Below are 103,842 nucleotides of genomic sequence, written 5' to 3'. Positions count from 1 at the left end.
ATCTTCTTTGGCCTTTGCTAGCTCGCCTCCCGGCTACTCTACATCGGCTGTTTTTCCATTGTTGGAAAGTACCGCAAGCAGTCAAATCATTTTTAAAGAAAAGATTCGAAAGCAATGAATGCGACATATTTTTTTTCCGATGAGAAGGGAGAGATTCAATCTTCTGCCCCATGGAATTGGAATTGAGCCACGATCTTTTCCATGGATTCGGAAACTTGACTTAAACGCAAAGCCTCCTCCGAAATCTCTTGGAAGGTTGCCGAGATACTAGAATGGTTTTCCCATAGCGAGTGTAAGTTGCTTTCTGAAACCTTTGTCAATTCTGTTTGTGTCTTCATTTCATGTGAGATCTTTTCCGCATCTGACCGAAAATCGGTAAGCAGATGCTTTAATGTAGCCAAATTATTTGCATTCTTTTCACTTATTTCACCAAACATGCGCACTACTTTCGAAATCTCTTCAAACTTTGATTTCACCTCTTCATTCGAATAAACTATTTCTTTCATAGATTGCAAACTTTCTCTTGATGCAGATTGAGAAAGCTTCACTACCTTTTTTATCTCTTCGATATTCTTTGCGGTTTCGTCTGCCAAACGGGACACTTCTTGTGCAACTACTGCAAAACCCCTGCCCATATTGCCTGCCCTTGCAGCTTCGATAGATGCATTTAACGACAGTAAATTGACCCTATCTGCTATATCCTCGACTATTGAAATGGTAGATTGGATTTCATCGCCCATACGATTCATGGTTTCTACTTTTTCAAGAGCCTTTGTGATTGCCTTTCTCTCACTTTCGAGAGTCTCCATTGACCGAAGAGTGGAGGCATTCAAATCAGAAGCATTCTTTGATAAAAAACTCATTTCGTCATCAACAAGTGTCAACTCGTCTGCGATATAATTGGTTTTTGTAGTTTGCGAAAGAATCCGATCATAGGTTGTTTTCGCTGAGCTTTGGATTTCAGTAACGGAAGTGGATGTGGATTCCAATTTTGATTTTTCAGAGGAAACCTGGCTTTGGATCAAATCGCCTCTGTCTAAAATTTGTTTTGAGATCTCTAAGAGAAGATGAGCTTCTGATTTTGCAGTATTAAAGTATCCACTGAGTGAATCAATAAAGGTATTTAGTTTAGCAATGGTAACACTCAAATGGCTAGATGAAAGTTGTGGAACTCTATCAACCAACTCACCTTTGGACAGCCAGTCAATGGCTACATTTAAGTTCTCAATATCATCATTGATAGACTTGCTACCCACTATACTTGAGTATAGAATGATACCTAACATCAAAGAAAAGACTAATGGTAGTTGAATCATCCAGTATGTGGATTGAAAATTTGTCAAAAAAATCAGATAAAAATAGTACGCAAAGGTCAGAATAGGTAAGATGCTGACAGCAAGCATCGTAAACAAATTTCTGCGGCTGATTGCGAAAAGTCGTAAAGAGTCCGTTGCTACAGAGATTTGTGATAATTTTCTAGATTTCAGCAATGGAGATAAATAAACCTCTGACTGAAAAAAGAAAGATAGATAAATAATGGGAACCAACATCAAACATGCATAGGGAAGCATTAAGAGTTGTTCAAGGTGAATCGGTAAAAGTAAATATGATACAAGTGAAAAAGAGAAAATGGAAACAATCCATCGAACAACGATGACCTTAGCTTCCCATCGAGGGTGCTCCAAAAATTTTCGTTTGATTTTTCTGAGTTTATCTACTTCGTCAATGTCATAAAACCTAAGCAATGATTTCAATCTCTTGAACCGAAGCGCAATTCCTAAGCTTAGAGGAATCAGAGACAAAAATGTTCCAACTAAGGATAACTTGAGCAACAAGTCTGAATCCAAGGTAGATGAGAAAAAACAGAAATTGATAAAATAGGGGAAGATCAAAAGATACAAGGGGGCTTCTATCGCAGCTGTGAGCTTCCAAACCAAACGATTCGAGTCTTGATTCATAACAACTTGCTCCAGAATCTAATTTTGATTTAAAATTGTAAATTGTCTTCTGAGTCTAGAAATCCAGAAAGCTTCGGGTAACAGAATGTCCGATCCATTTCTGCCTCCTATCTGAACCAAAGCAAAACTCGTTCATCTATTTTTTATTTCTCAGCCAAATGGGAATCAGGTAGTCTGTTAGTATTGTACTTTGCAGAACAAGAGTTTGCCCAAAGATTGTGCGAATGGATATCAATCACAAACGCATTGTTCTCACTGGCGCAGGATCTGGCATTGGGAAAGAATTACTATCACAGCTACAGAGTTTTACAGGAGTTAAAATTCTTGCCGCTGATTTGAAAATTGAAGGCATTCCGTCCAATGATCAAGTCATTCCCATCCAATCAGATACCTCAGATGAAACGAATCTACGCCATTTGATCAAAGAAGCAGAAAGATTGATTGGTGGGATCGATATTTTTATCGCGAACGCAGGCTTCGCATATTATGAAAGGATCCAAAAATCAGATTGGATGCGTATAGATAAAATTTACAAAACAAACGTATATTCACCAATTTTTACTGTCTGCGAATTGAATCGGACTTTACAAAATCCATTTCTTTTTGTTGTGACTGCCTCCGCTATGAGCCATTTGGCCTTGCCTGGTTATGCGATTTATTCATCCACAAAAGCTGCTGTTCATTCGTTTATGAGCGCGTATCGGTATGAGATGAAACACGACTCGAAGATTATGGTTGTCTATCCGATTGCCACTAGAACTCAATTTTTCAATGCAGCCGGAGAAAAGGTTCCTATTCCTTTTCCGAGCCAAGCAGCAAGTACGGTTGCCAAAAAGATTGTAAATGGAATCCGTTCCGACGCAGAGTCTGTATATCCTTCCCTTATCTTTCAACTCACTCGATTCTTTGATAGGTTTCTATTCTTTCCATTTAAAATCTACCAGTGGATAGAATCAAAGAAATTGGAAAAACTTTAGAACGAATGGAAGCCCAGAGTGGCTTCTATTTCTATATGAGGGATTTGTTAAGTAATCCCGAAAAGGCGGATGCAATGTCCGCTTGTTTCATAAAATAAGTCCCAATGAGCACTGAGTCTACTTTACTTTGGTATTGGAAAAAATCCTCGGGTCCTTGGATGCCAGATTCAGCAACACAGACCTTTGTCTTCGGAACCAAAGGTGCTAGTTCCTCCACCAGTTCTGGGTGGATGGTAAAGGTATCCAAGTCTCGAGTATTGATACCTATGACGTCGATTCCTAAGGAAAGACACCTCTCCACCTCTTCTCGGTTATGCGTTTCGACAAGTACACCCAATCCTTTTCCTTTTGCAAATTGAAAGAGTTCCCCTAACCTCTTTTGATCCAAAATGCGGACAATGAGAAGGATAGCAGATGCCCCATAAGCGTAGGCTTCCTCAATTTGTGATTCATCGATGATAAAGTCTTTGCGGATCACTGGCAAGGCAACAGAAGTTGCGACTTCAGAGAGATCCGATAAAGAGCCAAAAAAATAATCTCGATCTGTAAGGACTGAAATGGCACTGGCTCCACTGTCAGAATAGACTTTCGCTATGGACTTGGCATTGTAGTCGGCTCGTAAAACGCCCGCACTAGGTGAGCCTTTTTTGCATTCTGCAATGATGGTCAGCCTATCGGACTTGAGTCTTTCCGCAAAAGGATACACAGGAATCGCACGTTTGGGAAGCGAGGAAAGAGAGATATTCTTAATTTCTCTCTCTTTCGTGTTTACGATGGATTGTAAGATAGGGTTCGTAAATAGACCTCTTAAAAGGACTTAAGAGCAGCCTCTTCTGTTTCGTGGATATCGAAGAGTGAGGTAAGTTCAATCACATCAAAAATACGTTTCACCGCAGGTTTGATATTGGAAATTTTGAGAACACCTTCTTTGGAGTTTAATTTTCGTAAGGTAGAAATGCAGGCTCGAAAGCCAGAAGATGACATGTACTCAACATCTTTCATATTCAAAAGAACTTTCCGATGGCCGCCATTGTCGATTAAGTCCATAAGTCCTTCTTCCACATCGTTGGCGACAGAGACATCGAGACGCCCTTCTAAATAAACTACTAGTTTGCCATCTTTAAGCTCGTGTTTTAACACTGTTCCACCCGTTTCAGATATGATTTTACAAAATGACTGATTTTTCAAGGACTGTCAATCAATGTTTTCTCTACAGACTTTAAGCCTACATCAGTTGCTTTCATTTCACAAATTCTTAGTGATCGGTGGAGGGATCTCAGGCGAATCGGCAGGAAAGCTCCTTGCCGATGAAGGCAAAATCGTTTCCCTTTATGATCGTTCAAAACCGGAGAACTTAAGCCCGTTCTGGACGAACTTTTACGATGATTCCCGTAGCGAGGAGGCAGTGGAAGCGAGTGAAATATTAATCAAGAGCCCAGGCGTTTCCCCTGAACATCCTATACTTCTCCTTGCAGAGAAAAAACAAAAACCCATTCTTTCGGAAATCTATTTAGGCCGTTTGTTTTATACAGGAAATTTGATTGGGATAACAGGAACAGATGGAAAGTCTACCACGACCACTCTTACTTACCACTTAATTCGTGCTAAATTTCCTAATTCCGCTGTAGGCGGCAATTTAGGTGAGCCTTTTACTTCCTTCTGCAAAGGAAATTGGGATTTTGTTGTACTTGAACTTTCCAGTTACCAACTCGAAGACTCCCCTCCTCTCCATCCTTTGGTATCGGCGATCACAAACTTGGCTACAGATCACTTGGAAAGGCACAAAACAATGGAAAGATATTTTTATGCGAAGTCTAAAATTGCGGATTTGGGTTCAGAGGGACACACCTTTATCACTCAATCTCATTTATGGGATGAATTTCCAAAGAAACCAGAAAGGGTAAAAGCCAAGGTTCTCACTTTTGGAACTGCAACAGGAGAGGACATAGAAATCCAAGGGAAAGCCAAAAAAATCATCACGAAACAGGCAGTTTACTCAACAGATTCATTTCCCCTGCCCGGAGACCATAACTTACAAAACCTAGCGGTTGCCATCGGAATTGCAGAAAGTTTGGGAATAGAATCGGATACCATCCAAAGTTCTTTTATTAGTATGGAAGGATTATCGTATCGTTATGCGAAAGTAAAACTCCCCAAGCCGAAGTACCCAAATGTAACTTTTATCAATGATTCCAAATCTACAAATATGAATAGTTTGTTGGCTGGTCTAAATGGATTCTCCAAAGAAGATCGGCTATACTTGATTTTGGGTGGTGAACCAAAAGAAGAAAGCCTTGCGCCATTTTTTGCGAAGTGGAAAGACTTAGATGCAGAAGTATGGATCTATGGAAATGCAGCGAAAATTTGGGAAGAGAAATTTCGTAAAGAAGCTCCGAAACAAAATTTCACCTTTGCCGATACCGTACAAACCGTACTAAAAGAGATCAAATCCAAAATAGAATATTCAATCACAAATAATCTAACCTTGCCTGTTACGGTTCTATTTTCGCCTGCTTGCGCAAGCTTCGATCAATACAAAAACTTCTCAGAGAGAGGAAGGCACTTTGATCAACTAGTCAGTGAAGAATTCCAAGAGGATCTTATTTAAAAAAACTAAGATTCCAAACGTTTGCTGAGTATCTTTTCGTAGACTTTGTTTTGGATAAAAACATCTAAAAGATCTCCGTCAATGTGCTGGTCTCTCACTTCCATTTTTAAGATATCGAAAGCTCTCTCCAAAGGAACTGCTTTTTTATAGGGTCGATCTTTGTCGGTTAGCGCATCAAAGATATCGGCAATGGCCATCATCTTGGCCTGCACGGGGATCTCAACTGCTGTAAGCCCTCTTGGGTAACCGCTTCCGTTTAACTTTTCATGGTGTCCATGGGCAATGGAAGGCACCATTTTTAGCTCTCTAGTCCATGGGATTTTGCTTAAGAATTGGAAAGTATGTTCTACATGGGATTCAATCTCTCTCCGCTCTTCAAAATCCAAAGATCCCTTCCGGATAGATAAAAAACTAAACTCGCGAGGTTGCAAAAGGGAAATTTGGCCACCATCCGTAGTTTCATAACTTAACTTTGAAATTTCTTCTAAGAAATGAGAATTGCCCTCTTCTAAAATAGATGGCTCATTTGATTGAGAAATCACATGTACCATTTCGTGGAGTTTTTCTTTTTCGAGCTCATATTCTAACTGTATGGATTTTTCAAACTCCGTATAGCCTTTGTTACCATGTTTTTTCAAATATTCGATTTTTTTGTGAGATAACTTGGCTTCTACGTCTTTCAGAATAAAATGAAATCTCCACCGTATCAAATCCAACTCATAGTCTTCTAACTTTTTGGCCTTAACGAGTACCTTTTCTCTGACTCCTACTTTTCCAAAGTCATGCAGAAGCGAAGCATACCGAATTTCTTTAATTTGAGAATGACTGAATTGGATGTCTTTAAATCGACCAGTTTCAATCGAATTGACTGCCTCAGCCAATCCAACCGTATATTGTGCTACTCGAAATGAGTGACCTGAGGTTGTCGGATCCCTAGATTCTATGGCGGAGACACTTGCCGTAACAAAACCTTCAAATAAGGTTTCTATTTCATGCACTAAGTTATTGTTTTGTATGGCAACGGCCGCTTGCCCTGCAACAGCCATCACTAAGTCTTCAGAATATTTATCATAATCTAAGACCAAATTGGTCTTCATTTGTTCTAGGCTTAACTTTGTATGAAAGTTTTTTTTGCGATTGATAAGCTGAATGACCCCAACAACTTCGTCATGGTGGTCTTTCATTGGAACAACTAACATTGACTTGGAATAATAGTTGCTCATTTTATCAAATTCACTATTGAAATGAAACTCTTCTTTATCGGAGAGTTCATATACATTTGGAATATTGAGTTGTTTGCCAGTATAGGCTACATAGCCAGCGATGCTCTTTTTGTTGATAGGTAAAATAAATTCATCTGAGTTAAGATCAAGAGCTGAAATTTTAAATCTAAGATTTCTTGGATTTCCTTTTTCATCTTTTTCAACGAGGTATAGAGACCCAGAGTCCGAATTGGAAATCTCTCGTGCTGATGTTAGAATATCGCGAAGTAATTTTGTAAAATCCTTTTCATTCGCTAAACTGATTCCAATACGAGTTAACTTTGAGATTTCGTTTGTGGAAATATTGATACGCTTTTGCAGTTCAAACTTATCCACTATCATCTGGAGGCTAGTGAAGGCATTGACGATAGCTTTTACCAAAAAAATGGTTGGTGCATCATCGGGTACATTCGTAAAAAATAAATCTTCCTCGATAGAGAGCGATTGGAATCCAGTATACTCAATTGGAGCTCTTATCAAAAAAGAACTCATAACTAGTGAATGTGTTTTTAGATATTGGTGAATTTCTATATGAGATTTTTCTAATTCGTAACGAGAGAGATAAAATAATACTTTTGAAATAGTTTGGGAAGATTCAAGATCAAGACTGAAAAAGTCTGCAAGCGAGATAATATTTGCATTGATTTTGGGAAGATAATCCACCAGCTTCCCAGACAGATAGGGATCATCAGAGACTATGTATTTGTGAGACGGTGAGGAGTCTTTGGTCACACTTTATGTATCGACTAGGTTTTTTGCCTTGTCCAACCTTTTCTGAAATTTTATGGCCTTTTCCTTGGCTGAAAAAAAAGCATAGTTGCAACAAAAATTGAACCAACCAAAAAATTAGATAAGAGATACAATGTTTGAACACCAAACATTACATAGGGAGAATGGTTCCACTCCGACTCTGGTGAGAGTAAAAAAGGCAGATAAACAGAAATGGCAGCAGATACCAATAGAGCCGAAACCAATTCTGCAGAGAGTTGCCTCCAATGTCGCGTTTGTAACCACAAAGCTAAAAAAGGAAAGAGGAAGGAAAACCCAAAGACCAAGGGAAACAATAAAAGCATGGAGCTCTCATACCTCACTGTCCAAAAACTCAAAGGCCAAAGTATGGGAAACATGTAAGAGAACGAAGCTTCTTTAGGCAATGCTAGGCGAAGCTGAAATACAAAGAGACTGAGCATACTTAGATAAAACCCTTTGCTTTGAAGAGAAAAATAGTCAGCATCCCAAGGTTTTGGAAACGCGGAAAAAAGTGCTATCGGTAAGGCGAAGAATAGAAGTGCAAGGAATCTAGGGCTCTTGGAATCTTCAGGTTCAATTGATTTGGGAAGGAACATTTCCGATGTCCAAACTGCTGCTCCCGTAAATATGAGAAGATAGATCCATTGCCCCTGGTCATAGACTTGCCAAATGGGCTGAGATTCAAAACAGAAATAAGATAAAAGAGGAAATAAGAGAGCAGCACAGACACTAATGAAAAAAGCAAATAGAATGGAAGAGAGAATTCCAAAAAATCGATGTAAGGCGATCAATGCAAATATAAGGAAAACCGAAGACTGCGCCCAAAATTGGAAATCAGATTCTGAGAGAAAGTAAGAAAACGGAATTTCTAGAATTTGATTCGAAAGTCGCAGTAGATAGGAGAAGGAATAAAAAAAACCAATGGGATAGACCAAAGAGAGCCAGTCTTCTTTGCGATAACAACATGCAATCACTGCAATGAGGGAAACGATCGTACTAATTAAGAGAAGAACTTGGAAATCGGAGGAAATAAAAACAGGCCTAGTCATTCAAATTCCTCCCAAGGATATTGAAACAAAGTATAAGGTGGTTCACCATTCCGATCTAAGCTTTGGTAATTATGGTGAAAGCCTCGGACAGACTGGTATCCAATGATCATAAATTGGCTTGAGTTTGCCTTTTTTAAGAGGATACTTCGGTTAAAGAAATAGATAACTGGATTTTCTTTGAAGTATTCGGCCAAGTGCAATAGATGAGGATATATGGCATCAAAAGTTTCATAGATATCAATGGAGTTAGCAGCCCGTAAAATGATTGTTTTGTCTTTCCATTTTGGAATGGACCGATTTAATAAAACCCAATTCTTATGATCTTCCAAGGTAGTTTCCGGCTTTGCCACACCGTTCGCGGACAAGATTCGTAGGTTAGAAAAAGAGTACAATTTTTCTTTCTTCTCATCACTGACATTCTTATGGAAAAGCTCAACCTCCGATGGCAATTCCCAAAGTACAACGTCCATTTTTGGGAAATGATAGGCAACCGATTGAGAAGTTATGGCAGGAGCCTCTAAATTATTTAATGCTGGGCCTATATCAAAAAATAGAATATTCTCACCTTTTTCATAAGATTTTTTCTTTGCAAAAAGACTATTCTTTAACTTTAATAAGGTGGGATGATTTTCCTTTTGGGAATCAATCAAATCTGATAATAGTAGATTTGAATCTTCCAGTCGATCTTGGTAGGTACGAGCCCTTTTTTCATCATCTTGAGATTGAAAGACATATCTTCCCGTATACGACTTGATGGTTTCTTTTTCCCAATCTGTCAATAGACTGCTATCATTTTGATTGATCATTTCTGGAAATAGAAAGGTTTCCAATTCCAAACGCTCGCTATTGCTAAGATCTCGGATTTCGGAGTATGGTGTTAAACGAGTATACACTTTGTAATAAGTATCCGCCAAATCTTTAGCACCCCTCAAAACATAGAGACGCGCTAAATTGTAGTGAATCTTTCGAAAGAAAGGCCTGGTTTCAATGGAAAAAATATTTTTTGATTGGACCAAATCGAGCCAAATTTCTTCAGCCTTATTTACTTTTCCCAAAGAGAAGTAGGAAGCCGCCGCTAAATTCATAATCGTAAAATGCAAATCAGTATTGATCCATGCAATTTGTTTGAGTTCATCCTTTGCTTTTTTTAAGTATTGAAGGCTGGACTCATAAACCTGCATTTCGTATTCTAATCTGGCTAAATTATAATAAAAAAGTGCCCTTTCTTTCTCGGCTAACAAAGATATCCTTGTCTCTAGAGAAAACATTTCATTCAAAGCTAACTCTTTCTGACCTATACTGGAAAGTAAGGCACTATAGCGAATCTGATTCTTAATGTATGGCAGTGAAGTTTCCATGCCCATTGCCTCATAGATCAGTTTGGCGGTATTGAGATGGTATAGGGCGCTATCTTGATTTGTTCTCTGGTAAAAACCACCTAACTCGGACATCGCAAATGCATAATTAGGCGAATATATATGACCTAGAGTTTCTCTCTGTTTTTTCACTTGAAGATAGAATTCATTCGCCAGTTCATAGTCTCCCTTTTTCTTCGCACTATCTGCGAGAGACTCAGCTAAGAGGTAAGAAAAAATTGAATCTTTTGGGTCTAAAGAAAGCCACTCTTTCCAAATCTCTTTTTCGGAGGACCGATTGCCTGACAAGACCTCTAAGAGAGATTCATACCGGAAGAGTAAAAATTTTGGACGGCCACTGACTAAGGCTGCATAGCGAGAGAGTTTCTCCTCTCTACTCATTTGTTTGGAAGCCAAGGATCGGTAAACCATAGCTTCGGATTGGGACAAAATGTCCTGGTCCCATTCTTCCTTTTGTGGGTGGTAAACAGGCTCAGAATATAAATACCTATGGAGTCGATTTTTTTCAGCTATGAGTTTTAGATAGGCATAAGTCAATCGTTTTGCCATCTTTCCATACTCTGACCAGGGCATGCTCAGTATCTCACCTTTGTAAGACTTTTTTTCGTTCGGGTATTCTATTTTTGGAGTGATGGAAATCTTTGATTCATCTTGTTCTAAATCAAAATCCAAAACCAAGGTAGCTTTGGATGCATCTACCTCTGAAAGGTAAACGATACCCGACATAGATTGCCATTCATAGGCCAGTAATTGCCGCAGGGCGAGCTCATCCACGCTATGTTGTTTTGATATGCTTACTGCCTTGAGGTAAATTTTGGGCATTCTCCAAGGCGCATTGTATGTTTTAGGAAGGGATTCTTTTCGAACCATCTCCTGGATTGTATAGTATAACGGAGGATATGCGATTGCTGAAAGGAAAATCAGCGTAAGAAGGGTATTTTTTTGAAAAGAGGACAAGGATGTTTGCGAATTCTAAAGATAAAGATTTACCCAATATCTCTAGAATTTTGCAAAACTCAAGGAAAAAATGGGGGAAAGCCCCCCAAGTTTATCGTTTCAATCCTAGAACTTCTTGGATCATTTGGTCTGAGGTTACGATGGTTCTTGAGTTGGCCTGGAACCCTCTTTGCGTCACAATCATATCGGTAAACTGATCGGACAGGTCAACGTTTGACATTTCTAAAAGCCCAGCGTTGATCTTTCCTCTTCCTTGCGAACCAGCCTCGCCTATATTTGCTTCCCCCGAGTTCATAGAAAAGCTATACATCGTATCGCCCTCTTTATTAAGTCCCGCAGGGTTTGTAAAATTGGCAAGAGCGATCCTTGCTAAAGGCTGGCGAACACCATTGGAAAAAACTCCTGTAATGGTTCCCGTATTGTCTATGGAAAAAGATTCCATATAACCCATCGCGTATCCATCTTGTTTGACCGCTTTGGTAGTAAAATCAGAAGAGAACTGAGTGATGCCACCCACAAGTCCTGCTTCACCTAAATTCAAACTAAAAGTTTGTTGGGTAGGGTTACCGGGAAGACGGAAGGAAACTTTTGCCTGAAGTTTTCCAGTCGTTTGAGAATCCACTCCGTCGGAAACAGAGATAATCTTTCCATCAGGTGTAAAGGAAACTTCTAGTTCTGTATTTCCAGAAACTTGTGTATTTTCTCCACCAGTGCCTACAACATCCACGGAAAGTTGACTTCCCTCTTCGAGGTTCATTCGCATTTTCCAAACATTGTCTCGAACTTTATAAAATTCTACACCCAACTGACGAGTATTACCTTGTTCATCATAGACATTGATGCTTGTTACATGGCCTCTCCTCTGTCTTGGATCTGGATCATTGATATAACGTTTGATATCTTCCTCGGTAGCATCTGGGGGAACGGCTGCTACGCTTGCATTTAAGTTGGATTGGAAGTCAACATTTTGAGTAGCACGCGCAGGCTCTTTTGAATAAAGAGGGATAACGATGTCTTCAATCGAACCTGCAGAATTGATGTATTTATTTCCTGTATCATCCAGTCGAGAATTCCAACCTTGGACTTTTAAGCCATTTGCAGGATTTACGTAATAACCATTCTTGTCTACGTTGAATGCACCGGCACGAGTATAAAAAGATTTGTCACCGTCTTTGACTATGAAGAAACCTTCCCCGGAGATCGCAATATCCGTATTTTTTCCTGTTGTTTGGAGGGCGCCTTGGGTCATAATTTTGTCGATAGCAGCAATGAGTGAACCGAGTCCTACTTGTTTTGGGTTCGTTCCTCCAATGTTTTCTTTTGGTTCCGAGGCACCTTGTAACTCTTGAGAGATCATGTCTTGAAAGGTAACTCTTTCCGTTTTGAATCCATGGGTGTTAACGTTAGAAATATTGTTACCAATTACATCCATTCGAACTTGGTGGTTTTTTAAACCGGATACTCCGGAGTATAGTGATCTCATCATAAATTTATCCCTCTTTTTTTATATCGACCTTTTTAAATTATTCCTTATATGCTTCTTGTTTACTTATCGTATTATTTGGCACTGCTTGTTGTAAGGGCAGAGCTGGTTGGGTTCTCATTTCCGCTTGTTGCATTTTTAATAGCTCTGGATCCGATATTAAGTTTAATTTAGTTACATCCAACATACGTCCATTAACTCTAACATAAGTTTTACCTTCATTGTCAAACATGATCGCACCTGCAATTCCAGTAACGTCTTCACCTGTAACTAAATCTGGTCCGGAAACCATCTTACCTACCACCGAATAACTTTGTTTTGATTCCATTCTTTGTATGCCAGAAGAGATATTTTTCATCTGCTCAAGCGAGCTAAACTGCGCCATTTGAGCGATAAAATCTTTGTCCTGAACGGGATTGGTAGGGTCTTGGTGAGATAATTGAGTCAGCAAAAGTTTTAAAAAGTCATCTTTGCCCAACTCTTTTTGTTTTTCACGAATTTCAATTCCCTTTAAACCACTCTTTTCTTCTTTATCCATTTGGTCTAAATGCTTACGAATATTGAATGTCTTCTCTGTATCAAGGTAACGACTTCTGATTGCGTTTTGGCTGGATAGATCTTGTATTGAATCTGGCATATGTTTTCCTTAGGCGAAAAATTCGTAACCTTTTTGTATTTTGGTTTCATTCAAGAGGATTGTATCTGAGTTTTCTGGAGAAGATGTGCGATATGCTGCCGACTCAAGCATATCCTTGTATTCTTGAAAATCTTTACTCTGTTTTCCACCAGAGAATCTGGAAGAAGAATCTTCCCAAACATCAACTAACAAAGATCCCAACTGTAAACCATTCTCTTTTAAATTTTCTTTTAATTTAGAAATCTCAGAGTTTAACATTTGTTTTAATTCTTCTGTTTCTACCAAAATCCGACCTTCTACTTGGTCACCTTCTACGCTTACTTTGAGAGTCAATCTTCCATATTCACGAGGATTCATCACAATTTCTGCTGTGGATTTTCCATTTTGGACAATATCAAATTTTGCCTGTTTGACGAGATCTTCCAAATTTCGCTGCAGTTCAGGACGACTTGGAGTTTTAACATTTTCCGGTTTTGTGCTGTCAGACTGCTTAGTTAATTGTTTCAATTCTTGCGCGAAAGAATTTTGTTCTCTCTGGGAAAATGTAGATCCTTGCCCATTCTGGTTTGAGGATTCTTCCTTTCCCATTGTCTGTGATACTTGACTGAGAGAGATTCCTATGCTTTCTCTTTGGTTTTTGGAGCCTTCTTGTTGAACTACTCCCTCCGGTTTCAGTCTATACTGATCTTTCTCTCTGACAGTTTTAGTTCGAAGAGAAAGCCCAAGGCTTTCACTTTTGTTTTCTACGGAGTCTTTCTCAGTAATTCTATCTTCGCTGTTTTGTGCATTGCCCCGTTTGCGAATTGAGATTTTTCTCTCAGCTTCAAGTGCCTCTTTATTTTCATTTCGAAGTTTTGGTGCATTGATATCTTTTGGCTCTGTGTCCGCCTTTGGAAGCTCTTTGCTTTGGTGGATGAGCGATGGTTTGGTATCGTTTTGGATATCCTTTTTACGTGAAACATTTTCTGTTTTCGAAACGATTGGAAACGGTATTACTTTTGGTTCATTTTGAATTTTCTCAAGGCCAATCTCTTTTGGGGCAGATTTTGCTAAGGTTTCTTTAGAGATGGTTTCTCTGACTTCAAGTTTTGGCTGGTTGCTTTGCGCGGATGGCCTAGGAGTTTCTTTTTTCAAGAAACGATCGACCATTTTCTTTGCTTCTTCAACAAAGTTATTTTGTTCTTTATTTGATACTGGATATTCAATAAGCTTTGCATGGAATAGTTTGCCTTTGGGTAGAGAATCTTCACTCTCTTTGGAATGTGAATCCTTATGTTGCTTTTGTAAGGCAAATTCAAAATAACTTATGTTATTGCTCAGGTCTATTTTTGGAACAGAGGAAGACTGATCAATGTCTCGCTCGTCTGAAGATTCCTCTGCATCAATCATTTCAAAATCGTTTTCTACTCTTTCTTCCGATGCTTGGGACTCTATTTTTTCATCGGGAATAGTTTGGTGCTTGGACTCCGTTTCAAAAAAACCTTTCTCTTGCAGTTTATTTGGAACATCCGCTAAATGAGAGCTCTGCAAAATATCAAAAAAACTTTTGTTAGTTGCCTCTGCTGGATTGTTTGTGAGTTGGTTGGCAACCTTTGACTCAACTAGAGAGAATTGAGGGAATGAAATTTTATCCTTATTGACGTTCATAGTATTCTCTCCTTACAGACTTAGGATCGAACTTCTGAAAGATTCCTTGAGACAATTATCTTCTTCCTTTTTAGCACTATGTCACCTTGCTAAAAATAAACAGAGCCAGAGGAAATAAGACCTTGACAGAGCACCGAGAGGCTTAAATATTGGACCAAATATCCAATAAATTGAACATTCTCTTCGATTTATTGTATTTTAAGAGAGTGTGAATGTCATGAAATCCAAGAAATTTAGCAATTTTCGCCGGTTCTTAGCGTTATTTGTCTTTTTTTGTACCATCGCTATATTTGCAGAAACAGAACTCTTGAATGTCTCCTTTGATCCAACCCGTGAGCTATATGAGGAAATCAACCTGAAGTTCACCCAGAGCCAAAAAGGAAAAACGGAACTCACGATCCAACAAAGCCATGGTGGTTCTGGCAAACAAGCAAGGGCTGTCATTGATGGATTGAAAGCGGATGTAGTCACCTTAGCCTTGTCATACGATATAGATAGCATTGCCAAAATCTCAAATTTAATTGAAAAAAACTGGCAAACACAATTTCCGAATCGTTCCGTTCCTTACTACTCAACCATCGTTTTTTTGGTTAGAAAGTCCAATCCCAAAAAAATCAAAGGATGGGAGGATTTGAGTAAGGATGGAATTGGAGTCATCACTCCGAATCCAAAGACTTCCGGTGGTGCCCGCTGGAATTACCTTGCTGCCTATGGTTTTGCTAAAAGAAAATGGAAATCTGAAGAAAAAGCAACGGCTTTTATTCAGAAAATTTTTGAGAATACTCTCGTTCTAGATACAGGCGCACGTGGCTCAACAACTACTTTCGTAAAACGTGGACTAGGTGATGTGCTCATTACTTGGGAAAATGAAGCGAAGTTAGCCTTGGAGGAAAGTGCCAAAAATGGGGATGGTTCCTTTCAAATCATATACCCTGAAGAAAGTATCTTAGCGGAAACACCGGTTGCTATTGTAAAAGGTAACACTGACAAAAAAGGAACAACAGAACTTGCAAAAGCTTACCTTAGTTACCTCTACACTCCTGAGGCACAAAATATCATCGCAAAACATAACTTTCGCCCAACGGATAAAAAAGTGATGAAACAATTTGAGGCAGATTTTCCAAAAATCAATACATTTAGTATCACTGATATCGAGGGAAGTTGGGAAGAAGCTCACAAAAAGCACTTTGCAGATGGTGGGGTTTTTGATCAAATTTACACCAAAAAATAAGTGCAATGCTGCAGACTCGACCTTACTCAAAAACTCACTTTGGACTCAGTTTTGGCTTAACTAGCTTTTATCTGAGTTTAATGGTGGTAGTTCCACTCTCTGGTTTATTTATGGTGACTGCAAAATCTGGACTGAGTGTAATCCTCGATGTGTTTTTGGAGGAAAGACTTCGTTCTGCGCTCACTTTGAGTTTTTTTGTAGGATCGGTGGCAGCTGTCATCAATCTACTCTTAGGCTTTCTATTTGTATGGGTTCTCGTTCGTTATGATTTTCCAGGTAAAAAGTGGATCGATACTTTAGTTGACCTACCTTTTACCCTCCCAACAGCAGTCGCAGGTATTGCACTCACAACCATATACGCTGAAAATGGCTCCATTGGAAAGATATTTGCCCCCTTGGGAATTAAAATTGCTTATACCCCTCTTGGGATCATCATTGCCCTTGTATTTATAGGTTTTCCTTTTGTCGTTCGCACCGTACAACCTGTCCTCGAGGATTTGCCAAAAGAACTAGAGGAAAGTGCTAGGTGTTTAGGTGCTACTCCCTTTACGACATTCTACAAAGTGATCCTACCAGAGTTGTGGCCCTCCCTACTTTCTGGAATGGCTATGGCTTTTGCAAGGGGTATAGGTGAGTATGGAAGTGTTGTCTTTATCTCCGGCAATTTACCTGGGAAAACAGAGATTTTGCCATTACTGATTGTTACGAAACTAGAACAATATGAATACGGCAAAGCAACTGGCATAGCAGTTGTTATGTTAGTCATCAGCTTTGGAATCATGTTTGCCATCAATGTGATCCAAAACCGCGCTGCACGGAGACTCCTATGACAAGACAAGCCTCCAAATACCTACTGATCCTACTTGTTTATTTTTTTACATTTCTTCTCTTAATACTTCCGATTCTGACTGTGTTTTCGGAGGCATTTGCAGAGGGCTTTTCCGCTTACCTACATGCTTTGCAAGACAAAGACACATGGAAAGCAGTAAAACTGACTGCGCTTGTAGCTGGTATCGCAGTACCGATCAACGCTATCTTTGGCTTTTTTGCTGCCTTTTGCATTACACGATTTCAATTTCCTGGCAAACAAATTATCTTAACTATCATAGATGCTCCCTTTGCCGTATCACCCGTGATAGCTGGTCTAGTATTTTTGCTTATCTTTGGTAAACAAGGATGGATGGCACCAATTTTGGAAACACTTGCCATCGAGATCGTATTCAATACCCCTGGTCTTGTCATTGCAACTCTCTTTATCACCCTTCCTTTTGTTGTAAGAGAATTGATTCCTTTGATGCAGAGCCAAGGAAAAGAAGAGGAAGAAGCAGGGATCCTATTGGGTGCAAATTTTTTTCATACTCTGGTAAAAATCATACTGCCAAATGTCAAATGGGGGCTTCTCTATGGCATCATTCTCTGCAATGCAAGAGCCATGGGTGAGTTTGGTGCTGTATCCGTTCTTTCAGGCCATATCCGTGGAAAGACGAACACTCTACCCTTACAAATCGAAATGTTGTATAATGAATACAACTCTGTTGGGGCATTTGCCGCTGCCACAATTTTAGTGTTTCTTTCCTTCCTTACTCTCATAGTAAAAATCATCCTTGAAAGGAACATTCATAAGAGGTAAGTGAATGTCTATTGAAATCAAATCAGTATCCAAAACCTTCGGTGCATTCCAAGCGTTGAATCATGTAAATGTAAACATTGAATCAGGGAAATTGGTCGCCTTACTCGGTCCAAGTGGGAGTGGAAAAACGACATTACTTCGAATCATTGCTGGACTTGAGACCCCAGACTCGGGTTCTGTTTTGTTCCACAATGAAAACCAAGAAGCATCTACCATACAAAGTGGAGATGTTGGTTTTGTTTTCCAACATTATGCACTCTTTAGGCATATGAATATCTTTGAAAATATTGCTTTTGGATTAAAGGTTCGTCCTAAAAAGATAAGGCCCTCTCAAGCAGCAATCAAAGAAAAAGTATTTTCACTTTTAAAATTGGTTCAATTAGAGAACTTCCAAAATCGATACCCTAGTGAACTGTCAGGTGGACAAAGGCAAAGAGTAGCTCTAGCAAGAGCACTTGCAATTGAACCAAAATTTCTTTTGTTAGATGAGCCCTTTGGAGCCTTAGATGCAAAGGTTCGAAAAGAATTGAGAATGTGGTTACGCAAATTACATGATGAAATTCACATTACAAGTGTTTTTGTAACTCATGACCAGGAAGAAGCTTTGGAAGTTAGCGATTCCATAGTTATCCTTCGAAATGGACAAGTTGAACAAGTCGGAAGTCCTGACGAAGTATACAACAAACCAAAAACTCCATTTGTTTTTCATTTTTTAGGCGATGTGAATTTATTCCACGGACGAATCCAAGAGGGTAAAGCGATCATTGGGAATGTCGATTTAGATTCTCCTGAGCATAAAGATGTAGCAAATACCTCAGCAATCGCCTATGTAAGGCCATATGATGTAGAGATAGTTAGATCTAAAGAGCTTGGGATTCCCGCCGAGATACAATACATCCATTCTACTGGACGAAACGTACGTATCGAATTAAAAAGATTGGATACAGGTTCTTTGATAGAATCCGTACTCGATCAAGAAACTTATCGTGATTTGAATCTATTGCCAGGCGAAGAAGTTTATCTTCGCATCAAAAAAGCAAAAGTCTATTTAGATGATTTTTCTATCTAAGGAGAGATAAAAACAATGAATGTCCAGGAACTCACTGAAACTTTAATCGGGAAAGACTCTCTTGGTATACTAAAAACAATTGATTCTAAATATGGGAGCGAAGCCGTTTTTACATCAAGTTTTGGTTTAGAAGACCAAATCATCACTCATTTGATTTTCTCTCAAGGACTCAACATTCGAGTGGTCACACTTGATACAGGAAGATTATTTAAAGAAACCTATGAAGTCCAACAGAGAACCTTGGACCAATATGGAAAAAAGATAGAAGTATTTTTCCCAGATCCAAAGGACTTAGAGAGATATCTTACCGAGAAAGGACCCAATGCATTTTACCAATCCATTGAGCTTCGAAAGGAATGTTGCCATATTCGTAAGGTATTGCCATTAAACAGAGCATTAGTTGGTGCTAAACTTTGGATCACAGGCATTCGAAAAGAACAGTCTGGAAATCGAAATGATATGCCATTAGTAGAAATTGATTCAGCGAAAGAGATTTTAAAAGTGCACCCCATCCTTCAGTGGTCATGGGAAGACTGCCTATCCTTCGCGAAAGAAAACAAAATACCATACAACCCTTTACACGAAGAAGGATATCCGAGTATTGGTTGTGCACCATGTACGCGTGCCATAGAACCAGGAGAAGATTTCCGTGCCGGCCGATGGTGGTGGGAAAATGAAGATACGAAAGAATGTGGACTCCATTGGGTAGATGGAAAGCTCACGAGAAAAAAAGGAAATTAATATGAAGCAAAGATTGTCACACTTAAAACAACTGGAAGCGGAATCTATTTATATTATGAGAGAAGTAGCTTCGCAATTTGAAAGGCCTGCGCTTCTATTTTCAGGTGGAAAGGATTCCATAACTTTGGTGCACCTTGCATTAAAGGCTTTTAGACCTGGTAAATTTCCTTTCCCTCTTGTCCATATTGACACCGGACACAACTTCGTTGAAGCACTGGATTTTAGGGATCGCTTAGCAGAACGCATTGGTGAAAAATTGATCGTACGTTATGTACAAGATTCGATAGACCAAGGAAAAGCGGTAGAAGAAAAAGGAAAGTTTCCTAGTCGCAATGCCATTCAAACTGTTACATTACTAGATACTATCGCTGAGTTTAAATTTGACGCTTGCATAGGTGGTGCTAGGCGAGATGAAGAAAAAGCTAGAGCAAAAGAGCGTGTTTTTTCTGTCAGAGATGAGTTTGGGTCCTGGGATCCCAAACTCCAAAGACCAGAGCTCTGGAATATTTATAATGGAAAAATCCATGTGGGAGAAAATGTTCGAGTCTTTCCTATCAGCAATTGGACAGAACTAGATGTTTGGGAATATATACGTGAGGAACAAATAGAACTTCCAAGTCTTTACTTTTCACACCAAAGGGAGATTGTATGGCGTGATAATTTGGTATTCCCTGTTTCCAAATTTATCACTTTGGATTCTCAAGATAAGGTAGAAACAAAAACTATCCGCTTCCGTACTGTTGGTGATATGACCTGTACAGCAGCAGTGGAGTCCCAAGCAGATAACATTGACGATATCATCAAAGAAATTCAAACTTCTAGAACTACAGAGCGAGGTTCCCGATTGGATGATAAACGATCCGAAGCGGCCATGGAAGAAAGAAAACGTGGAGGTTACTTTTAATGGATTTATTAAGATTTATCACGGCAGGAAGTGTCGATGACGGAAAATCAACTTTGATTGGCCGACTCTTGTATGACAGCAAATCTGTTTTCATTGATCAATTGGAGGCATTGGAAAGAGCAGGTCAGGTAAATGGTGAAATAAACTTAGCCCTTCTCACGGACGGACTGAAAGCCGAGCGAGAGCAAGGCATTACCATTGATGTAGCATATAAGTATTTTTCGACACCAAAACGAAAGTTTATCATTGCAGATGCGCCAGGTCACATCCAATACACTAGAAATATGGTGACAGGGGCATCTAATTCTGATTTGGCGATCATTCTCGTTGACGCAAGAAAAGGAGTCATCGAACAAACCTATAGACACTCCTATATTGTATCTCTCCTTCGCCTTCCACACGTTCTTGTATGTGTAAATAAAATGGATTTGGTTGAGTATTCGGAGACTGTTTTTTTAGATATCTGTGAGCAGTACAAAAAATTTGCAAAAGACCTACAGATCAAATCCTTGGACTTTCTCCCTATTTCAGCATTAAAGGGAGACAATGTTGTTGATCTTTCTTCTGCGATGCCATGGTGGAAGGGAAAATCCTTACTCCAACATTTAGAAGAGGTGGAAATTGATACCGAAGAGGTTAGTCTTTTCCCACGTTTTCCCGTACAATACGTAATCCGACCACAGACCACTGAATTCCATGACTATAGAGGATATGCAGGGCAGATTAGGAGTGGGTCCTTTCGGGTTGGAGATTCAGTCAAGATATTGCCATCAGGACTCGTATCAAAAATTGCAGGAATAGATACCTATGAAGGTTCTCTCAATGAGGCGCACTACCCAATGTCGGTCACCATTCGATTGGCTGATGACATCGATGTGAGCCGTGGCGATATGATTGTGACAAGCAACCAAGAGCCAACGGTATCACAAGACATAGAGGCAGAACTTTGTTGGATGGATGCAAAAGCTCTAGTTCCTGGAAATAAATATCTCCTTAGGCAAACCACCGGCAATGTAAAGTGTCTAGTTAAAGAAATCCAATTTTTGGTGGATACGCAGACACATCAAAAATTAGAATCATCCCAACTTGCTCTGAACCAAATTGGCAGAGTCAGCATTCGAACAGCAAAACCGATGGCTTTTGATTCGTATGCTAGCATACGATCGACGGGCAGCTTTATCCTAGTGGATGAAGGCACAAACCAGACCGTCGCGGCAGGTATGATTCTATAATTTTTTTCCTATCTGACAGGATCCGTTGGATTCCCTCGTCAGATAAGTTGTGCAAGAAAGTCTATTTGACCAAGATTTGCTCCTGGAGCTTAGCCTAGGTTTACCCTGCCCTATATTCCATTTGCATCGCAATGAAGGAGGAGAGTTCCGATTCATTTCCTTCTCCGAGCAACTTCCAAAACTTCTCAACTTGAATGCAAATTCGTTGATGGAGAATGCAAGTATATTCTTCGACATCATTTCGTTAGACGATCGAGATCGTTTTTTCCAAAGTCTAGAATCCTCCATTCAAGATGGAAATTCTTGGGAATTGGAATGGAGAATTCAATCAAATCTCAAACCAAGATGGTTATATGCCTGTGCAAAGGTTTTAGAAAAAGATGATGGTTTCCATTGGTATGCGATCCTAAAAGAAATTTCCGAGCGCAAGGAAACAGAATCCGAATACATCATCCATGCCGAACTAGAAACATTGTTAGTTCGGCGAATGCAAGAGGGAGTCATAGTACATGATTTAGATGGGAAAGTCACCTTTATCAACTCAAGTGCTGAGAGAATCCTTGGTCTCTCTTATAAACAAATTGTTGGGATTAGTGAAATACAAAATTCTTGGCATTTTGTAGATGAATCTGGAAAGTTAATAGATCCAGAATTTCATCCAACAATGGTTACACTTCGTACCTTAGAACCGATTACTGATTTCACGATGGGAATACAAAAACCAGATGGCGAAATCACTTGGATTTCCGTAAATACTGAAATCCTCTACCACCCTGAAAAAAAAATACCGATAAAGGTTTTTGCTGTCTTTCATGATATCACCACATCCAAAAAATATGAAACGCTCTTAATCTCTGCCAAACAAAAGGCAGAAGCGGCAGACAGAATTAAAACATCCTTTCTCGCAAACATGTCTCATGAAATCCGTACACCTTTGAATGCCATTATCGGTTATACAGAGCTTTTATTGGATGCCAACCTGACAGAAGAAGTCGGTGCCCAACTTAGGATCATTCGAAACAGTGGCAACTTATTGCTAAATATTATCAATGATATCTTAGATCTTTCCAAGATAGATGCGAATCAAATGAAAATCGATGAGTATCCTGTTTCGTTTAAGGAAATCTCGGAGCGTATCAAGGAGAGTGCATCAATTTTGATCTCCAAAAAAACGAAACCCATCCAATGGAAACAATCCATAGATGAGAACCTTCCTACGATGTTTTTGGGAGATGAAAATCGGATATTACAGATTATATTAAACTTAGTCAACAATGCGATTAAATTCACCGAGGAGGGCGAGATTGAATTCCGAATTGAGAAAGACAAAGAGGAGATCGTATTTTCCATCCGAGACACGGGGAAAGGAATATTCCCTGAAAACTATGAGAGGATCTTTCAACCTTTCCAACAGGAAGACTTTGGTGATGCAAGAAAGTATGGCGGCACGGGACTTGGTCTTACAATTTCAAAAAAACTCATAGAATCTATGGGGGGTAAAATCCGCTTTGTTTCTTCTGTATTGGAGGATCATGGAACCGTTTTTTATATCCATCTTCCGCTTAAACACGTTATACCCGAGCCCTATCCCGAATTAAAAGTCTTACATTCCGAACTTAACAATGTGAGTCATGAATCCATAAACATCCTTTTAGCAGATGATGATTTGGTGAACCAGAAGCTCGCCTTGCGTATGTTATCACAATTTAATGTAAAAATCACTTCAGATGGGAAAGAAGCATTTGAGCTGTACCTCCAATCAAACTTTGATATCATCATTTTAGATGTGCAAATGCCAGTGATGACTGGCTACGAGGTGGCTAGTGAAATTAGAAAGTATGAACTTGAAAAAAACAAAGAGAAGAAAACTCCGATTATTTTTCTATCAGCTGCTGCTTTAAAAGAAGACCAAGAAAGGGGCCTCCACGCAGGAGGCAATGCTTACTTAACAAAACCCATTAAAAAGCAAAGTTTGATTGATACAATTTTGAAGTTAGTTTCTTTGCAAAATCCCAGCTCTAACTACATAATCTCCAAATGATTCTTTTGCGTTTCTTTCTTTGGAATATCTTGAGAACATCTGGTCTAACTCACTGAGGATTTGTTCTTCGTTGAGATTTTCTTTGTACTTTTGGTTTAGTCTCAATCCTTCCCAATCGGCACCAAGGTGCAAATTGTACTTTCCATACGCCGTACCAACCAACCCTATCTCAGAAATATAAGGACGAGCACATCCATTTGGACAACCTGTCATACGGATGGTGATAGGGTCATTTTTTAAGCTATGTTTCATCAAAAGTACTTCAATTTTATCAATAAGTGAAGGTAGATACCTTTGAGCTTCTGCAAGTGCCAAGGGACAAGTGCTTAATGCAACACAGGCCATGGAATTCTTTCGTATCGGAGATGCTTCCAAAGTTTTTTTGATTACACCGTATTTTTCCAAAATCGATTCGATGAGTGCCTTATCCTTTGGAAAAATATCTGATAGAATTAAATTTTGGTTACAGGTAAATCTAAATACTGCACGTCTAGTTTTCGAAACTTCCAATAAACATGTTTTTAATAGATAATTGTCTTCATCTAAGACTCTTCCATTTTCCACGAACAATGTATAATGCCAGTTTCCTAAAGAGTCTTGCATCCATCCGAATTCATCGGTCCGAGTATTAAATTTAAAATCTTTGGCAGGTTGGAGTTGGATTCCAGATCTTTTTTCTACTTCTGCTTTATAGAAGTCCACGCCGAGTCGGTCGACAGTATACTTTAGCCGAGAAAGTTTACGGTCTTCTCGATTCCCAAAATCTCTTTGAACTGTGACAATTTCATAGACGACTTTGAGGACATCTTTTTTTGACACATAGCCGATGACAGTTGCTAACCTTGGATAGGTTTCCGCATTGCCATGCGTTGTACCTAAGCCTCCACCAATCGCAACATTGAATCCTTTGAGTTCATTCCCTTCAATGATCGCAATCAGGCCAATGTCATTGGTAAACACATCCACATCATTGTGGGGAGGGATTGCGATTCCGATTTTAAATTTTCGAGGCAGATAAACATCTTTATACAGCGGATCGAGTGGTTCTTCTTTTTCTACTAGTTGTTTTTCATCTAACCAGATTTCATAGTAGGCACGCGTTTTTGGCAACAGATGGCGGCTAATCTCTCCTGCATATGAATACACTTCTTTATGAAGTGGTGATGCGGAAGGATTGGAAGTACAGGTAACGTTTCGATTAACATCTCCGCAGGCAGCTATCGAGTCTAAAAAAACCTGGTCAAATGCTTTGATTGTTGGTTTAATTTGAGACTTAAGGATTCCATGCAATTGTACAGTTTGTCTAGTTGTTATCTTTATCGTACCTGTAGAGTTTTCACCAGCTATGTTGTGCAAAGCTTCCCAATGCACAGGTCCAATCATTCCGCCTGGTATACGTAGACGAATCATGAAAGAATGTAAACGATCTAATTTTTTTAAAGCTCGCTCTTCCCTTCGGTCTCTGTCATCCTGTTGGTACATACCATGGAATTTTAAAAGGAGTTGGTCATTTGCCCGAAGAGAGCCAGTGTGTTCATCAAGAAGACTTTCCTTAAGCGTGCCACGTAAGGCCTTACTTTCTCTCTTTACCTTTTCTGCTAATGTTTCTTTTTTTATTTCTTGAGACATATACAACCTTAATAAACGTCCTTTTTGTACCTTCCAGCTTCTTCCAGCTGATTCAAATATTCTTCTGGGGATTTGTCTTTATCAAATTCTCTTTGCGACAAAATCTCGATCAAGGCTCTCTCTACATCTTTACTCATCGGATCTTTTGAACCACAGACGTAGATGCAAGCTCCTTCTTGGATCCATTTGAGAAGTTCATTGGTATTCTCACGCATACGATCTTGAACATATACTTTTTTCTTTGTATCTCGAGAAAATGCAGTATTTAACTTTTGTAATACGCCTGTCTCCATCAACTGTAGAAACTCTGCTTGGTAGTAAAAATCTGAGACAAAATTGCGTTCTCCAAAAAATAGCCAATTCTTACCCGATGCTTGGTTTGCCTCCCTTTCCCAAACAAAAGAGCGAAACGGTGCAATCCCTGTTCCTGGGCCTATCATAATGATAGGGGTCTCATCGGAAGGAAGTCTGAAATTTGGATTTTTTTGGATATAAAACTCCACACTTTCCCCTTCTTGCATCTCAGAAAGGAAGCCAGAACAAAGACCAGCCTTCGTATCAATGCTTGTTTTGATCTCTACTTCCGCAACCGTTAGGTGTAACTCGGTATCCCCATGTGCTTTCTTAGAAGAAGATATAGAATAATATCTAGGTACCATCGACTCTAAAATATCAACGAGTGCTTGCACATCGCCTTTCCAAGGGTATTGGGTTAGCAATTCGTCTAAATCAAAGACTCCACTCGCAATTTCTGCATTGATTGCTTTCTGGTATTTTTCTAAGACACGTTTCGGTAGATTGCGGATGGAAACTTTGTTTTTTAAAAGATCCTTGAGCATCCATGTCTCATTCGAAAAACTCACTCGATCTTCGGAGTCTACATTGAGTAGACTTACAATGCGATTCACATCTGCCTCTGTATTTTTAGGGAAGAATCCTGCACTGTCTCCCGGTTCATAATCAATTTCAGAATCACATGTGATTTCAATGTGACGAACAGACTTTGTAGCGCCTGTATCATTCAAAACTATATTCTGGCTGATCCTACCAGCGTAAATGATACGGCCACCTGCCTTGGCAACAGGACTCGCTTCCTTTGTAATGGCTCCACTCGAGACGCCTATACCACCTAACTTCTGGCTTAAAGATTGGAACCATGGTGTGGCCACCGATTCAATATCTAAATCGCATTTTCCTAAACTTTGGATTCTTGTTCCACCCAAACGAGACAATTCTTGGTCTACGTCTTCACCTGTTTTACAAAACAAAGGATAGGATGTATCACCTAATCCTAGTACTGCGAAATTAATTGATTTTAAGGGGGATGTACGTTCTTTCAAGGTCTCTACAAATTTTTTTGCTGCGTTCGGTGGATCTCCATCACCATGCGTTGAGACAACGACGATTAGATTTTTTTCTTGGTCTAATTCATTTGCTTTATAGGTTTCTGTACTCTTAAGCTTTGCGTTGTGACCTAAATCCTTGAGTTGTTTTACAAACTGAGTAGCCAGTTTTTTTGCATTGCCTGTCTCCGTTCCATAGACAACGGAAATTGTGAGTTTGGCACTTGAGATTGCTGAGGTAGAAACAACATTAGGTACAACACGTTCGTTGGGAACCTGCTCTGAAAAAACGGGGTCAGAGCCTAACATGGGTTGCATCATGGCTGAAAGATAGCCATTCATCCAGACCCATTCTTCTTTGGTAGATTCACGTAGTAATTGGAAAAAACGATTCCGTTTTTCGTCAGAGAGCATAGGAGCTTTTCGTCCTTTTCGTATGATAGGCTTGTGCCAAGGTACCATAGACAGTCTTAATTTCTACTAAAACGTCTATTATATCCGATACATTGAACATTCCTTCCATTTATAGCGCAAGTAAACCAAAAAACTAGACCTTTTGTAAAAAATACTGGCAGAATTGCCTTGACCATTGGAGTCCCTTGGCTTCCCCTAAAGCCATGTCTATCCCCCCTTCTAGACCTGGCTTTGTGAGTTTTGTGAGTGCAGGACCTGGCTCTCCTGACCTCCTTACCTTAAGGGCAGAGAGCCTACTCAAATCTGCAGAGGTTGTTCTCTATGATGCCCTTTTAGAAGAGGGTATGCAAAAGCTATTTCCCAATGAGGCAGAATGTGTATATGTCGGAAAGCGGAGTGGTGCCCATTCGAAAACGCAAGAGGAAATCAATGAACTCTTGGTCCACTACGGCAAACAAGGCAAACAAATCGTGCGCCTGAAAGGTGGGGATGCCAGTGTCTTTGGTAGACTAGGTGAAGAAATCCAAATCTTAAGGAGCCACAACATACCTTTCCAAATCATTCCAGGTGTAAGTTCCGTGACAGCTGGCATCAGCGAATTGAACTCCTCATTGACACTACGCGGGGTCTCGCGCCAAATCCTCATCATTGATGGGCATAGCATTGTGGAAGACCCAAAGTCAGCATCGTATCTATCTTCCTTCCCTGGAACACTTGTTATCTTGATGGCCAGCCAAAAAGTGGAGATTGTTGCTAGCATCTTATTAGAGCTTGGATACAAAAAAGAAACCCCCATCGGCTTGGTAGAAAAAGCAGGGAGTTCCTCGAGCCAAATGCAGATTTCCACTTTGGGTGAAGCCAAAGAATATGGATTGAAACTCAGTACTGATGGACCAGGGATACTGTATCTCGGAGAAACTTTACGAGAGACGTATAATCTCTACCAAGAACATGCAAAAACGATATCCAATCTTCCTTAATCTCAGCGACAAACAAGTGCTCATCGCAGGTGGAGGATCTGCCTGTTTGGAGAAGTTAATGGGTTTATCTGAGATTCCATGCCAAATCCAAATTGTCTCACCTGAAATCTCGCCTGCCGTTCATGAATTTATTTCAGGCAAACCCAACATCCATGTGATCCTTAGAACCTTAGTAGAAACTGATTTAGAAGGAAAGGATCTGATCTTTCTTGCGACAAATAATGGAAAGACCAATGCGGAGTTTCGAAACTTAGCCAACCAAAAGGGAATTTGGGTAAATGCAGTGGATGATCCTGTAAATTGTGATTTTTTTAGCGCCTCACAAGTAAAAGTTGGTTCCATTCGTTTTGCCATCAGCACAGAAGGAAATTTTGCTGGAATCAGTTCTCTTTTACGCCAAATCTTAGAAGAATTGATACCTGTGGAACATGCAGACGATTTTGAGGCTTTGTTTGAAATCAGAAGGCAATTGAAGCTAAGACTTTCCGATCCCCAAAAAAGAAAGCTAGCATTGCAATCTGTCATCAAACAATTACGTGAGACGTATTTCCAATAAACGTATTCCCTATGGGTTAAACTTTACATAGACCTCTGTATACCGGTGTTCATTGGCTCTCATTGCATCTATGGGTATGTTGATCACTACTTTGCCATTACCATCCGAACGGGCTGTCCAATCACCTGGCGTTCTTGTCTCACGGAAATGAACAGATTTGATTTGATACGGCAAAAAGATTTCCAATTGAAGATGATTGACCAAAGCATTGAACCTTAGAAGGTCATCTCTTTTTTTTGCTTCCAAAAGAATCGCTTGTAGTCCTCTCTCATCTAGGTTCAGATCACTTAAAAGAGGAGATTCCGAACTCGTATCAATCAAAACAACAAACGTATGCTCTTTTTCTAATTCTTCTTGGTAGCGATAAAATCGTAAGCCTTTGGGAAGAATCTTATAGATATTTTGAAATTCATAAGACCTTTCTCGAATAATGAGTTCTGCATCGGACTTGGGAACTAAGCCTGTTCCCATATTGACTAGGTTGTTTTGGCTTTTTATCCTTTTCTCATAGATCAAAAATTCTCCTGATAAATCTTCTTTGACCTTGATCTTGATATTTGCACCTGCACATTGTATGAAGGTGAGGCAAACAAAGACTGATAAAAAACAATTCCTCATATCTGTATCCTTTTCAATAGTGGGGAATGTCTAGCTGTAATTATGATCTATCCTGAAGAATTCCCAAGACATGGCCGTGATATTTCAAATGAGCATACGTTTTACCGACGCTTTCAAAAAGAAATCCCCCACTCTTGGAATGTATACTATTCTTTAACACTCATCACGCCTGATGTCCCTATGAGAGAGATCGACTTTTTGGTCGTGAGCCCATATGGGATTACGAGTGTGGAATTGAAAAATGGGAAGTGGAGATTCCAAAAAGGAAAATGGGAGTTTTTTAATGCCAGATCACGTGATTGGCAACCTGTGGAAGGGAAATCTTACGATGGTCCCGTAAACCAAGCAAGTTCTCAGATCCAACTCTTCCGAGAGTTTTTACTAAACCATAACCAATGGAAAGACCTCGTATATGAGGAATACTTCAGCTCAGCTGTCTTTTTTCTGAAAAATTCTACGAAAGAATTTTCTCATACTGGGCAAAGAAAAACACACCTGATAGGCAAAGACAAATTAGAAAATCATAATTTAGAATCGGTTCTTCAAGAGATCCAAAATAATTTCCAAAGAGAGCCAATTCCTGTAGAAGCCATCCAAGCGATTCACGAAATCATACTCAAAAATCTAAATCTTGTCACCAAAGATGAGTTAATCGCAATTAACCATGAAGACAAACTTTTATCCCTTACAAAGGAACAGTACTCACTCATTCAAGGTGTAAAGGAGAATAAAAGGTCGATTGTCTTTGGTGTAGCAGGATCTGGTAAATCTTTACTCGCAGGCAAACTAGCCTTGGATTTTGCCAAAGAGAAACATAGAGTTTTACTCTGGCAAGGATCTAAAGCACTGTTCAACCTTTGGCAGTCCGAATTGAAGCAACATCCTGAATCTGAGAGTATTACTTTGGTGCAGCACCCAAAAGAAATCACTTCCTTTGAGTTTGATATCCTCATAGCTGACCAAATCGAATCCATTTTGGATGGCATGGAACTCAAAGAGTGGAAACTGTATTTCTCGGATTGGTTTTGGCAATCAAAACAATGGGTTCTTTTTTTGGATCGATCATATCGTATGCAAAACCATCCAATCTTAGACTCTCTCCTAACATCTGTTCGCCAAACTTGGGATATCACCCGGAATATTCGAAATTCCAACGAGATCATATCTTTTGCCAATCTACTCGTTGAAGGTATAGCAGGAAATCCAAACCTGGAATCGTTTACCGATGTCCAACTCATCTCTGTTGTCGATGAGGATGATTTTATCGAAAAGATAAAATACAGTGTAGCGTATTTGAAGCGAAGGATGTCAGTCTTAGCAGAACCCATTACTATCCTTTACCCTGAGGAGGCTATCTTCCAGGATAAACCAAAATTAAAAGAGTTTCTAAATGTCCGGGAATATTCTTTGGTTCCTTTGGTGGATTTTCAAGGATTAGAAGAAAGTGTTGGCATCTTACTCGGCTTCTCCGACTGGGAACAAACAAAGACTAGGTGGGCATTGAGTAAAGCAATCCTACACTTCCGCGATGTTGTTTGTATCCTGTATGAAGAAAGAGAAAGGGAGAGCATAGCCTCCCTACTCCAAAAAAATGGTTCCAGCCCGTAAGCCGGATTCTGTTCTATGCGATCATCTATCTGATGCTCTCTACCCACAACCTGGCGGGACAGCTCATAACGGTTGTTTACTTGAGATTGCACATCGGAGGGTTTACCTTGCCTCATTTTTTGCAAAACAAGCGGTGGTCTCTTACACCACCATTTCACCCTTACCTCCACCACTTCTCTGTTGCCAAAGGAGGGCTCGGAGGCGGTATCTTTTCTGTTGCACTTTCCGTGTATGTTGCCATACCCCGAGTGTGACTCGGTCCGATTGTCCCCTAGTGTCCGGACTTTCCTCCCCTTCCTTAAGCCACCTAGACCCAAGAAGAGGCGATCGCTCGGCTGGAACCACCCTCTAGTTTTCGAATTTATTTTTTATGTCTAGCAAAATAGCAGATGACTTGGCATGGTATATGCATTGTGTATCAAAAAGGCAGGCAATGAAGATGCGAAGTTTACAGAAAACACTATATGTATATATTTTGTGCATATCGTTCGGAATCCAAGCATCACCAATTGAAGATTGGACAACGGATGACATCCTCAAGGAAGTCCGTGTCTCTCGGATCCCGCAAATCATCGACTTGCTGGAAGAAAAAGCCAAAAAGGCAGTCCAAGCTGAAGATTACCAGTCTGCCAAGGAATACCTCAAGAAAGCTTTGGTTCTCAAGCACTCCATTGGTATGAAGCACACAGAAGGGAGTGCGAGCATTCTCTCCAAAATTTCACACATTGAAACAAAGCTCGGCAACCGCTGCGAGGCCTCTAAACTTTCCTCTTTGGCCAAACGGATCTACCGCCAGATCGGTGTCAATTTTGGAGCAGTCTCCTTTGAAGAAGGTGGAGAGAGCAATCCAAAGGTAGCCATGTCCGCAGCTTGCCAAGAAAACCTGAGTTACGTTCGAGACTAGTCTTTTCTCTTAAACCCCAAAGACAAAGAATTCACGCAGTATCGTAGACCCGTAGGCCTTGGTCCATCCGGAAATACGTGCCCCAAATGCGCCCCACACCGAGAGCAATGGATTTCCACCCGTTTCATGCCATGGCTAAGGTCTACTTCCTCTTCTATCGCAGTTTTGGAAATTGCCTGGTAATAGCTCGGCCAACCGCTTCCTGATTCATACTTTGTTTCGGAGCTGAAGAGTTCTTGTTCACAACAAGCACAAACATAAACGCCTTCTTCTTTGTGTTGGTAGTACTCACCAGTAAAAGGTCGTTCCGTTCCCTTATTTTGAGTGACATGGAATGCCAGCGGAGAGAGCTTTTTTTTGAGTTCTTCTTCGTTTAGTTTGATTTTTTCATCCATAGAGGTGCCTCCAATAGCATATCTAAGTCCACTCTTTTGCTAGCATTTTTCTGAAAGACAAGCATCCGCACTTTCTCAAATTAGAAATTAGACACGTGTTTCCGCAGCTACAAATACTCCACGATACGAAAAAACAGAGGTCCAAAGAAGATGTCAGCGAAAGTTTACTTTGGACGACTTGCCAGCGTACGCTTCGGTTTTCTTGGACAGCGGATCTCAAACAATGGGAAGGTCGCCTGGGTGTCTATGCCAGTGGTGAAGAGGCACATGCTCTCCTTTTAGAGATCATTTCCGGCCTGCACTCACAACTTTTTGGTGAGAGAGAGGTCTATTATCAGTTCTTGGATCGGTTTAAAGACCTGCGATTGCAAAATGAACCAAATGCCAGTATGTGGATTGCCTTCCGGAAATTGATCATAGAACAGTTTGAGTTCATCAAAGAAACCTATCTAAAAGACCTTAGGGCAAATTCTTACATCAACTTAATCAGAGACTTGCTTCCTGCCTCAGGCAATATAGTGATCTTTGGCACAGGAAATCTAGCAGAATCGCTGTTAGAAGATTTAGATACAAACCAATATGAAATCATTGTGTATGGTAGGAGTAGTTCAAGACTCAAACACATTGATAAGAAATACCAAACCAGATGCCACCATTTGGAAGAATATACACCTATCAGTGCCTTCCACATCATTGCAAGTACCGAATTTTCTCCCACTCTTCTCAAAGAAATCGTTCAAACAAATACAATTGTAGATTTCAGAGAGAATATTAGCAATAGCCAAGGTGAATACAAAAATTATCATACCTTAGAAAAACGATTCGAAATCGCAAATTCATTAAAATACCCTGAAGTTAAAGAAAGAATCACTAAGGATATTCGGAACTATGTAAAATCAATTTACCAAAGTAAGAACCTCTCTTATGCGAACAACTAACATAAAGAAGGTTATCATTGGAGCCAGATCATCCACACTTTCCAAACTTCAGGCAATTACAGTAGGTGAAGCCCTCAATCAAAAATTTCCAGAAATAGTCATAGAGTATGCCTTCCGAGAAACAAAAGGGGATCTTGACCAAACCACAGCCCTGCCCGATTTTGGCGGACAAAGTGTATTCACGAAAGATTTAGAAGAAGACCTCTATGCAAAAAAAATCGACCTGATTGTTCACTCTTGGAAGGATATGGACCTAGGTGAGCGAAAAAATTCCAAAGTTTTTTCCGTTCTAAAAAGAAAGGATCCTCGTGACGTACTTCTTTTTAAAAAAACCAGTATCGATGCACACAACCGTCCGATCCAAATACTCACCTCTTCCCCAAGACGAGCGCACCAACTCTTATCTTTTTTACCACAATACCTTCCCATTCAACTACAAAGCTTAGGATTTGAAGTGCATTCTGTGCGAGGGAATGTGCCAACTCGTCTGGAGAAATGTTCTTCTTCCCAGGCAGATGGTATCGTCATTGCAAAAGCTGCACTTGACAGACTCTTATCAGAACAGATTCCAAAATCAATCAGAGAAGAAGTTTTACAAACTCAAGAATCCATCCGTAAACAGTTACTAAACTATTTCTTTATGGTTCTGCCTCTATCAATCTGCCCTACGGCACCGGCACAAGGAGCATTGGCTGTACAAATCTTAGAAGAAAATGAAGAGTTAGAATCTCTAGTAAAACAAATCACTGACCGTAGCACAGAAGAATGTTGCCTAGCAGAAAGAAGCGCCTTAAAGATGTTTGGTGGAGGGTGCCACCAAAAAATAGGTGTTACCTTCTTAAAACGAAGTTATGGTACCATCCAATTTCTATCTGGACTCAAAGAAGACAATGTATACACCAAGGAAAATCAAATCCTTGGGACTAAGGAGCTCAGCTTCCAGAGAGAAGAGGTTTGGCCACCAGGGGCAAAGATGGCACAGAGACAAAGAGAGAGACTTACATATAAAATCCCGCCCGACTCAGATCTGTTTGTTTCGCGAGGGTATGCATTTCCTTTAGACCTAAGGACGATACCCGATAAAGAGTTAGTCTGGACGGCAGGACTAGGTACTTGGAGAGAGCTTGCAAGCAGAGGGATTTGGGTTCATGGTTCTGTAGATGGACTTGGAGAGCAGGAACCTATCGATGTACGCCTACTCTTAGGAAGGACACCAAGATTTATTAAATTATCTCATTTAGAATCTGATAGTGCATTCGGTCAATATTCATTGATTTCAACGTACAAATTGTCCTCGCCTGAAATCCCATTTCCTTTTGATCCCAACAAAATCAAAGCCGCTTTTTGGAGAAGTGGCACGGAATACAGTATCGTTACAAATCGTTTTCCTATTTTAAAACGTGTCATACACTTTTCCGGCCCTGGCTCTACACACCAAAAGATCAAAAATGATCTAAAGGATGATCTGGATGCACAAATCTATGTTTCGCTTTCTTTTGATGATTGGGTCGAAAGGCATATCAAAAAATGAGTCCAATCAGAGGTTATAATCTTTAATGATGAATTTAAGAAGAACAAAACAAAACCAAAATTTGATTCAATTGACAGATTCTTCTTCCTTATCTCACAAAAAGATGATCCAACCGATATTTTGCGTTGAGGGTCTACATTCTAAAGAAAGCTTAGAAAGCTTAAACAATGTTTACCGCGATACCGAGACAACAATTTTAGAGACGATTGAGTCTGACCAAAAGAAAGGGGTCCAACATTTTCTTTTATTTTTAGTGCCCAAGACAAAATCAAATGAAGTATTTCCCAATCAATTCATCGAACGAACGATAGGTTCTATCAAACGCAAATTTCCGGATATCTTTCTATGGTTAGATACCTGCTTTTGTTCCTACTCTACCCACGGGCACTGCGGGCAAATAAATCAGATGGGTGAGATCGACAATTCTCTTTCACTGATTACCTTGTCAAAATTGGCACTTTTATATGCCCAATCAGGTGCCGATGGAATAGCCCCCAGTGATATGATGGACGGCCGGGTGGCTTCCCATCGAAGGATATTGGATGAGAATCAGTTTTCAAACGTACCAATTTTGAGCTACTCAACAAAGTTTAAGAGCAATTTTTATGGACCTTTTCGTTCATTGGCAGATTCAAAACCTCAAGTTGGAGATAGATCCACCTATCAGCTATTTGTCGGTGATAGAGAAACAGCAATCCGCGCCTCCATCCGCGATGCAAACGAAGGTGCAGATTTATTAATGGTGAAGCCAGGCATGACTTCTATCGACTTGCTTTCTGAGATACAGAAAAAAACACTTCTACCAGTTGGAGCCTACCAGGTAAGTTCCGAGTATGCAGCCATCAATCTGTTAGCCGAAAATCAATTTCTAAAGAGAGAAGATGCCCTGATTGAAACATGGCAGGTATTCCAAAGAGCGGGAGCTTCATTTTTAATTAGTTATGCGGCAAGGGAAGCCAAGGAACTTTGGATTTGAGTTCACATGATTTATTCCAAAGATCACTTAAAGTTGCACCGGGGGGTGTACACTCTCCCGTACGTTCTTTCCAATCGGTTGGTGGAAATCCCATATTCTTTGAGAGATCCAAAGGAGCCTATCTATGGGATGTAGAGGGAAAGAGGTACATAGACTTTTGCCAAAGCTTCGGACCTTTGCTTTTTGGGCATAGAGATCCTGAAATCCAAGAGATTGTTTTAGATACCATTGAACGAACTTGGACTTTAGGCGCTTGTGAACCTTACTCTTTAGAATTAGCCGAATTCATCATCCAACACATTCCCTGGGTAGAAAAAATACGATTTGTCAACTCGGGTACTGAGGCGGTGATGAGTGCCCTACGTGTTGCACGCGCCGCTACTGGAAGGGCAAAGGTTCTTAAGTTCGAGGGTTGTTACCACGGTCATTTGGACAGTTTACTTGTAAAGGCTGGCTCTGGTTTGGCGGGAGAAAGTGCCTCTGATAGTGCCGGTATCCCCAAAGAACTCATACAAAATACTTTTGTTCTCAGTCTAGATGAGGAAGATGAACTTGAAGAGTTTTTTTCTGAGCATGGAACAGAAATTGCCGCCATCGCGATTGAACCTCTGCCGGCTAACTATGGTTTACTCCCACAAAGAAAATCTTTTTTGCAGAAATTGAGGTCTCTTGCAACAAAGTTTGGATGTGTATTGATCTTTGATGAAGTCATTACCGGTTTTCGAATCGGCTTTACGGGGATGTCTGGACGATTGGGGATAAGTCCAGATTTGGTTTGTTATGGCAAAATCATAGGAGGTGGTTTTCCTGTTGGTGCTTATGCGGGCAAAGCTTCACTGATGGATTTAGTCTCTCCCAGTGGAAAGGTGTACCAGGCGGGGACTTTATCAGCTAATCCGATCGGGATGAGAGCAGGCTTAAAGACACTCCAGAAAGCCTTTCTTGAAAATCCGTATTCTGCATTGTCCATACAAACAGAAACATGGTCAAACGAACTAGTCAAGAGTCTGAATGAAACATCAGAGTTTACTTGGAAAACGCAATCTCTTGATTCCCTTTTCTGGCTAGTCAGAGAAAGTGGAAAAGAAATAAGAAAGATATCAGAAATTCCATCCTCTCTTCAAGATGATTTTAAAACCATCTTCCATCCATTATTACAGAAAGGTGTCTATTTGCCTCCAAGTCCCTATGAGGTTGGATTTCTGTCAACGGCACATACAAAAGAAATCTTGGATGAAACCATCTCTCTCGTCAAAACCTTACTTTAGTGATTATTAGATTTAGGAGATTCATAACTTACAAAATTGCACTTCGGGTACCGTGAACAAAAGTAAATGGTTTTCCCATTCTTTGCAAATTTAGACTGAATGGTTCCCTGGAGACAATTAGGACAATCTGTACTTTTTTTTGTATCCATCGCTCTCTTTTTCGAAACTTCTAGGAAACGGATCTTTTTTATCCCTTTATAAAATTCGTCAATGAGTTGGAAGGCATCATTTTTTCCCTGTGCCAACTCATCCAAATCTTGTTCCAGTTTTTTAGTAAAGTCGTCTTGGATGAGATTGGAACAATTTGATACCAAAAAATCGCAAACTCTTTCGCCTAAACTAGTCGAGCCTAATCTTGATTTGACATGGAGAATATACTTTCTCTTCAACAGAGTCTCTATGGTTGCGGAATAAGTGGATGGTCTCCCAATGCCTGTTCTTTCCATTTTCGCAACAATCTGACCAATACTATACCTTTCCTTCGGTTTTGTTTGTTTTTCTTCAAATCGTATTTGCTCAAGATCAAATTGTTTCGATTTGGACCACCTAGATTTTCCATCCCCGATTTTGATGGCTTTGTCCTTAAAGGCTAAAAATCCAGGAGAAAGGACTTGTTTCTCTTCGTATTTCCAATGCTGTCCCTTGGACTCAAATAAATAAGTAAACACCAAACCAGTCTCAGGTGCTAGTAAACTCTGGTAGAATCTTTCCCAAATCGCAGTGTAGAGTTTAAGCTCATCTGGTTTCAGAATGCCATTTAGTTCATCAGGGCTCCAATCTGGACGAGTCGGTGTGATGGCTTCATGTGCGTCTTGTTTACCAATAGTCTTTCTAGGCTTTTGGCTCCTTTGGTTTACACTTAGATGGGGAAAAAATGTATGCAAATAATTGAATCCGATATTTTTTTTGTCCTCCGATATCCTCGTAGAATCTGTTCTCATATAGGTAATGAGTCCTATCGTTTCTTTTCCCTTTTTCTTTCCTTCATATAAACTTTGTGCAAGGCTCATTGTTTGGGAAGGCGAGAATGATAAATGTTTATTTGCATATTCTTGTAAAGAGGCTGTTGTAAATGGTTTTGGTGCTGGGTGGCGATATGCTTTGGATAGAATATCGATCAAGGTAAATTTTGTAACTTCGCTTGGTCTTCCTTCTTCATCTAAAAGATATTGTTTTTTTAAGGTTTCTTGATGCTCGATACCAAGCAATGCATCAGGATCCTTTAAATCGTATTTGGTTAAGATGAAATCCTTTTGGTCATAGATCGATGCCTGTATTTCTAAATAACTTTCAGATTGAAAGTTTCTGATTTCCTTTTCTCGTTCGCAAATCCATCTAAGAACAGCTGATTGTACTCTGCCCGCAGATAAAGTTCCCATTTTGAGGGCTTTCCATAAAACCGGCGATAACTCAAATCCAAAGATCCGATCTATCACACGTCGTGATACTTGTGATGTAACTAAATGTGAGTCAATGTGACTTGGTGCCTCAATTTGTTTCCAGAGTTCGCGTTTAGAAATCTCTTTCAATCGAATGCGATATTTTGGCACCTTATACTTTGCAAACTCCTCAGCTAAGTGGTAGGCGATGATTTCCCCTTCTCTATCGGGGTCTGAAGCAAAGTAAATTGCTTCTAGATTTTGAAGATTTTTTTTACAGTCTGCGAGGAGAGTTTTTTTTCCCTTAAGCCAAGCGTAATCTGGTTTGTATTGATTGTGGAAGTCAATTCCATAATCTTTGGCAGGTAGGTCCTTGATGTGACCTTTTGTGGCGAAGACTTTCCAACCCTCACCTAAGTAGGATTGAATCGTCTTCGCTTTGCTAGGTGATTCTACAAGAACTAATTTCGTATTGCAGAACCTCGATTAAACAAAGAGCCCATCAACTGAAAGATATCTCTCGCCTGTATCGTAGCAGAAAGTCAATACCTTAGAACCAGCTGGAATCTCTTTTAATTTTTTTGCAACAGCGGCCAAACTAGCTCCAGAAGAGGCACCGATAAAAACACCTTCTTTCTTGGCAATGTTCACTGCCATTTCAAATGCTTCCTCTTTACCGACCGTTATGATCCCATCCAATAAATCTGTTTTGCAGTTTTTAGGAATGAAGCCTGCTCCAATCCCTTGCAGAGGGTGTGGGCCAGGTTTTCCACCACTTAACACAGGTGAGCCTTCCGGTTCCACCGCGAACACTTTCAAATTGGGAAACTTTTGTTTTAAGATCTCTGCACAACCAGAAATATGACCACCTGTTCCCACACCTGTGATCATGTAGTCCAAACCATTTGGAAAATCTTTCGCTATCTCTTCTGCGGTAGTTTTTCTATGAACTTCTATGTTTGCTTCATTTTCAAATTGTTGGGGCATCCATGCATTTGGGTTCGAGGCTACCATTTCTGTAGCTTTTGCAATGGCACCTGGCATTCCCTTTTCTCTAGGTGTAAGCTCAAAATTGGCACCATAAGCTGCCATGATGCGTCTTCTTTCTATTGACATGTGCTCTGGCATAACAAGTGTTATAGGATAACCTTTGACTGCAGCAACCATTGCCAATCCTATCCCGGTATTTCCCGAAGTAGGTTCAATGATGACAGAATTTTTTGTCAGTTTTCCCGACTTTTCTGCATCCTCAATCATGGCTAAGGCAATCCTATCTTTGATGGACCCACCAGGATTTTGGCGCTCTAATTTCAGCCAAATCTCATGAGAATCCCCGAAAAGTCGAGAAAGTCGGATGTGAGGTGTATTTCCAATTGCTTCTAAAATGCTGTTAAATTTCATAAAAACTCCGCAAAATAGTTCTCTGAAGGAAATCCGATTTTGTCCACGAAGAAAAAAAGGCAGGTATTGAAAATTAGATAGGAATCTGTATAAAATGTTAGGCGAAAATGATCAATTTTCTTTGAGTTTCTCGGCAACTTCCTTCAATTTCTCCGAAAGATCGCCCAAGGTGCTCGTGTCTTTTTCTTGTAGACTTTGCGAAAATTTTTCCAAGTCTTTTTGGATCTGTTCTTTTTTCTCACTGGCACGAGATGCCATTTTTCGAAGTAAGTCCTCCCGGTAATTGCTAAAGTCGACCTCTTTCAATTCTCCTAAATCTACCATGGACGTTATGATCTTTTCCAATCTATCCCTTGTCAGGTAATTGGCGCCGATCCCACCGAGAACCAAACGTTCGAAAAGCCCGGAAATGTCTCGTCCTGTTTCCCGAATTAGAGAGGTGAGCATAAAATTGGAGAAATCCTCATTCCTCTGTCCTAAACTGACCTTTAAAAAGGTCTGACCCAGGATTTTTGGTGTGATGTCCTCACCTGTCATATTATCTAAAACTTTGATCTCTTCTCCTCCGATGATCATCTTTGCTACGTCCTCCAAAGTAATGGTAGAACTTGTCTCTGGGTCATAGAGCCGTCTATTTGCGTAGCGTTTCAGGAGCTTCATTGTGGAGTAAAATTAAAATGACTTTTCTGGAGTATGGGTCAACTAAAATAAGATTTGGATGAATCCTCTCTTCGGTGCGATTCTGCTCTCTGCGGAATACGAGCCATATTTAAGTCTTTTGAGTGAAGTTTTGAAGGCAAATGGTCTCCAAAGCCAGCTCGTACTCCCCAAAAATTGGAAGGACAAAGGTGAGGGGATTCACATCTTTACAAAATTTAATCCAGAGCTAGTCAAAGAACTTTTGGATTGGGGCATCGAACCGTTGTTATTGGGGGAGATACCAGAGAATCAACTTTCAGATATGATTGACTCTGGTTTGAGTCTGCATTGGAAGCTAAGCATACATTCTTTGTTTCAGCTTCCTCTTTACCCACTTCCTAGAGAAGATTTGCATTGGGCAATTTTTACAAAATCCAGAGCCTATGACAGAAGATTAGAAATCATACTCAATACCTTTGGACAATCTGTAACCTCTGATGGAGACTTTGATCATTTTCTCTTACGACTTAGGCAAGCTCCACCGCAAATTGCAATCTTGGATTGGGACCAGCTGCCAATGGACATAAAGAAAGCGGTTGAAAGTTTAAAAAAACTTAAAGAAACCAAACAAATACTTTTTTTTGGGATCAAAAATTTCCAAAAGGAACATTTATACAGAGACCTACGATTGGGAATCACCGACGTTTCTCCTGGTCTTTGGTCTAGGGAAGAATTTTTGGCAAGTGTGGTTCACTCCTTTCCCTTAAAAGATGCACAACAAAAGGCAAAATCCCCACTTGGACAGCCGATCAAAAAAATCGAGTTTGCCTTCCAAGAACAAACAAAACCGATCCGCTACCAAGTGCTAGAGAATGTTTTAGTACAAGGAAGTGTTGAGGATGGCAGAACTGAGATGGATAAGAGAAAGGAACTCTTTTCATCCATTCTCTTTCGTTCGCTATAGGTAAAGAAGGTCGTCGCTATTCAATTCTTGGGCACCTCGATTTGGAAACGCCTGTTCAAAAAAAAGTGCGGATAACAAATCAAAGTCCTCATCCTCAACAAAATTCTCTCTCTCCCAAGTTTCATTCCTTCTTTTGATCAGGAGAGAAACAGTTGCATCTTCCAAGGAAAATTCCTGTTTTGTTTGGTTTAATAGCCGAATCAAAAAATTTAAATTATAGATCGAATAGTCACGAAACTTCTGTAAGCTGGCCAATGTTGGTTCATACTTCATTAAAGCTTCCACCAAATAACAAGCAGTCTTTAACTCTTCTGGGTTCTTGGTCTCTCGGTAGTTCCAATAGATTTGGCTTACAGTTTCCAACATGCCGAGAGTATTTTGGTAGCTAGAAAAAATAAGTTTTTTGTTCTCCTCCGATTCCTGGGAAAATTTCCAGAGATCTACAATATGGCGGCCTGCGATTGCCTTTTGTAACTCTTTGTCACTGTCTTCTTCTGTGGGGACAGGATCAAAGAGACGAATGAATAGGTATTTAGTTTCATAGGCAAATCGTGATTCTTTCGGAATGTAATATTCGATCCAAATCGGTTCTCGATAGTAATGGACTGCTTCACCAGCGCTTAGGTCAGGGGTAACTTTTAGAGATTTGAGTTTACGAACATCATCGGTGATGATTTTTTTCCCTTCGATCCTTGTCCGACTCCGTTTGATTTGGCGGAGCTCCGACTTATTTAGGAGTGGTTTGGGCTTGAAGGGTTGGTTCTCCATACTTTAGAATATCGACATCTCAGAGAACCTTCGTGAGTAGGGACCTGAGCCAAAAACTCAGCGGGCTGATTATGCCCGTATCATAAAATACCACCTCACCATGAGAATTGAGAAAGACAGTGGTGGGGAAAGCGCTCACTCCCCAGTCTTGGAGAAGAGAGTAAGAACCATGGTAGACTGGGTAATGGATTGGGTTGTGCGCGATATAGGAATCAAACTCCTTACCAGGCTCATCCTCAACAACAGAAAGAAATACCATTTGTTCATCCAAAAGTTTTAAGTTTTGGTTCAGGATGTATGAATAGGTTTTGCAAACCGTACACCATGTTGCCCAAAAGTAGACAATCTTTGGTTTCCCCTCCCAGGCCTTCACGTCCGTAGGTTGGACAGAAAGGGATTCAAAAGAAATGCGAGGGTGGCTCAGATTTGCGCGAAACCGGGCAAAGCCGAGCGTTGCTCCAAAGAACAGGAGAAAGGCAAGAACCATTTTCCATGAATACGGCCAATTTTTCCAAAAGATCATCTTACCCTCTTCTTATAGGACGGGGACAAGACCAGAAAAGTTTCCAAACATTAGAGATAATACCAAAAGGAGCCAGAGAACCCCGGAAACCAAAACTGCCTTATCAGTCAGAATGGCTCTCGTTGGGTCATGCCCCATATTCTTGATGTAGATGATGTACAAACTTCTAAAAATAGCATAAACTACAATCGGCACTGTATAGACCATATGTTCCGTGCCCAAACTTTTTGCGGTAGTGGGACTAACAGTATACATGACATAGCTAACAAGCGTTAATGTAGCTACGATCGCCATCATCAAATCCAAAAACTCAATGGAATATTCCTGCAATATCTTTCTGTGTTTGCCAGCCTGGTCTTTAAGGATAGAGATCTCTCCCCTGCGTTTGGAAAATCCCCAAAACAAAGCCAACATAAATGTACACAACAACAACCAATTTGAAAATTGTACCCCGATCACCAAGGCACCTGCAATCGCCCGTAATACGAAACCGATTGAAATACTCATCACATCCAGAATCACAATGTGTTTGAGCACCTTACTATAGATAATGTTAAATCCTAAATAAAATATAGTTAGAAAGAAAAAAGGCACAGAGAGTAAATAGGAGCCAATCAAGGCAAAGGGTAAAATAATACCTGTGATCGCAAGAGCAATGCCAACGTCTAGTTCCCCACTGGCAATGGGTCTATGTTTTTTTTCAGGGTGTTTTGCATCTTCCTCACGGTCTAAAAAATCATTGAAAACATACTGGGAACTGGCAACGAGAGAAAAGAAAAAGAAGGCTAATGAAACTTTACCTAAAGCATCTAATTCGAATACTTTTTTAGAAAAAATTAGACCAGCAAATAGGATCAAGTTTTTGATCCACTGCGGAAGTCTCATCAATCTTAGATAGAGAATCAACATATTGACTTATTTAAATTGATTTTTAATTTCTGTATGGCGGATCACAAGTGTCGCTTTTTTGATTTTCTGTGAACGTGGTAGAAGTAAGTGAAGAGCAGGATCCGTACCTAGAGATTCTAGTTCAATTTCTTTCCCAGGGAAAGGTTTTCCAGAATTCTTTAACTCGTGAATGGAACCGTATTGGAATTTATTTTCTGGAAGCAAATCCGCCCCCCAAATAAAGGAATGGCTAAATACCAGTGAACCCTTTTCATCAAAGAGTTGAAGCTCCTTCAATTGAATTCGGATTCTAGCTTGCTCTGTTGGATCAATCCGCAACTGACCTGCGAGAATCGGAGCATCCCAAATAAATTCATAGGTAACCCAATTTCCATTTTCCGATACATTAATCTTCGAGAATGCTGAGTGCTCCAATCGAACACCTGGGTTTTCCTCATTCAGTGCGTAGATTCTGATATCGGTACTAGCAAGTTTTGGAAATCGAATTTTATAATAGAAAGTGCCTGAAGACACTGAGAAAAGCACTATAAAGAGTGTTAAAAATTGAAGATTCCAAATTCTTTTCTGTTTTGATAGAGCCGTATTCCATTCTGCTCTTTTTTTCTTTGAAAAAAGTCTTTCCAGATCATTTAAAAAGGAGGTGAATAAACCCTCCGTTCTTTCTAGATCTTTCGCTTCTAAAAAGCTCGTACTTCGCTCAAAGTTTAAAATATATTCAAGTTTTAATTTCAACTTTGCGGGGACATTGGTTACTTCTGCTACTGCCTTTTGCAAGTCATTAGACTCGAGTCCAGGATTTTTATCGTTTAACATTAAATAGAGTTTTAAACAATCCTGCGCAAGAGGTTTCACTAACAAATTTGCATCTTCCCATTTTGAATTAGCATTGAGTATTTCCAAACTTTCAGCTCGTGAAAATGCTGCCTCCAACTTCTCGGAAACCGCCTTCTTTTTTTCCTCTAATCCAGATTCTTCTTGGGATAGGCCAGGTTTCTTAAATGAAAGCGTAAATAGTTCTTTAATCTTAATGCTCATTCTTTTCTCTCTTTGTTTTATTGATTTTATATATTCTAGTAAAGCGAATTTTCCCTTAACCTACTTGTATTTTTACTCCATCGTCACTTGCGCCCATCTTTGGTACGCCCGAATGACCTGTGGCAGCGATAAGAACTGTAAAAATTCCGACTCTACCCACAAACATAAGGAAAACATAAAGAATTTTTTCTACATCGGCAAGCTGTGATGTCAAGTTCAAACTGAACCCAACTGTGGAGAATGCAGAAACGAGTTCAAAGAAAATCACATGCAGCGAATGTTGATTCCCATCTAACACACCCAATACAATAAAAGCGCCTGCAAATACTAAGGTAGCTAAAAAATAAACTCGGATAGCCACTGCTACTGAGTTTTTAGAAATCACCTCACCAAACAACATAACTGGTTTTGATGGCTGGATCACATTTTTCAAATATGCTAATAGAAGAGTGAATGTTGTGATTTTGATACCGCCAGCCGTTCCTTGCGGACCACCTCCGATAAACATTAAAGTTGTTATGATAATGATGGAAGCGTCAGTTAGATTTCCAAAATCCAATGTCGCAAAACCTGCGGTACGAGAGCAGACAGAGATAAAAAATGCATTCGCAAATCTTTCAGAAACATCCATTGGTGACAAAGTATGTGGATTGCCAGCCTCTAAAAAATAAACTCCCAAGGTCCCAAATAAAATCAGTAATAATGAGCCATAGACTAAAAGTTTTGATTGGATTCTTGTTGATTCTCCTCGTATGTGGTCGTTATAATCTTCAATTCTCCCTTCCAAAAAAGCACTAAGGACAGTAGGGACAAATAAAAGTTTGGGAATCTTTCCTGTTTTTAAGGACTTGCGCATCATCAAAGTCTCTGTCACTACTTCTATCCTGTCTACGATCCGAAAGATGACGGTGAGAAGAATCTTTTCTAAAAGAATGATAACCGGAAAACCAATACCACCTAAGATTACTAATGCGCTCACAATGTACAAACAAAATGGTTCTGCCCTAAGGCCACTCAAATCATCCACGATCGAAAACCCTGCGTTATTAAAAGCAGATACAGAGGTAAAGAGTGAAAAAAACCAACGAGGGTTGTCTCCCTCTACTGCCTCTGGCATGTGCAAAAACAAACCAATAGCACCTAACAACTCTACGATGAAAGAAATATTCACCACCGAGATCAAAATACGGTTCACTTCTCCTGTTGACATAGAGTCCGTCTTTGGATCATCTTTGTCGATGGCAGCGACCACAAATGCATTAAATTTTGTATTCCGCGATATGCCCTTACTGATTAAAAAACCTATGATAACAGTAAAACTGATAATCCCGAGCCCACCAATTTGGATGAGCACCAAAAGTATCCAATGAGTAGAATAACTAAGGCTGCTGATAGGTATGGGCGAAAGGCCTGTCACACAGATAGCTGAGGCAGAGAGGTAAACGGAATCCACGTAACTCAGATTCCCCGCCTCATTTCCATAAAGAAAGAAAGAACCTAAAAGGATGGCAGAGAGAAAACCGAAGCAGACAACCCGGGCAAAAGACATCGTGCGAAAAAATCGCCTAAGACGTGATAAATACATACTATATCCGAATGCCTAGATGACCTAGGATTTCGCCCACCTAAAAAAGCCCAAGTACTTTACAAAACAGCTCAATTTCTGATCTTGGTAGAATCAGAAGAAATGTATTCATTTCTGTTACGGGGAATGTATGACCGCAACGACAGCGACAAAAAGGGATCCAAAATTAGAGAAAATCCGTAATATCGGAATTTCTGCACACATTGACTCAGGGAAAACCACCCTGACAGAACGTATTTTATTCTATACGAACAAAATCCACGCCATCCATGAGGTGCGCGGAAAAGACGGCGTTGGTGCCACTATGGACAGTATGGACTTGGAGCGTGAGCGTGGGATTACAATCCAGTCAGCCGCTACCTACGCCACTTGGAAAGACATTACCATCAACATCATTGACACACCAGGCCACGTGGATTTCACCATCGAGGTGGAGCGCTCCCTTAGGGTACTTGATTCAGCGATTATGGTACTCTGTGGGGTGGCGGGTGTGCAATCTCAGTCCATCACAGTAGACCGACAGATGAAGCGATACAGTGTCCCTCGTGTTGCCTTCATCAACAAATTGGACAGAACTGGTGCCAACCCTTGGCGTGTGATCGAACAACTCAGAGAAAAATTACACCTAAACGCACATGCCGTCCAAATCCCAATCGGATTGGAAAACGACCTAAAAGGAATCATAGACCTCATTGAGATGAAGGCATATTACTTCGAAGGTCCCAACGGTCAGGACATCAAAATCACTGAAATCCCTGAGGAGTTAAAAGCCCAAGCAGAAGAAAAAAGAGAAGGATTACTCGATGCAGTATCCCTCTTCAGTGATGAATTGACTGAAGAACTTTTAGAAGGCACACCTACTGAAGCAAGAATCAAGGAAGCAATCCGACGAGGGGTGCTCCAACTTAAGTTTGTTCCTGTTTTTATGGGATCAGCTTTCAAAAACAAAGGTGTTCAAAAGCTACTCGATGGCGTAGCAGACTTTTTAGCCTCTCCCTATGATGTTGTGAACAGAGCCAAAGAAGTAGGCAATGAAGAAAATGAAGTCATCATGGAATCTGACCCTGAAAAACCTCTTGTTTGTTTAGCATTTAAACTTGAAGATGGAAGGTATGGGCAGCTAACATACGTTCGTGTTTACCAAGGCAAACTCGAAAAAGGTATGACCATTTACAATGCCTCCAACAACAAACGTCACAACGTTGGTAGATTGGTGCGTATGCACTCCAATGAAATGGAAGACATTACCAAAGCAGAGGCTGGAGATATTGTTGCCCTTTTTGGTATTGATTGTGCCTCAGGGGATACATTCACTGATGGAAAAGTCAAAGTAACAATGGAATCAATGTTTGTTCCAAGCCCTGTTATTTCCCTTACCATCGAGTGCAAAGAATCAAAACAACTCCCGAACTTAGCAAAGGCATTGAACCGATTCACAAAAGAAGACCCAACTTTCCAAACGGAAATGGACAAGGAATCCGGCCAGACCATCATCAAAGGTATGGGTGAATTGCACTTAGAAGTCTATATCGAAAGGATGAAGAGAGAGTATGGTGTGGATTTAGTGACGGGAGCACCGCAAGTTGCCTACCGCGAAACCATCACCAAATCTGCTGATTTTGATTACACTCACAAAAAGCAAACTGGTGGCCAGGGACAATTCTCACGTGTGGCAGGCATCATGGATCCAATTCCTTTGGATGAAGGCAAGGACTATGAATTTGTAGATAAGATCGTTGGTGGATCTATCCCTCGTGAGTACATTGGATCTTGCGACAAAGGATTCCGTTCCTGTTTGGAAAGAGGATCGCTCATTGGATTCCCAATTATTGGAGTTCGCTGTACAATCAACGATGGAGCATACCACGATGTGGACTCCTCGGATATGGCCTTCCAAATTGGTGCACGGTATGCATTCAGACAAGGCTTCTCAAAAGCCGCTCCCATCATCCTAGAACCAATCATGAAAGTGGATGTGGAAGGACCGTCTGAGTTCCAAGGTGCCATCCTTGCCTCCATTAACCAAAGACGAGGTATGATCTTAAACACAACCGAGGAAGGTGGCTATGCAAAGATTGAAGCTGAAGTCCCTCTCGCGGACATGTTTGGTTACTCCACTGTGCTTCGTTCCTCCACACAAGGAAAGGCAGAGTTTGCTATGGAATTTTCCAAGTATGCTCCTGTCCCAAGAAACGTGGCCGAAGAGTTAATGAAAAAATACAAAGTCAATAGCAAAGACGACGAATAATCATAGCTTGGTCTTTGGAACAAGTCACAAAAGGCAGGTGGAAACCTGCCTTTTTTTTTGTCTTTTTTACCGAGCGAGATAGTTAATTTCCTAGCCTACCAGGCAGAACTCTGTCGATAATTGGGATACCGATGCCATGCAGAAATCGATTTTAGTTTCCGTATCACTGATTGGCTCTTTTCTTTTTGTCCTATCGATCCATGGACGGGAAAAGGATGAAAAAAAGGCCGGCACCTATCGTGTGCAAGCTGGTGATAGTTGGTATTCAACAGCAAGAAAGTTCAACCTCGACCCAAAAACACTAGCCTCATGGAATGGAAGAACTGTTTCTGATGCCCTATATGTAGACGAGACCATTCGCGTGAAAAGCCTCGGGCCTAGTTCGGAAGAGTTAAAAGAAAAAAAACCTCCCGGTAAACCAAACTTCCCTCTCTCCCAAAGGGAGTCCATTAAACATCCGTTTTCTGATACTAGCCATATTCCTCACAAAGGTGTAGAATTTACAAAATTAAATCCGGGCTATGTTAGGTCTACATTGCCTGGAAAAGTGATCAATATCGACTATATGGATGGATATGATAACTTTGTCATCCTCGAACACCAAAATGGCTGGTATTCAGTGTATGGAAACTTGGAACGCGTCTACGTAAATGAAGGTCAAAATGTAGAGGCAAAACAAAGGCTTGGTTCCATATCAAAAAACAAAGGGCTTTACTTCCAAGTAAACCAAAACAAATCAGCAGTCAATCCTATCCAATTCTTTCAGATCGGGAGTTCATAATGTCCGGCTTTATTTTAAAAAATGTCAAAATTTGGAACAAGAAAGAGTTTGTTTTAGGTTCTCTACAAGTCGAAGGTAGCCTCATCACGGCCATGGGAGAGAGTGGAGACTGGAACGCATCTCTTCCTAGCTACGATGGAAATCAATCATTAGTCTTACCAAGTTTTATCAATATGCATGACCACCTTCTCGCCTCTTATTTGCCAAAAGTAGGTGGAGAAAACAAACATATATCCTGGTTGTCTTTTGATAATTTATATAAGTCATCTGCGGTATTTGCAGAGCGACAACAAATCGATGCAGAGTTATTGTACTACCTAGGTGCCTATAAAAATTTATTTTCCGGTGTGAGTATGGTATTTGACCATATCCCTACGCATATTTCGAAACCATTTTCTGAAACTCTTCCAACGAAACTGGTCAACAATTACTACCTTGCCCATTCAATTGGTAACTATAGCTTAAATTGGGGAGAAGGTGCCGCCTTAGAATATAAATTGGCCGAGGAAAACAATCGTCCATTCATTACCCATTTAGGGGAAGGCATTGACGAGGAATCCATCGTCTCTTTACGAAGACTTGAAAAAATGAATGCGCTAGGTCCGAACTCTGTTCTCGTTCATTGCCTCCCATTTGGCCAGAGAGAAGTAGACATCATCGCAAAAAACAAAGCAACAGTCGTTTGGTGCCCATCATCTAACATTCACATCTTTGGAAAAACTACAAATATAAAGCTATTTTTGGACTCAGGTGTAAATGTTTGTCTTGGCACAGACTTCTCCCCTTCGGGCTCATTGCATTTATTGGAAGAGATACGCTTTGCAAAAGAAATATTTGAAAAACTATACGATGCAGAACTCAGTGATGAGACGATTTTACAATGGATAACGCAAAATGCAGCAAATGCAATCCGCGATCCAAAAGTTGGCCAACTTAGCCCTGGAAAAACAGCCGATTTTATCCTAATTTCCTCTACAGCGGAGGCGGAAGAAAACTTTCTATCAAAACTCACTACTTCTTCCATAGATTTAATGGTCATAGACGGAAACCCTTCCTGGGGCTCCCCACTCTACGAAAAAATATTTACAGAGATGAGGACCAACTTTGAGAGAATTATCTGGAAGGATCAGGATAAAATTGTAGCGGGATCGCCAGTCTCCTTATTAAATCAAGTTTCCGCAAGCCTTGGATACAAAAAGGAATTGGCTTTTTTGCCTGTTTCCGAAAAATGAAACGCTAAAGAGGAAATCCTTGTCTGGTCCAATTGTTCGAAATTATAAAGGCGGTTCAATTGTCTATTTTGAGAAAGACAAGGCAGAGGATATCTTTGTTCTTCAAAAAGGAAGAGTAGTACTTACCTATACAAATATCAACGGCGTGGAGCTCAAAGAAGATGTTAAGATCGGTGAATTTTTTGGCGTAAAGAGTGCCATCGGTCGCTACCCTAGAGAGGAGACGGCACAAGTCATCGGCGCTGCAACAGTTCTCGTCTTCAAAGTCCCAGAATTTGAAAAATTCGTTAGTGATAAAACACACTTAATCATCAAGATGCTAAAGGTATTCTCTAGCCAATTGCGACAGGTCCATAGGCAAGTCAGGGAAATTCTAGGCCAAGGGGAGGCCAAAAATCCCGCTTTCGAGCTGATGAACGTCGCAGAGGTTTTTTATAAAAATGGGAATTACGAACATGCTGTATATGCTTTCAATCAGTACCTTTCTCACTATCCGGACGGAACGTACGTAGACCGTGCCAAACAATTGCAAGACTTCGCTTCCAAAAAAACGCCTTTCCCATTGAGTGTTCCTGATCTAGTCTACAAACCAGAACCTGGCTCACAAACAGGAAAGTTACAGGAAATGCTCCGCACTGCTGCCGTCACAAAGGACAATACCCCATCCTCTATCGATCCCAATTCCATCCAAGCTCTCTTTGATAAAGCCTCAACTTTGTTCAATGCCTTGAAGTATGAGGATGCCGCAAATATCTATAAGGATCTCTCTGATCGCACAGACACAGTCACACAGGAAGAAGAGCAATTGGTGGAAAACTCACTCTTCCATTACGGAAAAGTCCTCTATAAAAGTAAGGATTTTGCAGCCAGCATAGGCATCTTTTCTAGTTATATCAAAAAATACCCCAAAGGTATGTTGCTCAAAGAAAACCTCTACCATTTGGCTCTAGCCACCGAGGCCAATGGTGACCGCGACAAAGCAAACCAGTTTTTCCAGAAAGTTGTCAACATCCCTCCTCTCGATGATAGCATCTCAGAAGATGCCAAGAAAAAACTAAAAGGGAGGTAAGTGATGAATGACCAAATGTTAGAAGCAATGTTTGGGAAATTTGGGAAGGTGTTTGAGCCCAATGAAGTGCTTTTCTGTGAGTATGAACCAGGAAATGATTTTTATCTTATCAAAGAAGGAAAGGTAAAGATCACAAAAACGATTGGCACTTCCATCAAGACACTCGATATCCTCGAAGCGGGAGATATCCTCGGAGAGATGGCGATTCTCGAAGAGCAGCCTAGGTCAGCTACAGCCATTGCGGTCACAGAAGTAAAGGCTCTAAACTTCAACAGAGCGAATTTTGAAATGCTCATGACCAAAAACCCAGCTTTGGCGATGAAACTACTTCATATCTTTTCATCCAGAATTTACGACCAAAAGCGCCGCCTTATGATACTGCTAATGGATGATATGGTGGGTAAAGTCTGCGATGTCTTTGTCATGCTCTATGAAAAACAGTACAACAATGATACCTACAATGAAATCATTCTGAATGCCACTGTAGATGATATTGCCAACTGGTGTGCACAACCAGTTGGTGAGGTGCAAAAAGTCATCATGCAATATGTAAAAACAGGCAAATTAGATTTGTATCCAGATAAAATTGTTATTCACAATATCAACGACTTCCAAAGGATTGTGAATCAGAAACGTAAACCATCATAAAGCTCCCGTAGCTCAGGTGGATAGAGCACTAGTTTCCTAAACTGGGGACACAGGTTCGAATCCTGTCGGGGGCAAGGTTTGCATCATTTCCATGACCGATCCCAATAACATCCTTCATTTCCTCAACAAGTCTACAGATTTCCTGAAAAAAAAAGGGATACCTTCGGCAAGAACCGATGCTGAATGGATACTTGCTGATTTGCTTCGATTAACAAGAATTCAACTGTATGCAAAATTTGAAATGCCTCTATCCTCGAAAGAAATTGAAGAGTATAGAGAGAGGATTGTGGACCGGAGCAAATCCAAACCTGTTGCTTACATCATTGGAAAAAAAGGATTCCATCAATTTGACTTTTTTGTAAACGAATCGGTTCTCATTCCAAGACCCGAAACAGAGGAACTGGTAGAACTCATTCGATTGCGATATGAAAAGGAGGATAAACCTCTTCAACTTTGGGATTTAGGGACAGGGAGTGGTTGCATTGGACTTAGCCTTGCAAAACTATTTCCTCATTTCTTTGTTACCCTTACAGATATTTCTGAGGAAAGTTTGAATGTCGCAAAAAAAAATGCGGAAAATTTGCAAGTTAATGATAGGTGCAACTTTATCCTTTCAGATCTTGCGAACAAACTGTCTTCAGAAGTAAAGTTTGATCTCATACTTTCTAACCCACCCTACATACCTCTTGAAGAAAAAGAGGACATCATGAAAGATGTTGTAGCTTATGAGCCGCACCAGGCTCTATTCATAGAAAATATTTTCGAATTTCATAAACAGATATTTCAATCGTTTGCTGATCACTTAATTCCCACAGGAGTCTTTGCGATCGAGACACATCCAAAGTTCATTCACAAACTTGCAGACTTAGCCTCTACTTTCTCATTGGGCGATATCGAGATCATCAAAGATAGCTCTAGCAAAGATAGGTTTATCATCGGAAAATCAATGATTTGAATTTTCCATTTCCAAGAGAACAGAAGATCGCAATTGGAATAGTAGTTGATAAAACGTTTTCTCTTCCTGAGAGGTCAGACCACTCCTAAACACACGGTCTGCATCTTCAACCAAAGGTAGCCCTTTTTTCCAAACCTTCTCGCCCTTGGTGCTAAGATAAAGTCGGTAGAGACGTTTATCATTGGGATCGGCCTTTCTTTCGACCCAGGCTTTGTTAACCCATACATCTACTAGACGAGAGATAGTTGTTTTGTCCCGAACCAAAGCTTCCGAGAGTTCTTTCTGAGAGATCCCAGGTCGTTCCCAAACGGGGAGCAAAGCCATCCAGTCTTCAAACCTAAGTTCAGAATTAGAATTTTGAAATTGCAGAGAAAGGTACTTTCTCATCAGTAAAAGTGTATCGCTCAGATGAAGGCCAAAAGATGACTGCTTTGCTTCCATATCTCTCAGTAAAAAATCTTTTCTCATCTTGGCAAGAATTATAGTTGCAATCCACAACCATATAGTTGTATATTGCAACTATATGGAATGGAAAATTGAATATTGGAAACGTGATGGTTTTTCCTTTGGCATAAGTGCAAGCCCCAAACGAGACTCAGCACTCTTTTTGCCTGGTTCACACCTTTTTTACCCAAGGCTTCTTTCAGAGGCAAAGATTCTGGAAAAATACCAAGTGATCGTGATGGACCACCGCGGTTTTGCACACCTACAAAGAACAAAGGATAGCGTAGAGGACTATGAACTTTCATGGGTAATCTCTGACTTTACAGAATACATAGCGCACAGCATCCCGAATGAAGTTCCTATCCATTTGTTCGGACATTCAGGACATGGGTATATGGCATTGTTACTGGCACACGCGCAGCCAAAGCGTTTTTCGAGCCTTTCACTCGTGGGCACTGGTCCGAACCACGGTGCTCCGCTTTTCGCTCGAGAACCTTATTTTGAGCAATTGGCAACGAAGGAACGTAAGGAAAGAAACCTAGCCAACCAACTCAGATTTGAAGCAGATTGCAAAGAGAGTCCGGAGCATTTTTTTATCCATTACTGTCGGAAAGAAGAGGCACTTGCATTTTTTGATTGGAAGACAGACTCATCTCATTTTTGGTCAGGCATCAAAACCAACCGATTGGCCTTCGACCATTTATTTGGTAAAGAATTTGCCAACATCGACAGCAAAGCTCTGTTATCGGAACTCCAGATCCCTGCCGCTTTGTTCTTGGGAAGGTATGATTTTCAAGTGGCTCCCCATTTTACTTGGGATCCAGTTTGTATTCAGAATCCAAGGCTTAAGAAATTTGTATTTGAGAAGAGTGCACATTATCCCTTTTGGGAAGAACCAGAAGAGTTTTGGATGCGATATGAAAATTGGCTAGAAAGGGAGAGCCTCCTCTCTCTATAGAAAGGAGGCAAATATACTTGAGACTCTTATGCCTATCCAAGCATATCTTTGACTTCGTTTCTCTCTTCGATCAGTTCTTTGTGGGTGATGTCAAACTTTTCCTTCCCAAATGCATTGATCTCAAGACCTGTCACGATCTCGACTTTCTTGCCATCTGATTTGAGTGGATAACCAAAGATAAGACCCTTCTCAACCCCATATTCTCCATTTGAAGTACAAGCTGCACTAAACCAATCTCCTGGTTTTGTAGGAGTAACTATATTCCGAACAGTATCCACAACTGCATTTGCTGCAGATGCCGCTGAAGAAGCGCCACGTGCTGCAATGATAGCGGCTCCACGTTTTTGGACAGTGGAGATAAAGTCTGTTTTCAACCACGCTTCGTCCGAAATAAGCGATGTTGCAGGCTTACCTTGGATCTTCGCATTGTAAAAATCTGGATACTGGGTCGCTGAGTGGTTCCCCCAAATGGCAACGTTTGTTACCTCTTTTACTAAAACACCTGCTTTCTGCGCAAGTTGTGTCTTGGCTCTATTTTCATCGAGTCCAGTCATCGCAAACCAACGATCACTAGGAACCCCTTTTGCATTGTTCATGGCAATGAGGGCGTTTGTATTGCATGGGTTGCCGACAACAAGTACTCTCACGTCGCTTGCCGCATTTTTCTCAATTGCCTTTCCTTGGATGGTAAAGATACCACCGTTGATTTTCAAAAGGTCGCCTCGTTCCATTCCAGCTTTTCTTGGAACCGATCCAACCAAGAGAGCCCAATTCACATTCTTGAATGCTTCGTCAACACTCGAAGTTACACTGACTTTGTGAAGGAGAGGAAACGCACAGTCATCCAACTCCATAATCACACCTTTGGCCGCAGGAAGTGCCTGCTCTAACTCTAATAACTGAAGCTCAACTGCAGTGTCTGGTCCAAACATTTGTCCCGAAGCAATTCTAAATAACAAAGCATAGCCGATCTGGCCTGCTGCTCCTGTCACTGCAACTTTTACTGTATTTCCCATGTCTTTATGTTCTCCGATTCTATTTGTTTAATTCTTTTTGGATGATTTCGTCAAAGTTTTCAAATGGAAGGGCCCCTGACACAAAGATTCCATTTATAAAAAAGGCAGGAGTTCCATTCACCCCAACTTTTTGGCCGTCTTCAATATCTGAATCTATTTCTGCTTGGAGTTTCTTTTTGTCTTTCATACAAGCTTGGTATTTCTCTGCATTGAGACCTGCTTTCGTGACCAAATAATCTACGTTACCTGGAGATAAATTTCCCGAATTTTCAAAGAGAACTTGGAACACATCCCAGTATTTATTCTGAGGGATAGAACAGTTGGCAGCCATATGCGCATACATTGCATTCTCATGAAATGGAAGTGGAAAGTCACGGAAAACCCACTGGATGTCATCTTTGTATTTTTCTCTAAGTCGACGATTTACGTCCTGACTTCTTTTGCAGAATGGGCATTCAAAGTCTGAGAACTCAATGATAGTAATCTTAGCACCTTCTTTACCAGTCGAAGGATTTCCTTTTGTTTCTACCGAGACTCTTACTTGTTCAATTTCGCGGAGTTTGAACTCAACTGGGTATTTTGTAACGATTTCTTTGTATACACCTTGGTTGTGTTGTTGTTCTTGTTGGTTCTTTAAAACCTTAATGATTTGGTCTCGAACTTCTGCCAAAGATTTACCACCAAACTGTGGTTTGTATTGAGTATATACTGCCTGGATTTCTTCATTGCTCGGTTCAGTCGCCACAAATCCCTGAGATAAAACCTCCGAAGGTTTAATGTTTTTTTCTTTGGCAACAAGTTCAAAAAGTTTGTCTTGGGCAAACTCACTGAGAGTATTCTTAACTAAGGACTGGTACTCAGTCTGAAACTTTGAAAATGCGACAGGTGAAGTCTTCTTAACATCGTTAATATCATAACGTTTTCCACCGATCATAACGGCATCTGCGAGAAAGAAGTTCTCTACAAAGGAAGGGAGGGAGATAGCTGCGACAAGGGCAAACAATACCGCAAGTCCAGTCACGATCTTTGATAGAGGTTGCTCTATCCATTTTTGGTTCGAATTTTCCATCAAAACCAGCATTTCCTCGCCAAAGAGGCAAATCAAACGGAAAAAATTGGCATTTTTTTTTAGATTTTTACTCAGGAATTATGCCTGGCGACCGATGTTGAAATTGGAGAGAAAGGGAGTTCTCTCGGATCCCAAAAACGGAGGTTTGGATTTATGAATCTTTCACCCATTCCAGGTATGGGCCCAGGCGCCGTACCAGCCATCATGCCATCGAATAGCTCAGGCCTAACGCCAAGCGATGGAAAGGGTGAGCAGAACCCTAAACTAGAGATAGGAAAAGGGAAGCTCACAAAAAAAGAAACCAATGCCCACGAGGAAAAGGGGCCAAAACCAGAGGATTTGGTTATGAAACCCTCACCTACTACTTTGGAACAAAGGTTAGACCAAATCATTTCTGCGGAAGAAGTGAAAGATCTGCTTTCCATGGTCACAGGCGGAGCACTGCCAAAACAGAAAGACCACAAGATCGATATTAAGCGGTAATCCACTGGTATCTTTAGCAATAGCCATCCAAGATGGATTCCTAATTCTTCTTAGTGGCGTATTACTACTTTCTGTTTTGGGACTAATGGGGGTCGTATACCACCAGTTTATTTACCCCATTCTTTCAAGAAAGGATTCTGATCGTTTCATCCCTGTACAAGTTGGTGACCATTATGACATCACAATCGATGAAGTCAGCCGATTTGGGAGTTTTACTGTTGGATGTAAAACAGGACATTTAGCAACTCGTTGCCAAGCAATCTCGGAAGACCATTTAATCTTCCAATTCAAAAAAAGTAGAGATTCAGAAGATTATACCATCACTGTACTACGAAATGGACCTTCCTTTTATAAACCACCAAGGATGGATACATATGGCAAGATGGAGAACAAAGAATCTTTTGATTCCTATGAAATTATTGGCCATCCTGCAGAATTTAGGATCTCAGATAAAATCATTAAAGATAGAATGGTTAATTTTATTGAGATCGCATTGAGTTCTTCTTTCTATTTCAATAAGCTCGGAAAAGAAAGAATGAAGTTTACATTTACCATTGGAAAGATCCAACCGGGCATCAATAGAAAGGTTCGATTCAAGGACGATACGTACGCTTTTGGAAAAGAAGAAGATAGCGAAGACCAAGAAGATTAAATGGAATTATGATTGTTTGATTATGGTTCCCAGATGATCTGTCTGTATGCGTTTGAATTGATAGGGAATGTTCTGTTTCTTAAACTCTTCCGCAATCAAATTCTCCAAAATTGATTTATATTTATCTGCATTTTTTCTTTCAGTAAAGATCAACAAACTTGGCCCTGAGCCAGAAAGACAATGCCCAAATTTATGAGGGTCTAGCTTTTCCGTAATTTGAAAGAGAGGACTTGACTCTGTAATTCTATAAGGCGTGTGTAATTTATCTTGCAATGCGTTCTTTAAATCGCTAAACCTTCGCTTTTCCAAAAAGTAGAGCCAAGAACCTAAACGGGATAAATTAAAAATGACATCTTTTGTTGGGTATAGGCCAGGTAGAGTTTTTCGAGATTCTTCTGTCGAAACTGTATACTCAGGTGTTAACAAAAATAATGCGATGGATGCTGGAAATTTTTTCCGAAAGTAACGGAGAGGTTCCCCTTGGCAGGAGGTCGCAAAGACAAATCCACCTAAATAAGCGGGCAAAGTATTGTCAGGGTGTCCTTCCCACTCTGCTAAAAATTGTAAAAACTCTGAGTCTGTGATTTGCCTTTCGTTCGAAAATGCAAGCGTATGCACCCTTCTTGCCAAACTCAATCCTGCCACAATAGCTGAGGCAGAAGAACCGAGCCCACCTTTCAAAGGAAGGCCGATCCACATCTTACAGACGTATTTAGGAATCTCTACTTCGGGCAAAAAGGCACGGAAATAGCTCTGGTAGGCGACTTGCACTAAATCATCTTCCGGCGCAAACGGAAGGGACTCTCCCTTATGGTTTGTACTCTGGAAGTTGGCTTGGGAAGGGAATTGAAACTCGAATTGATTGTAGATCTTGAGAGCCATGCCCATAAGATCGAAGCCCGGTCCGAGGTTTGCCGAAGTACCCGGAACTTTGATGGTGATTTTGGGAATAGAAGGCATACTCTTGGGCATAGGTTTGCCCAAGGGGGGACAAAATCAAATCTCTTTCTTTTGCAGTCTCTGGGCCAAATGGCTCCCGCCCAGAACCACAGCGGGGATTCCTTGCCCTGGGTAAACCGTATCCCCACATAGATAGAGTCCTTTCACAGAAAGAACATTCGGGGATAGAAAACGAAAGGGATTGGAAAAATAAGAAAAGGGAATCCCTCCCACGCGGCCCAATTTCCTCCCCGTCCAGGTTTGCCAGCTAAGAGGACTTGCAGAGTGTAAAGCGATGATCTCCTCCTTTCGGAACCAGGGAAGACTTTCAGCTAACTGAGATAAGATGGTATCTACCCAGATTTGTTTGTGGTTTTGGTAGTCTTTTCCCCTTTCTCTCCAAGTCTCTGGATCGGAAACGTGAGTGGATATCGAGAGCACAAGCACTCCATCTCGTGACCGCAGCTTATCTTCTGGATGAGAAAGAGAAACAAAAATAGAATCCCCTCCTCCCTCAGGCAGAGGAGCGGAGAGATGGATCTGGTAGTGGTAGGATTTGGGCACCAAACTGCTAGTTCTCAAGACGACTCCCATGGTAAAGGCACTATAGATCCCTTCTTCAAACCTTCGGATTGCGTGCAAGCGCGCAGGAATCTCTTCTGAGAGTAAAGGTTCCACATTCCAAATCGGAATATTGCAGACAACAACCTTGCTATAGTAGGTTGATTTCTTCGTTACAACTTGGAATAGATCCTGTCCGCTCTCTGAACCATCCTTCCTGATTCGGATTACTTCTTCCTTGAGATGGCATTCTCCTCGGTTTTTTTCTAAATACTCTACCAAGGTTTCGGAGAGACGTAAAATCCCGCCTGGTATGTACGTGTTGATTAAATTCGGATAACAAAGACCAGCTGCTGCCGTTAAAAGAGGGGCCTCTTTTGATTTGCATTGGTTTGTGATCATCAACTGTTCATCCAAAAAAGATATCCACTCCTCCTTCCCTTCCAATCCAAAGATTTTGAGAACCCAACGGAATGGCAAAAATGAAGCGCAAAAAATAAGTATATCTTTCGGACGAAGTGTTCGCAAAAGTCTAAAAATATCTTTTCCATTCGCAATTGGAAAATGTAAATAGCGTCCAGAAATCGACCAAAGCCCATCTGATAGAAAAAATAAAAACCTCCAAAACCATTCCATACGCTTGGATTTGCCAAAGACACGTGCAATTTCTTTCTGCCACTTTTCTCGCTCAGGATAACGTATGAGTTCTTTGTCCTTCCAGAGTACCACCATAGAAGGAGAGAGAGGGATTCTAGGGAATTGGATGCCCAGATCCCTTTCTAATTGTGCGAGAGGTAGCCCCTCCTCCCAACCAACCACGGTGGTGGCACCCGATTCAAAGCGAAACCCAGCTCGGTCAAAACTAGATGCGCAGCCACCTGGGTGGATGCCTTTTTCCAGCACAAGGACTCGGTTTCCTTCTTTGGCATAACGGCTCGCAAAGGCAAGGCCTCCTAAACCACCGCCGACAACGATCGCATCCCAGATTTCTTCCATTGACTGATAGACTGGCACGACTTATGCAACCAGTATCAGAAAAGAACAGGGAACGTTTTTTTTGGTATCTCCGACGTTCCTTGTGTTTAAAAAAAGAGCAAATTGCTAGTTAGGGAAACAATATATGGTTAAAGAATCCTGGAAGAAAGTTGATCCCGCCTTACTCCTTTGGAGATCTCTTGCGCGCCAACCAGAATACCGGATGGGTGCCTTACATTTGAACCCAGAGATTACGATCCGAACCTTTAAAAACCAAAAAGCCCGTTACCTAGAAGCAGGCCGATTTGAGTTCATTTTGGCAATGAAGGAGCTCCTAAAGCCAGTATCACAATTAGAAAATGAAAAGATGGAATACCTCATTTTCCGTAGTTTTGACGCCTACCAGAAAGAGGTTGCCTACTCGCAGGGATCAGATACCCAGTTTTCGATAGATATTGTATTTCAGTTCATAGAATTTCTCTGCCAAGAAAAAACAAAAGAGGACATTACCTCTCTTTTGCAAAAAGAAACAAGCCTCGAAAAAAAAGAGGTGGATTCCATCATCCAACACATCAAAGCATTTAACAAATTAGGTGCCTATTTTACGAAAGTAAACCATTTAAAAAAGACAATCGAAAACGGTGAACAAATCATTGCCGCGATTGCCACTGCCTTCCCAGAAATTACTTGGCTTGCTCTGGAGTCCATGTTCTATCTGTTAGTTGCTCAACATGCCTTAGCATCCAAATACAGCTGCGAATCCTTGCTCAAAGGTTGGATGAATGAATATGGATTTGATGAAAACCAATATGTTGTGGTAGCAAACTTTTTTCCTCCTGGTACCTCTTTGCTCGATTTTAGCGGTCGCTATACGGAGGCCATTCGGACTCTCATTCGCATCAAAGAAAAGGAAAGACCCGAGTATGATCTTTTGCTTTTGCGATCCATAGGAAATTATTTCAGCTCATGGATCGTAAAGGTAGCACACCAAATGGAGACGGATCTTCAAACTGCTTGAGTTTGCTTAAGCCCAAACTTTTTTCAAATCAGAAATGATGTTCTTTTGCATGGCCTCATTGGTTCCACCACCAATGGATAGAAGTATAGAATCTCTATGCAATCTCTCGACTGGGTACTCGCGGCAGTAGCCATATCCACCTAACACCTGAACCGCACTCCGAGAAACGCGCTCCGCCATTTGTGTGGCGACTAACTTAGCAGATGCTGCCCCTAGAGAATTTCTCGTTTCCGGTGAGATGCTTTGTGCAACTTGGTACACCAAAGCTCGTGCAGCAGAATACTCTGCGTAGGAGTCAGCTATCAACCTTTGGATCTGACCAAACTCAGAGAGTTTTTTGCCAAATGCCTCTCGGTGCCGCATGGCATGGTCACACATGATATCGATACAGCGAGCCGCGATGCCCAAAGATTGTGCTGCTAAAGTCACCCGTTCAATCTCCAAATTTCTCATCATGTGGGTGATGGCCGAATTTTCAGTACCAAGTAAATTTTCAAGGGGGACTTCCATGTCCTCAAAGACCAATTGGGTGGTTGGGGAGGAACGCATACCCATTTTCTCTTCCTTTTTCCCGACAGAAAATCCCTTATATGTCGATTCAATCACAAAGGAGGTCATTTTCTTTGCATTTTTATCCAATTTTGTATAGAGAACAAAGACCTGCCCAACCGAGCCATTGGTTATGTATTGTTTGGTTCCATTGATGATGTAACGGTCCCCTTTTCGTTCGGTATGGGTTGTCATTCCTAAAACATCGGTCCCAGCTCCAGGTTCTGTCATACCCATTCCACCAATCCATTCACCCGATACCACTTTGTCCAAATACCTCTGGTGTTGTTCCTTATTTGCACTATAATAAAAATTATTCACGAATAAGACTTCATGCGCTAAATAGGAAAGCGTAAAACCTGGATCATATTTGGACATTTCCTCGTGGATGATCACACTCGCAGTCGCATCCAAACCATGCCCCCCATCCGATTCAGGGATGGTAATGCCGAATAGACCCAGTTCCGATCCTAGGCGCTTGAAAAGAGATAGGTTAAAGCCTTCTGTTTCATCGTATTCTTTCGCCTGCTCATCCAGTTCTTTTGCAGCAAAATTGGCCACGGACTCACGTAAGGATACATGGGCATCTGTGGGTTGGAATAAGTCTGTCATTCGGTTTTCAGAGATCGTGGTCATGCCTAAATATTTGGTACAGGTTCAAGAATTGTAAACGAAAAATATTCAGTGATTCTACGTAGAATCCCGAAATTTGCCACAAAAAATACAAAGGCACACTAACTGACATTAGCTAGACATCTAGACAAAATTGACTGTCTTATTTGGATAAGGGAATCTACTAATAAAGTAAGGACCAACATGACAATCTTTGGAATATGAATAAATTTATTTACTGATTCTTCTGTACTTGCTACAAGAGTAGAATTGAAAGGAAGTTTATCTCTTCCTTTGAGTAGAAAAATGGCTGATTTAAAACAGGTTCCAAAGGATAAGCTCGCAAAATTTGAATTAACTGAAGACACTCTCAACAGTTTTCGAAAGAACAATTCTATCCCTTTTGACCTTTACAATCGGAATGGCCAGATCATCATTCCCAAAAAAAAGAACCCAAGCCAAGACGATTTTGCCAAACTCTTACGATTCGAGCTTCAAGGTGTTTATTTTCTATTAGCTGAACTCCAAAAAACAAAAATCTCTGTGGCAGCTGCCAATGCGGAAGGAAAGTCCAACGTTAAGTTATTTGACCCAAAAAAGGTTGAAGACTTTGCAAAACAATCAGCTGCTTTGTTAGATGATCTAAAAAAACATTCTTTCACCTCAGACCAAGCTATCATCGTACAAAACTCTGTGAATGAGATCCTGAACGACTTCACTAGTAATCCAGATTTTGAATCTGGGATTTTTAATATCTTAGAAATTTTAAGTGTAGCGGGTGTTAGCCTACAATCTGAACTCATGACCAAACGGACCATAGTCGCGATGGGGATGAAGGTTAGAACAAAAAAGATTGTTTCTGATGCAGATAAAAAACCCTACCATAAAGAACACCTAGCACTTATGATGGCTAGCTATCTAGCTGATGTTGGTTATGCGAAACTCGATATCACTGAAAACCCAAAATTAAGCAAAGAAGAATACGCCATTATCCAACAACACCCCATCATCAGTTATCTGATGAGTCTATCTGCTCCCGAAATCTCTACGGATGTTCGGACTCTCATCTTAAACCACCATAGACCTTTCCGTGGCGCCGGAGTGAACAATAACTTCCCAGACCCAAGGATAGTCTTCCAAAAGCTAATGTCCATACGAGATATGTATTCCAAGGAAACAAACCGAGAAAGAATCGTGGAAGACATTGAAATGCAATTGCACTTACAAGAAAATCAGATCACTACGGCAAACCGTGAAGATGACATTGCCATTCTATCCTTGGCTAGTGAATATGCCTCTCTTACTTCTGCCCAAGCATGGAGACCTGCATATAGTTCAGCAAAAGCTCTAAAGATGATTGTGAATGATTCCTTCTTTTCATATAGTAGCAAAAACATTCGCCATTTGATTGATTACGTGGGGGCAAGTCTCACGAACAATGAAAACATCATTAATGCAGACGATTTTATCATCACAGCATCCGTTGATTCCGAAAAACAAGTGCACTTTGATATCTGCAAAGTGATAGAGGTAGACCGCTACCAAACCCGTCCAAAATTACAAAGAATTTGTACGATCAAACCTATCTTCAAAAAGGCAAATAAATACAGGATCGCAGACTTTGACCTCTCCCAAGTGCGCATGGATAGGAGAAAGGCCATCATAGACTTATCCTCCCATGCAGCAGGCTCGACTCGGGTTATCTACATCATAGACCCTGAAATGAATGCACCTTTGTTTGAAGCAGTTGGAAAGCTTAGCAAAGCAGCTGTTTAATTACGGTTTCCACTCAAATAGATAAATGGAATTTTCTTTGCCTTTTAGTTTGACTTTACCCTTTCTCTGAAACGAGTCGGGTTCGCCAATCTCTCGCCACACATCCTCCGAGACCAAAAGCTCCGCATGTAGGGCTTTGCAGGCAGACTCAATCCTAGATGCTGTGTTTACGGTATCTCCAATCACAGTGTATTCCATACGATCCTCTTTGCCTACATTACCCGCAAAGACTTCGCCAGTGTGAATCCCTATCCCTATCCGAATTTCCATTTCTCCTTTTGCTTTTCTTTCGGCATTGAACTGGTTCAATTCGACTAACATATCAATTGCGGCATTCACTGCATTCTCGGCATCGAATCCAGGCTTTGGAGAAGGGAATGGTGTACCAAACGTTGCCATGACTGCATCGCCTATGAACTTGTCCAAGGTGCCACCAAATTTAAAAACAGATTTTGTCATCCTTCCTCTATACTCTGATAAAAAGCCAGAAAGAGTTTGTGGGTCGAGACTTTCAGAAAAACTAGTGAACCCTCGGATATCAGAAAAGAGAACGGTTACTTTTTGTCTCTTTCCGATTTCTAAGGATGATGTTTGGGTGGAAAGATGTGGAATTAAATCAGGAGAAAAGTATCTCGAAAGGGATTTTTTCTGTGCTTCCACCTGGGCTAATCTAACAAGCATTTGATAAAAACTATTGATGGCATAAATAATTGAGATCACAAGACAGAGATATACGACTGGACGTGCAAGCACCGCATCACTTACAATGATTTGTGGTCCAAGCACATATTCATACCAATCCAAAGTATGTGACGTACCTTGGATAAAGGCATAGAGCGCATAGGTATAGAAATAAATAAAATAACAAAGGATAGAAAAGAGGACCAGATTGGCTCTGAGTTGTATCAATCCTATGGCAATGGGAAGGATAAAGTAAAAATGCAATGGATTTTTGATCAAAAAATTTGCGTTGTTGTGACCACTTAACAGATACCAACTCCAAAGGGCCGAGGCCACTAAGGTGTTATCCAGAAATATGCTAAAATACTCATACCAATAGCGAATGCGCTCGGATGGAATCTTCAGTACTTTGCTATGGAGCCAGGCATTGAAAAAATAAATCGCTATGGTTCCAACATTCACAACATAACCCATACTTCCGTAGTTTGTATTGGAAAGGTTTGCCAAGATAGAGATGAGAATGCCAAAGCCTGCCACATACCGAAATCGGTTTGCCACCAAGGCTCCTTTTTCTTCCTCTTCTTCGATCAATGTCTTGGCACTGAGGGGAATAGATTTGTCTTTAAAGAATATGAATTGTAGGCTAGGAAAGATCTTCATTTTTTTAGGAAACCTTGGATTTCCTTCTCTTAAAATGCAAGAACAAGCAGAAAGGATAAATTTTTAATGGGCAGAGAATTAGAAGGTGGAAAAAAGTAAAAACATGTTGTACATCCTTGTTCACTCCTTGCTCTTATTTTTTTCCCTTGCCTTGGTTTGGCAGCTGTTCCGAAAAGAGTCGCGGGCTTGGACACTGAAGGCTTATATTTCGGAGATCAGAGAATTCCCTAATTCTTGGCAAAAACCTCTGTCTTTCTCCTGTTTTCTTTCCTATCTCCTTTTCCTCTCTCTCCCATTGACCCTTGGTCTTTTCTTTTATCTCAAGTCCGATGCCAATGTTCTCGTTGTCATTCTATGGATAGTATGGACATATAACTGGTTCAAATACACCTTCTGGAAAGAATAAAAGACTTCCCATCATGATCGGCTCACTTTTTCTGGTTTATAGGCAATCCACGAAATCGGGGTAAGGAATGAAAATAGTTGTACTAGTCAAACAGGTTCCAGATACGGAAACCAGCATCAAACCCGGCGACAAATCAATCAATGAGTCCGGAGTCAAATGGATCATCTCTCCATACGATGAATTTGCAATCGAAGAAGGCATTCGCATCCGTGAAAAAAGCGGCGGTGAAGTCATTGCTGTTTCCCTCGGTCCAGACCGAGTCGTGGAAGCTCTTCGAACTGCATATGCTATGGGTGTTGACCGTGCAGTCCATGTAAAAGTTGACGATTACGTAACTTTTGATTCGACATACACATCTGAACTGCTAGCAAATTTGATCAAAGCAGAGAATGCAGATTTAGTGATCGGTGGTAGACAGTCCATTGACACTGACAGCTCTCAAGTTGTCATCCAAATCGCAGAAAGAATGAACGTACCACATGTTGCGATGGCACTGAAATTAGAATTTGATGGCAAAAAAGTGACCGCTACTCGTGAAATCGAAGGTGGGACTGAAGTCGTTGAGACATCTCTTCCTCTTGCCGTTACAGCACAAAAAGGACTCAATGAGCCTCGTTACCCTAGCTTAAAAGGTATCATGTCCGCTAAGAAAAAACCTGTTGAGGTGAAAAAGCCAGAGGAGTTGGGCGCTACGGCTTCTAAACTCGAAGTGGTTTCTTTAGAACCACCTCCACCACGTGTAGCTGGAAGAAAATTAGAAGCAGGCGATGCACAAGGTTTTGCAAGTCAACTCGTAAAAGCACTTCGCGAAGAAGCGAAGGTGATCTAAGGAGATTATCAATGGCAGATGTATTAGTAGTTAGCGAATTAAAAGATGGTGAGCTCAAAAAAATTTCTAGAGAGCTTACTTCCGCAGCAAGAAAGATTGCCGATGCAATCGGTGGAAAGGTTCATACAGTCGTGATCGCGGCCAGTGCAGACAAGTATGCTGCCGATCTCAAAGCTGTGGGAGCTGATGCCATCATTACAGCAAATCTTGGTGACTTCAACCCAGAAGGTTATGCGAACGGGATTGCAGCCATCATCCAAGAGAAAAAACCAGCAGTGGTACTCATCCCACACTCCTCACAAGGGAAAGAGTATTCGGCACGCGTTGCCATTAAAGTAAACGCTGGTATCGTTGCAGATGCAGTTGGTCTTTCGGTCGACGGCGGGAAAGTCGTCGCAAAAAAGCCAATCTATTCTGGCAAAGCATATGCAAATTTTAAAATCAGCTCTGACATCCAAATCTTCACAGTGCGTGCTAACTCACAAGAAGTGAGCCAAAAAGAAGGCGCAGGATCTGTGGAAGCATCCTCTGCATCTGCTGGTGAAGTGAGATTAAAATCACTCTCCAAAGACCTCTCTGGTGGAAACAAAGTTCAGTTAGCTGATGCTTCTATCATTGTGTCTGGTGGTCGTGGGATCAAAGGACCGGAGAACTGGCCTCTTTTGCAAGATTTAGCGGATACACTCGGTGCAGCACTGGGAGCCTCTCGGGCAACAGTTGATGCTGGTTGGATCTCTCACTCGCACCAGGTTGGGCAAACAGGAAAGACTGTATCCCCGAACTGTTACATTGCTTGTGGTATTTCTGGCGCTATCCAGCACCTTGCAGGTATGGGCTCCTCTAAGTACATCGTAGCGATCAACAAGGATGGAGATGCTCCTATCTTTAAAGTTGCTACGTATGGTGTGGTTGCAGACTTATTTGAAGTTGTGCCCGCATTGACATCCGAGTTCAAAAAAGTGTTGGGTTAATACCAACACTTCTCCTACCGGTTTGGTCTCCCGATCCAGGAAACAATTTTTTTCCGTTCTCTTCCTTCTCCTTGCCCCAGTGTTCGGGGTCCAGGCTCAGGATGGTAGGGAACGGTTAAATGCTGTCCTTGCCAAAATCAACTCCCTTGAAACCTTCCGAGCCACTGTCACCATCAATGGTACTTTGACAGGAGTTCTCTCCTACAAAAACCCCTTCCAATTGCATGTTCGGCTAAATGATGGGCGCATAATCTCTTCCAACGGAAAGGTTTTATGGTTTTACAGCCCAGATACATCGGTTTCTGGCAGGCAGGACCTTAAAGGCGGTTCCGCAGGGCTTGCTGGTTTGTTATCCGGTTATGAAACCGTGACTGTAAGTGGTCGTACGTTCCGTTTGACCTCTCCGAGTAAGAGGTATTCAGAAATCATCTTGATTGTTTCGGACAATGATTTACCAAGAGTGATTAAGATGAAAAGGGATGACGAAGAAATCACAGAAATCGCTTTTTCCGGCATTGCCACCAATATTGGTTTGGGCACTGCTTTGTTTAATTTCCAGCCCCCTACTAGCTCCCAGATTGTAGAAAATCCTCTCAACCAAAAGGAATAACAAATGACTCCGGTCTCGCGCACAGAAGCACACCGAGTATTTGCCGATTTGTATCGGAAGCCTAGGACACCCGACCACCAACAACTGGTAGACGAAGCGATCCTTCGGTCCAATGACGTCTTCATTCGCATTGACCTAATCAAAAAAGTGGATGAGGACTACCAAAATAAAAACAAACCCAAAGATAAACCTAAGTCTTATTTTGAAGATAAACCAGAACGGGAAAGCTCTTCGCGGGGCGATTCCCAAGGGAAACAGGAACAGAAAAGACAATCAGAACTGGTAAGCACAGAGTCCGCCAAACAAAAACAAGCTGCCCAGAAGAAAAAGGCTGAGCCAGCAAAACCCGCAACTGGTGGTGGCGGCTTTTTTGCTGCTCTGTTTGGTGGTGGTGGCGGACAAACTCCGATTGCAAAGTTTGCAAAAGATACAGGAGCTATTGATGTGGGATTGTTTGGTCGGAATCCGAGTATTTCTCCAAGCGCTGAAAGACTTTTTCGTACGCTAAAAGAAGATACCATTATCCCAACAATCCAAGCCTTACGTACGGCTGAGCAACAGGGATGGCGCCTTTGGACACCGCTTGTGTACAACATCATTGCAAATTTTAGTAAATTCTTTAATGCTTTTGTTTCCCTTGACTCTCTTTTTATAGATAAGATTTCTCCTGATATTTTTTTGGATCGTTCGGTAAAAATGCAGATGTTTTATATCCGGTATCTGCATCGAGATGATGCGCCGAAGATTATCCTGGAAAATTTACCAAAAATCGTTGAAATGGATGAGAAACTAGCGAACAAAATGTCCGCTGTTATGACAGGTATCAATTTTGGTATCGGTCTTGAATCGGAAAAACCGAAACTTTCCGATGTGATCACTGCTTTTTATATTGTGTCCAAAAAGAAAATGGTTACCTGGGATGAAATCATAGCCGACCTTAGGGTTCCTGCTATCCAGGAACACAAATTCCAAGCTTCACGTGAAATCCAAAAAGAAGTAGAGATCACTGTAGCCAAAATCTCAGATGACATCAATGTTCGTGTCTTCAAAAAGGAAGAATTACAAAATCTAAGAACGAGATACTTTACTATCGATGACAAAGGAAAGATCAATTTTGAGTTTCTCAATATTGTTGTAGATGACTTTACCAAACTGCATATACCGGAAGCAGCTAAAAGCCAATCTGTAAAAAATACTTATAAATCTATGCCGCATCGTTTGTTGTATTTATTACTTAGAGACATTCAGGTAGTTTATATCAACATGATTGAGGGTTATATCCGTCTTGGGGATATCAACCAAAACCAAGAGTTACTTATAGTCCAACCTGGCCTATTCCGACAAGAAATCGAAACAATGAACAATTTAGTTCGTGCTATTGAAACTTTTAATAAAAAATTCCCAAGTTTTCAATACACATTCCAACAATTTAATAGTGACTACTCAAAAGGGACAATGGACCAAATCGTAAATAGTATCTTGCGCGTACTTATCGATTCCGCGGAGTTCTTTGGTCAATTCGCGAACAAATTGAATATTATGGTGGAAAGCCATTTGATGGCGAGAGCTTCGGAATCAAAAGGGAAAGGTACGGATAAAGTCGCTGTTACGAAAGAAAAAGTCATAGAAGAAATCAAACTCCAACAGAGATTCATTCCACACTATGACAAAACATTGGTGACCAAAGAAAGAATCAATGGAATGACTGTTGAAGAAATCATAATCCAACTTACCAAGTACCTTTACAATTATGCAGTTATTTTTAAAGACCCACAAACTTCTCAGAAATTAACAGCACATAGGAAAATTGAACAAGAATTGATCGCTTTGAATAAAGAATATGAACGACTCACAAACTCTTCCTTCTCTTCAGATGGATCTGGCTTAGCTGCTGCTGTGGCAGAGGACGAACCAGGAGACTTGGGAGAATAATCATATATGCGCATCCTTACTGGATTACAACCATCAGGGAAATTGCATTTAGGAAATTATTTCTCTGCTATTTCGAAAATTTTACAGTACCAAAACAAAGCAGATCTGTTTTTATTTGTCGCAAACTTACATGCGCTCACCACATTTTCCTCCCAAAAAGAATTAGAAGAAAACACCAAATCAGCTATTCTAGATCTTTTGGCCCTCGGTGTGGATCCTGATAAAACTACTTTTTGGGTTCAGAGCGATGTACCCGAAGTCACGGAACTCACTTGGTATCTTTCACAAGCAATCACCGTATCACAATTACAACTTGCCCATTCTTTTAAGGATAAGGTAGCCAAAGGATTCCAACCAGGAGCAGGTCTTTTTACCTACCCAATCTTAATGGCGGCAGATATATTGTTGTATTCTGCAGATAAAGTTCCTGTTGGCAAAGACCAAAAGCAGCATCTAGAATTTGCTAGAGACATTGCAGAGAGATTCAATGCCAGCTTCGGAGAGTGTTTGAAGCTTCCTGAACCGGATATTGATGAAAACACTGCGACTGTTCCTGGGGTGGATGGAGCGAAGATGTCCAAGTCCTATAAAAACACAATTGATTTGTTCGCTTCAGAAAAGGAAATCAAAAAGGCAGTGATGTCCATTGTGAGTGATTCCAAGGGCATTGAAGAACCTAAAAATCCTGATGAGTCGATTATCTTCCAAATCCATAGCTTATTTCTGAACTCTTCCGAACAATCTGTACTCAAGGATAAATATAAAGCAGGTGGTATCGGGTATGGTGATCTAAAAAAATCTTTATTAGAATGCATTTTAGATCATTTTGCTCCTTTCCGAAACCGTAGGTTAGAAATTGAAAAGGATCCCGCTTTTGTTGAGGAAGTGATGAATAAAGGAAAGTACAAAGCAAGCCAAATCGCCCGATTGAAAATCCAAGAAATCCGCAAGAAACTGGGCATCTACCAAAGTATCTAAGTTACCAATCCTTAATATAAAAGACCTTTTTCCTTATGGATAATGGGAAACTGGCTCCCTTGTTGCCCATCTCGGTGGGTGGAAAAATCGCCTTCGGTCTCATTCTTTCGGCTTCCCTATATCAGATTGTTCCAGAAAGCCGGATTTTGTTATATCCTGCTGATTTCCTTTTCGTCATCGTTCTCATCTATTTACCTAGACAATGTAGAAAGTACAGACCGTATCTCTATGGTTTTATTATCTATACCCTACTGCATTTTTTCTCTACATCCAATTTGCCTGACCAAAAGTCTATTGCCAGAGAATCCTTTCAGAGCAGAGTCGATTCCATTTTGCAAAGCTCCCCGTTTCCAAAAGAACTGCAATTAGTCGCAAAAGGTTTGTTAATGGGTTCAAGTAAAGAACTACCCCATGAAATCAAGGAAAGAGCAAGGGAGAGCGGTATATTGCATTTATTTGCCGCTTCCGGTCTGCACCTAGGAGTCTTTTTAGGTGTTTGTTTTTTGGTTACAAAAATAGCTTTCCCTAAACAAAGACTTCTTTCTGTAATTTTCATCCTCTCTCTGGGTTTTGCTTATTTATTTGCACTTAACTTTCCAGTCTCTTTTATCAGAGCTTATTTATTTGCTTTTTATCATATTCTCGGAAAGTACTTTTACAGACAGGGGCAACCGGCAGATACTTTATGTTATGCGAGCTCTACCATCGCATGCTTTTTCCCGAATGATTTTCTGAGTTTGGGATTTTTACTTTCTTTTGGTGCGGTGGCAGGCATATTTTATATAAAACCCATTTTGGATTTTATTTTCCCTTTCCAAGGATTCCACTTTCTCAGGGACCATCTTGGAATCTCGATCGCATGTTCTTTGGCGACCTTTCCTATTCTCATTTTCTACTTCCATTCCTTTTCCTACGGAAGTGTTGGAATCAATATTGTCCTTGTGCCAATGGCATCTATACTCTTACCATTGCTATATGCCAACTGCATTCTGTCGCTCGTCTCTATCCCAATGATCGCCGATTCCCACTGGTATCTCACAGATTTTTTCCTGAGGATATTTTTACGATTGGTAAAGGAAGCAAGTGAGTTCTTTTCCTATTTTTTATTCTTTTCCAAGACCCCAAGCTATGTGATTGCCTATTATCTATGTTTGATGATTCTTTTTTTGCTTCTTCGTTTTTTGATGTTTAGAAGAAAAAAATTTAGGCCTATTATTCAATTATCATTGTTAAGTTTGGTCATATTCTTTTTCCCACTTTCCTACCATTGGACCAAGTCTCTGAAAAAGAGTGCCGAGATAGAATCTGAATCTTTTATGCGCAAGGGTTTTTTTTATCTACGCGATCATTCTCAGCTCTATGTATACGGTAGCTGTTATCAAAAAAAATGGATGAACGATAAAATCCAAAACCTACAAAAAGTCTCTTTGGAAACTCTTTACTATGAATCAGAAACCTGTCTTCCCTTTCTAAGGGAGATCCAAAAAAAATGGTCTCGTTGGGAAAAACAAAGTCCCAAAATCATGCAAAGGAGCGGTTTGAGTCCTTTACTCTTAAGCAAAGAACAAAAGGTTTTGATACGGTTTGACGGGAAGCGCAAGTCTCTTCCACAACTCCTTTCCGAAATTAGAAAAATCCAAACACAATACAAACCCTATCAAAAGTATTTGATTCTGGATTTTCCTCCTTGGTCCAAAGAAAAGGTAGATGACTGGATCCAATACAGAAGCTTTTTTGGGATAAGCAAAGAATGGAACATTGTAGAGCCTGAGGCGATGTCTGAAAACCCCTTACCAAACACCTAAAGAGATCAAAGAGTTTTTGGCTGCCAATGGTTGGAATGCTCAGAAAAAATTCGGACAAAACTTTCTCATTGATCCACCTAGCATCCAGTTCATCATACAATCCTCTGTTCCCTATATAGAAGCTCCCGAAATTGAAATCGCAGAGATTGGAATTGGCTTGGGATCGCTTACCTATCCGATTTTGCAACTCAACCGAAAATCCCACCTCTTTGAAATCGATACTGCTTATATCCAGATCGCCGAAAGGGAAATTTTACCAAAATTCCAACAATCAATTTTATACCCAGGTGATGCTCTATCTCGTTTGATTGAGATCAAAGATCTACCCATCTTCTTATTTGGGAATTTACCTTACCATTTAACGAGCGATATATTGACTTTGATTGCAACAGAGTTTAGTCGCTGGCGAGGAGGTATTTTTATGGTCCAAAAAGAATTTGCAATTCGTGTCTGCGAAGAAATCTCCTCCCTATCACTCTTTTTGGATGCGATTGTTGAAACAAAATTGCTGAAACACATTCATAAGAATTGTTTTTATCCCATTCCAAAGATCGATTCTTCTCTCATCCGCTTGGTTCCCAAACAATTGCAGGAGAGAATGTTTCGATCAAAAGATGAGATCGAACTATATTCTAGATTTTTACGCACTGTTTTTTGGGGAAAAAGAAAACAAATGTCTGTTAGCTTGCGAGAGTCACCTTTTTCCCAAGATAGAGACTTCCAAGAGGCTGTTCTAAAGGCCTTTTCGAATCTGGGAATTTCTGGAAAAAAAAGGCCAGAAGAATTGAACAGGGAGCAATTTTTGAATCTGGGTCAGGAATTGCTTGACGCTTTGTCAAAATGATGGCAAAATCCCCAAAGTATGTTTGAGAACTTTGTCCCCCCTCCTTTCGTAACCTACGCAATTCCTGGTTTCTTTGTCCTCATCGGTTTAGAGGTAGCTTATGGTGCTTGGAAACAGCGTCTACTCTACCGCCTGACGGATTCGATTGCAGACCTTAGCACTGGCATTCTCTCGCAATTATGGGGGCTGTTCCAAAAAGGGATAGGACTCTTTGCTTACTTTTATGTCTATGAACACTTTCGGGTCTTTGAGTTTGCCCTAAACAACCCTTGGGCATGGGTGCTTTGTATCATTGGCCAAGACTTTTGCTATTATTGGTTCCATAGGCTGGCACATGAGGTAAACATACTTTGGGCAGGACACGTCATCCACCACCACAGCGAGGAGTACAATCTCGTCGTGGCACTCCGGCAAACGGGCCTTGGTGGGATCATTAGTTGGGTCTTTTATGTTCCCTTGGCAGTTTTGGGTTTCCATCCTTGGATGTACTTGGCAAGCGGACAGATCAACTTGATCTACCAATTTTGGGTGCATACCAAAGCGGTAGATAAAATCGGGAAATGGGGTGAGTTTTTTCTATCGACTCCTTCACACCACCGAGTACACCATGCCATCAATCCCATTTACATAGATAGAAATCATGGCGGGATCTTTATCATTTGGGACAGACTCTTTGGAACCTTCCAAGAAGAAACGGAACCCTGTGTTTATGGAACTGTCAAACCACTCCGAAGTTTCAATCCTGTGTATGCCAACGTGCATTACTATTGGGAACTGATCGTCCAAGCATTCCAAACCAAAGGCATTTGGAACAAGATCTGCGTATTTTGGAAACGCCCTGGCTGGGTTCCGCCGAAGGGAGATGAGCCTGCCCATTACCTTCCCATCCCCAATGTTAGCCCTGAGACATTTGCTAAGTACGACCCAGAACCAAGTTCTGAGGTGAGGCGGTATACGACTGCTTGGTTTGTGGGAGTCCTTTTAATCTCTTTTGCCTTTCTATTGTTTGTGACCAAATTCACCTTACTTTCGCAAATCCTCTTTGCTCTCTGGGTCACCCTGTCTCTGACATCCATCAACGGAATGATAGAAGGAAAGTCTTGGGCAAGCTCACTTGAGATCACTCGTTTGCTCTTTGGCTTTTTGTTACTAGGCTACTTTGGTCTAGGTTGGATCTCCTATGCCGTTGGGATTAGCTTTCTGATGATGGCAGGTTTCCATTTTTACAAAAACCAAACACTCCACCTAACAAAAGCTAATATTTAGAACAATTCTAATCTTATGGGCCACTCCCTCCAGTGGGTTTTGGCCCCCTTTTCTAAAGCACATAGCAGTCGGAATGTATCGATTATGTCACAAAAAAACCTCAGATGAGACATTTCTAGGCTTCCAAATTCCTTGACCAAGGGAGATGGCTTGAGATTTTGGCAGTGCACAATAAAATGTGAGGCCGAAAAAGATGAAACGAAAAAGATCAATGTTCAGTGTATTGGGTGCCATCCTACTCGTCGTGAGTGTTTCAGCATTCGCCGCCTACCAAAAGAAGCGAAATGAGCCCGTTTATCTAGACAACCATGTATTCCAGAGATACCAAAACTATTGGGGAGTCTGGATCAATTTCAAAACAGAAAGAAAGACCTTGGAAGAGAAAGTTGCCGAACTAGGTTCCGATTGGGAAGACGTCATTGCCCTCAATGCCCTTTCCGAGAAAGAGAAAAATGCCCCAAAGCGTTTCCTCTTCCTCCCCTATGGCGCAGAATATGCTGAATCCTTAGAGAAACAGGGACAATTCCGAGAGGCCATCGAATCCCAAATCGACCAATTCATCTGGCCTGTACTACCCAATAGCAGAACCAAAATCACCTCCAGGATTGGCCGCCGCTGGAATTCCTTACACACAGGTGTGGACATTGCCATCCCCCGAGAGTCGATCGTACTAGCTGCCGCTGATGGCGTTGTAGAGATCGCAGGGAGAAGCGGAGACTACGGCAATACCGTGAAGATCTACCATAACGAAATGAACCATTTCCATACCGTCTACGGACACAACACCGAGGTCTTGGTAAAGGCGGGTGATATCGTGAAAAAAGGACAGATCATCGCTTTCTCTGGAAACACAGGAAAGTCCACAGGTCCCCATGTCCATTTTGAAGTGCGCTACCACAATGTGTATCTCAACCCCGAAAATTTCTTAAGCCCATTTGAAGAAGGACTCAATACCAGCGCAGTCAGTGTAGCGAAGAATTAGTGAAACAGGGTTTGGAAAAGAAAAGGTGGTCGGATGAGGTTTTCTCTTTTTTAACACAGCGTATCCCAGATCGCCCGGGTTTAGCTTGTTTCGATTTTGATAATACGCTCATCCACAATGATTTTGGGGAAAGGCTTATGGAGGCCATTGTCAAGGAAGGTATGCCTTTTTTGCCCAAGGATCTTTCTCACTACTTCCAAGATACAGCCTTCTGGAAGGACCACCATACAAAACCCCTAGCTGAAAAAGAAGTTCGTCTCTGGGAAGAGTATAGCCACCGACTAAAGGAAGATGGAGTCGAGAGTGCCTACCGTTGGACCTCTTTTTTATTCCAAGGATTTTCGATTTCCGAATTTAATTCCTTTAGCCGAGTAAAATGGAATGAAGTAAGCAGAAAAAAAGATGCTTTAGCTGTGTTTCCCCAACCTGAAATGTTAGATCTCATTGCTTTTTTACAAATGTATAATTGGGAGATTTATGTAGTGACTGCCTCTCCTGAATTGGGAATCAGAGCTATCATCTCTTTTTTTGGCTTGGAAGAATCAAAAGTTTTGGGAATGAAACAAACATTAGACGAAAATCAAAAAACAACCGCTGAAATCATAGAACCGTATACCTATGGAGATGGAAAAGTAAAGGCTATACAACACTTCATTGGCAAAACACCAGACCTTGCATTCGGAGATAGTATGAACGATTATCCAATGTTATGCTATGCAAAAAAAGGAATTGGTATTGATAAAGGCTCATTAGAGTTTCGGACTGCATGCCAAAAAAGTGGCCTACTTCTCCAACCTTTTTTTGAGGCGTAGACATTGTCACCAAAGCTTGTCTTAGTTTCTAACCACATTGGTAACGAAAAAGATTTACCACCGCGTACGAAAGAACTTCTACAAAGTGCTGACCTGATCATCGGAGAGGAGGCAAGGACAACTTCCACTTTGCTAAAAAAGTTAGGCATAGAAAAGGACTTTATCCTCTTTAACGAACACAGCGACAAACAGGAAACAGAGGATCTGCTTACTAGGTTATTGAATACAGCTCTTGCCTGTATGATATCGGACTCTGGCAGTCCTGGAATAGAAGACCCAGCCAAAAAATTGGTGCCTCTTGCCTGGGAATACGGGATCCAAGTGAGTGTGGGCCCAGGACCAACTGCAGCGATGGCTGCCCTTACAGCATCTGGATTCCAAAGTTCACCCTTTTTGTTCCTTGGTTTTTTACCCAAAGAACAAAGGGTACGGGAACAAGAACTGAAACGATACCTATCTCTCGGAATGACTTTAGTTTTGTATGAAACAGCTTACAGAACCAAACACGTGCTAGAATCACTTTCCAAAATTGTTCCAGGAGACAGGCGGATTTTTTTGCACCTAGACATTTCAACTGAATATGAAACGAGCTACCGAGGAACGGCCAAAGAAGTGCTTTCACGAGCCAAATTGCACAACAAATCCCTTCCTGTTTTTGTCATCGAAGAGAAAAAGACAGGCAGACAACGATAATTCTTGACGATTCCTCTGTTATATTGAACATAGAACCATGGCCACTAAACTTGAACCCGCAGAAGATGACAAAGATTTCAGCTTATCCGAATCGGGGGATTATATAACGGAAGTCGTCAAAGAGAACTTAAAGCTCATCCGCCATACCAAGGGCTTCTCCCTGGACAAATTGGCAAACCGCTGCGGTGTCAGCCGTGCCATGCTATCTCAAATTGAACAAGGCAAATCGGTGCCTACCATCTCAGTTCTCTGGAAAATTGCGAATGGTTTGAGCGTTCCATTTTCAGAACTCCTAAAAGAAAAAGACCAAGATGGAGTGCATGTCTTAAAAGCGGAAAATTCCAAGGTATTGTTTTCAAACTCAAAGGTCTTTGCTAGCCGTGCCCTCTTCCCCTTTTTGGGAAACCGTAAAACAGAATTTTATGAACTCGTGCTAAAGCCTGGCGGACATGAAGTTGCGGAGCCTCACAAAACTGGCACCACAGAAAACATTGTCGTTGTTTCTGGTAAACTTAGGCTTCGCGTTGGTGAAAAGGTTGTGGAACTAGAACCAAGAGATTCTGTTTTTTTTAAGGCTGATGTCGCTCATGAATATTCAAATCCAACTGACCAGGAGACTTTGATGTATCTAGTCATGGATTATACCGACGAAGTAGGCTAAGCTGGAATACCGCGAAATCAAAGTTAGTCTACCCAAGGAACATTCAGATATCTTATATGCTCTCTTGGATGAGCTACAGGTTGCTGGGTATTATGAAATCCTTTTTGATGGTGAATCCCCAAAAGAGCCAAACCAAGGTCTTATAAAAGATTTTACAAACATCCGAATTTATTTGCTTAGAGAGGATATTGAAAAAGAACTCCAAATACTAATCTTCTTGAAAGCCAATTTCCCGGAACAATTGAGTTTTGAGACACGTTTCATAGAAACAAGAGATTATGAAGAGGCGTACAAAGAGTACTACAAGCCATTCTCTATTGGAAAAAAAATTTGGGTGATACCAACTTGGGAGAAAAATGAACCAAAGGTCATAAACCTATGGAAAGACCAAGATGGGATTCCCCTATTTATCAATCCTGGAGTCGCTTTTGGAACAGGACACCATGAGACAACAAAACTGATTTTAGAATATCTGGATGAACTCAGAGAAAAAGATAAGTTCGCATTCCCGACAGTTGCTGATTTGGGGACAGGGAGTGGCATCCTTTCGATAGGTTTAGCAAAGCTAGGAAGTAAAAAAATCTTTGCCTTGGATATTGATCCAAATGCAGTGAAAGCAGCATGGTCCAATTGGCAAGACAATGACTTTACAAAAGAGATCTCGTTTCGAGTAGAAGAATCTGGTTTAGACCACTCTCTCTGTTTTGAGAGTCAGTTTGATCTCATCATCGCAAACATAACCTTTGCAGTACTTTCACAAAATATACGTCATTTGGCAAAGATGAAATCAAAACGATTTATTTTTTCGGGAATCATCACCGAAAAAAAAGACGATTTCATTCTATTGCTACAGAGCCATCTACCTGGAAAACTCATACACCAAAAAGAATGGAATGAGTGGTGGGTATTGGATTGGGAACGCAATGCCTAATGCCGGAAGTATTTAATCAACCGAACTTGGTTTCCGGAGTCATTGTACTCAACTCTGTCAAAAACTGACTTTGTCATATGGATACCCCTGCCATGCTGCTCGTGTGCCTCATTCAAAGATTCTAATGATCTGGAAAGGATTTGTTTGTGATCAAAACCCTTTCCTTCATCTGTGATTCGATAGGCAACGTATTCTTCCGTGAGTACATATTCTATTTTGATCACCTTGCGGCTATATCTTGGATCTTCCTGTCTTTTCTGTAAAAATTCCAGGTAATTTCCTTCAACCAAAGCTTGCGACTTTTCATCAAATCCTATGTTCAGATTCCCATGCTCTATGGCGTTGATGATGATTTCCCGAACCGATGTCCTAATTTCTGTTTGGGCAATCGAAGAAAGGTGTTTTCCCAGATTGCTCGTTACTTTTTGTGAAACAAGCTCGGCATTTCGTAGGTAATTGGAAATTGTGAATTCAATTCTCTCTTCATCAATGTAATTGATGATACTATCTTCTAATTGTGATGCCATGGTCACAAAGATTTCTCGTAGGTCCCCGAACTCTATGTACTGCATACGCACATACATATCCTTTGGCTCTTTTACATATTTTTGAGAGAAATCCAAAACAAATCGTCCAACATTTCCGGTGATCTTAAGTTCTTGAAACTTTTCGTTCAGATACAAAGAATTGAAGCCTGCTTTTTTTCCCTTAACAGGGTATAAAAATTCTTCCAAAGGTTTTCCCATCAAATCACTCACACGAAAACCCAATTGTTTTGTTAAGGCTCTGTTAGCGTTGATCACCCTTGTATTTTCATCCAAGAGTAGCATCACTTCTTCAGAACCTTGGAAAATTTCTTTGAACCTTTTTTCGGATTCTTCAATCTTTGCTTTTACACTGGAAAGTTCACGTAGATTATCACGGAGACTTTTGGATAGAGAATTGATTCGATCTGCAAGTCCTAAAGACAACAAAACGACTTCAATGGCAGTACCAATTTGTATCGTCCACCTTGTGATTTGGTTGTCTGGAAGCACCCCCAAACTTTTCAGAGAATAGAGTAAAACTCCCAATAAAAAGAAACTCCATGCTACCAAGTAGAATTTTGCAGTTCGCCCTCTCCTTATAAAGGCGATGACACCACTTGCGATCATGATAAAAGCTGAAATGATCGCGAGAGCAATGCCTACTAATGTAGCCATTCTATAAGGAAAAAATAGAATCAAAATAGATGTGATCGCCAAAGCCTGGTACCAATACTGCATATACTTTGCAAACCTAGGTGCTAATGAGCGAAGGCTTAGGAAATAGATCGCAAACAATTGGCCAAGTGAACTTGAGGTCACCATAAAAAATGGCAAACAGGCGTTTGCCCACCAGGTTGCGTCTGGCCAAAGGTATTGAAATGCTAAACCATTATTTGATAGATGGAATAGTGAAATGGAAGTTATAAATAAAACATAGAGAAGATAACTCAATTCTCTAGTGAAAACATATATACTAGTATTGTAGAGAATCATCACCAACATAATGCCATAAAATAAGCCAAAGATAATCTGCTCTTTGGTCATTTTGTTTAAAAGTTCTTCTGTGGACCATGCCTTGACCGATACAGGAATCGTTGATTCAGACTTGATTCGGAAATAGTAGACATTTCCTGATTGGGCTTTTTCTGTTAAGGGGAAAATGACGTTTCTATAGTGTAACTTACGATTGGCGAAAGAAATCCTATCGCCTGATGTTTCCAGATAGCCCTGCGGTAGGGACTTGGAAAAAATTTGTACTTCATCCAAAAGAGGGAAATCAAATTCAAGCAACCAGGAAACATTCTGATTCTCTAGATTTTCCACAGGCAAACGAAACCAAAATTGAGAACTGCTAAATCCGAGATTCTCCTTTTCTAATTTTTTGAAATTGGAATCGTACTTTCCGGCTAGTACTTCTGCGGGCACAAAAGAGGCATTCGTATCCTCTAAAATACTTAGATATTTAACGAGAGCTTTCCCCTCGATCTCATTTTTAATTGAGAAAGGGACTTCAGCATAAACAGTGCTCGCAACGAGCAAGAGAAGGACTGGGAAGAGTCTAGAGAGTTTCGTTTTCAAATTAATTTCCGAGATATTAGTATCTTTAAAAAAGCAAGCCCCAGTAGATGGGAATTCCTTATTTTTTCTAGCCTTTTTTCCGATTCCAAATAAATTAGGGGTTAGATTTATGCACCGTAAAGAATTCTTATCAAAATTGGCTATCACTGGTTCCTTGTTTGCTCTGCAGAGAAAAAATGAGCTCTTCGCCCAAGCTGAACCAACATCTGAACCGACTTCTTCCCTTAAGCAAAACACTGCCAAAACTGCTATCGTTCTAGGCGGAGGTCTTTCTGGTCTCTATAGCGCCTATTTGTTAAAACAATCTGGATACCAAGTTACCCTGATCGAAAGAGGAGATCGATTGGGTGGCCGGATCTTCACCTTCCAAGACAAAAATTTAGGTATAGTACAGGACTTAGGTGGAGAGTGGATTGGTGAGGGACAAGCCGATATCAAAACCTTAGTTAAACAATTGGGACTTACTCTTAAAGACTCTCCTCTTTCCGAAAACTTCCATTTAAGAAATTCAGAAAATCCATTACTCAATTTAAGCAAATCTTCACTTGAGACAATAGAAAAAGTCATCGACTTGCATAAGTCACTTGGAGAGTCCCAAAGACAAGGCTTGGACAAAATTAATTTTGCATCTTATATCCGCTACCAAGGAGTTTCAGAAGATGAAGCCAGATCTCTTTCCGAAATCTATCGCCTACTTACAGGAGCAGACCTAAACGCTATCTCCAGTGAAGACATGTTACATGATCTGGAAAGTCCCGAGTCTTCTTTACGCCCAAAATTTTTTGTTTCAGGAGGTTCTGAACAGATTATCCAAAGACTTCTTCTGGCAATGGGAAAAGAAGTGGAAATTCTAAGCTCTGAGACGGCAGTGAAAGTAAGCCAAACAAAGAATGCTGTGACGGTTGATCTCCTTTCTGGTCGATCTGTAAGAGCAAATATAATGATTTGTACTATCCCCGCACAAAATGTACTCGATATTAAGTGGCTACCTAATCTACCAAAAGACATGACCTATTCTGCCCTAAGGATGCAAATGGGACGCATTTCAAAAAACATTGTCCTCCTAAAACGAAAGGAAACCACAAAACCTTTTTTGCAATTATCGGAGACACCAATGCAGGCAATGTATGTTTCCAGTGAAGAGGCCATTGGAGAAAATGTCCTTGCACTCACATCAATTACACAAGGTGATCGCTCTACACTTTGGGAAAGATCTTCCGAGAGCCAGAAGAAAGGATTAGCGCGACTATCCTTGGCCGAGACAAAAATGGCAGATAGCGGCGAGCTGAGTGATCAGAGTTTCGTTTTTCATAGTTTCCAAAAAAATACGGGGCTTAGAGGATTTGTTTCTCTATTCCCTCCGGGTAGCTTTGGAATCAAAGAGGTATGGAAAGAACCTTTTGAGCGAGTTTTTTTCGCAGGCGAGCATTTGGGTCGGCACTCTGGTTCCATGGATGGAGCCTTGTCCTCCGCCATACAAGCAGTTAGCCGAATCTAAACACAATTAGGAGTTTTTGCGAACTCCAAAACACCAAGATAAAAGTTTTGAATTTTGGATCCATACATCGTAGGCAAGAAAGCTGAGACTTAAAACAAATCCTACATGTAAGAAAAACTTTTCTGTGACTCCCATGACCTCTGTACGAATGCAATAGGCATAAAATAAGGATAGGGGGTGGTGGATGAGATAGATTGGTAGGCTTGAGTCGATTAAATATTTCGTGAACCTGTTTTCAAAATGGAACCATTTTTGGAAAAGAAATACAAAAAATAAAGTCCAGACCAAGGGAGACAAGCACCATAGGAAAAGGTGGAGGGCACGGATCCAATGACGCCCATAATAAAATGGCATCCAGAGCTCATCGATGATTTCAATTTCATAAAACAAAACAAAGCTGAACATGCAGACAAAGAATAAAACCAAAAGGCTAATGTTTGATACATTCCGTATTTGGAATATAGTATTCTTGGTGTGGTAAGAAGCGATACCAATCCAAAAAAAACTACTTTGGTAAACAAGGGTAAGTTTTCCGATACCTAAAACCTCATCGCCAGAAGGGAAAAAAGAATGCCCGATCAAAACCATACTGAAACTAAACAAACAAAAATAAAAAATTTGAAGGGACAAAGAACTTGGAAAAAAGTCCATACCTCGTTTAAGCCATTGTTTTGGAAAAAAAAAGAACATCATACTGAATAGAACCAGATCAACCAAAAACCATATGTGGGATTGGGCAAAGTCTTCAAAGGTAAAGAAGTAATGTAAAAAAGAAACGAAACCAAGATTTTCCTGTTTGATCTTTAGCATCAAATAATACTGGACTGGAGCAAAGAAAAGAAGTCCAAACAGAGCCGGAATCATGATCCTCTGTATGCGACCTTTCAAATAGGACAAGGAACCTTTTTTTTCCCAAACAAGTGCCGAAAAAAAGCCAGAAATGATGAAAAATAAAGGCATACGAAAGCTATGGACCCAAAAACAAAAATAGGCGAAGAATTCTAATCTATCTGGATTTTGGATCGCATAATGAATGTGAGGAGCATACACAATCGCTGCATGGAAAAAAATACCCAAGATCAATGCGAAGGAACGCAAATTGTCTAAATAAAATAATCTTCCCATCCCTACTGGGAGTGTAAGTACATCTTAAGTAAAAGTCGATTCTTTTTCTTTTCTTGACAGATGCTAATTTGAATGTCTGGCTAGTAAGTATGGAACCCCAGGAAAAACAAGAAACATTCTTTTCTATGGTTTCGGATGAAGAGATTGCTAGGGAAAGAAAAAAAGCAAAAGAACTCAAACAATCTGCTTGGTGGAAAAAGAAGCGCTCCTCAGGGATTTGTCATTACTGTGGTAATAAATTCAAGGTAGAAGATTTAACAATGGATCACCTAATCCCTCTTATTCGAGGTGGACTTTCCATTAAATCAAACTTGGTACCCAGCTGCAAAGACTGTAATTTTAAAAAGAAACATAGTCTTCCATTTGAAAAGGATTTCTTCCAATAATGGACTTAAAGGATTTAGGCATCCAAGGCGATGATTTTTTACCAAGCCATAGCTCGGAAGAAATAGACCTGGTAGATGAAGAAGGAAATACCTACCTCTGGGAAGTTTTTTATTCCTTTACCCTCTCTGGTTCAGAGTACCTTGTGTTTATCCCTACGAGTGAATCTGAATACCATTTAGTCAATGTGGAATTGGACGACCCTGAGTCAGATGTACCTGGATATATCGTCCTTAGAATAGGCAATGACACAAACGGTGAAGAGATCCTAGAAGAAATACTAGACCCAGAAGAATTGGAAGAAGTAGCAGAATTTGTAGAAGCCGAAATCGGAATGTTAGGTGAGTTTCTCAACCAGGAGGAATAACCAAAGTCTCACCTTTACAAACGATTTCCTTTTTTTGGTTGGTCCAGACCACTTTCATTCTGACAGCTTTAATCTTATCAACTTTTTCTACAACTTCGACTGCACATGTAATTGTATCTCCCATATAAACTGGTTTTCTAAACTTGGTTGTTGTCTCTAAAGCTAATGTGCCGAGTCCAGGTAACTTCATTCCCAAAACCGGCGCTAAGAGAGAGGCCGCAAGCCCTCCATGTGCAATCCTTGTTTGGAAGGGAGTTGTTTTTGCATATTCTTCATCCATATGCAATGGATTAAAATCTCCACTAATACCTGCGAATAAGTAAACGTCTGTTTCGGAAATAGTTTTTGTAAACGAAGCAGTCTCGCCTATTTGGATCTCAGTATATGTTTTTCCTTTCACATACATTATGTTTTCTTCTCCTTGGATCTAAACTCAAAGTTGTAGGATACACCTTGTCCTGGTGCTGTTTTGATTTCAATGATCCTGCCAGACATTTGACTACAAAGAGAAAAAATAACGGACAAACCAATACTTTCTGCCTTTTGTAGATCAACACCTTCTGGAATTCCGATGCCATTGTCACTATAGAAGAATAATATTTTTCCTTCTTGTACAAATTTGACTTTGATTTTGATTTCAGCATGTTCTTGGTCTTGGAACGCATGCCGAAATGAATTTGTTAGCATTTCTGTCAGCATTAGGCCCATCGGGACGGCCATACTTACGTTCAATTGATTTGGATCGATATCTAATTCTATTAAAATATTTGAACGCATATACATAAGTTTTATATTCTCAACTAAACTTTCTATATAGTCTTCTGTATTTAGATTTGCTAAATTTTTGGAACCGTACAATTTCTCATGTACAAGGGCAATGGCTTTGATTCGGACTATGCTTTGTTCAAGTATATGGGAGCTCTCTTTGGATGCAGTGAAAGCTTGTATTTGTAAAAAGGAGATAATAACTGCTAAATTATTTTTGACTCGATGGTGCACTTCTGTGAGTAAAGTTTCATTTTCTTTTAAGGAAGACTCGAGTAAATTTTGTTTTTTCACATATGTACTAATATCACTTGTTATCCCTATGGCTCTGCCTACCTGGGAAGATTCATCATAAAAATACAATCGGTTCTCAGATGCATACTTTATCCTTCCATCGGGGAAGAGCAGGCGATAACGAAGGTCTAAAAATCTTTCTCTCAATCGATTGAGCCAGATCCTCGCTACCATCTCTCTATCTTCAGGATGTAAGCGCTCAATCAACCTTTCTGGATGGTTTCGGATTTCTTCGCTACTCAATTCAAAAAATGTTTCAGATTGTTTGCTCACCATCTCTATCTTCCCTGTTTTGATGTTGAAGATCAGAACGGAGTCTTGAATCTCTGTAAGAATCTTTTGGTACAACATGTCCAAACTGTTCTTCTCTTGGACTGTCTGCTTTTGGAGTTTAAATTCTCGAAGTAGAAGTAGATAAATGAGGATAGAAGACAAACCAACAAAAAACCAGCCTTTATAGGACTGGGCAATTTCGATATCTACAATGGTCTGGTTCCGTTGTGAAATTAATATGTCGGAAAAATAAATCCAAAGCACTCCAAGCACAAAGTATATAAATGCAACTCGGAGTGCAGCTTTCACTTAAACCAACTCTTGCAAAGTATCAAACCTTTCATTTACAATATTCTCAATCTGTTTGGATATTTTCCCAAATGTTTGCCAAAGTGAATCTAGTTCAGAGCCTACGTATTCAGACAATCGAGAAAGCGAAGATAAGTATTTTCCTGTTAAATAATATGTCAACAAGGTTCTATCAGCTAACTTTTCTGCCTTTGGATACATGGAATGTTCCGTGTGTAGGTCTTTTTCTGAGAGGGATAAAATCACAAATAAGGAAAGTGCATCAGCGAAAGCAAATTCCAATGATTGCATTTTCTTACGTGCAGAAACCGAATCCATAGCGATCAAAATATCATACAGAATGTTCTGGATCTCATCTGCTGAAGACTTCACTTCTTTGATCTTTTCAAATTCCACCATAAATTTAGTTTTTCCTGGATATAAAGAGGCAATGATTGATCTTTGGATTTCGCTTGTCCCACCTCCTATTGTTCCTAACTTTACATCTCGATAGAACCTCTCAACAGCATACTCCTTCATATAGCCATAGCCACCTAATAACTGTACTGTGTCTTTTGCTACATCTTCAGAGATCTCAGAGGAGATTAGTTTCCCGAGTGAACTTTCCAGAGGTGATGGTATGCCAGCATCCTTTCTTTGGGCAACCCAATAGATAAGTCTACGGGCAGCTTGGATGTAGACCCAATTTCGTGTTAGGATATCTTTCATTGCATAAAAAGTGGATATTGATTTTCCAAACTGAACTCTTTCTTTGGCATATTTCAGACCCGATCGAAAACAAAATTCCATGGCGCCAGACAATCCTGCCACAAAAACGGTTCGTTCCCATTCTAATGTTTCTTTGCCAATTCTTAAAAAACCTGAATTGAGTGGACCAAGAAGATTTTCTTTGGGAAGGATCATATCATCAAACGAAAGCTCGGCGGTCATAGACGTATGGTGACCCAATTTCTTTAGAACCTTACTCACACGAAAGCCTGGTCTTTCTTTTTCCACTAGAAATGCGCTGATCCCCAAAGGACCTCTTCCTTTCTCGGAAGTCCTTGCCATTGTGACAAAGACATGACCTACAGGACCATTGGTAATGAACATTTTGGACCCATTCAACTTCCAACCTTTCTCTGTCTCTTCTGCCTTTGTTAATAGGGAGGCTGCGTCTGAACCGGAGGCTGGTTCACTTAACGCAAAACCTGCGATCCATTCGCCTGTGGCAATTTTTGGTAGGTATTTCTGTTTTTGTTCTTCGCTTCCTTGAAATACGATGGGCATTGCTCCAATGATCATATGTGCGGCCCAAGATAAACCCATGCCCCCATCCAAACAGCCAGCCGCAAATGCATCTGTCGCGTGCGAACATTGCAAACAGCTTGCTCCCTGCCCACCATATTCGGTGGGAATGGACAATCCGGTCAGTCCCGCTTTGCTAAATTCAGTCCAAAGTTCCGAGGACCAAATCTCCTTTTCATCTCTCTCTTCTGCAGAAGGTAAAACCTTTTCCTGTGAAAAATGAAAAACTGTATCGAAGAAGTCACTTTCCTCTTCGGATAAATATGGATTTAATTTTTTATTTCTCATTGAAATAACCCTTCGATCTCATTTTTAAATGTTTCTGAAATGACATTTCGTTTCATTTTTAAAGTACGAGTCATTTCCTTGTCTGGGTCAAATTGGCGAGGCACCAAATAAAACTGGTTAATCGGAATGACTTCAAAACTCTTGAAGCCATTTTCTTTGGAAATGATCCGAGAAATTTCGCTTTTAAAAAGATCACGAATTTCTTTCACTTCATTCCATTCTTTATATTTACCAGAATGATTCGGATATTTCTGGTCAATGGTTTCAAAATGCGGAACAATTAAGGCACCTAAAGTTTTTTTATCGTGACCCACAACCATCACCTGATCAATATAAGGTGAGGTAAGCAACTTATCTTCAATTGGGACTGGTTCTATATTTTCCCCTCCAATCAATGCAATGGTATCTTTTGATCGACCTGCAAAGATGAGTTCATTTCGATAAGAGAGCATCATTAAATCACCTGTATCAAAAAAACCTTCCGAGTCAAAGACGACCTGATTGAGTTCAGGTCTTTTATAGTACCCTTTTAAAATTTGATCGGATTTAATCCAAAGTGTTCCCTTTTCTCCAGGCGCAGTGAGAATGTTACCTTTATCATCTTTTAGGCGGATTTGATAACCACCGATGGGAACTCCCACCGTCCCTCCAGTAGGTTTATCATTGGAGCGAATGGAAACAACAGCAGAAGTTTCTGTCATACCATACCCTTCCAATACCTTCATTCCAATCGCCGAAAGAAAGCCGTCTACCACACTTGGTAGTGCAGAACCTGCGGAAATGCAAACACGGATTCTTCCTCCAAGTGCCTGGTGGATAGGCGAAAATATTTTCAAGGAAAGCAGTTTAAATGGAGAAAGATAAAACAAATGAAAGAGGGAGATGGTTTTTTTGAAAAATGCAGAAAAGAAATTTGGTTTTAGAATTTGGAAGTCATAGCCTTTAACAACAGCTAAGTGCTTTGCCCATTTTTTACCAACAGAGAGAAAGAAAAGAAATAAAGATTCTTTCAAACCACCCTCCTTTGCTACTTTTGCCATAATCCCATTGTAAACTGATTCCCAAATGCGCGGAACAGATGGGAAGATAGAGGGTTTAAATTCTCGGAGGTCTTCTTTCAAACAAGGCATATACGAGACAAGAAACTCGTTACCGAGAGAAAGAGTGGCATATTCCACAGCACGTTCAAAGGCATGCCATGGTGGAAGTAAACTAACAGCCGTATCATCCTCTCGTAGGCCTAATCGATGTATGGTGTTTCTGATCGCGGTGATCCAACCCTTTTGGCTCAACATTACTCCCTTTGGGTTTCCCGTTGTGCCAGAAGTGTAAATCAATGTTGCCAGATCATCTGCCTTTACCTTAAGAAGATGTTCTTTAACAAAACTTGGCTGTTCGGAAAGAAGAGACTTCCCTTTGGTATAGAGAGAGCTAACAGAAAAATCACCCTCCTTCCATTCACCATTATCTGCTTCCAAGACAAAGATTTGATCTAGGTTGGGTAGACGGTCCTTTAGCTTTTGGATCCTCAATCTGTCCGATTCTTTTTGTACCACCACAAACCTCGCTTCCGAATGGTTGAGGATATAAATGATCTCTTCTTCCACTATATCAGTGCCTCTTGGTACTACGACAGCGCCTGCGGAGAGGATACTTAAGTCCATGCAGAGCCAATGGGGAGAGGCATCACAAAAATAGCCCACGCGGTCACCTATTTGGAGACCTATCGAGTGCCAACCGGCCACTAAGGCATCCACCTTTTCCAAAAGATTTTGGAAGGATATCCCTGGGAACTGGCCTTGTTTATCACGTCTGCGGAAGCTGATCTTTTCAGGAAAGCGGCTTGCTACCTGTTCAAGGAGGTGGTACAATACAGTGGGTGTTTCGTTCATGGAAAATCCTGGGGGCAAAGGCCCTCGGTGGATAAAAAACCACTGTTCGTTTTTTGCAAGTTTTTTTGTAAAAATTAGTACGATTTCATGAAAAGGTGGACAATTAAGTGTTTTTTTGGATTCAAAATGGAGAACTCCGGCCCCGCCTCCCCGAAGTAGCTAGGGAAATGGTCCGCTCTCTCCCTAGAATGGCCGCCATCCCATCGGAAGTCCCTGGGGCGGAGACAGGAGCAAGGCCAGCCCTGTTTTCGGGAAAGCCGAGCGATTACGAGCGAAAGGAAGAAAGCCACAAAACAGAACTTGTCTTTGCCCACCAACTCATGTCACAGCCCGTCTTTTGCTTGAGCCAATCTGCGAGTTTCCAAGAACTGAAGGATGCCTTTTTGGAAAAACGATTCCGACACATTCCCATTGTCGATGAAAAGAAAAGCTTAGTTGGTATCGTTTCCGATCGCGATTTTTTGAAGTATAGCCTCTTAGATGAGGGAAAAAAAATGGATTGGAACCAATGGACTCAAAAAAAGATTCTCACAGCAAGAAGAAATACGGAAATCAGATTTGCCGCAAAAGTTATGTTAGAGGAACACATTGGATCACTACCGATTGTGGATGAAAAAGGCCAATTAGAAGGCATCATTACTAGAAGTGATTTCATCCGAGCGATGGTAAAATTTCCTGGTTTTATTTTAGTCGTTTAGTATCTTTGCTCTCACACTATTATGAATTTGCTACTTGATCTTGTCATCATAATCGTTTACTTCCTTTCTGTCTTTGCACTAGGACTTTACTTTTCAAAAAAAAAGACAAGTGAGGAGGACTTTTATCTTGGTAAAAAAGAAATCCATTGGGTATGGCTACTCTTCTCACTAGTTGCCACAGAAACATCTAGTTTAACATTTTTATCTGTACCAAGTGTATCTTTTAAGTCTGATTTATCTTTTTTACAATTAGCGATCGGTTATATTTTAGGAAGAACCATAGTCGCCTATTTCCTTCTACCTTCCTATTTTGAAGGAGAAAGAATCTCAATCTATGAGTATTTAGGAGAAACATATGGCCCCTACGCAGAAAGGTCCATGTCTCTTGTCTTCACCGTCTCCCGAATTTTAGGTGATGGGATTCGTCTGTATGTAACTTCGCTTCCGGTTGCCTTTTTACTCCAAAAATCCTTTGGATTTCAATATAGCGATATACAAATTGGCATTTTTTCCTTAGCTATCATAAGCATCGTGACTATCATTTATTCTGTACTAGGTGGCTTTAAAGCTATTGTCTTTACAGATTCATTGCAGTTGATCATCTATCTTATCGGCGGATTGTATGCCCTTTTCCTTTTGTCTGGTTTGGTGGTATTTGATGAGGGCACCTGGGCTCAAATCTCAAATAAACTCACAATCTTCCATCTTTCTTTCCAAGAAGGTGACCTCGCCTACTACTTTCTTTTCGCGATCCTGGGTGGAGCTTTTATTTCGATCGGCTCCCATGGGACCGATTTGATGTTGGTTCAGAGAGTGATCGCAAGCAAACAACTTTCTGTTGCTAGGCGAGTTTTGGTATTGAGCGGAGTTTTTGTATTTTTACAGTTTGTTTTATTTTTAAGTATTGGAATCCTACTCTATCTGTATTTCCAAAATAGAAACATAGCTCCTGACAAAGCCTTCAGTTACTTCATCATCGAAAAGATACCATCCCCATTTTTAGGACTGCTTCTTTCTGCTATCTTCGCAAGTGCTATGTCGACTCTCTCCTCTACGATCAACTCATTGTCTCTCACCTGGGCAAGAGATTGGAAACTGGATCGTTACCTCAGTCCAAAGTCTTTGAGTGTTTTGTTTGGGGTCATCCTTTTCTTATCTTCTTTGTTCCCTTTCTCTTTGGGTGAAGGAAATGAAAAAGGTGTTTTAGAAATGGGTCTCACTATTTTTTCCTATACCTTAGGCCCAAGCATTGCCCTATTTTTCTTTGCAAAGTGGAAACTTGCACCTAACTTACCTAGTCTTTGCATTCCAATTGTTCTCTTCAGTGCCATCGTTCTCGTATTTCTCTTGACCCAATTCTGGAAATTGCCATTCACAACAATCATCCCTGTCGGCATTTTGCTCTTTGTGGGATTGATTTACTTCCTTATCGCCCTCCTTTCACTCTTTTCCAAAATCGGAGCCAAACCAAAATAAATTTGACAAAAACAGCGATCATCATTGTCTAAGATTTAGAATGAAATCATATCCGATACAAGCACAGTTGCTCCTTCTCCTCGGTCTCGTATAGATCGAGGAGGTTAGCGTGCGCCTTTGCGGAAAAGAAGCCCGGTCCTCCTGAAGAGGAACTGGGCTTTTTTTTTCTCCCTCCCTCTTCAGAAGACTGGTTCTCGGAGATGAGAGGAGAACCTATGAAAACAAAAAATCCTAACCAAGTTTGGATACAAGATGTTACCTTACGAGATGGCAACCAAGCCTTAAAAAAGCCTTGGACTTTTGCCGAGAAAGAACAGGTCTTTGCTGCCCTTGTTGCATTACAAGTCGATGGAGTGGAATTGGGCTTTCCTTCCTCAAACGAGCTTGAGTTCCGAGCGGTAGCACAATTGGCAAAACAAGCACCACCTGAAATGACTGTGTCTGCATTGAGTCGTGCAAAGGTAGATGAAATTGAAAGGACCTGGGAAGCAATCCAGTTCGCAAAGAACCCAAGATTGCATATCGTATATCCTGTGAGTCATTTTCAGATACACAATGTACTTAGAATCTCGGAAGAACAAGTATTGGAAACCATTCATCAATCCATTTCTTTCGCACGTTCTCTTGCGGGAGAGGGGAAGAGCATTCAATTCTCAGGAGAACATTTTGGAGATGCGATTGAAAATTTTAATTTTACGATCGAAGCCTTTCAAACGGCAATCCGTGCAGGGGCTGATGTTATCAATTTACCAAACACAGTAGAGAGATACCGGCCTTTTTTGTTTGTGGATATGGTCAAAAGAGTAAAAGAAAAGATGCCAGACCACATTACTCTATCCGTCCACACACATAATGATTTAGGTATGGCGACCGCGACAACAGTAGAAAGTGTATTTGTAGGCGCAAATCAGGTAGAGGTTGCATTGAATGGCTTAGGAGAGAGAGCAGGAAATACAAATCTTTATGAGACTGCTTTGGCATTGCACCAGTGTGGTGTTAGGTCTCGCTTGAACTTCCAGAAGATCTATCCTACGGCACTTTTAATTTCTGAATTGAGTGGGATCCCAATCGGAGAAAAAACCCCAATCATTGGAGAGGATATTTTTTCCCATAGAAGTGGTATACACCAAGACGGAGTCACCAAAACCATTGGCCAAGAAAAAGGAGCTTACCGAACATTTCGTCCAGAGTTTGTAGGCCGAGGGGATGCCGAAAGGATTGATTTTACGAACCAATCAGGCACAAAAGCTATCGTTCACGTCTTACAAAAGTCAGGTATAAGCTTAGATGCTGAAAAAATTAAAATCGTATTCCAAAAAGCCAAAGAACTTTCGGGAAGTAAGGGGAATCGATCTCTCTCCGCAGAAGAAATCTTACAACTAGCTTCCCGATTGTTTCCAGAAGAGAACCAGATACCTGATCGAATCCAGAGATCGATCAGAAAGAATCTTGAATCATTCTTGACAAAATGATGTAAAAAGATGTAATCCTGATCTACAATTTCTGGCTACGTGAGGATTTCAAATGGCGAATGTATTGATCCAAGGTGCTCGCATCTTCGATGGTTCCAAAAACGATTCCTGGATCGGTGATTTAAGAATTCGAGATGGGATCGTTCAGGAAATGGCCCCCCATCTAAGCCCAGCCCCCGACGAATCAAAGATAGACGCCAAAGGCCTTTGGTTAACGCCAGGCTTTATCGACTTCCACACTCACTATGATGCGGAAATTGAAGTCTCTCCTGACTTGTCAGAATCTGTCCGGCACGGTGTCACAACAGTTGCCTTAGGTAGTTGTAGTTTGAGTTTGGCCTTTGGTGAACCCGAAGATTTAGCGGATATGTTTAGCCGGGTAGAGGCCATCCCCCGAAAGAATGTTCTGGAGATCTTACAGTCCAAAAAAAACTGGGACTCAGCGAAAGAATACAAAGAACATTTAAATTCTCTTCCACTTGGTCCCAATGTAGTTTCTTTCGCTGGTCACTCCACCATCCGCACGAAGGTCATGGGACTCAAACGTGCCTTAAGTAAAACAGACAAACCGAGTAAAGACGAGCTCACCAAGATGGAAACCTTACTCAACGATGCATTGAACGAAGGTTATCTGGGAATGTCTATCAATACTTTGGTTTGGGACAAAATGGATGGTTCAAGGTTTCGCTCTCTGCCACTACCATCAACTTTTGCTGATTGGAGTGAATACAGAGTGTTCAACAAAATTCTCCGTAAACGAGGCAAAGTCTTCCAAGGCGTACCAAACGTTTCCACTAAAATCAACCTCCTTCTGTTTTTATGGGAAGCAATCCCAATCTTCAAAAAGAAACTCAAGACAACGATCATTTCCCTGATGGATGTCAAATTCGATCCAAACTTATATAAACTTTTGTTTTTCATCGGAAGGCTCACGAATAAAATTTTCCGCGCTGACTTTCGTTTCCAAGCCTTACCAGAACCTTTTGACTTGTATGCAGATGGAATGGATGTTGTTGTCTTTGAAGAATTTGGTGCTGGTGCCTATGCAAACCATATTGAAGACGAAGCAGAAAGAAGAAAATTGATGAAAGACCAAAAGTACCGTTCTTGGTTTCGACGCCAATGGACAAATTGGTTTTTACCCAGAGTTTTCCATAGAGACTTTAAAGAAACGGTCATTGTGAACTCTCCCGATCCAAAGCTTGTCGGGAAGTCCATTGACCAAGTGGCAAAAGAGCGAAAGGTAGATTCGGTCACTGCTTTCCTGGATTTGGTTGCGGAGTACGGAAACCAAATCCGCTGGTATACAGTAATGGCAAACCACCGCCTAAAGCCATTACAAAAGATAGTGGCTCACCCCGATGTACTCATTGGTTTTTCGGATGCAGGTGCCCACTTGAGAGGGATGGCGCATTACAATTTTCCACTTCGGATGTTAAAACTTGTATACGATGCAGAAAAAGCAGGCCAACCTTTTATGAGGACAGAGGATGCAGTGTATCGTTTAACAGGTGAAATAGGAGATTGGTTTGGTATCAATGCAGGTTATGTGAAAATTGGCCAACGTGCCGACCTAGTTCTCCTTGATCCCAATCATTTGGACGAGAGTTTAGCCAAGGACGTCGAGGCACCGATGCCATTTATGAATGGATTCAAACGATGGGTTCGGCGTAACGATGCCACAATCAAAAAAGTATTCATCAATGGTGAGCTTGCTGTCGACCAAGGAAGCCCTGTCTCCGATCTCGGCAAAACGAAAAAGTTCGGCTCCTTCTTGCCGTCTATGATTGGTTCCTAAAGTAATATAAAAACAGCCCAAACTATCGTATATCTCCTAAAAAAAAGGGCGGAAAGATTGATTCGCTCTAGGAGATTGGGTATATGGGACTGATCAATCTGATCTTGGGTGCGTTTGCCGCCTTTCTGATTGCAACAGGGATCACAAAAGATCCAAATGCAGAAAAAGAGAAAGGCAACGTAAGTCTGCAAGTACCACATGAAGTGGTTCGTCCCAAACTCGACTTCAATAGCCTAAAATCTAAAGCCAAAAAGTTACAAGAAACAGCGTTTGTCGAACTCAAGGCGCACAGTTCCAAAGAGTTGGCAGCTTTGCCGTACGATCGGTACAAGAATATTCGCTTTCTGACTGAAAAGTCAATTTGGAGAAAGGAAGGGAGTAATTTTCAGATTCAATTTTTGCCGCCAGGCCATCTATATAACCAATCGATTTATATCAATGAACTGATAGAAGATTCTTACCAAGGGATTCCTTTTTCCGCAGATTACTTTGATTGGACGGATGTGGGTTCTGTCAAATTCGGTCCAGAATTTGGACACTCTGGATTTAAGATTCATTTTCCTATCAATACGGAAGAACATACAGATGAGTTTGTGGTCTTTCAAGGCTCAAGTTACTTTCGGATGGTTTCCAAAAACCAAGTTTACGGATTGTCTGCAAGAGGCTTAGCCATTAATACGGGTATGCCGAATGTTGCCGAAGAATTTCCCGTATTCAGAGAATTTTGGCTGAAAAAACCCTCTCCTTCCGATCCAAAAATGATCGTATACGCCCTCTTAGACAGTCGATCTGCTACTGGTGCCTATCAATTTGAAATTTTTCCTGGCGAAGTTACAAAATGTACGGTTACTGCGGAAATATACCTTAGAAAACCAGTGGAAAAACTCGGCCTCGCTCCCCTTACGAGTATGTTTTGGTATGGCGAAAATTCTAGTATACCACAAGGGCAAGTGTATCCAGAAGTACATGATTCTGATGGCCTACAGATCCTCACTTCCAATGGGGAACTTTTGTGGAGACCCATTGACAATCCCAAACGACCTCATATTCATTCCTTTGAACTAGAGAATCCAAAAGGGTATGGCCTTATCCAAAGGGATAAAGAGTTTGCAAATTACGAAGATGTTCATATGAAATACCACCTTCGTCCTAGTGCTTGGATTGAACCATCAAGTGGATTTCAAAAAGGAAATTTGCAACTCTATCGATTCCCCACAAAACAAGACTCAGATGATAACGTTACCTTGCTTTGGGTACCGAATGAAACACCTGATCCTGGCCAACCTCTAAATCTAGAATATACCATTTACTGGAATTCTTCGCTACCAAAGAAATTAGCTTATGTTCATGCAACACGCATCAATGCACTCAAGGAAGGAGAAAAGCTCTACCTCATTGATTTTAAAGGAGAAATAATTAAATCCTTGGTTGAATCAGGGCAAAATCCTATCCCCGTAGTAGAATCTTGGAATGAACCATGGGAGCCTAGCAATGTGAGTGTTGTTTGGATACCCGAATCCGAAAAACTTAGGCTTAGTTTCCAACTCCCGACCAAACTTGGATCAAAGGGTACGGAACTTAAAGCCTACTTGAAGAATAAGGATGATACCATTTCCGAAGTTTGGACAATTAGCTATGAACCAAGTTTCCAATGAAATTTTGACTTCGTTAGACACACGCCTTCGTTCTCTCGGTATTAAAAATCCACTCGAAATTGCTGATATCATTAGAGAAGTGCTACAATCCTGTGATCGTTTTGATTTGGGTACCGTGCATCATAGATTCGAAGGCTATCTCAAGGAAAGGTATGAACGAGAATTAAACTTGGAGAGAAATCAATTTGGAGATTTGGAATTTGAAGGTCCTTTTTTAGAATCATGGAAAACTGAGCCTAACTTCCATCAGGTTGCCCATAGACTAAAGAACCAGTTTTCTTCGGACGGAAAAGGATTCGGAAAGATGGTCCCAAGACCCATAGACTTTAGCGGATTTGCCAAACTAAGCGAAGACAAACTGGATAAAAAAACAATTCTATTAACGATATTGTTTTGGTGTGTAACCTATATTTTAATCGGATTTTTACTGCTTCGGCCATGAATCTATTTTCACTCAATCCTTATACATTTAGAATTTTTCTCTTCTGGGGGTTTGTAAACCTTCTATCTGCCTATGGAACCTATCTTTATTATGAATATCTCTCCTTTCGTACGATTGATACCTTAGATCTTTTTTTATTATTCTTTTTTTCGATTCTCTTTCTGCATTTGTCCTATGGATTTTGCATTGCACTCTTTGGATTTATATTAGAATGGAGAGGAGGAGATCCACTTGCTTGTAAGATTGATCCTAAGGAATTAGATGCTGTCAACTTAGAGAAAACACCCGTCGCAGTTGTTATTCCCATCTACAATGAAGACACCTCAGCTGTATATGAACGAATCTCAAAGATGTATCTTGAGATAACAAAGGAGCACGGCACACAAGGATTTGATTTTTTTATCCTGAGTGATACAAATAAAATATCAGTTTGGATCAAAGAAGAAAAAAGCTACATCGATCTTTTGAAAGAGACCAATGGTTCAGGAAGGATCTATTACCGCAGAAGAAAGATCAACACCAATGGCAAAAGTGGAAACATTTCTGATTTTTGTAGAAGGTTTGGAAAAAATTATCGGTATATGATAGTACTAGATGCTGACAGTTATATGACTGGAAAAGGAATGTCACTTCTTGCCAAAAAAATGGAAACAGAAACTTCCATTGGCATTCTCCAAACAAATCCCATCATCCACAGGACAGAAACCTTCTTCCAAAAAATATTTCAAAAATCACAATCCTTGTACAGTAAGTACTATTTGACTGGTGCTAACTATTGGCAATTGTACTCTGCTTCCTTTTGGGGACACAATGCGATCATTCGTTTGGAACCATTTATTGAACATTGTGCCTTACCCAAATTACCCAAATTAGGTGCTATTGGTGGAAAAATCCTGAGCCATGATACGATTGAGGCCGCTCTGATGAGAAGATCTGGTTATACGGTTAGATTCTCTTTAGACGATTTGGGTAGTTTTGAAGAGTATCCGCCTAGTTGGATTGAATCCTTACAAAGAGACCAAAGATGGTGCCAAGGGAATATACAACACTTTTGGTTTTTGGGCGCAAACGAATTGAATTTTCAATCGAAGATTTCCATACTCTTGGGAATTTTTTCATATCTTTCGAGTGCATTTTGGTTAATCTTTATTGGACTTTCTGCCTATTTATATTTATCAGATTTACGCTTCTTTCGTTTGGCATTCAGTTCGGAAAGTTTTGATATCATTTTCCGGCAAGTATACTTAGGAAAGGCAATGCAACTCCAGATCATCACTCTATCCTTACTATTTTTCCCTAAATTTTTAGCTTTTGGCACAGAATTTTTAAGACGAAACACCAAAGCAAAAGAAAGAGGCCAATTGCTATTCTTTTTTCTATCGGAAACCATCATTTCATTTTTAATGGCTCCGACAAATATGTTACGACATGTACAATTTGTACTCTATACATTGATTGGAAAAAAAGTAATTTGGAAGAACCAAAATCGAAATATATCAAATGGTCTCTCTTGGAAACTCAGCTTTACTTCCTTTGGTTTTCCTTTGTTGATGGGCTGTCTTTCTGCTATTTTTTTGTATAGATTAGAAACCCAACTATTCTATTGGACATCACCGATTTGGTTTTCTTGGATACTATCTCCTCTTGTAGCTAGACTTACTTCATTGTCTTCCTTTACATCGAGAGAGACAAGAGATCAGACAGAAAGCAGAGGAATGACAGAATCGGAAGCGATCCAACAAATTTTAATGGATCCTTTGGTATTTGGAAATCATCTCTTCATGATGCGTGATCGACCAAAAGAAACTGATCGAACCAAACAATCTTTAGAAAAATTAGCAGAAGAAGTATTGGCAAATGGGATTGCTTCCGTAAGTGAACGAGAGATCCGACGACTTCTCCACAGCAGGCATGGTTTAAAACACTTTCATTCCCTATTTTGGAAAACCAACTCCCATTCCAAACATTCAAGTTGGAATGGGAGAAGCATTCCGTAATATATACATTTTTGTATTGTTACGGGAGCTAACCTCTGATGTGGTAACCTCCATCAACATGACGGATCTCGCCTGTAATGCGATTGTTCTTTCTAAATAGATAGACAACTTCATAAGCCAGATCCGATGCATTCGCATTTCCTAGCGGTGCCAACTCTTCGCATTGTTTCACGGCCTCTTCCAAACCTTGGATAGCACCTCCCGCTTTACTTGCAGTATACGGCGAAAATCGCACTCCATTCACTTGGATACCATCCGATTTTCCAAGTTCTATCGCTAGTTCTTTGATGAGTCGCTCTAATGCTGCTTTTGCAATACCGATGTTCTTATACGGGTGCGAAACAATTTTTTCTGCTCCCAGGTAACTCAAGGCAACTAAAGAAGCTTGTTTTGCGAGTCTTTTTGCCGCATACAGACTTTGTATAACAGCTAACATAGAATATGCGGAAATATTCATAGCATCCATGAACTCTTCTCTTGTCACTTCCATAATGGGCTTCACTTTTCCGGCGCGGATTGTTTTATCCATCGCGATGGAATGGAGAAATCCATTCAATTCAATGCCCTCACTCGCCAATGTACTTGCGAATTCATTGATTGAGTCTTGGATACTTACATCCATCACATAGGTTTTTGTGTCTGCTCCTAGGACGGATTTTACTGTGTTCGTAAAATCATTAAACGTCCTTTCTAGGTAGTTCTGCGCATTCTCTGAGAGAGCACTATGAAATTTACTTTTCCCAAGACCCGTACAGATGAGTGTAGCTCCTTGTCGTTTACACTCCTCGGCAATGCGGAGAGCCAAGGAGTTTTGGTCCGTAATCCCCGTTATGAGGATTGTTTGGTTTTTGAGCGCGTTTTCCATCAATTAAACCTTTCTTTTCTGTAGATTTGTACATCCGAGCAGAACAGAATCATTGCAAACTTTTCCAGATACTTATCTGCCATAAGTTCTATGATTCGATTCGCCTTATTTTCCGAAACTAAAGTTTCGATCCGGATATTTTTCCCTTCCCAAGACGAATTATGGGTCGTATTTAACCCTTCTCCTCTCGCCTCTGTGATTGTAAATCCTTTCACGGCGACGGAACGAAGGTCCTCGATGATCTTTTGCTCAATGGCCTCATCAGCGATGATAGTTACTAATTTTGCTTGTTCTAGTTTCATGTGTTTACCCAAAAATGTATTTTGCAAATCCAAGGTACAATGGTATCCCCAAGGATAGATGGAAGGGAAAGGTGATCGCAAGAGATGCCGTCAGATAATAGGCTGGGCTTGCTTCCGGTATGGCGATTCGAATGGCCGAGGGAGCCGCAATGTAAGAGGCACTCCCACTCAAAGTTCCCAATACCATTGCCCCGCCCATACTCAAGCCAGCCAGTTTTCCCAAAAGAATCCCGACAAAGGCATTGAAGATTGGGAATAAAATACCGAATGCGATCAGAAAAAAGCCCGCAGTTCTTAGGTCACCTAATCTTCGTCCCGTGACAAGACCAACTTCTAGTAAAAACAGAATCAAAACTCCTCGGAACGGAACATCAAAGAGTGGTGCGAATTGTTCGTGTCCTTTTTTTCCCGAAATGATACCGATGAGGAGGCCTCCTATCAAAAGAACAGTTCCTTTTCCAGCGAATAACTCATGTAATACTTTTTTCCATGAGCCATCTTCGCCTTTCATTTTTGATTTCACAAGCATCAGAGCCACAAGGATGGCAGGTACTTCCATGATCGCAAGTAAACTAGGCATAAACCCTTCATAGGTGATCTGAAGGGTATCTAAAAAAGCCAATGCTTCACTGAACGTAACAGCTGAAACTGAGCCATAATGAGCCGCGAGTGCTGCCGCATTTTTCATATCATACTTTCCCAATTTTGTGAGTAGAAAATATGCAATCACAGGGATAGAAATACAAAGATACATGGCTGCAAAGGCTGGCTTGTAAAATGTTTCCAAAGGTGTTTGGCTCAGTTTCACACCTCCTTTCATTCCGATAGCTAACAGTAGATAGATGGTTAAACCAGTATACATACCGTCAGGGAACTTTAGATCACTTTTAATCACTGTGGCTAAAATTCCTAGGAAGAAGGCCAAAAACATAGGCGTTTGTAGATTTGACAAAAGAGAAGTAGTTAGTTCCATAATACGGCTCCTGGTAACAATGGGCTTACTTTGCTTGGCGTTTTGATTTGGCTTCTTTCCCAAACAAAACCCAAAAGGATAGACAAAACAGACATTTTCTGGTCCCCTTTCTGATTGAGTGCTTTCATGATTTCCTCCATGCTCTTATCATAGCAGAATTGGAAAACCGTTCGTCCGAACTTATAAGATGGGTCTCACAAAGGATTCAATTTTGAAAAAATTCTTCTCCACAAGCCTTGTCAGCATACTGATTCTCCTTAGCCTAAACAGGACTCTCCTTGCAGAATCCATTCCAGAAAAATCTGTGGATAGAGGCCCTCTTCTCTTACAGCCAAGCCCTGAGCCACAAAAAGTTGACCGAGGTGCCGTACTACAGGCGGGTTTCCGAGAAGAACCAGTTCATTTTGTTTTGGCTTTGCCAGAGGTGATATCCGAAAGCCAAAGCAAGTACTTGGTCTTTCTCTGGAGCCATTTGGATTGGGTGCAAGTTTGTGCTGAGTCCGAACCTTGTCAGTCTGCTGGATACTCCCTTCCTTTAGGCCTTTGGCCACTTCCACAAATCTTTCCTGTCTTTCCCATCTCATTGAAACAAAAAGAGACAAAGGTACAGATTGAAATCAGGTCTAGGAATTATATAGAAACGGAAATACAAATTCTAAGTTTACAGGAACTTTTACAAACCATCTCCTACTTCACTGGCCTCATCTTTTCCTTTCTCTGCATCATCACTGCATTTTTTATCCGCATTCTGTTTTTTTATTTAAAAGACCCTAAGCCTTGGATCCTAAGCAATGTTCTATTCCATCTCGGCATTCTCTTTATTTTTTTGTTTGGATCCGGGCTTGGGAATCTCTATCTATTTCCAAACTCAGTGATTCCCCTTTCTTTATTTAAAAAACTTAGTGTGGGTTATTTGATTCTGACTGGGACAAATTGGATTCGGACGTATATGGACCTTTCTCTCGACTTTCCTAAATCAAATCGATTTATGATTTTTTGCCAAATCGCCGCGGTAATATTGATGGTCTCTAGTTTTTTTCCCATCCCTCGCCAATACATCGCAATCTCCTATACTTTTCTCTATGTGAGTATCACCATCCTTGCTCTGATCATTGCCTTTGTAAAATTGGAGGACTCTCTCAAACAAACCCCCTGGTTTATTTTAAGTATCCTCTGTTTGTTGCTATTCGAGATTTTGAATTTATTCTCCTATGAATCATTTGATTCTCATGATGGTAAAATTTACCTATTCTTCTTATCCATATTTTTGCCTGCCAATGCCTATTTCATTTCACAAGCGATCCAAGTTAAACTCCAGGAAATAGAGCAAACCGAAACCGTTTCAGCAAGATTGATCACTCGCTTAAAGACTGATATCACCAGTTCAAACCAACAGGAAACTCAAACCAAGAAATCACACCTAATCGGAATTAATACGGAGAAAAAAATCGAAGAGCTCAAAAATCTATTCCAATCCGAAAAGATTCACTTAGATGAAGAGCTAAGATTATCAGATCTTTCTGCCCTACTAAAATTAAATGCACACCAAACTTCCGAATTGATTAACCAGATCATGGGCATTAGTTTTGCTGATCTAATCAAACAATACCGAATAGAAGATGCGAAGGAAAAGTTAATCAAAGAGAAAGACAAATCCATCCTAGACATCGCACTAGACTGTGGTTTTACTTCCAAATCCGTCTTCAATGATGCATTTAAAAACCAAGTTGGACTGCCACCTTCCCAATTCCGAAAACAGTCTTTAAAAAAAGAATCCGATTGAGCAATCCGCCACACATTTTGGTGGTCTAGGCAAATCGTATGACACGACTTCAGAGGGAGACTAAAAAAAAACCGAAGAATCGCTTGAAAAACAAAAGTTTTCGCTAGAACATTAGTGGAGCAAAAGATGAACCGAGAATCTAAAATCGAATCCTTTTTCCAAACAATTAGATCCGAATCCTTTGGTTCTTCGGCTTTAATCACTCATTTTCGGGAGTTTTTATCAAGCGAAGATGACTATTCTCTGTTTCGAGTAAACCCATATATATACGCAAATGACTCGGGTTTTCCGTATCATGAGGTTCTTGATGTATTTTTACATGCCAGCAAACACGGTCTATTCGTCATGGAATGGCTGCTAGTCTGTCCACGCTGCGGAGACCCAGTAAAACATTTCCAGAATCTTATCCATGTCCATAACCAATACCATTGTGACTTTTGCCGAAGAGACTACCATACGAGTTTAGATGATTCGATTCATATTGTTTTCACCATCCATCCTGATATCCGAGATATCGTTTTTCACCATCCCGAATCTCTACCAATAGAGGACTATCAATACAAATATCATTTTTCCAGAGAGGGAAGAGTCCCAGGTTCGAGCATGACCTTTCGTCATTTTTTTAAGAAGAGAGAAAGGTTTTTACGATTTCTATCACCAAAGGAAGTGAGAGAAGTGGAAATAAATGTTCGGGAAGGTTATTTAGAAGGGAATGATTTTTTACATGATACAGATTTTTTGCTCGAAGTCCTTGCAGAAAGAAGTTCCAAAACAGATGAAGTCCAAATCACCTATGAAAACCAAACTTTGCATTCCGACACCAAGCAGTGCCG

General features: G+C 40.6%; 90 protein-coding genes, 1 tRNA gene, 1 other RNA gene and 4 pseudogenes (1 of these 96 cut by a window edge). 57 read left to right on the top strand and 39 right to left on the bottom strand.

Annotated elements, in window-relative coordinates:
• Positions 1-155 precede the first annotated feature (155 nt).
• The gene (locus tag DI060_RS00715; RefSeq protein WP_108972648.1) at positions 156-1,958 is read right to left on the bottom strand and encodes a methyl-accepting chemotaxis protein; all 1,803 of its coding nucleotides are present in this window, start codon (positions 1,956-1,958) and stop codon (positions 156-158) included.
• Between the two features lie 224 nt (positions 1,959-2,182).
• Between DI060_RS00715 and DI060_RS00710 the strand changes: the two genes are divergently transcribed.
• A complete protein-coding gene (locus tag DI060_RS00710; RefSeq protein WP_108972646.1) occupies positions 2,183-2,935 on the top strand; it encodes an SDR family NAD(P)-dependent oxidoreductase in 753 nt (250 codons plus the stop codon).
• Between the two features lie 31 nt (positions 2,936-2,966).
• Here the strand turns inward: DI060_RS00710 and DI060_RS00705 are convergent, their stop codons facing one another.
• Both DI060_RS00705 and DI060_RS00700 read right to left on the bottom strand, forming a co-directional pair.
• A complete protein-coding gene (locus DI060_RS00705) occupies positions 2,967-3,722 on the bottom strand; it encodes an indole-3-glycerol phosphate synthase TrpC (RefSeq protein WP_108972644.1) in 756 nt (251 codons plus the stop codon).
• 20 nt (positions 3,723-3,742) lie between these two features.
• A complete protein-coding gene (locus DI060_RS00700) occupies positions 3,743-4,075 on the bottom strand; it encodes an STAS domain-containing protein (RefSeq protein WP_108972676.1) in 333 nt (110 codons plus the stop codon).
• 61 nt (positions 4,076-4,136) lie between these two features.
• Here DI060_RS00700 and murD point away from each other — a divergent pair, with 61 nt between their 5' ends.
• Positions 4,137-5,543 carry a UDP-N-acetylmuramoyl-L-alanine--D-glutamate ligase gene (gene murD, locus DI060_RS00695; protein WP_108972642.1) on the top strand — a complete coding sequence of 469 codons (1,407 nt, stop codon included), beginning with the start codon at positions 4,137-4,139 and terminating at the stop codon, positions 5,541-5,543.
• Positions 5,544-5,548: 5 nt separating this feature from the next.
• Here the strand turns inward: murD and DI060_RS00690 are convergent, their stop codons facing one another.
• The 6 genes and pseudogenes from DI060_RS00690 to DI060_RS00665 all read right to left on the bottom strand — a co-directional run bounded on the left by DI060_RS00690 (position 5,549) and on the right by DI060_RS00665 (position 14,704).
• Positions 5,549-7,537 (bottom strand): HD family phosphohydrolase, encoded by a 1,989-nt coding sequence (locus tag DI060_RS00690; protein ID WP_108972640.1) that lies wholly within the window; start codon positions 7,535-7,537, stop codon positions 5,549-5,551.
• Positions 7,538-7,587: 50 nt separating this feature from the next.
• Positions 7,588-8,604 (bottom strand): hypothetical protein, encoded by a 1,017-nt coding sequence (locus DI060_RS00685; protein WP_108972639.1) that lies wholly within the window; start codon positions 8,602-8,604, stop codon positions 7,588-7,590.
• Positions 8,601-10,802: a tetratricopeptide repeat protein gene (locus DI060_RS00680; protein WP_135354964.1), complete on the bottom strand. Its 2,202-nt coding sequence runs from the start codon at positions 10,800-10,802 to the stop codon at positions 8,601-8,603. The genes DI060_RS00685 and DI060_RS00680 overlap by 4 nt, the downstream gene beginning before the upstream one ends.
• A 226-nt stretch (positions 10,803-11,028) precedes the next feature.
• On the bottom strand, positions 11,029-12,423 hold the full coding sequence (gene flgE, locus DI060_RS00675) for a flagellar hook protein FlgE (RefSeq protein WP_108972634.1): 1,395 nt from the start codon (positions 12,421-12,423) through the stop codon (positions 11,029-11,031).
• Positions 12,424-12,511: 88 nt separating this feature from the next.
• Positions 12,512-13,057, bottom strand: a pseudogene (locus DI060_RS00670) (flagellar hook capping FlgD N-terminal domain-containing protein); the annotation flags it as partial.
• 9 nt (positions 13,058-13,066) lie between these two features.
• Positions 13,067-14,704 (bottom strand): flagellar hook-length control protein FliK, encoded by a 1,638-nt coding sequence (locus tag DI060_RS00665; RefSeq protein ID WP_108972630.1) that lies wholly within the window; start codon positions 14,702-14,704, stop codon positions 13,067-13,069.
• A 217-nt stretch (positions 14,705-14,921) separates the two neighbouring features.
• On the opposite strand from DI060_RS00665, the gene DI060_RS00660 reads away from it, so the two are divergent.
• From DI060_RS00660 to DI060_RS00625, 8 genes are read left to right on the top strand one after another with little or no spacing between them, the layout of a single operon-like run.
• A complete protein-coding gene (locus tag DI060_RS00660) occupies positions 14,922-15,935 on the top strand; it encodes a sulfate ABC transporter substrate-binding protein (RefSeq protein WP_108972628.1) in 1,014 nt (337 codons plus the stop codon).
• A 5-nt stretch (positions 15,936-15,940) separates the two neighbouring features.
• Complete coding sequence (gene cysT, locus DI060_RS00655) at positions 15,941-16,765, top strand: sulfate ABC transporter permease subunit CysT (RefSeq protein ID WP_108972626.1); 825 nt, start codon at positions 15,941-15,943, stop codon at positions 16,763-16,765.
• Positions 16,762-17,565 (top strand): sulfate ABC transporter permease subunit CysW, encoded by an 804-nt coding sequence (gene cysW / locus DI060_RS00650; protein WP_108972623.1) that lies wholly within the window; start codon positions 16,762-16,764, stop codon positions 17,563-17,565. The genes cysT and cysW overlap by 4 nt, the downstream gene beginning before the upstream one ends.
• 4 nt (positions 17,566-17,569) lie before the next feature.
• Entirely contained in the window at positions 17,570-18,634 is a 1,065-nt protein-coding gene (locus tag DI060_RS00645; protein WP_108972621.1) for a sulfate/molybdate ABC transporter ATP-binding protein, read from the top strand.
• Positions 18,635-18,649: 15 nt separating this feature from the next.
• The gene (locus DI060_RS00640) at positions 18,650-19,375 is read left to right on the top strand and encodes a phosphoadenylyl-sulfate reductase (RefSeq protein ID WP_108972619.1); all 726 of its coding nucleotides are present in this window, start codon (positions 18,650-18,652) and stop codon (positions 19,373-19,375) included.
• 1 nt (position 19,376) lies between these two features.
• On the top strand, positions 19,377-20,279 hold the full coding sequence (gene cysD, locus DI060_RS00635; protein WP_244594237.1) for a sulfate adenylyltransferase subunit CysD: 903 nt from the start codon (positions 19,377-19,379) through the stop codon (positions 20,277-20,279).
• Positions 20,279-21,511 (top strand): sulfate adenylyltransferase subunit 1, encoded by a 1,233-nt coding sequence (locus DI060_RS00630; protein WP_108972615.1) that lies wholly within the window; start codon positions 20,279-20,281, stop codon positions 21,509-21,511. The genes cysD and DI060_RS00630 overlap by 1 nt, the downstream gene beginning before the upstream one ends.
• A 49-nt stretch (positions 21,512-21,560) precedes the next feature.
• On the top strand, positions 21,561-23,552 hold the full coding sequence (locus tag DI060_RS00625; RefSeq protein WP_108972612.1) for an ATP-binding protein: 1,992 nt from the start codon (positions 21,561-21,563) through the stop codon (positions 23,550-23,552).
• Here the strand turns inward: DI060_RS00625 and DI060_RS00620 are convergent.
• Positions 23,505-25,181: an assimilatory sulfite reductase (NADPH) hemoprotein subunit gene (locus DI060_RS00620; protein ID WP_108972610.1), complete on the bottom strand. Its 1,677-nt coding sequence runs from the start codon at positions 25,179-25,181 to the stop codon at positions 23,505-23,507. The genes DI060_RS00625 and DI060_RS00620 overlap by 48 nt on opposite strands.
• A gap of 8 nt (positions 25,182-25,189) precedes the next feature.
• The gene (locus tag DI060_RS00615) at positions 25,190-26,986 is read right to left on the bottom strand and encodes a diflavin oxidoreductase (protein WP_244594236.1); all 1,797 of its coding nucleotides are present in this window, start codon (positions 26,984-26,986) and stop codon (positions 25,190-25,192) included.
• Positions 26,987-27,123: 137 nt separating this feature from the next.
• Between DI060_RS00615 and cobA the strand changes: the two genes are divergently transcribed.
• Together cobA and DI060_RS00605 are read left to right on the top strand one after the other, a co-directional pair.
• Positions 27,124-27,918, top strand: coding sequence for a uroporphyrinogen-III C-methyltransferase (cobA, locus tag DI060_RS00610; RefSeq protein WP_244594235.1), 795 nt, complete (start codon positions 27,124-27,126; stop codon positions 27,916-27,918).
• Positions 27,890-28,474, top strand: a complete 585-nt coding sequence (locus DI060_RS00605; protein WP_108972606.1) for a precorrin-2 dehydrogenase/sirohydrochlorin ferrochelatase family protein — start codon at positions 27,890-27,892, stop codon at positions 28,472-28,474. The genes cobA and DI060_RS00605 overlap by 29 nt, the downstream gene beginning before the upstream one ends.
• Positions 28,475-28,483: 9 nt before the next feature.
• On the opposite strand, the gene DI060_RS00600 is transcribed toward DI060_RS00605, so the two are convergent.
• The gene (locus DI060_RS00600) at positions 28,484-29,092 is read right to left on the bottom strand and encodes an LBF_1134 family protein (RefSeq protein WP_108972603.1); all 609 of its coding nucleotides are present in this window, start codon (positions 29,090-29,092) and stop codon (positions 28,484-28,486) included.
• Positions 29,093-29,134: 42 nt separating this feature from the next.
• On the opposite strand from DI060_RS00600, the pseudogene DI060_RS19280 reads away from it, so the two are divergent.
• Positions 29,135-29,524, top strand: a pseudogene (locus tag DI060_RS19280) (nuclease-related domain-containing protein); the annotation flags it as partial.
• Between the two features lie 1,157 nt (positions 29,525-30,681).
• Here the strand turns inward: DI060_RS19280 and rnpB are convergent.
• An RNA gene (rnpB, locus tag DI060_RS00585) (RNase P RNA component class A) lies at positions 30,682-31,043 on the bottom strand.
• Between the two features lie 27 nt (positions 31,044-31,070).
• Between rnpB and DI060_RS00580 the strand changes: the two genes are divergently transcribed.
• Positions 31,071-31,604, top strand: coding sequence for a hypothetical protein (locus DI060_RS00580; RefSeq protein ID WP_108972599.1), 534 nt, complete (start codon positions 31,071-31,073; stop codon positions 31,602-31,604).
• Here DI060_RS00580 and msrB read toward each other — a convergent pair.
• Positions 31,601-31,999 (bottom strand): peptide-methionine (R)-S-oxide reductase MsrB, encoded by a 399-nt coding sequence (gene msrB, locus DI060_RS00575; protein WP_108972597.1) that lies wholly within the window; start codon positions 31,997-31,999, stop codon positions 31,601-31,603. The genes DI060_RS00580 and msrB overlap by 4 nt on opposite strands.
• A 95-nt stretch (positions 32,000-32,094) precedes the next feature.
• Between msrB and DI060_RS00570 the strand changes: the two genes are divergently transcribed.
• Genes DI060_RS00570 through DI060_RS00555 form a run of 4 tightly spaced genes read left to right on the top strand, consistent with a single transcriptional unit; the run spans position 32,095 to position 36,712 of the window.
• Complete coding sequence (locus tag DI060_RS00570; RefSeq protein WP_167836865.1) at positions 32,095-32,937, top strand: hypothetical protein; 843 nt, start codon at positions 32,095-32,097, stop codon at positions 32,935-32,937.
• Entirely contained in the window at positions 32,924-34,468 is a 1,545-nt protein-coding gene (gene hemC, locus DI060_RS00565) for a hydroxymethylbilane synthase (RefSeq protein WP_244594234.1), read from the top strand. Before DI060_RS00570 ends, hemC begins: the two co-directional genes overlap by 14 nt.
• A gap of 25 nt (positions 34,469-34,493) precedes the next feature.
• Positions 34,494-35,444 carry a porphobilinogen synthase gene (gene hemB, locus DI060_RS00560; protein ID WP_108972592.1) on the top strand — a complete coding sequence of 317 codons (951 nt, stop codon included), beginning with the start codon at positions 34,494-34,496 and terminating at the stop codon, positions 35,442-35,444.
• Complete coding sequence (locus tag DI060_RS00555) at positions 35,441-36,712, top strand: glutamate-1-semialdehyde 2,1-aminomutase (RefSeq protein ID WP_108972669.1); 1,272 nt, start codon at positions 35,441-35,443, stop codon at positions 36,710-36,712. The genes hemB and DI060_RS00555 overlap by 4 nt, the downstream gene beginning before the upstream one ends.
• Here DI060_RS00555 and topA read toward each other — a convergent pair.
• From topA to DI060_RS00540, 3 genes and pseudogenes are all read right to left on the bottom strand, one after another.
• Positions 36,709-38,547: pseudogene (topA, locus tag DI060_RS00550) on the bottom strand (type I DNA topoisomerase); the annotation flags it as partial. The gene DI060_RS00555 and the pseudogene topA sit on opposite strands and share 4 nt — an antisense overlap.
• 30 nt (positions 38,548-38,577) lie before the next feature.
• On the bottom strand, positions 38,578-39,492 hold the full coding sequence (gene cysK, locus DI060_RS00545) for a cysteine synthase A (protein WP_108972588.1): 915 nt from the start codon (positions 39,490-39,492) through the stop codon (positions 38,578-38,580).
• A gap of 111 nt (positions 39,493-39,603) precedes the next feature.
• Positions 39,604-40,152 (bottom strand): polyhydroxyalkanoate synthesis regulator DNA-binding domain-containing protein, encoded by a 549-nt coding sequence (locus DI060_RS00540; RefSeq protein WP_108972586.1) that lies wholly within the window; start codon positions 40,150-40,152, stop codon positions 39,604-39,606.
• 58 nt (positions 40,153-40,210) lie between these two features.
• Between DI060_RS00540 and DI060_RS00535 the strand changes: the two genes are divergently transcribed.
• On the top strand, positions 40,211-41,095 hold the full coding sequence (locus DI060_RS00535) for a hypothetical protein (protein ID WP_108972583.1): 885 nt from the start codon (positions 40,211-40,213) through the stop codon (positions 41,093-41,095).
• On the opposite strand, the gene DI060_RS00530 is transcribed toward DI060_RS00535, so the two are convergent.
• From DI060_RS00530 to DI060_RS00510, 5 genes are read right to left on the bottom strand one after another with little or no spacing between them, the layout of a single operon-like run.
• Complete coding sequence (locus DI060_RS00530) at positions 41,090-41,863, bottom strand: hypothetical protein (protein ID WP_108972581.1); 774 nt, start codon at positions 41,861-41,863, stop codon at positions 41,090-41,092. The two genes, DI060_RS00535 and DI060_RS00530, sit on opposite strands and share 6 nt — an antisense overlap.
• A gap of 19 nt (positions 41,864-41,882) precedes the next feature.
• Positions 41,883-42,386 carry a TlpA family protein disulfide reductase gene (locus DI060_RS00525; protein WP_108972579.1) on the bottom strand — a complete coding sequence of 168 codons (504 nt, stop codon included), beginning with the start codon at positions 42,384-42,386 and terminating at the stop codon, positions 41,883-41,885.
• A 12-nt stretch (positions 42,387-42,398) separates the two neighbouring features.
• Positions 42,399-43,295 carry a decaprenyl-phosphate phosphoribosyltransferase gene (locus DI060_RS00520; protein ID WP_108972577.1) on the bottom strand — a complete coding sequence of 299 codons (897 nt, stop codon included), beginning with the start codon at positions 43,293-43,295 and terminating at the stop codon, positions 42,399-42,401.
• Positions 43,296-43,301: 6 nt separating this feature from the next.
• The gene (locus DI060_RS00515) at positions 43,302-44,330 is read right to left on the bottom strand and encodes a hypothetical protein (protein WP_108972575.1); all 1,029 of its coding nucleotides are present in this window, start codon (positions 44,328-44,330) and stop codon (positions 43,302-43,304) included.
• 55 nt (positions 44,331-44,385) lie between these two features.
• Entirely contained in the window at positions 44,386-45,915 is a 1,530-nt protein-coding gene (locus tag DI060_RS00510; protein ID WP_108972572.1) for a TrkH family potassium uptake protein, read from the bottom strand.
• Positions 45,916-46,045: 130 nt separating this feature from the next.
• On the opposite strand from DI060_RS00510, the gene fusA reads away from it, so the two are divergent.
• The 7 genes from fusA (at position 46,046) to prmC (ending at position 52,848) form a co-directional block, all read left to right on the top strand.
• Entirely contained in the window at positions 46,046-48,163 is a 2,118-nt protein-coding gene (gene fusA, locus DI060_RS00505; protein ID WP_108972570.1) for an elongation factor G, read from the top strand.
• Between the two features lie 136 nt (positions 48,164-48,299).
• On the top strand, positions 48,300-48,944 hold the full coding sequence (locus tag DI060_RS00500) for an LIC_10271 family cell wall hydrolase (RefSeq protein ID WP_108972568.1): 645 nt from the start codon (positions 48,300-48,302) through the stop codon (positions 48,942-48,944).
• Positions 48,944-50,176 carry an amidohydrolase family protein gene (locus tag DI060_RS00495; RefSeq protein WP_108972566.1) on the top strand — a complete coding sequence of 411 codons (1,233 nt, stop codon included), beginning with the start codon at positions 48,944-48,946 and terminating at the stop codon, positions 50,174-50,176. The genes DI060_RS00500 and DI060_RS00495 overlap by 1 nt, the downstream gene beginning before the upstream one ends.
• A 19-nt stretch (positions 50,177-50,195) precedes the next feature.
• Complete coding sequence (locus DI060_RS00490; RefSeq protein ID WP_108972564.1) at positions 50,196-51,245, top strand: tetratricopeptide repeat protein; 1,050 nt, start codon at positions 50,196-50,198, stop codon at positions 51,243-51,245.
• Positions 51,246-51,248: 3 nt separating this feature from the next.
• The gene (locus DI060_RS00485; protein WP_108972561.1) at positions 51,249-51,893 is read left to right on the top strand and encodes a Crp/Fnr family transcriptional regulator; all 645 of its coding nucleotides are present in this window, start codon (positions 51,249-51,251) and stop codon (positions 51,891-51,893) included.
• Between the two features lies 1 nt (position 51,894).
• A tRNA-Arg gene (locus DI060_RS00480) sits at positions 51,895-51,967 on the top strand.
• A 17-nt stretch (positions 51,968-51,984) separates the two neighbouring features.
• Positions 51,985-52,848 carry a peptide chain release factor N(5)-glutamine methyltransferase gene (gene prmC / locus DI060_RS00475; protein WP_108972559.1) on the top strand — a complete coding sequence of 288 codons (864 nt, stop codon included), beginning with the start codon at positions 51,985-51,987 and terminating at the stop codon, positions 52,846-52,848.
• On the opposite strand, the gene DI060_RS00470 is transcribed toward prmC, so the two are convergent.
• Entirely contained in the window at positions 52,837-53,289 is a 453-nt protein-coding gene (locus tag DI060_RS00470; protein ID WP_108972667.1) for a MarR family winged helix-turn-helix transcriptional regulator, read from the bottom strand. The genes prmC and DI060_RS00470 overlap by 12 nt on opposite strands.
• Positions 53,290-53,317: 28 nt before the next feature.
• On the opposite strand from DI060_RS00470, the gene DI060_RS00465 reads away from it, so the two are divergent.
• Positions 53,318-54,250, top strand: a complete 933-nt coding sequence (locus DI060_RS00465) for an alpha/beta fold hydrolase (RefSeq protein ID WP_135354963.1) — start codon at positions 53,318-53,320, stop codon at positions 54,248-54,250.
• A 32-nt stretch (positions 54,251-54,282) separates the two neighbouring features.
• On the opposite strand, the gene DI060_RS00460 is transcribed toward DI060_RS00465, so the two are convergent.
• Together DI060_RS00460 and DI060_RS00455 are read right to left on the bottom strand one after the other, a co-directional pair.
• The gene (locus tag DI060_RS00460; RefSeq protein WP_108972554.1) at positions 54,283-55,266 is read right to left on the bottom strand and encodes a malate dehydrogenase; all 984 of its coding nucleotides are present in this window, start codon (positions 55,264-55,266) and stop codon (positions 54,283-54,285) included.
• 19 nt (positions 55,267-55,285) lie between these two features.
• Positions 55,286-56,335: a DsbA family protein gene (locus DI060_RS00455; protein WP_108972552.1), complete on the bottom strand. Its 1,050-nt coding sequence runs from the start codon at positions 56,333-56,335 to the stop codon at positions 55,286-55,288.
• Positions 56,336-56,488: 153 nt separating this feature from the next.
• Here DI060_RS00455 and DI060_RS00450 point away from each other — a divergent pair, with 153 nt between their 5' ends.
• Positions 56,489-56,818, top strand: coding sequence for a hypothetical protein (locus DI060_RS00450; protein WP_108972550.1), 330 nt, complete (start codon positions 56,489-56,491; stop codon positions 56,816-56,818).
• Positions 56,819-56,903: 85 nt separating this feature from the next.
• On the top strand, positions 56,904-57,470 hold the full coding sequence (locus DI060_RS00445; RefSeq protein WP_244594233.1) for a hypothetical protein: 567 nt from the start codon (positions 56,904-56,906) through the stop codon (positions 57,468-57,470).
• A gap of 6 nt (positions 57,471-57,476) precedes the next feature.
• On the opposite strand, the gene thrB is transcribed toward DI060_RS00445, so the two are convergent.
• Together thrB and DI060_RS00435 are read right to left on the bottom strand one after the other, a co-directional pair.
• Positions 57,477-58,430, bottom strand: coding sequence for a homoserine kinase (gene thrB / locus DI060_RS00440; RefSeq protein WP_108972665.1), 954 nt, complete (start codon positions 58,428-58,430; stop codon positions 57,477-57,479).
• Between the two features lie 36 nt (positions 58,431-58,466).
• Positions 58,467-59,984 (bottom strand): phytoene desaturase family protein, encoded by a 1,518-nt coding sequence (locus DI060_RS00435; RefSeq protein ID WP_135354962.1) that lies wholly within the window; start codon positions 59,982-59,984, stop codon positions 58,467-58,469.
• A 106-nt stretch (positions 59,985-60,090) separates the two neighbouring features.
• Between DI060_RS00435 and DI060_RS00430 the strand changes: the two genes are divergently transcribed.
• Positions 60,091-60,963: an LIC_13029 family protein gene (locus DI060_RS00430; RefSeq protein ID WP_108972544.1), complete on the top strand. Its 873-nt coding sequence runs from the start codon at positions 60,091-60,093 to the stop codon at positions 60,961-60,963.
• A 6-nt stretch (positions 60,964-60,969) separates the two neighbouring features.
• Here DI060_RS00430 and DI060_RS00425 read toward each other — a convergent pair whose 3' ends face one another.
• A complete protein-coding gene (locus tag DI060_RS00425; RefSeq protein ID WP_108972542.1) occupies positions 60,970-62,148 on the bottom strand; it encodes an acyl-CoA dehydrogenase family protein in 1,179 nt (392 codons plus the stop codon).
• A 282-nt stretch (positions 62,149-62,430) separates the two neighbouring features.
• Between DI060_RS00425 and DI060_RS00420 the strand changes: the two genes are divergently transcribed.
• Positions 62,431-63,900 (top strand): HD-GYP domain-containing protein, encoded by a 1,470-nt coding sequence (locus tag DI060_RS00420; RefSeq protein ID WP_108972539.1) that lies wholly within the window; start codon positions 62,431-62,433, stop codon positions 63,898-63,900.
• Here the strand turns inward: DI060_RS00420 and DI060_RS00415 are convergent, their stop codons facing one another.
• Positions 63,901-65,241 carry an adenylate/guanylate cyclase domain-containing protein gene (locus tag DI060_RS00415; RefSeq protein ID WP_108972537.1) on the bottom strand — a complete coding sequence of 447 codons (1,341 nt, stop codon included), beginning with the start codon at positions 65,239-65,241 and terminating at the stop codon, positions 63,901-63,903. It abuts the gene before it with no gap.
• 286 nt (positions 65,242-65,527) lie between these two features.
• Here DI060_RS00415 and DI060_RS19350 point away from each other — a divergent pair.
• From DI060_RS19350 to DI060_RS00345, 14 genes and pseudogenes are all read left to right on the top strand, one after another.
• Positions 65,528-65,647, top strand: a pseudogene (locus DI060_RS19350) (LIC10362 family protein); the annotation flags it as partial.
• Between the two features lie 67 nt (positions 65,648-65,714).
• On the top strand, positions 65,715-66,476 hold the full coding sequence (locus DI060_RS00405; protein ID WP_108972532.1) for an electron transfer flavoprotein subunit beta/FixA family protein: 762 nt from the start codon (positions 65,715-65,717) through the stop codon (positions 66,474-66,476).
• Between the two features lie 11 nt (positions 66,477-66,487).
• Positions 66,488-67,447, top strand: a complete 960-nt coding sequence (locus DI060_RS00400) for an electron transfer flavoprotein subunit alpha/FixB family protein (protein ID WP_108972529.1) — start codon at positions 66,488-66,490, stop codon at positions 67,445-67,447.
• 79 nt (positions 67,448-67,526) lie between these two features.
• Positions 67,527-68,057: a LolA family protein gene (locus tag DI060_RS00395; RefSeq protein WP_439956868.1), complete on the top strand. Its 531-nt coding sequence runs from the start codon at positions 67,527-67,529 to the stop codon at positions 68,055-68,057.
• A gap of 3 nt (positions 68,058-68,060) precedes the next feature.
• The gene (locus DI060_RS00390; protein WP_108972526.1) at positions 68,061-69,989 is read left to right on the top strand and encodes a hypothetical protein; all 1,929 of its coding nucleotides are present in this window, start codon (positions 68,061-68,063) and stop codon (positions 69,987-69,989) included.
• A gap of 6 nt (positions 69,990-69,995) precedes the next feature.
• The gene (gene trpS / locus DI060_RS00385) at positions 69,996-70,967 is read left to right on the top strand and encodes a tryptophan--tRNA ligase (RefSeq protein WP_108972524.1); all 972 of its coding nucleotides are present in this window, start codon (positions 69,996-69,998) and stop codon (positions 70,965-70,967) included.
• Positions 70,968-71,002: 35 nt separating this feature from the next.
• Positions 71,003-72,772, top strand: a complete 1,770-nt coding sequence (locus DI060_RS00380) for a ComEC/Rec2 family competence protein (RefSeq protein WP_108972522.1) — start codon at positions 71,003-71,005, stop codon at positions 72,770-72,772.
• 16 nt (positions 72,773-72,788) lie between these two features.
• The gene (locus tag DI060_RS00375) at positions 72,789-73,616 is read left to right on the top strand and encodes a ribosomal RNA small subunit methyltransferase A (RefSeq protein WP_369689606.1); all 828 of its coding nucleotides are present in this window, start codon (positions 72,789-72,791) and stop codon (positions 73,614-73,616) included.
• A gap of 18 nt (positions 73,617-73,634) precedes the next feature.
• A complete protein-coding gene (locus DI060_RS00370; protein WP_108972518.1) occupies positions 73,635-74,882 on the top strand; it encodes a sterol desaturase family protein in 1,248 nt (415 codons plus the stop codon).
• Positions 74,883-75,075: 193 nt separating this feature from the next.
• Positions 75,076-75,864 (top strand): M23 family metallopeptidase, encoded by a 789-nt coding sequence (locus tag DI060_RS00365; RefSeq protein WP_108972516.1) that lies wholly within the window; start codon positions 75,076-75,078, stop codon positions 75,862-75,864.
• Positions 75,864-76,676, top strand: coding sequence for an HAD family hydrolase (locus DI060_RS00360; RefSeq protein WP_244594231.1), 813 nt, complete (start codon positions 75,864-75,866; stop codon positions 76,674-76,676). Before DI060_RS00365 ends, DI060_RS00360 begins: the two co-directional genes overlap by 1 nt.
• A gap of 3 nt (positions 76,677-76,679) precedes the next feature.
• On the top strand, positions 76,680-77,369 hold the full coding sequence (gene rsmI, locus DI060_RS00355) for a 16S rRNA (cytidine(1402)-2'-O)-methyltransferase (protein ID WP_108972514.1): 690 nt from the start codon (positions 76,680-76,682) through the stop codon (positions 77,367-77,369).
• A gap of 37 nt (positions 77,370-77,406) precedes the next feature.
• The gene (locus DI060_RS00350; protein ID WP_108972511.1) at positions 77,407-78,030 is read left to right on the top strand and encodes a helix-turn-helix domain-containing protein; all 624 of its coding nucleotides are present in this window, start codon (positions 77,407-77,409) and stop codon (positions 78,028-78,030) included.
• A gap of 1 nt (position 78,031) precedes the next feature.
• On the top strand, positions 78,032-78,961 hold the full coding sequence (locus tag DI060_RS00345; RefSeq protein ID WP_108972509.1) for a 50S ribosomal protein L11 methyltransferase: 930 nt from the start codon (positions 78,032-78,034) through the stop codon (positions 78,959-78,961).
• On the opposite strand, the gene DI060_RS00340 is transcribed toward DI060_RS00345, so the two are convergent.
• Complete coding sequence (locus tag DI060_RS00340; protein ID WP_108972507.1) at positions 78,958-81,066, bottom strand: 7TM diverse intracellular signaling domain-containing protein; 2,109 nt, start codon at positions 81,064-81,066, stop codon at positions 78,958-78,960. The two genes, DI060_RS00345 and DI060_RS00340, sit on opposite strands and share 4 nt — an antisense overlap.
• Before the next feature lie 109 nt (positions 81,067-81,175).
• Between DI060_RS00340 and DI060_RS00335 the strand changes: the two genes are divergently transcribed.
• The gene (locus tag DI060_RS00335) at positions 81,176-82,564 is read left to right on the top strand and encodes a flavin monoamine oxidase family protein (protein ID WP_108972658.1); all 1,389 of its coding nucleotides are present in this window, start codon (positions 81,176-81,178) and stop codon (positions 82,562-82,564) included.
• Between the two features lie 6 nt (positions 82,565-82,570).
• Here the strand turns inward: DI060_RS00335 and DI060_RS00330 are convergent, their stop codons facing one another.
• Positions 82,571-83,689 carry an acyltransferase family protein gene (locus DI060_RS00330; protein WP_108972505.1) on the bottom strand — a complete coding sequence of 373 codons (1,119 nt, stop codon included), beginning with the start codon at positions 83,687-83,689 and terminating at the stop codon, positions 82,571-82,573.
• 89 nt (positions 83,690-83,778) lie between these two features.
• Between DI060_RS00330 and DI060_RS00325 the strand changes: the two genes are divergently transcribed.
• Both DI060_RS00325 and DI060_RS00320 read left to right on the top strand, forming a co-directional pair.
• Positions 83,779-84,075 (top strand): HNH endonuclease, encoded by a 297-nt coding sequence (locus DI060_RS00325; protein ID WP_108972503.1) that lies wholly within the window; start codon positions 83,779-83,781, stop codon positions 84,073-84,075.
• Positions 84,075-84,440, top strand: a complete 366-nt coding sequence (locus DI060_RS00320; protein WP_108972501.1) for a DUF1292 domain-containing protein — start codon at positions 84,075-84,077, stop codon at positions 84,438-84,440. Before DI060_RS00325 ends, DI060_RS00320 begins: the two co-directional genes overlap by 1 nt.
• Here the strand turns inward: DI060_RS00320 and DI060_RS00315 are convergent.
• Genes DI060_RS00315 through DI060_RS00300 form a run of 4 tightly spaced genes read right to left on the bottom strand, consistent with a single transcriptional unit; the run spans position 84,424 to position 89,548 of the window.
• Positions 84,424-84,846, bottom strand: a complete 423-nt coding sequence (locus tag DI060_RS00315) for a MaoC family dehydratase (RefSeq protein ID WP_108972499.1) — start codon at positions 84,844-84,846, stop codon at positions 84,424-84,426. The two genes, DI060_RS00320 and DI060_RS00315, sit on opposite strands and share 17 nt — an antisense overlap.
• Positions 84,846-86,081: a sensor histidine kinase gene (locus DI060_RS00310; protein ID WP_108972497.1), complete on the bottom strand. Its 1,236-nt coding sequence runs from the start codon at positions 86,079-86,081 to the stop codon at positions 84,846-84,848. The genes DI060_RS00315 and DI060_RS00310 overlap by 1 nt, the downstream gene beginning before the upstream one ends.
• Entirely contained in the window at positions 86,082-87,656 is a 1,575-nt protein-coding gene (locus DI060_RS00305; RefSeq protein ID WP_108972495.1) for an acyl-CoA dehydrogenase family protein, read from the bottom strand.
• On the bottom strand, positions 87,653-89,548 hold the full coding sequence (locus DI060_RS00300; protein ID WP_108972656.1) for an AMP-dependent synthetase/ligase: 1,896 nt from the start codon (positions 89,546-89,548) through the stop codon (positions 87,653-87,655). Before DI060_RS00300 ends, DI060_RS00305 begins: the two co-directional genes overlap by 4 nt.
• A 167-nt stretch (positions 89,549-89,715) precedes the next feature.
• On the opposite strand from DI060_RS00300, the gene DI060_RS00295 reads away from it, so the two are divergent.
• From DI060_RS00295 to mdoH, 7 genes are all read left to right on the top strand, one after another.
• Positions 89,716-90,246 (top strand): CBS domain-containing protein, encoded by a 531-nt coding sequence (locus DI060_RS00295; protein WP_135354961.1) that lies wholly within the window; start codon positions 89,716-89,718, stop codon positions 90,244-90,246.
• Positions 90,247-90,267: 21 nt separating this feature from the next.
• Positions 90,268-91,722, top strand: coding sequence for a sodium:solute symporter family transporter (locus tag DI060_RS00290; RefSeq protein ID WP_244594230.1), 1,455 nt, complete (start codon positions 90,268-90,270; stop codon positions 91,720-91,722).
• A 215-nt stretch (positions 91,723-91,937) separates the two neighbouring features.
• A complete protein-coding gene (gene leuA2, locus DI060_RS00285; RefSeq protein WP_108972489.1) occupies positions 91,938-93,194 on the top strand; it encodes a 2-isopropylmalate synthase LeuA2 in 1,257 nt (418 codons plus the stop codon).
• Positions 93,195-93,246: 52 nt separating this feature from the next.
• A complete protein-coding gene (locus DI060_RS00280; protein WP_108972487.1) occupies positions 93,247-94,992 on the top strand; it encodes an N-acyl-D-amino-acid deacylase family protein in 1,746 nt (581 codons plus the stop codon).
• Between the two features lie 83 nt (positions 94,993-95,075).
• Positions 95,076-96,647 (top strand): OpgD/OpgG family glucan biosynthesis protein, encoded by a 1,572-nt coding sequence (locus DI060_RS00275; RefSeq protein ID WP_108972485.1) that lies wholly within the window; start codon positions 95,076-95,078, stop codon positions 96,645-96,647.
• A complete protein-coding gene (locus DI060_RS00270) occupies positions 96,628-97,089 on the top strand; it encodes a hypothetical protein (RefSeq protein WP_108972482.1) in 462 nt (153 codons plus the stop codon). The genes DI060_RS00275 and DI060_RS00270 overlap by 20 nt, the downstream gene beginning before the upstream one ends.
• Complete coding sequence (mdoH, locus tag DI060_RS00265) at positions 97,086-99,086, top strand: glucans biosynthesis glucosyltransferase MdoH (RefSeq protein ID WP_108972480.1); 2,001 nt, start codon at positions 97,086-97,088, stop codon at positions 99,084-99,086. The genes DI060_RS00270 and mdoH overlap by 4 nt, the downstream gene beginning before the upstream one ends.
• A gap of 28 nt (positions 99,087-99,114) precedes the next feature.
• On the opposite strand, the gene DI060_RS00260 is transcribed toward mdoH, so the two are convergent.
• Genes DI060_RS00260 through DI060_RS18870 form a run of 4 tightly spaced genes read right to left on the bottom strand, consistent with a single transcriptional unit; the run spans position 99,115 to position 101,354 of the window.
• Positions 99,115-99,951, bottom strand: coding sequence for an SDR family oxidoreductase (locus DI060_RS00260; protein WP_108972478.1), 837 nt, complete (start codon positions 99,949-99,951; stop codon positions 99,115-99,117).
• Positions 99,951-100,253, bottom strand: coding sequence for a P-II family nitrogen regulator (locus DI060_RS00255; RefSeq protein ID WP_108972653.1), 303 nt, complete (start codon positions 100,251-100,253; stop codon positions 99,951-99,953). Before DI060_RS00255 ends, DI060_RS00260 begins: the two co-directional genes overlap by 1 nt.
• Positions 100,254-100,257: 4 nt before the next feature.
• Positions 100,258-101,226, bottom strand: coding sequence for a sodium-dependent bicarbonate transport family permease (locus DI060_RS00250; RefSeq protein WP_108972476.1), 969 nt, complete (start codon positions 101,224-101,226; stop codon positions 100,258-100,260).
• Positions 101,217-101,354, bottom strand: coding sequence for a hypothetical protein (locus DI060_RS18870; RefSeq protein WP_167836864.1), 138 nt, complete (start codon positions 101,352-101,354; stop codon positions 101,217-101,219). The genes DI060_RS00250 and DI060_RS18870 overlap by 10 nt, the downstream gene beginning before the upstream one ends.
• A gap of 83 nt (positions 101,355-101,437) precedes the next feature.
• Here DI060_RS18870 and DI060_RS00245 point away from each other — a divergent pair, with 83 nt between their 5' ends.
• Together DI060_RS00245 and DI060_RS00240 are read left to right on the top strand one after the other, a co-directional pair.
• Positions 101,438-103,009, top strand: a complete 1,572-nt coding sequence (locus DI060_RS00245) for a helix-turn-helix domain-containing protein (protein ID WP_167836863.1) — start codon at positions 101,438-101,440, stop codon at positions 103,007-103,009.
• Between the two features lie 126 nt (positions 103,010-103,135).
• Positions 103,136-103,842, top strand: partial view of an adenylate/guanylate cyclase domain-containing protein gene (locus tag DI060_RS00240; protein ID WP_108972472.1) — the beginning only. 736 nt of this gene lie beyond the right edge of the window; only the first 707 of its 1,443 coding nucleotides appear in the window; it begins with the start codon at positions 103,136-103,138; its stop codon lies beyond the right edge, outside the window.

Source organism: Leptospira ryugenii (assembly GCF_003114855.1).
GTDB classification, from domain to species: domain Bacteria; phylum Spirochaetota; class Leptospiria; order Leptospirales; family Leptospiraceae; genus Leptospira_A; species Leptospira_A ryugenii.
Note: the sequence above shows the minus strand (reverse complement) of the source record. Positions and strands in the feature narration are given on the sequence as shown.

Coding starts and splice junctions, on each gene's coding strand:
- DI060_RS00715 (WP_108972648.1), bottom strand. CDS start 1,958: ATGAATCAAGACTCGAATCGTTTGGTTTGGAAGCTCACAGCTGCGATA.
- DI060_RS00710 (WP_108972646.1), top strand. CDS start 2,183: ATGGATATCAATCACAAACGCATTGTTCTCACTGGCGCAGGATCTGGC.
- murD (WP_108972642.1), top strand. CDS start 4,137: ATGTTTTCTCTACAGACTTTAAGCCTACATCAGTTGCTTTCATTTCAC.
- DI060_RS00685 (WP_108972639.1), bottom strand. CDS start 8,604: ATGACTAGGCCTGTTTTTATTTCCTCCGATTTCCAAGTTCTTCTCTTA.
- DI060_RS00680 (WP_135354964.1), bottom strand. CDS start 10,802: ATGCCCAAAATTTACCTCAAGGCAGTAAGCATATCAAAACAACATAGC.
- flgE (WP_108972634.1), bottom strand. CDS start 12,423: ATGATGAGATCACTATACTCCGGAGTATCCGGTTTAAAAAACCACCAA.
- DI060_RS00665 (WP_108972630.1), bottom strand. CDS start 14,704: ATGAACGTCAATAAGGATAAAATTTCATTCCCTCAATTCTCTCTAGTT.
- DI060_RS00660 (WP_108972628.1), top strand. CDS start 14,922: ATGAAATCCAAGAAATTTAGCAATTTTCGCCGGTTCTTAGCGTTATTT.
- cysT (WP_108972626.1), top strand. CDS start 15,941: ATGCTGCAGACTCGACCTTACTCAAAAACTCACTTTGGACTCAGTTTT.
- cysW (WP_108972623.1), top strand. CDS start 16,762: ATGACAAGACAAGCCTCCAAATACCTACTGATCCTACTTGTTTATTTT.
- DI060_RS00645 (WP_108972621.1), top strand. CDS start 17,570: ATGTCTATTGAAATCAAATCAGTATCCAAAACCTTCGGTGCATTCCAA.
- DI060_RS00640 (WP_108972619.1), top strand. CDS start 18,650: ATGAATGTCCAGGAACTCACTGAAACTTTAATCGGGAAAGACTCTCTT.
- cysD (WP_244594237.1), top strand. CDS start 19,377: ATGAAGCAAAGATTGTCACACTTAAAACAACTGGAAGCGGAATCTATT.
- DI060_RS00630 (WP_108972615.1), top strand. CDS start 20,279: ATGGATTTATTAAGATTTATCACGGCAGGAAGTGTCGATGACGGAAAA.
- DI060_RS00620 (WP_108972610.1), bottom strand. CDS start 25,181: ATGTCTCAAGAAATAAAAAAAGAAACATTAGCAGAAAAGGTAAAGAGA.
- DI060_RS00615 (WP_244594236.1), bottom strand. CDS start 26,986: ATGGTACCTTGGCACAAGCCTATCATACGAAAAGGACGAAAAGCTCCT.
- DI060_RS00605 (WP_108972606.1), top strand. CDS start 27,890: ATGCAAAAACGATATCCAATCTTCCTTAATCTCAGCGACAAACAAGTG.
- DI060_RS00600 (WP_108972603.1), bottom strand. CDS start 29,092: ATGAGGAATTGTTTTTTATCAGTCTTTGTTTGCCTCACCTTCATACAA.
- DI060_RS00580 (WP_108972599.1), top strand. CDS start 31,071: ATGTCTAGCAAAATAGCAGATGACTTGGCATGGTATATGCATTGTGTA.
- msrB (WP_108972597.1), bottom strand. CDS start 31,999: ATGGATGAAAAAATCAAACTAAACGAAGAAGAACTCAAAAAAAAGCTC.
- hemC (WP_244594234.1), top strand. CDS start 32,924: ATGCGAACAACTAACATAAAGAAGGTTATCATTGGAGCCAGATCATCC.
- hemB (WP_108972592.1), top strand. CDS start 34,494: ATGATGAATTTAAGAAGAACAAAACAAAACCAAAATTTGATTCAATTG.
- cysK (WP_108972588.1), bottom strand. CDS start 39,492: ATGAAATTTAACAGCATTTTAGAAGCAATTGGAAATACACCTCACATC.
- DI060_RS00540 (WP_108972586.1), bottom strand. CDS start 40,152: ATGAAGCTCCTGAAACGCTACGCAAATAGACGGCTCTATGACCCAGAG.
- DI060_RS00535 (WP_108972583.1), top strand. CDS start 40,211: ATGAATCCTCTCTTCGGTGCGATTCTGCTCTCTGCGGAATACGAGCCA.
- DI060_RS00530 (WP_108972581.1), bottom strand. CDS start 41,863: ATGGAGAACCAACCCTTCAAGCCCAAACCACTCCTAAATAAGTCGGAG.
- DI060_RS00525 (WP_108972579.1), bottom strand. CDS start 42,386: ATGATCTTTTGGAAAAATTGGCCGTATTCATGGAAAATGGTTCTTGCC.
- DI060_RS00520 (WP_108972577.1), bottom strand. CDS start 43,295: ATGTTGATTCTCTATCTAAGATTGATGAGACTTCCGCAGTGGATCAAA.
- DI060_RS00515 (WP_108972575.1), bottom strand. CDS start 44,330: ATGAGCATTAAGATTAAAGAACTATTTACGCTTTCATTTAAGAAACCT.
- DI060_RS00510 (WP_108972572.1), bottom strand. CDS start 45,915: ATGTATTTATCACGTCTTAGGCGATTTTTTCGCACGATGTCTTTTGCC.
- fusA (WP_108972570.1), top strand. CDS start 46,046: ATGACCGCAACGACAGCGACAAAAAGGGATCCAAAATTAGAGAAAATC.
- DI060_RS00500 (WP_108972568.1), top strand. CDS start 48,300: ATGCAGAAATCGATTTTAGTTTCCGTATCACTGATTGGCTCTTTTCTT.
- DI060_RS00495 (WP_108972566.1), top strand. CDS start 48,944: ATGTCCGGCTTTATTTTAAAAAATGTCAAAATTTGGAACAAGAAAGAG.
- DI060_RS00485 (WP_108972561.1), top strand. CDS start 51,249: ATGAATGACCAAATGTTAGAAGCAATGTTTGGGAAATTTGGGAAGGTG.
- prmC (WP_108972559.1), top strand. CDS start 51,985: ATGACCGATCCCAATAACATCCTTCATTTCCTCAACAAGTCTACAGAT.
- DI060_RS00470 (WP_108972667.1), bottom strand. CDS start 53,289: ATGGAAGCAAAGCAGTCATCTTTTGGCCTTCATCTGAGCGATACACTT.
- DI060_RS00460 (WP_108972554.1), bottom strand. CDS start 55,266: ATGGGAAATACAGTAAAAGTTGCAGTGACAGGAGCAGCAGGCCAGATC.
- DI060_RS00455 (WP_108972552.1), bottom strand. CDS start 56,335: ATGGAAAATTCGAACCAAAAATGGATAGAGCAACCTCTATCAAAGATC.
- DI060_RS00450 (WP_108972550.1), top strand. CDS start 56,489: ATGAATCTTTCACCCATTCCAGGTATGGGCCCAGGCGCCGTACCAGCC.
- DI060_RS00445 (WP_244594233.1), top strand. CDS start 56,904: ATGGGGGTCGTATACCACCAGTTTATTTACCCCATTCTTTCAAGAAAG.
- thrB (WP_108972665.1), bottom strand. CDS start 58,430: ATGCCTTCTATTCCCAAAATCACCATCAAAGTTCCGGGTACTTCGGCA.
- DI060_RS00430 (WP_108972544.1), top strand. CDS start 60,091: ATGGTTAAAGAATCCTGGAAGAAAGTTGATCCCGCCTTACTCCTTTGG.
- DI060_RS00425 (WP_108972542.1), bottom strand. CDS start 62,148: ATGACCACGATCTCTGAAAACCGAATGACAGACTTATTCCAACCCACA.
- DI060_RS00420 (WP_108972539.1), top strand. CDS start 62,431: ATGGCTGATTTAAAACAGGTTCCAAAGGATAAGCTCGCAAAATTTGAA.
- DI060_RS00415 (WP_108972537.1), bottom strand. CDS start 65,241: ATGAAGATCTTTCCTAGCCTACAATTCATATTCTTTAAAGACAAATCT.
- DI060_RS00405 (WP_108972532.1), top strand. CDS start 65,715: ATGAAAATAGTTGTACTAGTCAAACAGGTTCCAGATACGGAAACCAGC.
- DI060_RS00400 (WP_108972529.1), top strand. CDS start 66,488: ATGGCAGATGTATTAGTAGTTAGCGAATTAAAAGATGGTGAGCTCAAA.
- DI060_RS00390 (WP_108972526.1), top strand. CDS start 68,061: ATGACTCCGGTCTCGCGCACAGAAGCACACCGAGTATTTGCCGATTTG.
- trpS (WP_108972524.1), top strand. CDS start 69,996: ATGCGCATCCTTACTGGATTACAACCATCAGGGAAATTGCATTTAGGA.
- DI060_RS00380 (WP_108972522.1), top strand. CDS start 71,003: ATGGATAATGGGAAACTGGCTCCCTTGTTGCCCATCTCGGTGGGTGGA.
- DI060_RS00370 (WP_108972518.1), top strand. CDS start 73,635: ATGTTTGAGAACTTTGTCCCCCCTCCTTTCGTAACCTACGCAATTCCT.
- DI060_RS00365 (WP_108972516.1), top strand. CDS start 75,076: ATGAAACGAAAAAGATCAATGTTCAGTGTATTGGGTGCCATCCTACTC.
- DI060_RS00350 (WP_108972511.1), top strand. CDS start 77,407: ATGGCCACTAAACTTGAACCCGCAGAAGATGACAAAGATTTCAGCTTA.
- DI060_RS00335 (WP_108972658.1), top strand. CDS start 81,176: ATGCACCGTAAAGAATTCTTATCAAAATTGGCTATCACTGGTTCCTTG.
- DI060_RS00330 (WP_108972505.1), bottom strand. CDS start 83,689: ATGGGAAGATTATTTTATTTAGACAATTTGCGTTCCTTCGCATTGATC.
- DI060_RS00325 (WP_108972503.1), top strand. CDS start 83,779: ATGGAACCCCAGGAAAAACAAGAAACATTCTTTTCTATGGTTTCGGAT.
- DI060_RS00320 (WP_108972501.1), top strand. CDS start 84,075: ATGGACTTAAAGGATTTAGGCATCCAAGGCGATGATTTTTTACCAAGC.
- DI060_RS00315 (WP_108972499.1), bottom strand. CDS start 84,846: ATGTATGTGAAAGGAAAAACATATACTGAGATCCAAATAGGCGAGACT.
- DI060_RS00305 (WP_108972495.1), bottom strand. CDS start 87,656: ATGAGAAATAAAAAATTAAATCCATATTTATCCGAAGAGGAAAGTGAC.
- DI060_RS00300 (WP_108972656.1), bottom strand. CDS start 89,548: ATGAACGAAACACCCACTGTATTGTACCACCTCCTTGAACAGGTAGCA.
- DI060_RS00295 (WP_135354961.1), top strand. CDS start 89,716: ATGGTCCGCTCTCTCCCTAGAATGGCCGCCATCCCATCGGAAGTCCCT.
- DI060_RS00290 (WP_244594230.1), top strand. CDS start 90,268: ATGAATTTGCTACTTGATCTTGTCATCATAATCGTTTACTTCCTTTCT.
- leuA2 (WP_108972489.1), top strand. CDS start 91,938: ATGAAAACAAAAAATCCTAACCAAGTTTGGATACAAGATGTTACCTTA.
- DI060_RS00280 (WP_108972487.1), top strand. CDS start 93,247: ATGGCGAATGTATTGATCCAAGGTGCTCGCATCTTCGATGGTTCCAAA.
- DI060_RS00275 (WP_108972485.1), top strand. CDS start 95,076: ATGGGACTGATCAATCTGATCTTGGGTGCGTTTGCCGCCTTTCTGATT.
- DI060_RS00270 (WP_108972482.1), top strand. CDS start 96,628: ATGAACCAAGTTTCCAATGAAATTTTGACTTCGTTAGACACACGCCTT.
- mdoH (WP_108972480.1), top strand. CDS start 97,086: ATGAATCTATTTTCACTCAATCCTTATACATTTAGAATTTTTCTCTTC.
- DI060_RS00260 (WP_108972478.1), bottom strand. CDS start 99,951: ATGGAAAACGCGCTCAAAAACCAAACAATCCTCATAACGGGGATTACG.
- DI060_RS00255 (WP_108972653.1), bottom strand. CDS start 100,253: ATGAAACTAGAACAAGCAAAATTAGTAACTATCATCGCTGATGAGGCC.
- DI060_RS00250 (WP_108972476.1), bottom strand. CDS start 101,226: ATGGAACTAACTACTTCTCTTTTGTCAAATCTACAAACGCCTATGTTT.
- DI060_RS18870 (WP_167836864.1), bottom strand. CDS start 101,354: ATGAAAGCACTCAATCAGAAAGGGGACCAGAAAATGTCTGTTTTGTCT.